Here is a 113,719-nt window from a genome sequence, read left to right as displayed (position 1 = left end):
CAGAACGCCCCGGCGGGTGACCCGGCCGGGGCGTGTTGCTGTGGTGCGATCAGGCGGAGTGAGCGCGCAGCACCCGGAGACCGCCGCGGCGCTTCACCGCGCGGCGCTCCTCCTCGCTCATTCCGCCCCAGACGCCGGCGTCCTGACCGGACTCCAGCGCCCACTGCAGGCACTGGTCGGTCACCGGGCAGCGCCTGCAGACGGCCTTGGCCTGTTCCACCTGCAGGAGGGCCGGACCGGACGTCCCGATCGGGAAGAACAGCTCCGGGTCCTCGTCGCGGCAGACGGCATCGTGGCGCCAGTCCATGGCGGCAACACTCCTCATTCTTAAGTGGGTGGCCAGATAACGCTTCGTTGCTATTCCTATATGCATCCGCATTGCCGATCAGTGACGGTCAGCATCCATCAATTCGGCGCTGCGTGAGCAGGCTGCGGGCCCCGGGACCTGCTGGAACAGCTCAACCTGCCGAGCATATCCAGGCAATGTCCCGGTAACACAAGTTCGCTTGTGAATACTTTCACGAACTACCGCGATGTCAAGGGTGGCGCTCGGAAAAACTCCGAACAGTGAGCGGGCTCACCACCCTTTTGTCCGGGTTTCAGAGGCCTCTGGTTACCCGGCGTGCCACAGTCGAGGATCAATGTAGTACAGTCTGCGTGACATTGCTGACATTTCCGGCACCTGCCCATCGAGTGTCGCGGCCACCCGCACGGGGCGTGCGGTGGTCACCGCGTCAACCGACGGCAGTACCCGAGACCTAGCAGATTACTCTCAGTGCGGCCGGAACGGACGTGAATCTAACTTTCTCCCGCTCGCCCAGGTAGTCCCCGTCGAGCTGGAACGCCTGCGGACGGGCCGAAAGCAGGGCGAACTCCGCCACGTCGTGCAACCGGAGCACCTGCTTGCCGTGCGGATCGGGATCCCGGGAGAAGAACTGGGTGACCGTACGTGCCGTGCTCGCCACCTTGAGCTGCCGCATCGCCAGCACGTCCAGCCCCAGGTCGAACGACGCCTCCGGGTTCGGGTTGATCTCCCGCTCGCCCAGGTACGTCCACGGCGCGGTGTTCTGGATGATGACCGTGGCCAGTTCCGCCTCGGCGGGCTCGCCCGGCCGCTCGAGTGAGATGGCCGGGTGCCGCCGGTCCGAGCCCACGAAATAGTGGGCGACCGTCGAGCGGAGGTAGAGCCCGGGCGTGGAGACCCGGCCCCGCTTGCGGGCCTGCTCCACCCGGTGGATCACCGCCGCGTCGATGCCGAAGCCGGCGCAGAAGGTGAAGTAGCGGTCGTCCGCCCGACCGAGCCCGATGGTCCGGGACCGGCCGAGGCGCAGCCCCTCCAGGATCATGCTGGTGCCGTCCGGCCACTCGCGGGGCAGCCCCAGCGCGCGGGCGAAGACGTTGGTCGAGCCACCCGGGACGGTGGCCAGCGCCGGCAGCCGTTCCGCCGGGGTCTCCCCGGTGCGGAAGGTCGGCGGCTCGGCGGCCATCAGGCCGTTCACCACCTCGTTGACCGTGCCGTCACCGCCCAGCGAGACCACCAGGTCGACGCCCTCCTCGGCGGCCTCCCGCGCCAGGTCCATGGCGTGGCCCCGTCGGCGGGTGTATCGCACCGACAGGTCGACTTCGCTGCGCAGCGCCCGCACCAGGACGTCCCGGCTGCGTTCGCTGGTGGTGGTGGCCTTCGGGTTGACCACCAGGACGGCCCGCATGGGCGGCACTGTACCGCGCCTACCCGCGGGTATCGTGTCGCGCGTGACGATCGACTCCGACCCGGTCCCCGCCACGCTCCGCTGGGCGGTACGCCTGCTGCGCGCCGAGGCGGTGGCGCTCGCCCTGGTCGCGGCGTGGCTGATCTGGTCCGACCTGACCGCGCGTACCACCGACCTGACCTCGGCGCTGCTGGTGACGGCGTTCGCGGTCGCCGGCGCGGCGGCGCTCTGGGCGCTGGGCGGCGCACTGGTCCGCCGGAAGGTCGGTGCCCGGGCCCCGGCGATCGTGCTCCAGCTCATGCTGCTGCCGGTCGGCTGGTACATGATCCAGGGCGGGCTGGCCTGGCTGGGGCTGCCGCTGATGGTGCTCGGGCTCGGGGTGACCGGGCTGCTGGTCAGCGCGCCGACCAACCGGGCGCTCGGGTTCGACTGACCGGCCAGGCCGTCAGTAGCCGGAGGCGCGGCGGGTGAGCAGGGCGATGGTGGCCCGGCCGTCGGCGGCCCGGGCGGACGCCGCGGTGGTCAGCGCGGTGAGCACCTTCCAGGCGAAGGACGACTCGGAGGGAAGCGTGGCGCCCCGGACCGTCGGCACGGTCACCTCGACCGTGAGCGCGTCCTCGGTGACCGCGAACCGGCACTCCAGCTCGGCGTTGCGGGTGGCGATGGCGAGCAGCATCGCGCAGGCCTCGTCGACCGCGATGCGCAGGTCCTCGATCTCGTCGAGGGCGAACTGGAGGCGGGCCGCGAGGCCGGCCGTCGCGGTGCGGAGCACGCCCAGGTAGCCGCCGTCGGCGGGCACGGTGAGGTGCACGACGTCGTCGGTCGTCGGCTGGCCGGTCAGTTGAGTCACGCCTCATCCCCCCGGTGCGGGACTCTACCCGGTCAGGCGTGCGGGTGGGTGGGCGTGGCCGTGGCCTGCGCGGCGAGGTCGTGCAGCGCCGGGCCGGCGAGCCGGTACGGCACCCACTCGTCCATCGGGGTCGCCCCGATGCCGGCGTAGAAGCGGGCCGCCGGGTTCCAGTGGATCATCCACCAATCCAGCCGCCGGTAACCCCGTTCGACGCAGATCGCGGCGAGCGTCGCCAGCAGCAGCCGGCCCGCGCCGGTGCCCCGGGCGGCCGGGCGGACATAGAGGTCCTCCAGGTAGATGCCGTGCACGCCCTCCCAGGTGGAGAAGTTGAGGAACCACAGGGCGAAGCCGATCGGCTGGTCCGCCACGTCGACCGCGACGTGCCCGAACAGGGCCGGCGTGGGAGCGAAGAGCGCGGCGCTGAGTTGCTCCTCGGTGAGGTGGCACTGCTCGGGGGCGCGCTCGTAGTCGGCGAGTTCGTGCACCATCGCGACGACGGCCGGCACGTCCTCGGGACGCGCCGGCCGGATCGTCGGTGCCTGGGCGGGCAGGCTCACGCCTGCTTGGTCTCCCAGAAGATCTTCGAGATCTCGTCGATCTTGGAGAGCAGCTCGTCGGCCTTGGCGGGGTCGGTGGCACCCTTGGCGCCGGCCGCGCCGGCCAGCTTGGTGGCCTCGTTGAAGAGCTGGTGCAGGTGCGGGTACTTCTCGAAGTGGGCCGGCTTGAAGTAGTCGGTCCAGAGCACCCACAGGTGGTGCTTGACCAGCTCGGCGCGCTGCTCCTTGATGAGGATCGCCCGGGTGCGGAACTCCGGGTCGGTGTTCGACTGGTACTTCTCGCAGATCATTTTGACCGACTCGGCCTCGATCCGGGCCTGCGCCGGGTCGTACACGCCGCACGGAAGGTCGCAATGGGCGCTGGCGGTCACACGCGGCGTGAGGATGCGAGGAAGGCGCATCAGGGTCCTCCATGGGATGTTTGCGATGATCGGAGACGACATTACTCCTGGACATGCTCCCCGGCGGGCGGGAGGTGAAACCCGGTGCGTGCCGTGAACGAGCCCGGCCTGCCGGTGTTGCCCGGCCCGCTGGCGGCCGTGCTGGTCACCGGCCCGTCCATGGCGCCGACGCTGCGGCACGGCGACGCCGTGCTGGTGCGTACCGGGGGGCGGCCGGTGCGGCCGGGCGACGTCGTGGTCGCGGTCTTCCGCAGCCGCCCCGACCTGCTCGTGGTCAAGCGCGCGGTCCGTCCGCAGGACGGCGGCTGGTGGGTACGCGGCGACAACGACCTGGTCACCGACGACTCCCGGGCGTACGGGGTGGCGGATGTGCGGGGCCGGGTGGTGGCCCGGTACTGGCCACGTCCCGGGCTGGTCACCGGCCGGCGACGGTGGATATGACCCCGCTCACATCCGAGTGCCGGCCGGCTGACTATGCTCGGAAAGTGCCCGGGTGACCCCCCGCACCGCCGCCCCGCTCGCCGCTGACCATGGCGCGCCGAGCCGGCCGGTCCGTCTGCTCGACAGATTCTGGAGTCACCATGTCTTCGTCCACCCCGGACCCCGCTGATCCCGTCTTCCGGCTGCACGTCGGCGGCAAGCTGGCCGTCGCCTCCACCGTGCCGCTGACCAGCCGGGAGGACCTTTCCCTCGCGTACACCCCGGGCGTGGCCCGGGTCTGCGAGGCGATCGCCGCCGACCCCGACCTCGCCGACGACTACACCTGGGTGTCGCACACCGTCGCCGTGGTCACCGACGGCTCCGCCGTACTCGGCCTGGGCAACATCGGGCCGCGGGCGGCGCTGCCGGTGATGGAGGGCAAGGCGGTGCTCTTCAAGCAGTTCGCGGGCGTGGACGCGGTACCGATCTGCCTGGACACCCAGGACGTGGACGAGATCGTGGCGGCGGTGAAGGCGCTCGCCCCCTCGTTCGGTGGGATCAACCTGGAGGACATCAGCGCCCCGCGCTGCTTCGAGGTGGAGCGCCGGCTGGACGAGGCGCTGCCGATCCCGGTCTTCCACGACGACCAGCACGGCACCGCGATCGTGGTGCTGGCCGCGCTGCGCAACGCGGCGACCCTGCTCAACCGCAAGCTCGGCGACCTGCGGGTGGTGGTCAGCGGGGCCGGCGCGGCCGGCGTCGCGGTGACGAAGATGCTGGTCGCCGGAGGAGTGAACCCGGACCAGGTGGTGGTCTGCGACTCCAAGGGCATCATCGGCCGGCACCGCGAGCTGACCGGCGCCAAGGCGGAGTTGGCCGAGACCACCAACGCCGAGGGCCGGCAGGGTGACGTCACCGAGGCGCTGCGCGACGCGGATGTGCTGGTCGGCGTCTCCGGCGGGCAGATCCCCGAGGAGGCGGTGGCCGGGATGGCCCCGGACGGCATCGTCTTCGCCCTGGCCAACCCCACCCCGGAGGTGCACCCGGAGGTGGCCGCCCGGCACGTCGCGGTGGTCGCCACCGGTCGCAGCGACTACCCCAACCAGATCAACAACGTGCTCGCCTTCCCCGGCGTGTTCCGGGGTGCGCTGGACGCCCGGGCCACCCGGATCACCGACGGGATGAAGGTGGCCGCCGCCGACGCCATCGCCAACGTGGTCGCCGAGTCGCTGACCGCCGAGGCGATCGTGCCCTCTCCGCTGGACCCGCGGGTCGCCCCGGCGGTCGCCGAGGCCGTCGCCGAGGCCGCCCGCCGCGACGGGGTCGCCCGCCGCTGAACGGGGGGAAGGGGCCCTTCTTATCGCGTTTTGCACAGGAAGGGCCCCTTCTTAAGCGGGCGCTCAGCTTGTTACCGTGCCGACCATGCGTGCCGCCTATGCCTCGGCCTTCGACGCCGACAACCCGCTCGCCGCGCTCACCGTCGGCGACCGCCCCGAGCCGACCCACCCGCAGGACGACTGGGTCACCGTGCAGGTAAGGGCCAGCTCGCTCAACCACCACGACCTCTGGTCGCTGCGCGGGGTGGGCCTGAGCGCCGACCAGCTCCCGATGATCCTCGGCTGCGACGCGGTCGGCACCGACCCGGACGGCAACCAGGTGGTCATCTACCCCGTGGTGCCCACCCCGGGCGACCCACGCGGGGTCTCCATCCTCTCCGAGCACTTCCCGGGTACCTTCGCCGAGCGGGTGGCCGTACCCCGGGTGAACCTGCTGCCGCTGCCGGACGGCATGTCGCCCGCCGACGCGGCCTGCCTGCCCACGGCGTGGCTCACCGCGTGGCGGATGCTCACCACCAAGGGCCGGGTGGACGAGGGCGAGTCCGTGCTGGTCCAGGGGGCCGGCGGGGGCGTGGCCACCGCGGCCGTCGCGCTCGGCGTCGCGCTCGGCAAGCGGGTGTACGCGACCAGCCGGGACGCCGCCAAGCGGGAGCGGATCACCGAGCTGGGCGCGACCGCCCTGGAGCCCGGCGCCCGGCTGCCCGAACGGGTCGACGTGGTGATCGAGACGGTCGGTGCGGCCACCTTCGACCACTCGCTGAAGTCGGCCGCCCCGCTGGCCCGGATCGTGGTCTCCGGCGCCACCGCCGGGCACGAGCCCAAGGTCAACCTGCGCCGGGTCTTCGCCATGCAGCTGGAGATCGTGGGCACCTCGATGGGTACCCCGGACGAGCTCACCCAGCTGCTCGCGTTCTGCGCCGAGCGCGAGGTACGCCCGGTGGTGGACAGCGTGGTGCCGTTCAGCCGGATCGAGGAGGCGTTCGCCCGGCTGAACTCGGGTGAGGTCTTCGGCAAGGTGGTCGTCGACCACACCGCCTGAGCCCGCGCCGCCGCCCTGGACGGCCGCTCAGAGGTGGTCGTCCAGGGTGGCCAGGCCGCCCCGCGCGGCGTCGGCGGGGAGTCGCTTCTTCGCCGCCGCGTCGCCGTAGAGCGTCCAGCGGAGGAACTCGACCGTGGTGTCGGCGACCACCCGCAGCGCCGTCCCGTCGCTGAGCAGGGCCCGGCCGTGGTCGCCCTTCGGCAGGCTGAGCATGGCCTTCGGCCACGGCACCGCGTCGTAGACGGCCTTGCCGGAGGCGTAGCTCACCACCTCGTCGGCCTCCCCGTGCACGAAGAGCTGCGGCGCAGCCGCCCCGGCGAAGGCGGTGCCGACGCCGAGCGCCGTACCGGCGAAGACGATGCCGGCGTCCAGCCGCTCGTCCCGCCCGGCGGTGAAGAGCCCGATCGTGGTCACCCCGCCCGCGCTGTGCCCGGCCGCGGCCACCCGGTCCGGGTCCAGCCGGCCGCGCAGCGGGTCACCCGCCTTCCCGTTCAGCGCGAGCACCTGGGTCAGCGCGTACGACACGTCCGCGGGCTGGTTGAGCACGTCGAGCGGGTTGCCGTCACCACCGGCGCCGGTGTGCGGAAACTTCGGCGCGGCCACCACGAACCCGGCCGCCGCCCAGCGGCTCAGCAGCAGCTGGTAGTCCTCCGGCCGGCCGCCCAGCCCGTGACTGAACATCACCACCGGGAACCGCCCGACCGCGGCCGGCGCGGAACGCTCCGGGTCGCCGCCCGCGTCGCCCCGGGCCGGGTACCAGACGGTCACCGGCAGGGGGCGGTCACCGTCGCGGTTCAGCTGCAACTGGCGTACGCCGACCGCGAAGCTCTCGGCCGGGGCGTGCCCAGCGGCGACCCGCGGAGCCGGTGTGGTCGCCTTCGGCGGCGCGCTCGGCGCGGGCCGCTGCACCGGGGCGGCGCCGCCGGAGCAGCCGGCCAGACCGGCGGTCAGCAGCGCGGCGGTGACCAGGGCGGCAGGGCGACGGAGCATGAAGACGATTGTGCCTCGCGGTTGTGGCGGGCCGGCCCGACATCGGTCGAGCGTGAGCGGATCGGCACCCACCGCCAGCCCGTCCACCCGGCCGACGCTACCGCTCTCGGACGGCGGCGTGGGGGCTCAGGTTGGCAGGGCGCGGGTGGTGAGGGTGGTGGTGCCGGGGAGGAGCGCGTCGGCCGGCAGGCGGCGCAGTGCGGGACGGTCGTCGTACAAGGTCCCGCGGAGGAAGTCGACGGTGGTGGCCAGGACCTGGACGAAGCCGGGGCGGCCGGGGGTCAGGTACTCGCCGTGGCCCTGTCCGGGGAGGCTCAGGAAGGCGGCCGGCCCGAGGCTGCGGGCGTACGCCGCCCGGCCGACCGACTCCGGCACGATCGGGTCGGCGGCGCCGTGCACGAACAGCAGCGGCGCGACCGGCCCGGCGAAGCTGCCGGCCAACCCACCGCCGGCGAGCACGATGCCGGCGCGCAGTCGCGTCGAGTGTCCGGAGGTGAACATGCCGGCCGTGGTGAACCCGCCCGCCGAGTGCCCGGCCGCGGCGATCCGGGCGACGTCCAGATGGCCGGCGAGCGGGTCGGCGGGGCGGGTGTCGAGGCGTACCAGGTGGCGGATCAGCCGCCACCCGTCGGCGGGCTGGTTGCGCACGTCGGCCCGGGTGAAGTCCCGGGCCCGCAGGTTGGTCCGCGGAAAGGTCGGCGCGGCCACCAAAAACCCGGCGGCGGCCCAGCGGGTGGTCAGCGGCGCGTGCAACTCGGGGAGGCTGCGCAGCCCGTGGCTGTAGACCACCACGGGGAACCGCCCGGCGGCCACCGGCGCGCCCGGCCGGACGACCGGGTCGGCAGCGGCGGCGGGAGGCGCCGGTTTGGCGGACTCCGTCGGGTACCAGACGGTGACCGGCAGCGGCCGCGGGCCGCCCGGGTCGACGACGAACTGCCGCATCCCGACCGCGTACGCCCGTTGCGGGGCGTGCCGGACGGTGGCCGGGTACGGGTCGTCGGTCGCGGCGATGGCCGGACCGCAGCCTGCGAGCAGCGCCGTCACCAGCGCGGCGACCAGCCGCTGCACCCTCACGCCTTCACGGTAGGCACCGGGTGGCCGGCCCGGCCCCGCCGTCCGGCCCGGCTGCCGCCGCCACCCGGCCGGCGCGTGCCTCCACCGACCGGACCGGTTCGCCGGCGCCCGGCCCGCCGGGACCCCTGCGGGTGGACGCGCTTCGCTAGGGTCACGCGCATGGCTGAGAACTACACCGACCCGAGTGGCAACACGGCGCAGTTCCGCGCCTTCGTCGAGTCCCCCGAGCCGGCCGCGGCGGCGCCGGCCCCGTCCCGGCTGCCGCTGATCGCCGGCATCGGCGTCGCCGTCGTGGTGATCGCCCTGGTCGCCTGGTTGGCGTTGGGCTGACCGTGCCGGACGGGACGGGTCCGCGCCGCTGCTGCCCCGGACCCTGACGGGCGGGCGGATCAGCGCTCGGCGGCCAGCACGTCCCGGGTCTCCCGGGCGATCTCCCGCTCCTCGTCGGTGCTGATCACGCAGACTGTGACCTCGGCGCCGGCCGGGGAGATCACCCGGTCGCCCCGGCCCGCGTTGCGTGCCGGGTCGACCGCGATGCCCAGCCGCTCCAGGCCGGCCAGCGACGCCTCCCGGACCGGCGCGGCGTGCTCGCCCACCCCGGCCGTGAAGGCGACCGCGTCGACCCGTCCGAGCAGGGCGTAGTACCCGCCCAGGTAGCCCTTGATCCGGTGGCAGTAGACATCGAAGGCCAGCGCCGCGGCGGCGTCCCCGGCGTCCCGGCGGGCCAGCACCTCGCGCATGTCGTTCGCCCCGGTCAGGCCGAGCAGGCCGCTGCGGTGGTTGAGCAGGTCGTCGATGTCGTCCACCCCCATCCCGGCCTCGCGACGCAGGTGGAAGATGACCGTCGGGTCCAGGTCGCCGCTGCGGGTGCCCATCACCAGGCCCTCCAGCGGGGACATGCCCATCGAGGTGGCCACGCTCCGCCCGCCCTGGACCGCGCAGGCGCTCGCCCCGTTGCCGAGGTGCAGGGTGATGATGTTCAGGTCCGCGTACGGCCGGTCCAGCAGTTCGGCGGTGCGCCGCGACACGTACGCGTGCGACGTGCCGTGGAAGCCGTACCGGCGGACGCCGTACCGCTCGGCGGTCTCCCGGTCGATCGCGTACATGGCGGCGGCCTCGGGCAGCGTGTGGTGGAACGCGGTGTCGAAGACGGCGACCTGCGGGGTGTCCGGCAGTGCCTCCCGGGCCACCCGGATGCCGGCCAGGTTCGCCGGGTTGTGCAGCGGCGCGAGCGGGACGAGTTCTTCGATCGCGGCGAACACCCGGTCGTCGATCAGCGCCGGGGTGGTGAACTTCCGGCCGCCGTGCACCACCCGGTGCCCGACCCCGGCCAGTCCGTTGAGGTCGAGCCGCTCGATGATCTCGCGTACCGCGGTCTCGTGGTCGGCAGGCCCGCCGCCCGGTTCGCCGATCCGCTCGACGGTGCCCTTGTCCTGGATCTCGTCGCCGTCGTACAGCCGGTACTTGACCGACGAGGACCCGCAATTGAGGACGAGGATGCGGCTCATGAGGACTCTCCGGCGGCGGCCTGGATGGCGGTGATCGCCACGGTGTTGACGATGTCCGGCACGGTGGCCCCCCGGGACAGGTCGTTGACCGGGCGGCGCAGGCCCTGGATGACCGGCCCGACCGCTACCGCGCCGGCCGAGCGCTGCACCGCCTTGTAGGTGTTGTTGCCGGTGTTCAGGTCCGGGAAGATGAACACCGTCGCCCGCCCCGCCACCGGGCTGTCCGGCAGCTTGGTGGCCGCGACCTGCGGGTCGATCGCCGCGTCGTACTGGATCGGGCCCTCCACCAGCAGCTCCGGCCGCCGCGACCGGACCACCTTGGTGGCCGCCGCGACCTTCTCCACGTCCGCGCCGAAGCCCGAGTCGCCGGTCGAGTACGACAGCATCGCCACCCGCGGCTCGATGCCGAACCGGGCCGCGGTGTCAGCCGACGAGATGGCGATGTCGGCGAGTTGGGCGGCGTCCGGATCCCGGTTGATCGCGCAGTCCCCGTAGACCAGCACCCGGTCGGCGAGCAGCATGAAGAAGACGCTGGAGGCGACCGAGACACCCGGCACGGTCCGGATGATCTCGAACGCCGGCCGGATGGTGGCCGCCGTGGTGTGGGTGGCCCCGGAGACCATGCCGTCCGCCCGCCCGGTCTGCACCATCATGGTGCCGAAGTAGTTGGACTGGGCCACGATGTCGTGGGCCAGCTCGACCGTCGCGCCCCGGTGGGCGCGCAGCTTCGCGTACCGGTCGGCGAACTCCTCCCGCCACTCGCTGGTCATCGGGTCGACCACCTGGGCGTCGCGGATGTCGATGCCCAGCTCCCGGGTACGCCGGGCGACGTCCTCGGGCCGGCCGAGCAGGGTCAGGTCGGCCACGCCCCGGCGCAGCAGGATCTCCGTCGCCCGCAGGATGCGTTCGTCCGTACCCTCCGGCAGCACCAGCCGGCGGCGCTGCGTCCGGGCCCGGTCGATCAGGTCGTTCTCGAACATCAGCGGGGTGACCCGCTCGGAGCGACTGACCCGCAGCCGGCGGGCCAGGTCGACGGTGTCCACGCAGCGTTCGAAGGCGCCGAGCGCGGCCTCCACCTTGCGCGGGTTCGCCGTGCTGGGCCGGCCCTCGATCCGGCTGGACGCGGCCACCGTGTCGTAGCTGTCGCTGGTCACCGACAGCACAGCCAGTCCGGTGTTCAGCCGCTCGACCAGCCGCATCGCCCGCGGGTCGGGCTGCTCGCCGAGGGTGAGCACCAGCCCGGCCACCGACACCTGCCCGGCCACGTGCGCGGCGCTCGCCGCCACCAGCAGGTCGTCCCGGTCGCCGGGGGTGATCACCAGCGCTCCGTCGGTCAGATGGTCCAGCAGGGTGGGCACGTGCGCGGCGCCCACCACGTAGTCGAGCACGTCCCGGTCGAGCGCGGCGTCGTCGCCGGAGAGCAGAGTGGCGCCGAGCGCCGCCGCCACCTCGGCCACCGTCGGTGCCGACACGGCCGGCACCTCCGGGATCGCGTACGCGGGGACCGGCAGCTCGGGCAGAGTCATCGGCCCGGGCACCCGGTTGGCGACCACCGCCACCACCGTCGCACCCAGGTCCTCCAGGTCGTGGTACGCACCGCGGACCGCCGCCGCGATCGCCTCGGGCTGCTGGCCGAACCCGTCGACCACCGGCACCACCACGCTGCTGAACTCGGTGGCCAGCCGGGCGTTGAAGGCCAGCTCGCGCGGCCCGGCCCCGTCCCCGCCGGCGAAGTCGCTGCCCACCACGACCACCGCCGGGCAGCGCCGCTCGACCTCCCGGTAGCGGGCCACGATCCGGGAGATCAGCTCCTCCCGCCGGCCGTCCGCGACCAGCGCGGTGGCCTCCGCGTACGTCGAGCCGTGCAGCTCGTCGACCGGGAGCTCCACCCGGTAGCGCTCGGTGAGCAGGGCGAGGATCTGGTCGGGACCCGTGCCCGCGACCAGCGGCCGGAACGCGCCGATCCGCTCGACCTGGCGCGACAGCAGTTCGGCCAGCCCGAGCGCGACCGTCGACTTGCCCCCGCCCGACCCCACGCTGGTCAGATACACGCTGCGCGCCACGACCTCACGCTACAAGATCAGGGTGCCCCTCGCCCGGGTCCTTGGGCCCGGGGCCGACGGCCTGTTCCCGCTCAGGACGAGGCCGGCGCGGCGGGCCGGGGGCCCGGGTCCCTGATCTCCTCGATGGGCTGCGCGGCCCGGAACAGCGCGTCGCTCTTCGCCACCCAGGCCGCACCGAAGGCGAACACGGCGACCGTCTCGCACCACAGCACCGGCTTGAGCGTGTGCCGGACGTCCGCGGAAAGCTGCGTGCTGGCCAGCGCGAGCGCGATCGCCACCAGGATGAGCCCGCCGCAGACGCGGTAGATCCGAACGGCCGACGGGGACGGTGGCACCCCGACCCGGTCCGGCCGGGTGAACAGGACGAGACAGAAGACGGCGAGGAGCAGGAAGAGCCCTGCGGCGGCGCCTTGGTGCACCACGCCGACCGACCGGTCGCTGTGGCTGGTGGTGCCGGCCGGCGCGCCCACCGTGGTGGGAAAGAGCGCCACCGCGATCGCCAGGACCCCGGCGATGCTGCCCAGCACGTCGTCCGGCCGGCGGTACCGGTAGGCGATCAGGAACACCCCGACGGCGCACAGCGAGCCGACGAAGATGTCGCGCATCTCGGTGTGGTAGTAGCCGCTGAGCGAGTCGAGCAGGGTGAGCCGGCCGGCGGCGATCAGGTGACCGACCACCAGCACGACCGGCAGTGCGATGCCGACAGCTCCGATGCCGAGGCGGAGGCGGCGGACCGTCACCGCGTCCTGCGGCGGCTTGCGGGGTTCGGTGTTCATGTCCGCCTCCCTGGCGTCGGGCGGCGTGTGGTCCGGCGCGTCCTCGTCGGACCCTGGACGCTGCTCTCCAGTGGACGCGACGGGTGGGGTCCGCGTCAACCGTCGGCTCGCCCATCGGGCGTCATCCGCCGACGGGCGCCAGTTCCCGTTCGTACACCTGCCCGGTCAGGTCCGTGCCGAAGCTGTGGTGCGGTTCCTCCTGGATCAGTCGGAAGCCGCGGGAGAGGTAGATCCGGCGGGCGGCGACCAGGGGGTGATTGGTCCAGAGCCGCATCCGGGTGTAGCCCGCCCGCTGGGCGAAGGCGAGGCACTCGTCGACCAGCCGGCCGCCGAGACGCCGTCCCCGGGCCGCGGGGTCGACCAGCAGGATCCGCAGCTGCGCCGTCCGGTCGTCCGCCGCCACGCAGAAGACGCAGCCCACTCGCTCACCGTCGACCTCGGCGATCCACGCGGCCTCCCGTGCCGGGTCGTGGTCGGCCGCGTAGTCGGCGACGATCCGCGCCACGAGCGCCTCGAAGCTGGTGTCCCAGCCGAACTCGGCGGCGTACCTCTCGCCGTGGGCCATCACCACCCACCCGAGGTCGCCGGGACGGCTCAGCGGACGAATCAGGATCTCCTCGCTCATCGACACCCCTCCACTACTGAAACACTCGTTTCAGTGGCAGAGTAGCGCCGTGAGCCAGCACGAGCGACCCCCCAGCGCCCGCCGGACGGAACTGCTGGAGCGGGCGTACCGGTACGCGGTGGAGCACGGGCTGGCGGAGCTGTCGCTGCGCCCGCTCGCCGCCGCCATCGGGTCCAGCCCCCGGGTCCTGCTCTTTCTCTTCGGCTCCAAGGACGAGCTGATCCGTGCTCTGCTCGCCCGGGCCAGGACGGACGAACTGGCCGCGCTCCGGCGGGTCCGGGAGGCCGGGGGGCCCGACGACTTCGCCGCTGCGGTGCGGACGACCTGGGCCTGGCTCGTGGCTCCGGCGCACCGCCCGATGCTGGTCCTCTGGGTCCAGGCGTACGCCCGCTCGCTGAGCGAGCCGGACGGGCCGTGGGCGGGGTTCGCCCGGCAGACGGTGGAGGACTGGCTCGGGCTGCTCGCCGAGGTCCAGGCTGGGGCCGACGGCGGCCACGACATCGGCGGCAGGGATCCGGCCCTCGGCCTGGCGGTGCTGCGCGGTGCCCTGCTCGATCTGCTGGCCACCGGCGACGCCGAGCGCACGACGGCGGTCGTCGAACGGTACCTGCGCCTGGTCGGGGCGGCGGACCGCTGAACCCGGGCCGGGGTCACGACCTACTCGTCGTCCTCGTCGTCGAGGCGGGCCAGCCAGGTGGCGAAGCGCTCGATCGGCGTCTCGAACTCCGGGTTCAGGTCGACGAAGTCGCGCAGCCGCTCGCCGAGCCACTCCATGGTGACCTGCTCGTCACCCCGACGCTCGACCAGCTCCTCGATGCCACGGTCGGTGAAGTACATGTGCGTCCTCTCGGAAAGGGGCCGCCACGCGACCGGGGCAGCGGCCGTCGTACGGTCGCTGCCCCGGTGCTGGCGGTGCGGTCAGGTCACGGGCGGGGGAGGGCCGCCTCGATCAGCGCGGACTGCTCGACCTCGTGCATCTTCGCCGAGCCGACCGACGGGGCGGCGGCGGCCGGCCGGGAGATGCGACGCAGCCGGACCTCGGGCAGGTGCTCCAGCAGGTTCAGCGCGACGAACGACCAGGCGCCCTGGTTGGCCGGCTCCTCCTGGACCCAGGCGAAGTCCTCGGCGTTCGGGTACTGCGCCAGGGCCGCCCGGACCTCCTCGACGGGCAGCGGGTAGAGCTGCTCCATCCGGATGATCGCGGTGTCCGTGACGCCCCGCTCCTGCCGGGCCTGGAACAGGTCGTAGTAGACCTTGCCCGAGCAGAGCAGCACCCGCTTCACCTGCTCCCGCGCCGGGGCGGCGGTGTCGGCCAGGACGGGTTGGAAGGTGCCCGTGGTGAAGTCCTCCACCGACGACACGCCGAGCTTGTGCCGCAGCAGCGACTTCGGCGTGAACACCACCAGCGGCTTGCGCTTCGGCGAGAGCGCCTGGCGACGCAGCAGGTGGAAGTAGCTCGCCGGGGTGGTCGGGATGGCCACCCGCATGTTGTCCTCGGCGCAGAGCTGCAGGAACCGCTCCGGGCGGCCGGAGGTGTGGTCCGGACCCTGGCCCTCGTGGCCGTGCGGCAGCAGCAGGGTGACGGCGGAGCGCTGGCCCCACTTCACCTCGCCGGAGGAGATGAACTCGTCGATCACCGACTGGGCGCCGTTGACGAAGTCACCGAACTGGGCCTCCCAGCAGACCAGCGCGTTGACGTTCTCCACCGAGTAGCCGTACTCGAAGCCCATGGCCGCGTACTCGGAGAGCAGCGAGTCGTGCACGAAGAAGCGCGACCGCTCGCCGTCGGCGGTGAGCGACTTCAGCGGCAGGTAGTCGTCGCCGGTCTTCGCGTCGACGACCGAGGCGTGCCGCTGGACGAAGGTGCCGCGGCGGGAGTCCTGCCCGGCGAGCCGGACGGTGACCCCGTCGTGCAGCAGCGAGCCGAACGCGATGATCTCGCCGTAACCCCAGTCGATGTTGCCCTCGACGGACATCTTGGCCCGGCGGTCGAGCAGCTGCTGGATCCGCTTGTGCGGGGTGAAGCCCTCCGGCAGGTTGACGTGCGCCTCGCCGATCGCCTTGACGACGGCGGCGTCGGTGGCGGTCTCGACCTGCGGCTCCGGCTCCACCAGCCGGGGCGGCCGGCTGAGCTGGCGCGGCGAGGTGGCCGCGTCCCGGGTGGCCTTGAAGACCCGCTCGAGCTGCGCCTGGTAGTCCCGCAGCAGCTCCTCCGCGTCCTCCACGGTGATGTCACCCCGCCCGATCAGCTCCTCGGTGTAGAGCTTCCGGACCGACCGCTTCGAGTCGATGATCTGGTACATCTGCGGGTTGGACATCGACGGGTCGTCGCCCTCGTTGTGCCCGCGCCGGCGGTAGCAGACCATGTCGATCACGACGTCCTTGTTGAACGCCTGCCGGTACTCGAAGGCGAGTCGGGCAACCCGGACGACGGCCTCGGGGTCGTCGCCGTTGACGTGGAAGATCGGCGCCTGGATCATTCGGGCCACGTCGGTGCTGTAGAGGCTGGACCGGCTGTACTCCGGGGCGGTGGTGAAGCCGACCTGGTTGTTGACCACCACGTGCACCGTGCCGCCGGTGCGGTAGCCGCGCAGCTGCGACAGGTTGAGCGTCTCGGCGACCACGCCCTGGCCGGCGAAGGCGGCGTCACCGTGCACCGCCAGCGGCAGCACGGTGTAGCCCTCCAGCTTGAGGTCGATCCGGTCCTGCTTGGCCCGGACGATGCCCTCCAGCACCGGGTCCACGGCCTCCAGGTGCGACGGGTTGGCCACCACCGACACCTTGACCGCGTGCGCGCCGTCCGGAGTGGTGAACTTGCCGTTCTGGCCGAGGTGGTACTTCACGTCGCCCGAGCCCTGGGTCGAGCGCGGGTCGAGGTGCCCCTCGAACTCCGAGAAGATCTTCTCGTACGGCTTGCCGACGATGTTGGCCAGCACGTTGAGCCGGCCGCGGTGGGCCATGCCGATGACGACCTCGTCCAGCCCACCCTCGGCGGAGCACTCCAGCATCTCGCCGAGCAGCGGGATCAGCGACTCGCCGCCCTCCAGCGAGAAGCGCTTCTGGCCGACGTACTTGGTCTGCAGGAAGGTCTCGAACGCCTCGGCCGCGTTGAGCCGGTTGAGCACGTGCTTCTGCTCGTCCGGGGTCGGCTTCTCGTACTTGCGCTCGACCCGCTCCTGGATCCAGCGCCGCTCCTCCGGGTCCTGGATGTGCATGTACTCGATGCCGACCCGGCGGCAGTACGAGTCGCGCAGCACGCCGAGGATCGAGCGCAGCTTCATCCGCTGCAGGCCGGCGAAGCCGTTGACCGGGAAGACCCGGTCCAGGTCCCACAGGGTCAGCCCGTGCTGGAGGACGTCCAGGTCCGGGTGCTTGCGGATCTTGAACTCCAGCGGGTCGGTGTCGGCCATCAGGTGGCCGCGCACCCGGTACGCGTGGATCAGCTCGTGCACCCGGGCGGTCTTGTTGATCTGGCCCTCGCTGTCGACGGCCACGTCCCGCACCCAGCGCACCGGCTCGTAGGGGATGCGCAGCGAGGTGAAGATCTCGTCGTAGAAGCCGCGCTCGCCGAGCAGCAGCTCGTGCATCACCTTCAGGAACTCGCCGGACTGGGCACCCTGGATGATCCGGTGGTCGTACGTGCTGGTCAGCGTGATGATCTTGCTGACCGCCAGCTCGGCCAGGGTCGCCTCGCTCATGCCCTGGTACGGCGCCGGGTACTCCATGGCGCCGACGCCGATGATGGCGCTCTGCCCCTGCATCAGGCGCGGGATCGAGTGGACCGTGCCGATGCCGCCCGGGTTCGTCAGCGAGATGGTGGTGCCGGCGTAGTCCTCCATGGTCAGCTCGTTGCGGCGGGCGCGCCGGACCACGTCCTCGTACGCCTGCCAGAACTGCCGGAAGTCCATCTGCTCGCAGGCCTTGATGGACGGGACGACCAGGTTGCGTGAGCCGTCCGGCTTGACCAGGTCGATCGCGATGCCCAGGTTGACGTGCTCCGGGCGGACCATCGCCGGCTTGCCGTCGACCTCGGCGAAGGAGTTGTTCATCTCCGGGTGCTCGACTAGCGCCCGGACCATCGCGTAGCCGATCAGGTGGGTGAAGCTGACCTTGCCGCCCCGGCCGCGGGCCAGGTGGTTGTTGATGACGATGCGGTTGTCCACCAGCAGCTTCGCCGGGACCGAGCGGACGCTGGTCGCGGTCGGCACGGCGAGCGAGGCGTCCATGTTCTGGACGATCTTGGCGGCCACCCCGCGCAAGGGGGTGGTGCCGGCGGCGCTCACGGTCGGGGCCTTGGCGGCCGGCTTCGCCGGGGGGGCCTTGGCGGCCGGCTTGGCGGCGGCCTGCTGAGCCGGCTGGGCGGCCTGCTGCGCCGGCCTCGCCGGGGCGGGAGCGGCCTTGGCGGCCGGCTGCTGAGTGACGGTGGCGGCGGGCTCCTGCTGCTCACCCGGCTCCGGGCGGGCGGCCGGCGCGGCCTGGCCGTCCGGGCGCGGGGTGGCGGCGCCGGGGGCGGGTCGGTAGTCGGCGAAGAAATCGTGCCAGGCCGAGTCGACGCTCGAGGGGTCGGCGAGATAGCGCTGGTACATCTCCTCGACGATCCACTCATTCGGGCCGAAACCCGCCAGTGGGTTCTCCTGCGATGTCTGCTGGGTCGACACGGCCGCTGATCGCCTCTTTCACGCGGGTTCGTAAGGTCACGCGGGGTCGTCCGGCACCCGAACAGGGGCACGGAGGACGGGTCCCAGGCTACGCCGTGCGAATGGCGCAGGCATTCTCGCCTCCGGCTGGTGGTCCGTTTCACAGAAGACGCCAGAAGTTCGGCAATCGCTGCGTGTTCCGTCCGCTCCTGGTATGTGACGAACGGCCCCGGTCGGTGACGGGGGTCACCGGCCGGGGCCGCGTCGGGTAGCCGACTCAGGAGATGTCGCGCCGGCGGATGGTCAGCACGCCGATCACGCCGGCCACGACGGCGTACCCGATCAGCACGGCGGCCCCGGCCCAGCGCGGCGGGTTGCCCGGGATCTCGGTCCCGCTGACCATCAGCGACGACGCCAGCGAGGGCACCAGCAGTTGGAGCTTGTTGATCCAGTCGCCGAACTTCTGGGCCAGCAGGCCGATCGCGATCGCGGCGCCGATGGTGCCGCCCAGGTAGAGCAGGATGCCGGTCACCGTCGCGCCGATCTGGCTGCGGATCAGCACGCCGATGCCGACGCCCAGCACCGACCAGAGCAGGTAGGCCAGCCCGTTGAGGGCCACCGCCCGCCAGACCGCCCCGCTGTCGAGGTGCGCCCCGACGTCCACCGCGTTCAGGATCAGCGGACCGAACACCAGGTTGAGGAGGGTGGTGCCCAGCCAGAAGAACAGCGCCAGCACGCCCGCGGCGGCCAGCTTGGCCAGCATCACCGCGGTGCGGTGCGGCGCGGTGAGGAACGTGGTGGTCACCGTCTGGTGGAAGAACTCGCTGGTCACCACGACGATGCCGAGCAGCATCACGATGAGCAGGCCGAAGAACTGACCGTTGGTGTAGATGTTGGCGGCCAGGCTGGCCGCGCTGCGCACCGCCTCCAGCTGGTCGGCCTGGTCGGCCGGCACGTCGCCCATGTTCCCGCTGGTCAGCGTCTCGGCCTGCAACCAGTTGAAGAGCAGGGCGAGGGCCCAGAGCGGCAGGGTGATCAGTCCGAAGATCCACCAGGTGTTCGTGGTGCGGATCTTGAGCAGCTCGGATCGGACCAGGTTCATCGGATCTCCGCCTTTCCGGCCGTCAGTTCGAGGAAGACCCCCTCCAGGTCGGGGCGCTCGGTGGTCAGCTCGTGCAGCTCCACCTTGGCGGCCAGCGCCAGCCGGCCGACGGTCGGCGCGTCCACCCCGGTCACCAGCAGCACGCCGTGCCCGTCGGCGTCGACCGTGGCGGACTGCTCGCGCAGCGCCGCGGTCAGCTCCTCGGCCTGCGGGGTGCGGACCCGCACCCGGGTGCCGTGCGTCATCGAGCCGATCACCTGATCCACCGGCCCCTGCCGGACCAGCTTGCCGGCCGCGATGATCACCACGTCATCGGCGAGCAGCTGCATCTCGGAGAGCAGGTGGCTGGAGACCAGCACCGTCCGCCCCTCCGCGGCCAGCCCCTTGAGGAAGCCGCGCATCCAGCGGATCCCCTCCGGGTCCAGGCCGTTGGCCGGCTCGTCGAGGATGAGCACCTGCGGGTTGCCCAGCATCGCGGCGGCGATCCCGAGCCGCTGCTTCATGCCCAGCGAGTAGCCCTTGAACTTGCGCTTCGCCGCCGGGGTGAGCCCGACCAGCGCGAGCGCCTCGTCGGCCCGCTGCCGGGGCAGGCCGGCGGCCGCGCAGATCACCCGCAGGTGGTTGATCCCGGTCCGGCCCTTGTGCGCGCTCGACGCCTCTAGCACCGCGCCGACCGAGCGCAGCGGGTCGGTCAGGTCGGCGTACCGCCGGCCGCCGATGGTGGCCTCGCCGGCGGTCGGCGTGACCAGATTGAGCAACATACGCAGGGTGGTCGTCTTGCCGGCGCCGTTCGGGCCGAGGAAGCCGGTCACCCGTCCCGGCTCGACGGTGAAGGACAGATCGTCCACCGCCCGGACGTTCTTGTACTGCTTCGACAGTCCGGACACCACGATCTGGCCGGTCCCGGCGTTGGGGCTCCACTGCCCGTCGGACATCGTTCTCCTCTCCTGCCACGGCGCGCGGGCGCGCGGGTGGGGACGCCGTTGCGGAGGCGCCGTGGCTCAGCCTCGCAACCCCGCGCAAGGGGGTCAATCAGGCGGGATGCTGACCTCCTCCTCCCGCCGTAGCAGGAGGTGATCATCCTGAGGGAGGAGAGATCAGGCCGGGGGCAGCGCGATCCAGGTGGCCCGGGCGTAGCCGAGCAGGCCACCGTCCGGGCCGTAGAGGCTGGAGTGCACCTCGGCCTTACGCCCCTCGCCGCCGACCATCGCGCCGGTCACCACGCACTCGTCGCCGGGATCCGGCAGCGCCCGGACCACCGCGGCGATCCGACCCAGGACGTACGGGCGGCCGGGCGCGATCACCGCCCAGCCGCCGGGGCAGTCCAGCGCGGCCCAGACCGTCGCCGGCACCACCTCGGCCGGGGCGCGGAACGGCGCGGCGGTCCGCCCGTCCGGCAGCCGGCCCGGGAAGATCCGCAGCCCGGCCGGGTTCTCCGGCCCGCACACGTAGCAGCCGGGGAAGGGATGCTCCACCAGCCCGGGGTACGCCTTCGCGGCGGCCTCGGCCGTCGGCCGGTCCACCGGCGGGACCACGGCGGTGAACCCCGCGACCCGGCGTACCTGGGCGATCACCTGGCCATCCGGGTCGCGGACCTCGCCGTCGACCGCGGTCAGCGGGGTCTCCAGCGGGGGCGGCCGGCGGAGCGTGACCTCCACCGGGCCTCGGTCGTCGACCGCCGCCGCGAAGACCCCGGCGCTCCAGCCGCCGTTGCCCGAGCCGGCCGGCCCGTGGAACCGGGACTCGATGATCATGCTGCCCTCCGGTGTGCGTGCCTGCCTCCGCAGCCTCGCACGCCCGCTCCGACCGGCTCCAACCGCCTGATCACCGGGGTGGGTGGACCGGAGCGCCGGTTGGCGTTCACCCGATCGACACCCTTCGTCCCCGGGGGTGGCAACCCGCGGCCCTTACACAGGTGCCATGGCCGTTCTGCACGCCGCTGGCGCACCCCTTACGACCAGCGGATACACCCTCCTCATCGCCGACGACCCGACCCTGGTCGCGGCCGCGCAACGCCTGCGACACGAGGTGTTCGCCACCGAGCTCGGCGCCACCCTGCACCCGGGCGCCGCCGGCCTCGACACCGACGAGTTCGACAGCCACTGCGACCACCTGGTGGTGCTGCGGGAGGGCACCGACGAGGTGGTCGGCACGTACCGGCTGCTGCCGCCCGGTCGCACCGACCGGCGCTACTCGGAGGCCGAGTTCGACCTGACCGCGCTGGCCCCGCTCCGCGACGACCTGGTCGAGGCGGGCCGCTCCTGCGTGCACCCGGACCACCGCTCGGGTGCCGTGATCAACCTGATGTGGGCCGGGATCACCCGCTACCTGCACCTGCGCGGCTCGCGCTGGCTCGGTGGTTGTGCCTCGGTGCCGGTGGCCGACGGCGGGACCGCGGCCGCCGAGGTGTGGGCGCAGGTGACCGCCCGCCACCTCGCGCCGCCGCCGCTGCGGGTGACCCCGCGCCGCCCGTGGTTCGCCGAGGCGCCAGCCGCCGCCGGCCCGGCCGCGGTCGACCCAGCCGCCCGCCGCGCGCTGGTCCCCCCGCTGCTCCGCGGCTACCTGCGGCTCGGCGCCTGGGTCTGCGGGGAGCCGGCGTACGACCCGGACTTCGGCTGCGCCGACTTCTACGTGCTCTTCTCGCTGGACCGGCTGAACCCCCGCTACCTGCGGCACTTCCTGGGCGGGGAGTCGTCGTGACCACCGGTGAACTGTGGCGGCCGGCGTCGGGCTGCGGCCCGGGGTGCCTGCCGGCGGCCACCGATCCGTCCGTGCCGCTCCCGCGCCGGGTCGGCCGGCTGCTCGGCGTACTCGGAATGCTGCTGGCCGGGGTCGGGCTGGCCGCGCTGTTGCCGCTGCTGCCGGCGCGGAACCGGCGGGCCGCGCTGCGCGGCTGGGCCCGGGGGACGCTGCGCGCCCTCGGCGTGCGGCTGCTGGTCCGGGGTCGGTTGCCGCACCGGCCGGGTCTGCTGGTCGCCAACCACGTCTCGTGGCTGGACATCCTCGCGGTGCTGGCGGTCGCGCCGGCCCGGATGGTCGCCAAGCGGGAGGTACGGGACTGGCCGTTGGTCGGCCCGCTGGCCGCCGCCGCCGGAACCGTCTTCGTGGACCGGTCGCGGCCGCGGGACCTGCCGGCCACGGTCGGCCGGGTGGCGGCCGCGCTGCGCGCCGGGCACTCGGTGGCGGTCTTCCCCGAGGGGACGACCTGGTGCGGCGCGGCGGCGGACTGCCGGCCCGCTCGCGGGTTCCGGCCGGCGATGTTCCACGCGGCGGTGGACGCCGGCGTGCCGGTGGTGCCGTTGCGCCTCGGTTACCGGTACGCCGGCGACCCCACCACCCTGGCCGCGTTCCTCGGCGAGGAGACGCTGTGGCAGTCGGTACGCCGGGTGCTGGCCGCCCGGGAGCTCACCGTGTCGGTCGGGGTGGCCGCCGCGTTGCACCCGGCCGCCGGGGCGGACCGGCGGGTGCTGGCCCGCGCCGCCGAGTCGGCGAACCACCTGACTCCGGCCCGACCGGCACCCGTCGGCCCCGCCCGGCCGGCTGGCGGCGTGGCAGGGTCGCTGCCGCTCCGGGAGGTGGAGTTGGATCTCGCCGCCTGACCAGATCGCGACACAACTCGCGACAGTCTTGTTCAGTCGCGATGTATCGCGTTATGCTTCTCCCGTCACGAGACGTGCCGTAGGTCGCACGTCACCGAGGGGAGGACGCCATGACCAGCTGGACGGTCGACAGCCCCCAGCGGCTGACCCTGGACGGCCCGGTCACCCGGCTGGACGTACGCCTGATCAGCGGCCGGCTCAACGTGGTCGGCACCGACGGCCCGGCCCGGGTCGACGTCACCCGGGTGAGCCGCCGGCCGGTCCTGGTCGAGCTGCGGGACGGCCGGCTGAGCGTCGGCCACGAGCGGCCACCCCGCTGGCCGGGAGTGCTCTGGTGGCTCGGCCAGCTCGGCCGCCGGTTCCGGGCCGAGGTCTCGATCGCCGTGCCCGCCGACGTGCTGGCCGACCTGCAACTGGTGGACGGCTCGCTGGTCGCCTCCGGCCTTCGCCGGGACACCCGGGTCGACGTCATCTCCGGCCAGGTCACCCTGATGGGGCTGCGCGGTCGCACCAGCGCGAAGGTCACCTCGGGGCCGGTGGAGGCGCTCGGCGTGGCCGGCGACCTGAACCTGGAGACCGTCTCCGGCGAGCTGATCCTCGCCGACAGCGCGCCCGAGCGGGTGCGCGCCCACGCGATCTCCGGGTCGATCACCTGCGATCTGGACAACCCGAAGGGCAGCGAGATCCGGCTCAGCGCCATCTCCGGCAGCATCACCGTCCGGGTCCGCGAGGACAGCGACCTCACCGTCCACCTGCACACCACCTCCGGCCGGATCACCAGCGGGTTCCCGCAGGTGGGCGGCGGCCCCGGGTTCGGCGCGGTAAAGGACAGCCACGGGGTCCTCGGCGCGGGCGAAGGTAAGCTCTGGGCGTCCGCGACCTCCGGCAGCATCGCGCTGCTCGCCCGGCCCGTCGAGGATGCCGACGACCTGGAGGAGCTGCCGTGACCGCCGTGTTCAGTCACGGGCGGCTGCGGCTCTACCTGCTCAAGCTCCTCGATGACGGCCCCAAGCACGGCTACGAGCTGATCCGGCTGCTGGAGGATCGCTTCCTCGGGCTCTACGCGCCGAGCGCCGGCACCATCTACCCCCGGCTGCAACGCCTCGAGGTCGAGGGGCTGGTCACCCACACCGCCGCCGGCGGCCGCAAGGTGTACGAGATCACCGAGGCGGGCGGCGCCGAGTTGCGGCAGCGCGCCGGTGAGCTGGCCACCCTGGAATCCGACATCACCGCCTCCGTCGAGGACCTCTCCGCCCTGGCCGGGGAGATCCAGACCGAGGTACGCGGCTCGGTCCGCGACCTGAAGCGGGAGCTGCGCGAGGCGGCCCGGCAGACCCGGCGGACCCGCTGGGAACCGCCGCCACCGCCGATCCGTCCCGCCCGCGCCAACGGCGGCCCGGCCCCGTCCGCCGAGTCGCCCCTGCTCGCCGAGTTCGACCAGCGGCTCGCCGCGTTCACCGTCGAGGTCGGCGCGCTGGTCCGGGCCGGCCGACTCACCGACACCCAGCTCCGGACGGCCATCCGGCTGCTGGACGGGGCGCTGGACGGGCTACGCCGGCTGCTCCGCTGAGCCGGCCCGGCTCACAGCTTGTTTCCAGGATCCACCCAGCGCGACCGCAGCCAGTGCGCGGATGATGGGGCGCATGGTGGCTACCCAGACCGAGGCGAGACTGCTCGTCGTCGAGGACGATCCGAACATCCTCGAACTGCTCTCCGCGAGCCTGCGGTTCGCGGGCTTCGACGTCGCCACCGCGACCAGCGGCAGCGCAGCCCTGAACGCCGCCAAGGACCACCGGCCCGACCTGGTCGTCCTCGACGTGATGCTGCCCGACCTGGACGGCTTCGAGGTCATCCGGATGCTGCGCGAGGGTGGCACCCGCACCCCGGTGGTCTTCCTGACCGCGCGCGACGCCACCGACGACAAGATCCGTGGGCTCACCCTGGGCGGAGACGACTACGTCACCAAGCCGTTCAGCCTGGAGGAGTTGACCGCCCGGATCCGGGCGGTGCTGCGGCGTACCGCCACCGGTGAGCACGCCCCCTCCCGGCTCACCTTCGCCGATCTGGAGCTGGACGAGGAGACCCACGAGGTGCACCGGGCCGGCCAGCGGGTGCAGCTCTCGCCGACCGAGTTCAAGCTGCTGCGCTACCTGATGCTCAACGCCAACCGGGTGCTCTCCAAGGCGCAGATCCTCGACCACGTCTGGAACTACGACTTCCGGGGCGACGACAACATCGTCGAGTCCTACATCTCCTACCTTCGGCGCAAGGTCGACAACACCCAGCCGCGGCTGATCCACACGCTGCGCGGCGTCGGGTACGTGCTGCGCAAGCCCGCGGCGTGAACGTCGTCCACGACGCGAAGGGCTGGCTGCGCTCCATCCCGCTCCGGGTCAAGCTGGTCGCCGCCGTCCTCGCCCTGGTGGCCGGTGCGCTGGTCGTGATCAGCGTGTTCACCGCCTACTTCCTGCACAACTACCTGGTCAGTCAGATCGACACCGAGCTGCGCGACTCAGTGAGCCGGATCGAGTCGATCCCGTCGGCCGGCCCTACTACGCTGCCCAGCGACTACCTGGTCGTGCTGACCGATCCGAACACCGGAGGAATCCGGGGCGTCGCCTACGACAACACCCGCTTCCAGCAACGGGACCTGCCCAACTGGCCCGACAGCGCTTCGGGCTTCCAACAGCTGGCGGGCGGGCCCCACACGGTCCGGGCCCGGGACAGTTCCGTCCGCTGGCGGATCCTCTACACCCAGCTGCCCAACGGCCAAATGGCCGCGATTGGCGAGCAGTTGACCGACGTCGACCTGGCGGTCAAGCAGCTCGCCTGGATCGATTTGCTGGTCGGTGGCGCGGTGCTGATCATCCTGGCCTCGGTGGGTGCGGGCATCGTGCGTACCAGTCTCAAGCCGCTCGTGGAGATCGAGCGGACCGCGGCGGCCATCGCCGGCGGTGACCTGACCCGGCGGGTGCCCGACCCGGAGGAGGGTCGGGCCTGCCCGACCTCCGAGCTGGGCCGGCTCTCCCGCGCGCTGAACGCGATGCTGGCCCAGATCGAGGCGGCCTTCACCGCCCGGGCGACGTCCGAGGCGGCGGCCCGCAGCGCGGAGGTGAGCGCCCGGGACGCGGCCGCGGCGGCCCAGGCGTCCGAGGCCCGGGCCCGCCGCTCCGAGGAGCGGATGCGGCAGTTCATCGCGGACGCCTCGCACGAGCTGCGCACCCCGCTGACCACCATCCGGGGCTTCGCCGAGCTCTACCGGCAGGGTGCGGCCCGCCAGCCCGAGCAGACCGCCGGCCTGCTGCGCCGGATCGAGGACGAGGCGGCCCGGATGGGGCTGCTGGTGGAGGACCTGCTGCTGCTGGCCCGGATGGACCGCGAGCGGCCGATCACCCTGGCGCCGGTGGAGCTGCCGGTGCTGGCTTCCGACGCGGTCCAGGCGGCCCGGGCGGTCGACCCGGAGCGCCGGATCGAGTTGGAGGTCGAGCCCGGGGCCGGCGCGCTGGTGGTGCTCGGCGACGACGCCCGGCTGCGCCAGGTGATCGGCAACCTGATGACCAACGCGCTCACCCACACCCCGCCGGACGCCGCGGTGACCCTGCGGCTGCGCGTCGAGCCGGGCAACCTGGCCGTGGTGGAGGTGGCGGACACCGGCCCGGGGCTCACCGTGGAGCAGGCCGAGCGGGTCTTCGAGCGGTTCTACCGGGTGGACGCCGCCCGGACCCGGCGGCCCGGCGGGCCGACCAGCACCGGGCTCGGGCTGGCCATCGTCGCGGCGCTGGTCTCCGCCCACCACGGCACCGTCGAGGTGGCCGAGACGCCGGGCGGCGGGGCCACGTTCCGGGTCAAGTTGCCGCTGCTGCCGGAGACGCCCGACTCGGGCGAGTGACTTTCAGAAAACATTCAGGCACGTTCCAGGCTGGTCGCAGTGCCAGAGGGGAAGGTGGATCCATGACCGACCACGAGACCGACCCGCAGCGGTCGCCGGCTCCCGCCGACGCCCAGCCGTCGCACCCCACCGCCGAGCTGCCCAGCACCGGAACCGGGCAGTCGGACTCCACCACCGAGCTGCCGCGCACCGCCGACGGGCAGCCGCAGGCCCCCGCCAGCCCGGCCGCCGCGCCGGTTCCGGCCGACTCCCCGGCCGCCGGAACCCACGCCGCGCCGGCCGCCTTCGACGCCGGCCACGCCGAGCTGCCGACCCAGCCCGTCAGCCCGTACGCGCCGCCGCCGGCCACCCCGTCCGCGCCGCCGTACCAGCCGCAGCAGCACTGGTACGGAGGTCAGCAGCAGGGCGGCTGGGCGCACCAGGGTGGCTACCAGTCGCACGGCGGCGGGCCGGTCCCGCCCTACCAGCCGTACCCCGGCGGGCAGCCGCTCCAGCCCGGCGCGCCGGTCCCGCCGTGGGGCCCGCAGCACCAGCCGGCCCGGCCGAGCCGGGCGGGCAAGTTCGTCGGCGCGGGTGCCCTGGCGCTGGCCCTGATGCTCGGCTCCGGCGTGGCCGGCGGTGCCCTCGCGCTCGCCGTGGGCGGGCACACCACCGTCACCCGTACCTACACGGCGGCCCCGGTGATCAACAGCGCCGACCTGCCGAAGATCGCGGCCTCCGTGCAGGACAGCATCGTCACGATCATGACGGACAGCGGTGAGGGCTCCGGGGTGATCCTCAGCGCCGACGGGTACGTGCTGACCAACAACCACGTGGTCGCCTCCGCCAGCGGCGACACCGTGAAGGTCGTCTTCGCCGACGGCAAGACCGCCCAGGCGAAGATCGTCGGCACCGACCCGAAGACCGACCTGGGCGTGGTCAAGGCCAGCGGGGTGAGCGACCTCAAGGCGGCCAAGTTCGGCGACAGCGACGCCATGCAGGTCGGCGACCAGGTGCTTGCCCTGGGCAGCCCGCTCGGCCTGCAGGGTTCGGTCACGGCCGGCATCCTGAGTGCCCGCGACCGCACCATCCAGGCCGGCGAGGGCGGCCAGCAGCAGCAGGACCCGCGGCAGGGCGCCAGCTCGATCTCCGGCCTGCTCCAGACCGACGCTCCGATCAACCCGGGCAACTCCGGTGGCGCGCTGGTCAACACCCGCGGCGAGGTGATCGGCATCAACACCGCGATCGCCACCGCCGGGCAGGGCAGCAACGGCAACATCGGGGTCGGCTTCGCCATCCCGAGCAACAAGGCCAAGGACGTCGCCGAGAAGCTCCAGCGCGGCGAGAAGATCAGCCACCCCTCCCTCGGGGTCAGCGTGAACGCCGCGGAGGACGGCGGGGCGCTGGTCGCCGACGTCGCTTCGGGCAGCGCCGCCGAGAAGGCCGGCCTCCAGCGGGGCGACGTGATCACCAAGTTCGGCGACAAGGTGATCAACGACTCCAACGACCTGGTCGGTGCCGTCCAGACCGGCAAGGTCGGTGACCGGGTCCAGGTGCAGTTCAAGCGGAACGGTGCGACCCAGACGGCAACCGTGACGCTCGCCGAGACGTCGTAACGACTACGGACCTGCCTCCTCCACGGGCGGGGGGGGGGGGGGGCGGCGGGGGGGGGGGGGCGGGCCGCCCCCCCCCACAAACCCCCCCCCCCCCCCCCCCCCGCGGGGGGGCCCCCCCCCCCCCGCCCCGCGCCCCTTTTTATATGGAGGGCCACCCGGGAGCGGCCCCCCCCCCCGGGGCGGCCCGGCCCCCCCCCCGCCGGCCGGGGGGGGGGGGGGGCGGCCGGGGGGGGGGGCCGCCCCCCCCCCCCCCGCCCATTTCCGTGTCTCACCCGGTCCGGGTGAGTCGGGCTCACCCCGTCCGGCGGGACCCTTCAGGGACGCGGAACCGCACGGGAGGGGACGTCATGACCACCGCCGCCGTCCGTACCGACCAGGAGATCCAGCGGGACGTGCTCGCCGAGCTCGACTGGGACGCGCAGACCCGGCCGACCGAGATCGGGGTGACCGTCGCCGACGGCGTGGTCACGCTGACCGGCCAGGTGGACAGCTACGCCCGGCGCTGGGCGGCCGAGCGCTGCACCCACCGGGTGCGCGGGGTCCGCGCCGTCGCCAGCGACCTCGAGGTGCTGCTGCCGGCCGCCGAGGAGCGCACCGACGCGGACATCGCCATCGCGGCCAGCCGGGCCCTGGAGTGGGACAGCTTCGTCCCCGCCGAGCGGCTGGACGTGACGGTCGCCGACGGCTGGGTCATGCTCCGCGGCGAGGTGGAGTACGGCTTCCAGCGGCGTACGGCCGAGCGGGAGTTGCGCCGGCTGCGCGGCGTACGGGGGGTGACCAACCTCGTCGAGGTGCGTCCGCCCACCCCGTCCAGCGACGAGCAGAACCGCCGCGACCTGCAACGGGTGCTTTTCCGGCGGACCGGCACGGAACGGATCCGGGTAGGGGTCGCCGGGGACACGGTGGTGCTCGACGGGGTGGTCCGCTCCTGGTGGCAGCGGGAGGAGGCGGAACGGGCCGCCTGGGCGACCCCGGGCGTCCGCGAGGTCCACGACCGGATCGTGGTGACCGGCTGAGCCGCCGGGCATTGCCGGCCTGTTTGCCGACCGGTACGCCGGGAAAGCGCCGACGATCACGATTGCCAGGGACCATCGGGGAGGACTCGTGGCCGTGAATCACCTGCCGTCGGATCGCTCGCGGGCCCGGCCGCTGCGGATCGCCACGGTGGTCCCGCCCTGGCTGTCGGTGCCGCCACCCGGCTACGGCGGCCTGGAGCAGGTGGTGGCCGGGCTGCTGAACGCGCTGGTCGACCGCGGCCACGCGGTGACGGTCTTCGGTGCCGGCCCGGACCACGGCACCGCGGCCGACTACGTCTCCACCTGCGCGGACCTCCAGTACGACCGGCTCGGCGAGGCGCTGCCCGAGCTGGCCCACCTGGCCCACGTCAGCAACCTCATCTCCCCCGACGACTTCGACGTCATCCACGACCACACCACCATCGGCCCGCTGGTCGCCGGTCGACGCAGGGTGCCCACCGTGGCCACCGTGCACGGCAACCCGGTGGGGGAGTACGGCACCGTGCTCAGCAACACCGACCACGGGGTGGGCCTCGTCGCCATCTCGCACGCCCAGCGCCGGTCCAACCCGGACCTGCCCTGGGTGGGGACGGTGCACAACGCGATGCTGCTGCGGGAGTTCCCGCGCAAGCGAGCCCCGGGCGGGGGGCCGGTGCTCTGGCTCGCCCGGTTCAGCCCCGACAAGGGCCCGGACGTGGCGATCCGTGCCTGCCGGGCGGCCGGCCTGCCGCTCACCCTGGCCGGCAAGTGCAACGAGCCGGCCGAACGCCGCTACTTCGAGCAGGTGGTCGAGCCGTTGCTGGACGAGGACGTGACGCTGGTCCTCAACGCCGACCGGGAGCGGACCATGCAGCTCCTGCTCGACGCCCGCTGCCTCATCATGCCGATCCAGTGGGACGAGCCGTTCGGCATGGTGATGGTGGAGGCGATGGCGACCGGCACGCCAGTGGTGGCGCTGCGCCGGGGAGCGGTGCCGGAGCTGGTCCGCCCGGGGCTGACCGGGCTGGTCTGCGACCATCCTGAGGAGCTGCCGATGGCGCTGCGCGAGTCGAGCCGCCTCGACCCGGCCGACTGCGTGGCGCACGTCGCGGAGAACTTCTCCGTGGAGCGGATGGCCCTCGGCTACGAGTCCGTGTTCCGGAGTTTCCTGGCCGCGCGCGCCCGGCACCCCGGACCACGGGAGACCGCCGGGGTCGCCACCCGCTGACCCACCACGCCGGCCGTTCGGTGGTCGACGGGGCGCAGCGTGCCGGTCGCCCTCGGTGAGCACGGCGGTCGGCCCGCCCGGCTGCGCCGGGCCGCCTTCCGGACCCGTGCCAGGATGAACGGCATGGCAGGCGGTCCGGTGGCGTTCGTGCTCGGCGGCGGGGGAGTGCTGGGCGCGGTCGAGGTGGGCATGCTGCGTGCCCTGTTCCGGGCCCGGATCCGGCCCGACATGGTGCTCGGCACCTCGATCGGCGCGGTCAACGGGGCCCTGGTCGCCGCCGACCCGACCGAGGCGGTCACCGACCGGCTGGTCCGGCTCTGGGCCTCGCCCGAGGCCAGCGAGGTTTACGGCGACTCGGTCGCCCGGCAGCTGCGGCGCTTCGCCGCGCGTACCCACCTGCACTCGCCCCGGCCGTTGCGCAGGCTGCTGGAGAACGAGCTGGGCGAGGAGACCACGTTCGCCGACCTGAAGGTGCCGTTCCGCTGCTGCGCGGCGAACATCGAGCGCGCCGCCGAGCACTGGTTCCACAGTGGTCCGTTGGTGCCGGCGGTGCTCGCCTCGGCCTCGGTGCCCGGGCTGCTGCCGCCCGCCCAGATCCACGGCCAGCACTACATCGACGGCGGGGTGGTCAACTCGATCCCGGTCGGGGAGGCGGTCGCCGCCGGTGCGAAGCAGATCTTCGTCCTCCAGGTGGGCCGCATCGAGCGCGAGCTGTCCCCGCCCCGCCGTCCCTGGGAGATCGCCCAGGTGGCGTTCGAGATCGCCCGGCGGCACCGGTTCGCCCGGGAGATGGCGGCCCTGCCCGAGGACGTGGAGGTGCACGTGCTCCCCACCGGCGGCCCGGGGCCGCGCGAGGACAGCCCGTGGGCGTACCGCGACATGGCGGCCGTGGGGCGGCGGATCAGCCGCGCGTACACCGCCTCCCGTCGCTACCTGGACACCCAGTTGGAGCACTGATGCCGCTGCCACCCCGGTGGGTACGCCGGTTGCTGCTGGCCCCCGGCGTGGTCCTGCTCGCCGTCGCGGTGCTGACCACGCTGCCCGGCTGGGGACTGCTGGCGCTGGCCGCCTCGCCCCTGGTGCCCGGGCGGCTGCGGCCGCTGCGGCTGCTCTGGATCGGCACGGTCTACCTGGTCTGGGACGCGGCCGCGCTGCTCGCCCTCTTCGCGCTCTGGCTGGCCTCGGGCTTCGGGGCGCGCAAGCGGTCACCGTTCTTCCAGCGGGCGCACTACCTCCTCGCCGGGCGCTTCCTGCGGGTGTTCTTCTGGCAGGCCCGGTGGACGCTGCGGCTGCGCATCGACGTGGTCGGCGCCGATCCGGACACCGCGCTGCCCGGCCGCCCGGAGCTGGTGCTCTGCCGGCACGCCGGGCCCGGCGACTCGTTCATCCTGATCCATGCGCTGGTGAACTGGTTCCACCGGGAGCCCCGGATCGTGCTCAAGGAGAGCCTCCAGTGGGACCCGGCGATCGACGTCCTGCTCAACCGGCTGCCCAACCGGTTCATCGCGCCCGGCCCCGACGGTCGGGAATCGGCGATCCGGCAGATCGGCCACCTCGCCATTGACCTGGACGACAACGACGCGTTCGTGATCTTCCCGGAGGGCGGCAACTTCACCCCCGGCCGACGGCTGCGGGCCATCGCCCGGCTACGCGCGCTCGGCCTGGAACGGATGGCGTTGCGCGCCGAGCGGATGCAGCACGTGCTGGCCCCGCAGCCGGGCGGCCTGCTCGCCGCCCTGGACGCCGCCCCCGACGCCGGGGTCGTCTTCGTGGCGCACACCGGGCTGGACCGGATGCTCACCGTCACCGACGTGTGGCGGGAGCTGCCGATGGACAAGCGGATCGTGATGCGCTTCTGGTCGGTGCCGCCGGAGGAGATCCCGACCGGGAGGCAGGAACGCATCGACTGGCTCTTCGACTGGTGGACGCGGATCGACCGGTGGATCGCCGCCAACCGGGACGGGGTGGCCGCGGCTGACCCGCCCCGGCCCGAAGTTGCGTAGGGTGCGCTGGTGGAGCAGATCTGCGTGGTGACGACGGTGGTGGACGCGCGTGCGGTCGCCGACGTCCTGGCCGCCGCGGCCGTCGCCGGACGCCTGGCGGCGTGTGCCCAGGTCGGCGGGCAGGTGGACAGCACCTACTGGTGGCAGTCCGCGATCCAGACCACGACCGAATGGTCGGTGCAGTTCAAGACCGCGCCCGACCGGGTGATCGCCCTGGTCGACCAGATCCGCGCCAACCACCCGTACGAGGTGCCGGAGATCCTCGTGTCCCGGGTGGAGAGCGGCAACCCCGACTACGCGGCCTGGGTGCACGACCAGACCCGCCCATAGGTACGCCTACTCTGTTCCCCCTTGCCCGCGGTACCGATGCTGGTGGGGTGGAGAACACCGGCTACCCCTGCCCCGGCTGCGGCACCCCCGCCGACCTCGCCGCCGGCTGCCCCGGCTGCGGTCGCCCGCCGTACCCGCCGGCCGCCGAGGTGATCCGGCTGGACCGGGAGATCGCCACGCTCGCGCCGCAGGTGGAGCAGGCCCGGGTCGCGTACCAGGGCCTGACGGCCCGGCTCGATGCGGCGGTCCGGCGCCGGGCGGAGATGGTCGCCCGGATCCGGTGGGAGATCCCGCCGCCGCGCCCGGCCGGATCGGTGTCACCGGCACCGCCGGTGCCCGCGCTGCCGGCCCCCGCGGTACGGCCCGGCGGGGCGGAGACCTCGGCCCGCGCCGTGCAGGGCCTCCTCTTCGTCCTCGGTGGACTGCTGCTCGGCACCGCGGCGGTGGTCTTCACCGCCGTCGCCTGGTCCACGTTCGGGGTGGCCGGGCGGGCGCTGATCCTCCTCGCCGTCACCGCGCTCACCCTGGCCGCGCCGCTGGTGGCCCGTTGGCGCGGGCTGCGGGGCACCGCCGAGACGTTCGCCGCGGTGGGGTTGCTGCTGGTGCTGCTCGACGGGTACGCCGCCTGGTCGGTGGACCTGTTCGGGGTGGCCGGCTGGCCGGGGAGCCGCTACGCCGCGCTGGTCGGGGGGATCGGCGCGGCGGTCGCGGCCGGGTACGCGCGGCTGAGCCGGCTCACCGTGCCGTGGTTCGCGGCGCTGCTGATCGCCCAGCCGGTGCTGCCGCTGGCCGCGGTGGCGGCGGAGCCGTCCGCCGCCGGCTGGGCGCTGGTCTTCACCGGGCTGGCGCTGGGCGACCTCGTGGTGGTGGTCGTCCTGCGGAACCGGGTCACGTCGCGGGTGGGCGACGAGGCCCGGGACCGGACCGGAGCGCCCGCGCCGTCCGCGCCGTCCGTGGCGGTCGGGAACGAGGTGCCCGCCGGGAACGGTGTGCCCACCGGGAGCGGAGCGCCGGCGGCGGCGCTGGCCGGGCGGGTGCTCGGCTGGGTCGGGCACGGGGTCGGGCTGGCCGTGGCGGCCGGCTGCGCGCTGGTGCCGCTGGTCCTGGGGCGGGCCGCCGGTACCCCGCTGCTGGCCGGCGGTCCGCTGCTGCTGGTGGCGCTGGCCCTGTTCGCCGGGGCGCTGGCGGCCGGCGGCCGTACCTACCGGGCGGTCGCCGCCGGGCTGCTGGTGCCGGTGCTGGCCACCGCGCTGGTCCGGCCGGTTGCCGAGCTGCACCCGGGGCTGCTGCTGGTCGCCGCCGGGCTGGTGGTGGCCGGGCTGGCCGGAGCGGTGCGGGCGGTGCCGGAGCGGCTGCGGACCGGGCCGCGGGTGGGCGCGTTGGTGGTGGCGGTGGGGCTGGGCCCGCCCGCCACGGTCCTCACCCTGGTCGTCGCGGGCGCCACCGCGCTCGCCGCGGTCCCGGCCTGGCAGGGGGCGGAACCCGTCGCCGCCCCGTCCTGGGGCTGGCAGCTCCCGGTGGCCGTGCTGCTCACCGCCGGTGCGGTGGCGCTGCACGTGCCCCGGACCGCCCGGGCGGTGGTCTGGGTGGTCGGCGGGGCGCTGGCCGTACTGGCCGCGCCGGCCGTCACGGCCACGCCGTGGCCGGTGGTGATGGCGGCTGACCTGGTCGCGGCCACCGCGCTACTGCTGGGTGCCGTGCTCCGGCCGCGCCCGCGGTACGTGACCGTGCTGGCGCCCGCGCTCGCCGCCGCGCTGGTGTTCGGACACGCCCTGCTGGTCGCCCGCGCCGAGCCGGCCGGGACGGGGGTCGGTTGGGCGGTCGTCGCCGCCGTCGGCCTGCTGGCGGCGGCGCGGGGCCGGCGGGGTGCGGGCGCGCAGCCGGCCGTCGCCGGGGTGGCGCTGGGCGCCGCGCTGTTCGCCGTGCCGGCGGCGGTGGGGGCGGCGCTGCTCGGCTTCGGTGCGCCCTCGTGGTGGCAGCTCCGGGGCGCGTCCGCCGCCGTCGCGGTGCTGGTGGTCGCCCTCCTCGCCGTCCGTCGACGCTGGCCCGACCTGCACGGGTACGCCTCGACCGGCTTCGCCGTCGCGCTCGCCGCGGTGGCCGTCACGCCGCTGGTCCTGCGGGGTGGCGAGCCGCTGTCGCTCTACGCTGCGGCGGGCGCGCTGCTGGCAGTGGCCGCCGGTGCGGGTGCCCGCCCGGCCCTCGCCCCCCGGGTGGCCGGCGCCGGGCTGGCCGGGCTGGCGCTGCTCGGCGCCGCCCCGGCGATTCTCGAGATGCTGCTGGAGCTGCCGGTCCGGCCCTGGTTCGGGGTGCCCGCCGGGGTATCGGCGCCGGGCGCGACCCGCGCCGGGCTGACGCTGCTGCTGCTCGGGGTCGCCGCCGCGGCGTACGCCCGGATCGCGTCCGGCGGGCGGCGGCTGCCCGCACTCGCCGCGCTGCCGTTCGGCGCGGTCGCCGTGCCGATGCTGCTGGCGGGGGCCGGCGCGCCCTGGCCGGTGGTGCCGGCCGTGGTGTTCGGCGCCGGACTGGGCGCGCTGCTGGTGGCCGCGCTCGCCGCGCCGCGCCCGCCGCTGCTCCCGGTGACCCTGGCGTTGGGGCTGGTGCTCACCCTGCCCGGGCTGGGCGGGCTGTCCGCCACCCGGGCCGGGACGCTCGCCGGGCTGGGCGTGCTGGTCGTCGCCGGGGTCGTCGTGGGAGCGGCCGGGCGGTACGCCGGTGCCCGGCTCACCGGCTGGCTGGCGGCCGTGGCGGCGGGCACCGGCTTCGCGGTGACCGCGCCGCTGGCCGCCGGGCTGCCGCTGCGTGCCGCCGCCTTCGCGGTGCTGGCGGTGGCGGCGCTGGTCCTGCACGCCGTACCGCTGCTGCGCGCCCGGGAGGCCGGTACGGCGGCACCGGCCCGCGCGGGGATGACGGGGAACGGGGCGGCGGCGCTGGAGGCGGCGGCGCAGGCGGTTGCGGTGCTGGCGTTGCTGCTCGCCGGCGGCTGGCTCCGGCACGCGGCGGCGGTCTGCGCGCTGTGGGGCGCGGTCGTGGCGGTACGGGTGCTCCGGCAGGGCGAGTCGCCGTCCCGGCGGCGCGTCCTGGCCGCCGTCGCGGGCGGCAGCGAACTGCTCGGCGGCTGGCTCCTGCTGGCTGCCGGCGGGGTGGTGGTGCTGGAGGCTTACACGGCGCCGGCGGCGGCGCTCGCCCTTGCCGCAGGCCTGGTGGCGCTGCGAACCCGGCCCGACCTGAACAGCTGGCTCGCGCTCGGCCCGGGGCTGGCGGCGGCGCTGCTGCCCAGCCTGGTCTCGGTGGTGGCGGCGCCGGACCCGCAGCCGTGGCGCCGGCTGGCGCTCGGCGTGGTCGCGCTCACCGTGGTGCTCGGCGGCGCGACCCGGCGCTGGCAGGCGCCCGTCGTGCTGGGCGCGGCCACGCTGGTGCCGCTCGCGCTGCACGAGCTGGCCCGCGGCTGGGACCTGCTGCCCCGGTGGATCTTCCTGGGGCTGGGCGGGCTGGCGCTGATCGGGCTGGCCGCCACCTACGAGCGGCGCCGCCGCGACCTGGCCCGGCTGCGCACCCTCGTCGGCCGGATGGGGTAGGGAAAACACCACCCCCGACTGGGGGGCTGCCAGGATTACCCAGAGCGACCGTCCCGACCAGACTCGGTCACGCGGAGTCGCGCCGTCCGGCGCGGCGCACGGACCGAGGGACGGGGATCGGATGACCTCATCGACGTTGACGGCGCCGGCGACCCGGCGGGGCAGCGACTACGCGCGGCTGTCCCGCCGGGTCGCCGAGGCCGGGCTGTTCGCCCGCCGGCCGGGCTGGTACGCGGTCCGGATCGGGCTCACCCTGGGTGCCTTCCTGACCGGCTGGGCGCTGGTGATGGCGGTCGGCGACTCCTGGGCGCAGCTGCTGCTGGCGGCCGGGATGGCGGTGGCCACCACTCAGGTGGCGTTCCTCGGGCACGACGCCGGCCACCGGCAGATGTTCCGCCGGCGCGGCCCGAGCGAGGTGGCCGGGCTGGTCGCCGGCAACCTCGCGGTCGGGCTGAGCTACGGCTGGTGGGTGGACAAGCACAACCGCCACCACGCCAACCCGAATCACGCCGACGAGGACCCGGACGTCGGGGCGGGCGCCCTGGTCTGGACGGACGAGCAGGCGGCGGCGACCCTGGGGTTCGGCCGGTGGCTGGCCCGGCGGCAGGCGTGGCTGTTCTTCCCGCTGCTCCTGCTGGAGGGGTTGGCGCTGCATGTGGCGAGCGTGCGGGCGGTGGCCGGCCGGGAGGACGGCCGGTGGCGCACCCCGGTACGGCACCGGACGGTCGAGGCGCTGCTGCTCGTCGCGCACGCCGTCGGCTACCTCGGCCTGCTGTTCGCGGTGATGTCGCCGGGGAAGGCCCTGCTCTTCGTCGCCGTCCACCAGGGGCTGTGGGGGCTCTACATGGGCTGCGCGTTCGCCCCGAACCACAAGGGGATGCCGATGCCGACCGCCGACGACGACCTGGACTTCCTGCGCAAGCAGGTGCTCACCTCGCGGAACGTGCGGGGCGGCCGGTTCGTGGACGTGGCGCTGGGTGCGCTCAACTACCAGATCGAGCATCACCTCTTCCCGAACATGCCCCGGGCCAACCTGCGCCGGGCCCGGCCGATCGTCCGGGCGTACTGCGCCGAGCAGGGCATTCCGTACGCGGAGACCGGGCTGGTCGAGTCGTACCGGCAGGCCCTCGCGCACCTGCACGAGGTCGGCCGCCCGCTGCGACGGAGGTGACGGCGATGACCCGGTCCTGCTCAGGCCCCGTGCCTGAGCCGGGCCGCGGCGCGCCCTCCCGGTAGGGTCGGCGCATGGCAGACGTGCTCACCGCCGAGGCGGTGCGGGACGAGCCGGGCGGGCCGACCACCCGGCGGATCGACGACATCGCCCGGAGTGCCCCGTGAGATTCGAGATCAGCAAGGTGCTGGACGCCATCGAGGGCCGGGTCTGCATCGACCCCTCGCTGGCTCGCGCAGTGGTGGACCTGGCCGAGGTGATCCGCTGGCAGGACCTGGACGGCGGACGGCCGGCCAGCCTGCTGCGGCTCGGCATGGTGATCGACGCCCTGTCCCGGCAGGTGGAGGAGGACAGCGTCCCGGTCTACGCGATCGTGCACCGGGCCCTGCTCTCCGACGCGGACCTCACCTCGAACGAGCGGATGGTGGTCCGGCGCTGGGCCGACGACGGCCTGGTCGAGGTGCTCGACCACCCCGGCGACCGGATGCTGGAGGTCGCCGACCTGCTCGGGCTGCCGGTGCTCAGCCGGGCCCGGTTCGACGGGCTGGGCGGCCGCTACCCGTGGCTCGGGCAGGCCGGGCGGGTGCTCGCCCCGGTGCCCGGCGCCGGCGGCCCGGTGTTCATCGCCCACGTCGGCGGCGGGCACAGCCCGGCCGCCGGCAGCCGCTCGCCGGTCGGCGCGAAGCTGCTGGCCCGCCAGTGGCGCTGCCCCGAGCCCGGGTGCGCGCTCTTCGGCGGCGGTGGGGGCGGCGGCGCCTTCGCCGACCTGGCCCGGGTGGACCGCGCCCCGGCCGGCCAGCCGCCGCCGGCCCTGCGCAACGGCGTGCCGACCTGTCCCCGGCACGGCGCCCGGCTCGGCGACGCCGGCCCGCGCCCGCGTTCGGAGGTGCTGGCGGTCCGGATCGGTGGACTGGTGCGGCGCCGGTTCGCGCTCACCGAGACCCAGCCGCTGCTGGTCGGGCGGGCACCGGACACCTCCGGCGGGGTCGTGCTCGGCCAGTGGCTCAACGACGAGGCGCGGCGCTGGATCAGCCGCAGCCACGTCCGGTTCGAGCTGCGGGTCGGCGAGGTGATCGTCACCGACACCAGCACCAACGGCTCGGGCATCCGTCCGGGCGGCTCGATGGCCGAGCCGGACCGGATCGCGCTGGCCCCGCAGCAGTCCCGGGTGCTGGCCGAAGGGGACCTCGTCGAGCTCTACCCGGGCGTGCAGATCGGCCGCGCAGACGCGCTGACCAGCGACGCGAAGTTCACCCCGAACTCGGTGATGGCCGAGGCCCCGACCATGGCGATGCGGCTGCCGCGTCCCTGACGGCGACGACGAAGGGCGCCGGGACCGTCGCGGTCCCGGCGCCCTTTCGCGTACGGGGTCAGCCCTCCAGCACGGCGGCGAGCTGGGCCACCGCGTGGTCGATCTCCTCCTCGGTGATCACCAGCGGCGGGGCGAGCCGGATGGTGGAGCCGTGGGTGTCCTTGGCCAGGACGCCGCGCTCCATCAGCCGCTCGCAAGCCTGCCGGCCGGTCATCAGCGCCGGGTCGATGTCCAGGCCGGCCCAGAGGCCCCGGCCCCGGACGGCGACCAGGCCCTTGCCGATCAGCCCGCGCAGGCCGGCGTGCAGCCGCTCGCCCAGCTCGGCGGAGCGGCGCTGGAACTCGCCGGTGGCCAGCAGCCGGACCACCTCGGTGGCGACGGCGCAGGCCAGCGGGTTGCCGCCGAAGGTCGAGCCGTGCTGGCCCGGCTTGAGCACGCCGAGCACGTCGGCGTTCGCGGCCACCGCCGAGACCGGCACGATGCCGCCGCCGAGCGCCTTGCCGAGCAGGTACATGTCCGGGACGACGCCCTCCAGGTCGCAGGCGAACGTCGCGCCGGTCCGCCCCAGACCCGACTGGATCTCGTCGGCGATGAAGAGCACGTTCCGCTCGGTGCAGACCTGACGGACGCCCGGCAGGTAGCCCTCCGGCGGCACCACGACGCCCTGCTCGCCCTGGATCGGCTCGAGCAGCACGGCGACGGTGTTCTCGTCGATCGCGGCGGTCAGCGCGTCCAGGTCGCCGTAGGGGACGACCGTGAAGCCCGGCGTGTACGGCCCGAAGTCGGCGCGGGCGTCCTCGTCGGTGGAGAAGCTGACGATGGTGGTGGTCCGGCCGTGGAAGTTCCCCTCGGCGACCACGATGTTCGCCTGGCCCGGGGCCACGCCCTTGACCTGGTAGCCCCACTTGCGGGCGACCTTGATGCCGGTCTCCACCGCCTCGGCGCCGGTGTTCATCGGCAGGACCAGGTCCTTGCCGCACAGCGCGGCCAGCTCGCGGCAGAAGTCGGCGAACTGGTCGTGGATGAACGCGCGGCTGGTGAGGGTGAGCCGGTCGAGCTGCGCGTGCGCGGCCTCGATCAGCTTCGGGTGCCGGTGGCCGAAGTTCAGCGCCGAGTAGCCGGCCAGGCAGTCGAGGTAGCGCCGGCCGTCCACGTCGGTCAGCCAGGCGCCTTCGGCGGACGAGATCACCACGGGCAGCGGGTGGTAGTTGTGGGCCGTGTGGCGCTCGGCCTCCCGCACCGCGGACGGCGTCCGCAGCATGTCGTCAACGATCACTTGACTGCCTTTCCCTGTCGGAGTCGCAACGTGCAGCACTTCGGTCCGCCGCCGGCCTTGCGCAGCTCGGACAGGTCGATCCCGATGGTCTCGTAGCCCCGGTCGCGCAGCTTGGCGGCGAGGTCGGTGGCCTGGGCGGGCAGCACGACGTGCTTCCCGTCGCTGACCGCGTTCAGCCCCAGCACCTCGGCGTCGGCCATGGTGGCGTGGATCGCGTCCGGGAACAGCCGGCGGAGCACCGCCCGGCTGCCCGGCGAGAACGCCTCCGGCAGGTACGCCACGGTGCGCTCGTCGAGCACGGTCAGCGCGGTGTCCAGGTGGTAGAAGCGCGGGTCCACCAGCTGCGTGGTGATCACCGGGTAGCCGAAGACCTCCTGGAGCTGCGCGTGCGAGGCGTGCGCGGTGCGGAACCCGGTGCCGGCGAGCAGGTGATCGCCGGCCAGCAGGACGTCGCCCTCGCCCTCGTTGACGTGCTTCGGGTCGTACATCTCGAAGCCGGCGGCCTCGAACCAGGCGCGGTAGGCGGGGGCCTCGTCGGCACGCTGCGGGTCGCGGAACTGCACCGCCATGGCCTTGCCGTCGATCACCGTGCCGCCGTTCGCGGCGAAGACCATGTCCGGCAGGCCGGCGACCGGGTCGATCAGCTCGACCTCGTGGCCCAGGTCGACGTAGGTCTGGCGGAGCTGCTCCCACTGCCGGATCGCCAGGTCGGCGTCCACCGGCGCGGTGGGGTCCATCCACGGGTTGATCGCGTAGTCGACGGCGAAGTACGTCGGCCGGCACATCAGAAAGCGCTGGCGGGTCGCGTCCATCGTCATGTCGTGCTCCCAGGGGTCGGGCGCGCCCGGCCACCGTCGGCCCACGGGCTGGCGCCGTGGTCCAACGGTATGCGGCTCGGGCCGACGACATCCACCGCAAGAAGTTGCGTACGGCGACGGATCGTTGCGTCTGGTCCGCGACTTGCGGCGGATCGTTGCGTTTCCCGGTCGGGCCCGCTCGACCCCGGGGTGCGTGTGCCGGCGCCGGGCCGTCCCCGGACACACTTCGGGGGCGGCGAGCCGCCGCCCCCGAAAGAGGTGTTGCCCGGCTGGTGAACCACCAGGGCTGATCGGGCGTGCCGGCGCTGCGCCGGCGCGCCACACTGTGCCCGTCAGAACCAGTTGGCAAACTGTGAGTCGAGCCACTCCCGGAGCCGGCCCACCCACTCACCGTCGGTGGTCGGCCAGTCGAACTGGCCAGTCATCGCCACGAGGCCGAGCACCACGGCGGCGAGGCCGACCGTCACGCCGATCAGCGCGTCGGTCTTGCCGGCCACGTGCCGGCGGCGGGTGGCGATCAGACCGAGCACGGCGAGCACCGCGCCGACCGCGCCCAGCCCGATGCCGTACCCGGCCAGGGGCCCGGAGAGCACGAACAGCGCGCCCACCACCGAGACGATCAGGCCGAGGGTGGCGAGCAGGCTGGCCCGGGGCCTCGGGCCGACCGCCACCGGGGCCGTCCCGGAGTCGCCGTCGGGCCGCTCGACCGGCCGGTCCGGCCGGCCGTCCCGGTCCAGGTCGACGGTGCGCTCCGTGGTCGGGTCCGGGTCGACCGTGGTGCGGGTGCGCGGGGCGTCCGCGCCGAGCGGCCGGCCGGTCGCGGTCCGCGCCGCCGCCCGGTCCGTGGCCCGCCGCTCCGCGTCGGTGGCGCGCTCGTCGTCGGTGGCGGTGGCGGTGGCGGCGCTCCGGTACGTCGTCCGCTCCTCGTCGCGGCTGTCGACGACGCCGTCACCGTTCGCGTCCTGGCTTCGCGCCGGACCGTTCCGGCGGGACAGATTCTTCATTTCGACACCTCCTGATCTCCGGCGCGGCGGCCGCGTTGGCACAGTGGCAGCACACGCGTTGACAGTGAGGTACCCCGGCGGCGAGGAAACGACACCCATCGACGCTTCGCGCGACTCCTCGTCGCCGACGGGCGCGGCCCCCGCCGGCCGGAGCGGACACGTATGCTGCGCGCGTTCGCACGGGGCCCTGGGGAGACTGGCATGCGACGGTGGCGTGGCGTGACGGCGTTGGCCGCCGTGGTCATAGTGGTGCTGGCCGGGTGCGGCAGGCCGGCCGGCACGGACGGCGACCTGACCGACGACTGGCGTCCGGTCGGCAAGGTTGAGCAGTTCACCCCGAAGGTGGGCGACTGCCAGCTGATCGGCGACCCGACCAGCTACCAACCGGTGGACTGCGCCCGGGCGCACCTTGTCGAGACGTTCCACATCGGCCGGTTCACCGACGCGCTGGCCGCCCGGCCCACCCCGCCGAAGGTGGGTTCGGCGGTGCTGCGGCCAGCGTTCGCCGAGTGCGATGCCCGGGCCCGCGAGTTTTTGGGCGGGGACTGGCACGGTGCCCGCCTGGTGGTGCAGGTCGCGCCGCCGTCGCCGAACGGCTGGGCCGGGGGCAGTCGCTGGTTCCGCTGCGACGTCTTCGAGGTCAGCGCGGTCGAGACCGGCAGCGACAACCGGTCGGACTGGCCCACCCAGCACACCGGCACGCTCCGCGACGCGCTGGAGGACGCGGCGTCGCCGCTGGCGTACGGGTGCGTGGCGCAGACCACCGGGGGGCTGCTCCAGCTGCCCTGCACCAACGCGCACTCCATCGAGTACGCCGGCACCTGGACCGCCCCGGAGGTGCCCTTCGCCACCCTGGCCGGCGCCGAGGACCGGATCCACGCCGCTTGCCGGACGGTGATCGCCGGCTACGTGAAGCTGCCGGTCGATCGGCTCCTGCCGTACCGCACCAGCAGCATGTACGGGCTGCCCTCGCAGGCGGCGTGGGCGCGCGGCGACCGGCAGGTCCGGTGCTTCATCTGGTCGTACGACCAGATGAAGCGGTCGGTGAAGGGCGGCGGGCCGACGGCGCTGCCGGTCCACTGACCGGCGAGGTATGACGACGGCTGACTACCCTTGGCACCCGTGCCAGAGGGACACACCATCCACCGCCTGGCGGCCCGGCACGCCGAGCTCTTCGCCGGCGCCAAGGTGCACGCCGCCAGCCCGCAGGGCCGCTTCGCCGAGGGCGCGGCCCGGCTCACCGGCACCGTCCTCGACGGCACCGAGGCGTACGGCAAGCATCTGCTGCACCATTACGCCGGCGAGCTGACCCTGCACGTGCACCTCGGGCTCTACGGCAAGTTCGCCGACGGGTCCGGCGAGCCGCCGCCCCCGATCGGGCAGGTTCGGCTGCGGCTCAACAGCGACCGGCACTGGCTGGACCTGCGCGGTCCGACCGCCTGCGAGCTGCTCACCCCGCCCGAGGTGGCCGCGCTGCGCGACCGGCTCGGTCCGGACCCGCTGCGCGCCGACGCCGACCCGGACCGGGCGTACGCCCGCATCCGCCGCAGCGCCACCCCGCTGGCCGCGCTGCTGCTGGACCAGTCGGTGGTCGCCGGCACCGGACTGATCTTCGTGACCGAGGCGCTGTTCCGGGCCGGGCTGCCGCCGACCCTGCCCGGCCGGACGCTCACTCCGACCGGCTGGCGGGAGCTCTGGGCCGACCTGGTCGCGCTGATGACCCTCGCGGTCGAGCGGGGCCGGATCGACACCGTCCGGGCCGTCCACCTGCCGGAGGCGATGGGCCGCGCGCCCCGGGTCGACCGGCACGGCGGCGAGGTGTACGTCTACCGCCGCCCCGGCGCCCCCTGCCACGTCTGCGGGGCAGAGATCAGCCGGGGCGGGTTGGCCGGCCGCAACCTCTACTGGTGCCCGACCTGCCAGGCCGGCTGACACCGGACCGGCGTGGTGCCGTTGTCGGGCCCCCGGACCGCGTCCCTCAACTCGTCGGCCGCGTCAACCGACCGCGCGAAGGATGGCGCGCGGTTGATGACGGAGTCGCTCGACGGCCTCCGCTGTCGTCTCGTCGACGGGGAGCAGGACGACCAGCTGCTGCGCGTCGGTGCTCGGCAGCTCCAGCCGCTCCCGGTGCCAGCGCAGCTCGTGGGCCACCGGATGGTCGAGCCGGAGCGGGACCTGCGGCGGGGGCAGGTGGTGGTTGAGTCGTCGAGTGAACTCCTGCCCTGCGACGGGGGCGAGTTCGGCCTTGAACCACTCGGCTGTCTCGGCGGACGGCCCGAGCCACAGGTCGAAGGCTTGTTCGTCGGCGACCTGGTCCCAGTCGGGGAAGAACGTCCGGGCGCGCGGGTCGGTGAACACGTAGCGCGTCAGGTTCGGCGACTCGGTGTCGAGCAGCCCGCTCTCGCGCATGACCACCTCGAACCCGCTTGTGTACGCGAGCACGTCGCCCAGCCGGTTGGTGACGAACGCGGCGCCGGGCTCGAGTAGTCGGAGGGTGTCCCGCACGGTGGGCCGGATCTCGAGGTTGGGTGGCGACGGCCGCCGGTGCCCGGGGCAGGCCCCGCCGGTGATCTTCGCGAGGTAACGCAGGTGGTTGCGCTCCCCGGCATCCAGGCTCAGGGCGTCCGCGAGAGCGTTCACCACCGAGGGGGACGGGTTGCGGTCTCGTCCCTGCTCGATGCGGGTGAGGTATTCGACGCTGATCCCGGCCCGCGTGGCCAGGTCCGAGCGGCGCAGGCCCGGGGAGCGGCGCCGGCCACGATCGGGCAGACCGAACGACTCCGGTTGGATGCTGTCCCGCTTGGCGCGGACGAAATCGCCCAACGGCGTGCTCATGGGTGGAGAGTCTAGGGCGGATTCCGGCAGCCTAGGACCTCGTAGCGTGGTCCCACGGGGGCCAGCCTCCGCCCGGTCTGGTTGCCATCGTCGCGAGGACGGACCGTGGACCCCATGAGCGAGAAGCACAAGTTGGTCATTGTCGTCGGAAGCGTCCGCGAGGGCCGGTTCGGGCCGGTCGTCGCTTCCTGGGTAGCCGAGCGAACGCGCGAGCACGGCGGGTTCGACGTCGCTGTCGTCGACCTCGCCGATGTCGAGATCCCGCTGTCGTTGCCGGCGACCCCGCCGAAGTTCGCCGGCGATGCGTACCCGCGCCCGGCGGCGATGGCCGCCCTGACCTCCCGGCTGGCGGACGCGGACGCGTTCATCCTGGTCACCCCGGAGTACAACCACAGCTACCCCGCCTCGCTGAAGGCGGCCATCGACTGGCACTTCACCCAGTGGACGGCCAAGCCGGTCGCCTTCGTCAGCTACGGCGGTGCCGCCGGCGGCCGCCACGCCGTCCTCCACCTGGAGAACGTCCTCACCGAACTGCACGCGGTGACGATCCGCGACGGTCTGGCCTTCCCGAACTACTTCACTGGGTGGGAGGACGGTCGGCCGCTGGACCCCGAGGCGCCCGGATACGCCAAGACCCTGCTGGACCAGCTCGCCTGGTGGGCGGCAGCCCTGCGGGCAGCCCGCGAGGCGGCCCCGTACCCGGCCTGACCGCCAGGCGTCGTGCGGTGACCGATCCTCCGGCCGGCTTGCCGGGGATCGGTCACTCCCCGCCGAGCAGCCAGCGGACCACCTCGACGTTGCCGGGGAACACCTGATCCCCGCCGATGCTCCAGGCCAGGGTGTGCCCGATCGTCCAGCCACGGACCCGCCCCCGGTCCAGGCCCAGCTCGGCGCTGAGCCGGTCCAGCCGGTGGCGGACCGCCGCGGGGGAGTGGCCCAGCTCGGCCCCGCGCACCATCGCCACCGGCCCGAACTCCCGCTCGCCGACCAGCGGTTTCGGGTCGATGGCCAGCCACGGCTCCCGGGCCGCCCGGAGCACGTTGCCCGCGTGCAGGTCCTGGTTGACCAGCACCTGCTCGCCCTGGCTGGGCACCAGGTCGGCGAGCAGCCCGAGGGCGGTGTCCAGCAGCCGCCGCTCGTACGGCCGGTTGGCCCGCTCCCAGTTGGCCGGCATTCGCTCCGCCCAGCCGGCCGCCTCCTCGGACAGCGGGGTGAACGGCGGCCCGGCCGGCACGCCGAGTCCGGGCAGCAGCTCGACCGCCACGTCCAGCGCCGCCTCGGGCGCCAGCTCGTGCAGCGGGGTGCCCGGCACACAACGTTCGACCAGCAGCGCCCGGCGCTCCTCGTCGTGGGCCAGCAGCCGGATCGCGCCCCGGCCCGCCCAGTGCGCCAGCGCGGTCGCCTCGTGCACGCTGTCGTCGTCCGGGTACTGGAGCTTCAGCACCGCCGGCGTGCCGTCCGGCAGCTCGGCCGGCACGGCCAGCGAGGCGAAGGCGTACGCGTAGGGCCGCCCCACCCGCAACTCCCAGCGCTCGACGCACTCGGCCAGCCGGTCCGGCAGCACCGCCCGCCAGGCCCGCCCCGCCGGGAGGTGTTCGGTCCAGCGCAGTCCCTCGGGGATCTCCAGATGCACGGCCATCCGACCATCCTGGACCGCGTCCGGCGATCGCACACACCGGACCGGAGCCCTCAGCGGAGCCGGCGGATGTCGCCGTACGCCCGGTAGAAGCCGCCCCGACCCGACTCCCGGACCTCGGTGACCAGGTAGCGCGCCCCCACCTGACGGATGCCCTTGGGGAACTGCACCGACCAGTCCCGCCGGTAGCCGTCGGAGAGCACGTGGATGCGCAGCCGGCCGCCGTCCTCGACGCACTGCACCACCACGCCGGCCCGGTCGTCGGTGGTCACCTCCACCGAGGTCCAGGCGGCCGGCTCGGGCAGCCGGGCCGGCGCCTTGACGTCCACCACGTCCGGCACGGTGCCCGCCTCGGCCGACCGGATCGCCGGCTCGCTGGCGTCGATGCAGGCCAGGTAGCCGCCGGTGGTCACCACGTAGAGCCGCTCCTGGTGGTATTGCATGGAGTAGGCCGAGCCGCAGCCGGTGCCGAGCTTCCACAGCCGGTTGCCGGCCGCGTCGAAGCAGTAGATCGAAGACTGGTTGTCGCCGGCGAAGACGTACCGGCCGTCCTCGGCGGTGGCGCAGGAGAAGACCGGGGCGTCGCAGCGGTAGGTGCGCTCGGCGCGCCCGTTCTTGCGCAGGCGCACCACCTCCCGGGTGCCGGTGCCGGCGAACACGGCGTCGCGCTCCTGCCAGCCGAAGAGCACCGACCCCGTGCGGGTGTGCCACCGCTCCCGCCCGGTACGCCAGTCGTAGCCGGTGACCCCCTGGGAGTGGCCGTGGTAGAGGGCGTCGGTGTCGCAGCGGACCATCCAGGCGGCCCTGCCGCGCCCCGGCCGGCGCCAGAGGAACTCGTCCTCGTGGTCGATCGCGGCGATCCCGCCGTCGGCGTCGGAGACGCCCAGCACGCCGTCGTGAATATCCAGCCAGTAGATGTCGATCTCCGGGGCGATCGCGTACGCCACCCGGGGCACCTTGCCGGAGAGGTCGTAGACGTTGCCGTCGTCGCAGCCCGCGTAGATCCAGGCGTCGTCGGCGACGATGCACTTCACCCCGTCAGGGAGCCGCACCTGGTTGAGCACCCGGGCGTCGTGGTCCAGGGTGGTGATCACCCCGTGCTCGTTGCCGACCAGGCAGCTCCGCCCGTCGACGAAGATGCCGAACGCGGGCGCGCCCGAGGCGTACCGCCAGAGGACCGGGGCGGTGCGGGCGGTGGAGCGGGTGCTGACGATCTGCCGGCGGGACACCGGTCGCTTCTGGCGTACGCCGCGCACCGCCGGGGCGTACCCCTTGCGGACCTTCTCGCCGATCTTCTTCGCGGCGGCGGCCCGGGCCCGGGCGTTGTCGGGGTAGCTGGCCGTCTTCACCTGGCCCTGGTCGCCGATCCGCCCGTAGCGCACGGTCATCGCGGTGTCGTCCACCACCACCTCGTAGAACTTGTGCGCGCTACCGTCCACTTCGGACAGTTCGAGGTAGGTCGTCTCCTGCGACATGGGGATGCCTCCGAGGGGAATTGGCCGGAACCGGCGACAACACCCACACGCTAACCGCGCCCCCCGACAAAGGACTTCGGGTGCAGTTGTTGTCGCCCCAGCGACAACAACCGCACCCGAAGCAACCTCAGGGGCGCCAACCGGCCGCTGTCAGGGCGGCCCGGAGTTGGGCCACCACCTCGGCGGGTCGGTGGCGGACGTCGAACGCGGTGAACCGGAGGATCCGATCGCCTTCGATCCAGACCCGGTTCTGCCGGCGCAGGTCTGCCGCCCAGTGCCGGACGTCCAGGTGGTGCGCGCCGTCCACCTCGACATGCAGCCGCCAGGGCCGCCAGTACGCGTCCAGGTAGCGCACCCGCCCGTCGGCGTCCTGTCGGCGCTCCTGGCCGTCGGGTACCGGCAGGCCGTGCCGGCGGCAGAGCCGTATCAGGTCGATCTCGGAGAGCGCCTCCGCGCCGCCGGCCACGTCCCGCAGCGTCTCCCGGATCAGCCGCCGCCGCCGGGCGCGCGGCATCCGGTCCAGCACCGCGCCGACCTCAGCCGCGGTCACCCGCCGCTGCTGGCAGCCGGCTGTGAGGATCTGCTGCGCCTCCTCGTCGGTACGCGCCCACTGCGCGGCGTCCACCAAGGACCGCGCCATGCTCGTCCGGTCCGGCCGGCCGCGCTGCCGGTCGGTCTCCGGGAGCTCTCGGACCCGGCGCACCCGAACCGCCGGGAGTCCCAGCGGCAGCCGGCGCAGCAGATCGGCCGCGCGTCGTTGGTGCGGCACGAGGACGTCCACCGCCTCGTACCGCCAGTTTCCGCGTAGGCCACCGGCCTGCGCGGCGGCCAGCCCGGCGAGCACCGCGCCCTCGCCCGCCGCGAGAACCGCGACCCACCACTGCTGGCCCCGGTCGAACGGGCCGCCGGCCGGGGCGGCGCGCAGCAGTCCACGGCACACCCGCTGCCAGCGGCCACTGGCCAGCAGGTGCCGCACCCTCGCGGGGGTCAGCTCCGCCGTCGCCTGCGCCCAGGTCAGCACACCCGACTGCGCGAACAGCAGCCACTCCAGCCCCGACGCGTCATCCCTCGGCACCCGCACCCGGCCGATCCCAGCCGACTTCGGGTGCGTTTCTTGTCGTCCAAGCGACAAGAACCGCACCCAAAGCCGACAGTGCGCCTAGCGGCGGCCGAGGGCGTCGACGGCCTTGCGGGCGGCGATCAGCACCGGATCCCAGACCGGGGCGTACGGCGGGGCGTAGCCCAGGTCCAGCGCGGTCATCTCGTCCACCGTCATCCCGTTCCACAGCGCCACGGCCAGCGGGTCGATCCGCTTCGCCGCCTCCGACCAGCCGACGATCTGCGCCCCGAGCAGCCGGCCGCTGGGTCGCTCGGCGATCAGCTTGACCGTCATCGGTCGGGCACCGGGGTAGTAGCCGGCCCGGTTGGTCGACTCGGACAGCACCGCGACGAACTCGAAGCCGGCCGCGACGGCGTCCCGCTCCCGCAGCCCGGTCCGCCCCACCTCCAGGTCGCAGACCTTGGTCACCGCGGTGCCGATCACGCCGGGGAAGGTGGCGTACCCGCCGCCGATGTTGATGCCGGCGACCCGGCCCTGCTTGTTGGCGTGGGTGCCGAGGGGGACGTGCACCGGCATGCCGCTGACCAGATGCAGGGTCTCCACGCAGTCGCCCGCCGCCCAGACGCCGGGCATCCCGGGCACCCGCATCCGCCGGTCGCAGCGGACCCCGCCGGTCGGGCCGAGCGGCAGGCCGGCGGCCTCGGCGAGCGCGGTGTTCGGGCGTACGCCGAGGCCCAGCACCACGACGTCGGCCGGCATCGGCCCCTCGTTGGTGACCACCGCGGCGACCCGGCCGTCCCGGGCCTCCAGGCCGGTGACCGTCAGGCCGGTACGGATCCCGATGCCGATCCCGCGCATGGCCTCGGCGACCAGCTCGGCCATGTCCGGGTCCACGGTGGCCATCGGCTGGCCGGCCTTCTCGACCAGGTCGACGGAGAGCCCGCGCTGGATCAGCGCCTCGGCCATCTCCACGCCGACGTAGCCGCCGCCGACCACCACCGCGCGCCGCGGCCGGGGTTCGCCCTCCAGCCAGTCCAGCAACGCGGTGCCGTCGTCGAGGGTCTGCATGCCGAAGACCCCGGCGATGCCGCCGCGGGCCCAGTCGGGTTGCACCGGCACCGCGCCGGTCGCGTACACCAGGGTGTCGAAGCCCTCGCGGACCTCGCCGCCGCCGTCCAGGTCCCGGGCGACCACCTCGCGGCGGTCCAGGTCGATGGCAGTGACCTCGTGCCGCAGCCGCACGTCGATGTCGAACTTCTCCCGGTGGGTCGCCGGATCGCGGGCGATGAGCTGAGGCCGCTCCGGAACCACCCCGCTGATCCAGTACGGGATGCCGCAGGCCGAGTACGAGGTGAAGTGCCCCCGCTCGAAGCCGACGATCTCCAGGTCGGCGCGGTCACGGTGGCGTCGGGCCTGGGACGCCGCCGCCATCCCGGCCGCGTCCCCGCCGACGACGATCAGGCGTTCCGCCACGTGGTCCATCCTGTCACGGGAAGATCCGTCGCGGGCCCGGTCAGCGGGTCTGCCGGGCCACGTCCTCGACCACGTCGACCAGCCGACCGGTACGGGCGAACACCGCCCGCTGCCGGGCCGCGCCGCTGCCGTGCCGGCGCAGCCCGCCCAGCAGGTCGGTCACCTGGTCGAGGTCGCCGTGCCGCTCCAGTTCCGGGCCGACCCGTTCGACCAGCCGGTCCAGCAGCTCCCAGGCCGGGCGCAGCTCGCCGTCGGTCAGGTCGACGCCCTCGCCCTCCAGCCCGTCGTGGGCCGCCCGCCAGTGCGCGGCGACCAGCAGGTGGTGGTCGGTGTTGATCGCCGGACGGCCTTCGGCGATCTCCGTCATCGCCGTCGCCACCAGCGCCCGGACCAGGGCCGCGACCAGCACCGCGTCGTCCACCGACGGGCAGACGTCGCCGATCCGGAGCTCCACGGTCGGGTACTTCGCGGACAGCCGGGCGTACCAGTAGAGCATTCCCTCGTCGAGCATCACGCCGCTGGCGATGAGCTGCCGGATCAGCCGCTCGTAGTGCTCGTGGGAGTCCAGGTAGGGGGTGGGTGCCACCGACGGCCAGCGTTCCCACTCGACCGAGCGCCAGCTCGCGTACCCGGTGTGCGGGTCGACCAGCAGGAACTCCTCCTCGACACCCACCGTGAGGAGGTCGGTGCCGGCCGGGGCGGCGTTCCGTTCCTGCTCCGCCACTGACCCGTTCATGGCCACCACCGTCCGATTCGTGCCGCGCGCCGCCGTGCCGCCTCGTCGACGCGCTGTTACCCACCGTGTCGACGGCGGGAAACGCCGGGCGGCGTGTCGCACCCGCACGCCAAGGTTTCTCCCAGCTTCGGCGCGACGAGGACAGCCGGGCGACGGGGGAGGCGGCGTGACTACGATGGGCCCCGGCCGACGCCCGGTGCGTCGTTGCCGGCAGCGAGGGAGGCCGCGTTGACCCCGAGCCCCGAGTCACGGAAGGTGACCGACGCCCGGCGTGCCGGTCGGGACTGGCGACGTCAGGTGCCCCGGGCCTTCGCCACCCTGCTCTGGGTGGTCGCGGTGATCTGCGCGCTGGCCGCGCTGAGCAGCGCTTTCCGCCTCGAGGTCCAGCCGGTCCGCAAGGCGATCGACGCGCTGCTGGTGCCCGCGCCGGCCAACCTGGCGTACGCGGTCTTCCTGGGCACCCTCGCCTCGGCGGTGCTGCGCCGCAAGCGGCTGGCCTACTGGGTGCTGGTCGCGTACTTCAGCCTCACCCTGCTGGTCGGCCTGCTGGCCGCAGTGCTGCTGCTGACCGTGGGCGGCAACGATCTCACCGACGACGCCGGCGAACGGCTGTTCAACACCCTGGAGACGGTCGGGGTCTGGGTCGGCATCGCCTTCGCCGCCGGCGCGCTGGCCCTGCTGCTCGCCGCCCGGCGCGAGTTTTACGCCAGGGTCCGCCGGGGCAGCGCGTGGCAGGCCCTCGGCGTCTTCCTCGGCCTGGCCACGGTCTCGGTCGGGCTGGGCTACCTGCTGCTCCTCGTCGAGCCCGGCAGCCTGCACACCTGGTCGGACCGGCTGGGGTACGCGGTGGAGAAGGTGTTCGGTGGCGCGATCATGCTGGACGTGACCCGGAAGGGCCACGCGCCCGGCTGGGTCAACCTGCTGCTCGGCGGCTTCGGCGCGATCGCCTTCGTGGCCGGCCTGTTCACCCTGGTCCGCTCGCAGCGGGCGAACGCGGTGCTGCACCCCGACGAGGAGGAGCGGATCCGCGAGCTGCTCGCCCGGTACGGCGAGCGGGACTCGCTCGGCTACTTCGCCACCCGGCGGGACAAGGCGGCCGTCTTCTCCGCCAGTGGCAAGGCGGCGATCACCTACCGGGTGGTCAACGGGGTCAGCCTGGCCAGCGGCGATCCGGTCGGCGACCCGGAGGCGTGGGGCCCGGCCATCGAGGCGTGGCTCGGCCAGGCCCGCGAGTACGCCTGGACCCCGGCGGTGCTCGGCGCCAGCGAGGCCGGGGCGCGGGCGTACCACCGGCACGGCCTCAAGGTGCTCCAGCTCGGCGACGAGGCCATCCTGCTGACCCGCGAGTTCGACCTGGACGGCCGGGACATGCGTCCGGTTCGCCAGGCGGTGCACCGGGTGGAGCGGGCCGGCTACACCGGAAAGGTGCGCCGGCACGCGGAGATCCCACCGGAGGAGCTGTCCCGGCTGGCCGACCTGGCCACCTCCTGGCGGGACACCGAGCACGAGCGGGGCTTCTCGATGGCGCTGGGCCGGCTCGGCGACCCGGCCGACGGCGACTGCGTGCTGGTCGAGGCACGGGACGGCAGCGGCCGGGTGCGGGGTCTGCTGTCGTTCAGCCCGTGGGGCGCGCATGGGGTGTCGCTGGACCTGATGCGCCGGGACCGGACCGCCGAGAACGGGATCACCGAGTTCATGGTGGCCGCGCTGCTGGCTGCGGGCCCCCGGGTCGGCGTCGAAAGGGTGTCGCTGAACTTCGCGGCGTTCCGTTCGGTGTTCGAGCAGGGCGCCCGGATCGGCGCCGGCCCGGTGATCCGGCTCTGGCGGCACACCCTGCTCTTCTTCTCCCGCTGGTGGCAGCTGGAGTCGCTCTACCTCTCCAACGCCAAGTACCAGCCGCACTGGACCCCGCGCTACCTCTGCTTCGCGGAGCGCCGGGAACTGGCCCGGGTGGGCATTGCGGCGGCGGCCGCCGAGGGCTTCCTCGCCCTGCCCGGCGGCCGGCCCACCCCGCTGTACGGGGTGCCGCCGGCCGGCGGCGGTGTCGGGTTCGTGCCGCCGGCCGCCGCGACGGTCCGGGCCGTCCCGCCGGAGCCGGCCGAGGTGCCGCGGCCGGAGCAGATCCGGGTACGCCTGGCCAAGCTCGACCGGCTGCGCGCCGAGGGGGTCGACCCGTACCCGGTGGGCTACCCGCGGACGGAGACCTGCGCGGCGGTGCGGGAGCGGCACACCGGGCTGGCCCCGGACACCGGGACCGGGGAGACGGTGGCGGTGGCCGGCCGGGTGATGCTGGACCGCGACCACGGCCGGGTGCTCTTCGCGACCATCCGGGACGGCAGCGGTGACCTCCAGCTCATGCTGGAGCACGACCTGGACCGCTGGCGGGCCGCCGTCGACATCGGCGACCACGTCGGCGCCACCGGCGAGGTGTACGCGACGAAGCACGGCGAGGTGTCGGTGCGGGTCGCCGACTGGCAGCTCACCGCCAAGTGCCTGCGTCCGCTGCCGGACAAGCACCACGGGCTGGCCGACCCGGAGGCCCGGGTCCGGCAGCGCTACCTGGACCTGGCCATCAACGCCGACGCGCGCGACCTGCTGCGGGCGCGCGGCGCCGCCCTGCACAGCCTGCGCTCCTCGCTGGTCGGGCGGGGCTTCCTGGAGGTGGAGACGCCGATCCTCCAGCGGGTGCACGGCGGGGCGAACGCCCGCCCGTTCGTCACCCACAGCAACGCGTACGACCTGCGGCTCAGCCTGCGGATCGCGCCCGAGCTCTACCTGAAGCGGCTGGCCGTGGGCGGCGTCGAGCGGGTGTACGAGTTGGGCCGGGCATTCCGCAACGAGGGCGTCGACGCCACCCACAATCCGGAGTTCACCGTGCTGGAGGCGTACCAGGCGTACGCCGACTACCACGACATGCGCGAGCTGGCCCGGGAGCTGATCGTGGCGGCGGCGGTGGCGGTGCACGGCGCGCCGGTGGCTCGCCGCCCGCACGGCGGCGAGCTGGTCGACATCGGCGGCGAGTGGCCGACCCGGACGGTCAACGAGGCGATCTCCGCCGCGCTGGGCGAGGAGGTCACCGCCGACACCGAGGTGGCCGAGCTGCGCAAGCGCTGCGATGCCGCCGGGGTGCCCTACGACCCGCGCTGGGAGCGCGGCGCGGTGCTGCTGGAGCTCTACGAGCGGCTGGTCGAGGCGCGCACCGAGGTGCCCACGTTCTACCTGGACTTCCCGACCGACGTGTCGCCGCTGACCCGGCAGCACCGGCGCGACCCACGGCTGGCCGAGCGGTGGGACCTGGTCGCCTTCGGGATGGAGCTGGGCACCGCGTACACCGAGCTGGTCGACCCGACCGAGCAGCGGCGTCGGCTCACCGCGCAGTCGCTGAAGGCGGCCGGCGGCGACCCCGAGGCGATGGAGCTGGACGAGGACTTCCTCACCGCGCTGGAGTACGCGATGCCGCCCACCGGCGGTCTGGGTCTCGGCGTGGACCGGCTGGTGATGCTGCTGACCGGCCGGTCGATCCGGGAGACCCTGCCCTTCCCGCTGGTCCGCGACTCCTCCTGAGCTGTCAGGGGGCGTGACAGCGGGTTCTAGGCTGGTCGGCGTGCCGGGGATCCTGGTGGCGGTGACGGGGCCGTGGGCGTACGCCCTCGCCCAGCTCACCGTGCTCGCGGACCGCCCGGTCGGGCTGCTCGCCGGCGCGGCGGTGGCCGCCGCGCTGCTGCTGGCCACGCTGCTCGCGCTCCGGTCCCGGGCGCTGCCGAACGCGCCCCGCGCCGGACGGCACGCCACCGCCCTGCGGGCCCGCGCCCGGGGCCGCCGGACCCCCCGCCAGGTCGACCCGGACGCGGCCGGCCGGCCGCGCCCGCGTGCTCCTGGTCTCCGCCCCTCGGCCGCGTAGCGCCATGCCGTCATCGCGTCGGGTCCGTCCGGCACGAGTCTCGTAGCCGCCACGCGGCCGGTTCCGTCGTCATCCGTCCCGCCGGGACGCGTCGTCCCGTCGGGGCATCCGGAATCGGACCGAGGGGTTCCCCATGCTCGCCTTCGCACCGCTGCACACCGCTGCCTCCGTGGCTGCCACCGTCGTCACCTGGCTCGCCGACTCGCTCACCCCGCTGACCGGCGGGGCCGCCACGGCGGCCGCGATCGTCCTGTTCACCGTCGGGGTCCGGTTGTTGATCTCGCCGCTCAGCCTGGCGCAGGTCCGCGGGGAGCGCCGTCGTGCGGCGCTCGCCCCCGAGGTCCGCGACCTCCAGCACCGGTACGCCGACGATCCGGCCCGCCTGCAGAGCGAGCTGTTCGCGCTCTACCGCCGGGCCGGGGCCAGCCCGGTCGCGGGCTGCCTCCCGGCGCTGTTGCAGGCACCGTTCTTCCTGGTCATGTACCGCCTCTTCGCCACCGGCGACGGTGGCTCCCGGCTGCTCGACGAGCGGCTGGCCGGGGTGCCGCTGGGCTGGCACCTCGGCGACGGGCTCTCCGCCTCGGTGGCGGCGGTCTTCGGGGTGCTGCTGGCCGCGCTGCTCGCCCTGGCCTGGTGGTCCTCGCGGCGGGCCCGCCGGGCGGCCGCGGCCACCGGCACCGTCGCCGGTACGCCCACCGAGGGGCCGGGTGCGGCCGCCCTGGGCCGGCTGCTGCCGCTGCTGCCGTACACGACGGTGTTGGTGGCCCTGGTGGTGCCGCTGGCGGCGGTGCTCTACCTGGTCACCACCACCGCGTGGACCGCGCTGGAGCAGGCGGTGCTGCGCCGCCCGCAACCGGTATTCATCGACGTTCGTTGACAAAAGGCGCGGATCTGAACAGCTGCGGCGCGGTCAGCGCCCGGCGGTCACCGACTGCCGGGCGCGCCGTCGCCGCAGCTTCCTGACCACCCAGCTCACCGTCATTCCGACGAAGGCCGCCAGGATCGCGTAGTTGAACCAGTCGCTGTCGCGGTCGACCTCCTGCCAGCGGGAGCCGAGGGCGAAGCCGAGGCCGACGATCAACGCGTTCCACACCCCGCTGCCCAGCGTGGTGAGCAGCGCGAACTCGCCCAGCGGCAGCCGGTTCGCGCCGGCCGGCACGGACACCAGGCTGCGGACCACCGGCACCAGCCGGCCGATCAGCACCGCCCATCGGCCGTGCCGCTCGAACCAGCGGTCGGCTTTTTCCAGGTCGTCCCGGTCCACCAGCGGGATGTGGTCCAGCCAGCGCTTCAGCCGTTCCTCGCCGAGGGCGGCGCCGAGCCAGTAGAGCACCAGCGCACCGAGCAGCGAGCCGGCCGTCGCGGCGAGCACGATCAGCACCACGTTGAACCGGCCCTCGGCAGCGAGGTAGCCGGCCATGGCCAGCACGACCTCGCTCGGGATCGGCGGGATGACGCTCTCCAGGGCGACCAGCAGCGCCACCCCGACGGCGCCCAGCGAGTCGATGACGGACGCCACGCAGCCGGTCAGCCCGGTGAACTGGTTCGGGTCGACGTTCTGGGCGAGAGTCATCGGCGTCCTTCCGCACGCTGCCGGGGGATCCGGAAGTGGTACCCCGGCGGCGGCCGGCGACACCTGCCGGTGACCGGCCCCACTCAGCCCTCCGGGTGCAGCGCCCCGTCCGCCGGCCCCCGCCGCCAGCCGGTGAAGCGGACCACCAGGCCGCCGCGGCTCGGCGAGCAGCTGTACGGCCCGGCCGACGCCTCGGCCGCCGGGTCCAGCGGGGCGACCCGGACCAGCCGCCACGGCTCTGCGTCCGCCCGGGCCCGTACGGTCAGCGCGTCCCCGGTCCGGCTGACCCGGACCGTCACCTCCCGCCCCGACCACTCCGGCACCGGGGCGACCGACCAGTCCGAGACCTCGTCGGTGACCACCGCGCCGACCTGCGGCTGGCCGTCACTGACCTCCACTCCCGCCTTGGTCCAGCGCCGTTCGTCCACGCGGACCAGCACGCCCGCCTGGTCGAACTGCGCCGCGTAGTCGAGGTGGAAGCTCACCTCCACCGCGCTGTCCCTCGGGAACGGCGCCAGCAACGCCGAGCCGTCGTCGTGCACGAAGCCGTAGCTGGTCCGCCGCCAGAAGTCGCTGCCCCCGCGCGGCTCGACCAGCAGACCGTCGCCGGACTCGTCCGCCCGCTCCGGCGGGTTCAACCAACTGCCGGCGGACCAGTCGACCAGTTGCGTGTCGAGGCTCATGCCGGCACCGTACCGGCCGCGCGACTCGCGCAGGCGGCCGCGACCCGGGTTTGCCGGATCGACGGACCGGAGAAGTAAAGCGGACATGGGCGACAGGTGGTATCAGGAGGCGGTCGTCTACTGCCTCGACGTCGATACGTTCGCGGACTCCAACGGCGACGGAGTGGGTGACTTCCGTGGCCTGATCGGCCGGCTGGACTACCTCGCCCGGCTGGGCGTGACCTGCCTCTGGCTGCACCCGATCCACCCGTCGCCCAACCGGGACGACGGCTACGACGCCACCGACTTCTACAACGTCAGCCCGCGGCTGGGCAGCCTCGGCGACTTCGCCGAGCTGCTGCACCAGGCGAAGAACAAGGGCATCCACGTGATCATCGACCTGGTGGTCAACCACACCTCGGACGAGCACCCCTGGTTCCAGTCCGCCCGGTCCTCACCCGACTCGCCCTACCGCGACTGGTACGTGTGGAGCGACGACGAACCGCCGGACCGGCACCAGGGCATGGTCTTCCCCGGCGAGCAGAACGAGACGTGGAGCTACGACCGCACTGCGAAGGCCTGGTACTACCACCGCTTCTACAAGTTCCAGCCGGACCTCAACGTCGCCAATCCGGAGGTCCGGGCCGAGATCAAGAAGATCATGTCGTTCTGGCTCCAGCTCGGCGTCTCCGGCTTCCGGATGGACGCCGTGCCGTTCATCATCGAGCTGACCGAGCCGGGCAACTCGGACTCACCGAAGGACCTGGACTTCCTCACCGAGCTGCGGCAGCACGTGCAGTGGCGGCGGGGCGACGCCGTCCTGCTGGCCGAGGCGAACGTCGAGCCGGACCAGTTGCCGGTCTACTTCGGCGACAGCGGCGGCTCGGCCAACCGGATCCACATGCTCTTCGACTTCATGATGAACGGGCGGCTGATGCTCGCCCTGGCCCGGCAGGACCCGGAGCCGGTGATCGAGGCGCTGCGGGACACCCCGGCGCTGCCCGAGGGTGGGCAGTGGGCCACCTTCCTGCGCAACCACGACGAGATCGACCTGTCCCGGCTCACCGCCGAGCAGCGCAACCAGGTGTACGAGCAGTTCGGCCCGGACGAGGACATGCGCCTCTACGGCCGGGGCATCCGCCGCCGGCTGGCCTCGATGCTCGGCAACGACCGCCGGCGCATCGAGCTGGCGTACGCGCTCCAGTTCTCGCTGCGCGGCACCCCCGTGTTGCGTTACGGCGAGGAGATCGGCATGGGCGAGGACCTCTCGCTGCCCGGCCGGCAGGCCATCCGTACCCCGATGCAGTGGTCGTACAAGGAGAACGCCGGGTTCTCCAGCGCGGAGCCGGAGAAGCTGGTCCGCCCGGTGCTCGACAAGGGCGAGTACGGCTACCAGAAGGTCAACGTGACCGCCCAGCGCAAGGATCCGAGGTCGCTGCTGGGCTGGTTCGAGCGGATGATCCGTACCCTCCGGGAGGCCCCGGAGGTCGGCTCCGGCACCACCAGCCACATCGACGTGCCGATGCCGCCGGGGGTGCTCGCGCACCGCGCCGACGGCCCGACCGGGACCATGGTCTTCCTGCACAACCTCGGCACCGAGGACGTCGAGGTCGACCTGAGCCTGCTCGCCCCCGAGGCGGACCTGCCGATCGACGTGCTCACCGACCGCAACTACGACGAGGTCGGCAAGCTGGACAGCCTCAAGCTCGCCGGCTACGGCTACCGGTGGATCCGGATCCGCCGGGGCCGGGACCGCTGACGACGGGGTCGGCGCTAAGCTCCTTCGATCGAGCCCAAGTTACCGGGAGGTAATCATGTCGGAGGAGCCCCGCGTCGCCATCGTGACCGGAGCCGCGCGCGGCATCGGCGCGGCCACCGCCCGCCGCCTGGCCGCCGACGGCATGGCCGTCGCCGTGGTCGACATCGAGGAGTCGGCGACCAAGGAGACCGTGGACGCCATCGCCGCCGCCGGCGGCCGGGCCCTCGGCGTCGGTGCGGACGTCTCCGACCGGGCTCAGGTGGAGGCCGCCGTCGAGCGGGTCGCCGCGGAGCTGGGCGCGCCGACCGTGCTGGTCAACAACGCCGGCGTGCTCCGCGACAACCTGCTGTTCAAGATGACCGACGCGGACTGGGACACGGTCATGGGCGTGCACCTGCGCGGCGCGTTCCTGTTCAGCCAGGCCGCCCAGAAGCACATGGTCGAGCGGAAGTGGGGCCGGATCGTCAACCTCTCCAGCACCTCCGCGCTGGGCAACCGGGGCCAGGCCAACTATTCCGCCGCCAAGGCCGGCCTCCAGGGCTTCACCAAGACGCTCGCCATCGAGCTCGGCCCGTTCGGGGTGACCGTCAACGCGGTCGCGCCGGGCTTCATCGTCACCGACATGACGGCCGCCACCGCGGCCCGGATGAAGGTCGACTTCGAGGCGCTCCAGCAGCACGCCGCCGCGGAGATCCCGGTCCGCCGCACCGGCCGGCCGGAGGACATCGCGCACACCATCTCGTTCCTGGCCAGCGAGGGCGCGTCCTTCGTCTCCGGCCAGGTCATCTACGTCGCCGGCGGCCCCAAGGACTGACGCCGAACCCGCTCCGCGAATGGCCACTCTTTCTCGGAAAGAGTGGCCATTCCGCGTCTCATGACCCCTGTTTCCGTGAACGAGGGCCTTCGAGCGGGTGGGTCAGGCGGGGTCGTGGCGGGTGCGCCAGAGCCAGAACAGGCCGAGCACCGGCAGGACCAGCGGGATGTAGCCGTAGCCGCTGCCGAACCCCGACCAGACCGTCTCGTCCGGGAAGAGCGCCTTGTCGGCGAGGCTGAGGATGCCGACCGCGACCACCCCGACCAGCTCCACCGAGCAGCAGGCCAGCGCGACCCGGCGACCGGCGTGCCCGGCCCGGGCCAGCCCGACCGCCGCCACGATGTAGATCAGCGCGGCCACCGCGGAGAGCAGGTACGCCACCGGCGCCTCGTCGAACTTGGTGGCGATCTGCAGACCGGCCCGCGAGGTCGCGGCGATGGCGAAGAGGATGTAGACCGCGATCAGCAGCCGGCCCGGACCCTTGTTGGTGGCGCGCTCGGGCGCCTTCAGATCAGCCACCGACGACCTCCCAGGTCTGCTGCAACCGGACCACCACGACCGGGGTGACCAGGCAGACCGCGCAGACGATCGCCGAACCCCACCGGGTCGGCTCCATCCGGGCCAGCACCCAGGCCAGCGGCGGCAGGCAGACCAGCGTGACCAGGTAGCCGAAGAAGGCACCCGGCTCGCCCGGTCGCTCCCCGCCACCGAGCGCGACCAGCGCCACCACGGCGAGCGCGAGCAGCGCCAGCTCCAGCGCGGCCAGGCCGACGAACTGGAGCCGGTCCGGCGCCCGGTGGCGCACCGCCGCCACCAGGGCCCAGACCGCGATTATGAGCGACAGCACGATCGACGCCGTCGCGAGGATGCCGTCCACCGGCGAGCCGGCCGCCGCAGCGCTGGCCATCGACGCAGTCCCGTTCACCGGCACAGCCTACTAAGCGTCGTAGTAGCCATCGTCGCCCGGCTCTCCCGACGGGTCGGGGGCGCACCGGCCGGGCCGGACGACTAGCGTGGATCACGGCCACCGGCGTACGCCGTGGCGGACGACGACGGTGGGGGGACTCGTGCTGCGGTTCGGCTTGTTCGGCACCGGTCACTGGGCGGCGGAGACGCACGCCGCGGCGATCGACGCCCACCCCCGGGCCACCCTGGCCGGGGTGTGGGGACGGGACCCGGCGAAGGCGGGCGCGCTGGCCGCGCGGCACGGCGTACCGGCCTTCGACGACATGGACGCGCTGCTCGGCGCCTGCGACGCGATCGCCGTGGCGCTGCCGCCCGACGTGCAGGCCGAGATCGCCGTCCGGGCCGCCGCCGCCGGGCGGCACCTGCTGCTGGACAAGCCGCTGGCGCTGAGCCTCGCCGAGGCCGACCGGGTGGTCGCCGCGGCGCAGGCGTCCGGGGTGGCCTCGGTGGTCTTCTTCACCCAGCGGTTCCACCCGAACGTCACCGGCTTCCTCGCCTCGACCGCGGCGGCCGGGGGCTGGCAGCACGCCCGGGCCACCATGTTCGCCTCGATCTACCAGCCGGGGAGCCCGTACGGCGACTCGCAGTGGCGGCGGCAGCACGGCGCACTCTGGGACATCGGCCCGCACGCGCTGTCGCTGATCCTGCCGGTGCTCGGCCGGGTCACCAGGGTCGCGGCGATGGACGGCCCGAGCGGCCTGGTGCACCTGCTTCTCACCCACGACGGCGGCGCGACCAGCACGCTCTCGCTCACCCTGGACGCGCCGTCCGAGGCGGTCACCCGGGACTTCGTCTTCTTCGGCGAGAACGGCACCGAGAGCGTCCCGCCCGGCGACGGCAGCGTGCTCCAGGCCTTCGGCACCGCGATCGACCAGCTGTTGGAGGAGGTCGACGCGGGCACCCGCGACCACCGCTGCGACGTGCGGTTCGGCCGCGAGGTGGTGGCGGTGCTCGAGGCCGCCGAGACCGCCCGCGCGCAGGGGCGCACGGTCGACCTCTGACAATTCCGTCGCGGGCCGGACGGCCCGCGGCTAGCCTGGCTGGCCGGCCGGTGTCGGCTGCCCGGTCCGCTGTCGCCGCCCACCCCACGCGGGTCCGGTGGCGAACGTTTCGTGCCGCATCCCCTGCCGACTTCCAGGGTCGTCCGAGTCCCATCCGCTCGGGCAGGCCCGCTCCGCGCTGCCTGTCCGTACCGTCGCCGTCCGGCGACAGACAGGACGATCCCCGTGGCGCCCCGCCGACACCGCACCACCGCACGCGACCGGTCCCGTCGCGTACTGTCCCAGAACTTCCTCGCCGACCCGGCCGCCGTCGCGCGGATGGTCCGGGCGGCCCGGCCCGGCCCCGACGACCTGCTGCTGGAGGTGGGTGCCGGGCGCGGCCAGCTGACCCGGCCGCTCGCCGCGCCCGGCCTGCGGTCCGCGACCCTGCTCACCCAGCTCGAGTACGCCCGCAAACGCACCGGCGACCACGGCCGGTGGAGCCGGCTCACGGTGCTTACCTGGCCCGAGCACCACTGGCGGTTGGCCGGCCGGGTGCCGCGGGCCGCGTTCCGGCCGGCGCCCGCCGTCGACGGCATCCTCCGCATCGACCGCCGGCCGGAGCCGCTGCTGCCCCCGGCGGCGCTGCCCGCGTACCGGAGGCTGGTGGAGCTCGGCTTCGGCGGGTTCGGCGGCTCGCTCGCGGCCTCGCTGCGCACCGCCCACCCGGCCCGCCGGGTCGACGGGGCGCTGCGGGCCGCCCGGCTCGACCCGGACACGCCGGTCGGTCTGGTCTGGCCCGAGCAGTGGCTGGTGCTGTTCCGGCTGCTGCACGCCGTGCATCCGGGCCGGCGGTCCCCGGACCCACTCAGGCCAGGGTCTCCAGCGCCTCGCCCAGCTCGGCGGGGTCGTCGAACTCCTCCGCCGGCAGCGCCTTGAGCATCTGCAACATCTCGGTGCTGCCGCCGTTCTCCTGCCACCAGCGGACCAGGTCCTCGCGGGAGACCGGGTAGTCGAGCCCGGCCAGGAACTCCTGCAACTGCACCCCCGACACGGTCATGTCGACCGGCTACCCGTTCCGCCCGCCGGCATGCCCGGCCGTGGGGCGGAGCCGGCGGTTTGCCCGGGCAGGTCCCGGGTAGCCGCGGGCATGCTGGTACAGCGGCTCGGCGCGCCGAGCGACTTGGACCCGTTGCTGGACCGCGTCCGGGACGCCCGGATCGTCATGATCGGCGAGGCGACGCACGGCAGCTACGACTACTACCGGCTGCGCGAGCAACTGACCCGGCGGCTCATCGCCGAGCAGGGCTTCGACTTCGTCGCGGTGGAGGGGGACTGGCCGGACTGCGACCGGGTGCACCGCTCGGTGGTGGGCGCCCCCGGCGGGCTGGCCGATCCGCGGCTCGCCCTGGAGCGCTTCGAACGCTGGCCCACCTGGATGTGGGCCAACGCGGAGGTGGCCCGCTTCTGCCGCTGGGCGCGGGCGTGGAACCTGGAACGCCCGGAGGGGGAGCGGGCGGGCTTCCACGGGCTGGACGTCTACTCGCTGTGGGAGTCGATGCAGGCCATCTTCGACTACCTGGGCGAGGAGGACCCGGCCTCGCTGGAGGCGGCGCAGGAGGCGTACCGCTGCTTCGAGCCGTACGGCAAGCAGGTCGAGGAGTACGGCATGGCCAGCAGGTTCGTCTCGGCCCGGTGCGAGGAGGAGGTCGTCCGGCTGCTGGCGCGTACCCGGGAACAGGCCGCCGCGGACGGCCCGGACCGCTTCTCGGCGTGGCAGAACGCGGAGGTGGTGGCCGGGGCGGAGCGTTACTACCGGGCGATGGTCGGCGGCGGCCCGGAGTCCTGGAACGTCCGGGACATCCACATGGCCGACACCCTCGACCGGCTGCTCGAGCTCTACGGCTCCGGTTCGCGGGGGATCGTCTGGGCGCACAACACCCACGTCGGGGACGCCCGGGCCACCGACATGGCGGCGGACGGGATGGTCAACATCGGCCAGCTCGCCCGGGAGCGGCACGGGCGGGACGCGGTGGCGCTGGTCGGCTTCGGCAGCTATCGGGGCACGGTGATCGCCGCGCCGCGCTGGGGTTCACCGGCCGAGGCCGTGGTGGTGCCGCCGGCCCGGGAAGGCTCGGTGGAGCGACGGCTGCACGAGCTGATGCCGGAGCGCGCGGTGCTGGTCTTCGGCGGGCCGGACCAGCCGGAGTGGGTGACCGGTGAAGTCGACCACCGGGCCATCGGGGTGGTCTACGACCCGACCTTCGAGTCCTGGGGCAACTACGTGCCGACCCGGCTGGGCGAGCGCTACGACGGGTTCATCTGGTGTGACGAGGCCACCGCGCTGCACCCGTTGCCGGCGCTCACCGCGCCGGGCGAGATGGAGACCTACCCGGCCGGCGTCTGACCGGGGTGTTCGGAGGGGCCCCTTGTCATGGGGCCCCTCCTTTCATCACACTCCGGCGGGCTCGCGCTCAGCGAGGTGGGCGCGCAGGCCCTCGCCCTCGACGTCCACGTTGGGCAGGATCCGGTCGAGCCAGCGCGGGATCCACCAGGCGGCGGTGTTGAGCAGCGACATCACCGCCGGGACGATGGTCATCCGGACCACGAAGGCGTCGATGGCGACGCCGATCGCGAGCGCGAAGCCCATCGACTTGATCACCGGGTCGTCCAGGAAGACGAAGCCGCCAAACACCGAGATCATGATGAGCGCGGCGGCGGTGACCACCCGGGCGCCGTGCCCCATCCCGTTGATGGTGGCCTGCCGGGCGGTGTCGCCGTGCACGAAGTCCTCCCGCATCCGGGAGACCAGGAAGACCTCGTAGTCCATGGCCAGGCCGAACAGGATGCCGATCAGCAGGATCGGCAGGAAGCTGACCAGCGGGCCCGGGGTGTCCAACCCGACCAGGTCGGCCAGGTGGCCCTGCTGGAACACCGCCACCGTGATGCCGAAGGTGGCCGCGACGGTGAGCAGGAAGCCCAGCGCCGCCTTCACCGGCACCAGGATCGAGCGGAACACCAGCATCAGCAGCAGCACCGACAGGCCGACGACCAGCAGCAGGTAGACCGGGAGCGCGGCGGAGAGCTTCTCCGACACGTCGATGCCGATCGCGGTGACCCCGGTCAGCAGCACGTCGGCGTTCCTGATCCCGGCGACCTGGTCGCGGATGTCGTGCACCAGCGTCTCGGTGGCCGCGTCGGTCGGGCCGGTCTTCGGGATGACCCCGAGCAGCGCGGTCCGGCCGGTCGGGTCGAGCTGCGGCGGGGCCACCGCCAGCACCCCGTCGGTCTTCTGGATCAACGCGGTGACCTGCGGTACGGCGGCCTGGGTGGCCTGCGGCGAGTCGGCGGTGACGACCACCGCGAGCCGGCCGGTGAAGCCGGGGCCGAAGCCCTCCCGGATCAGGTCGTTGCTCACCCGGGCCGGGGTCCCCTCGGCGGCGGCGGAGGCGTCCGGCAGCGCCAGGCGCATGTCTTGGGCGGGGATCGCGAGCAGGCCGAGGCCGAGCAGGCCGACCAGGATCACCGGGATGCGCAGCCTGGTCACCCAGCGCGCCCAGCGGAACCCGAAGCCCGACCGGGCCGCCGGGCTGGTGGCCGCCGACTCGATGGCCTCCCGGTTGCGCAGCTTGCGCGGGAGCACCTTCCGGCCGGCGAAGCCGAGCAGCGCCGGGGCCAGGGTGATCGCCACCAGCACGGCCACGGTGACCGTGCCGGCGGCGGCCAGACCCATCACGGTGAGGAACGGGATGTCCACCACCGCCAGGCCGGCCAGCGCGATGACCACGGTGGCGCCGGCGAAGACCACGGCGGAACCGGCGGTGCCGACCGCCCGGCCGACCGCCTCCTCGGGGGAGAGCCCGTCGAGCAGGTTCTGCCGGTGCCGCGAGGTGATGAAGAGCGAGTAGTCGATGCCGACCGCGAGGCCGAGCATCAGGGCCAGGATCGGCGCGGTGCTGGTCAGCTCGACCGCGCCGCTGAGCGCGTACAGGCCGGCCATGCCGACGCCCACCCCGATAAGCGCGTTCAGCATGGTCATCCCGGCCGCGACCAGCGAGCCGAAGGTGACGATCAGGACGATCGCGGCGACCAGCACGCCGAGGCCCTCGGTGGAGCCGATCTCCGGCTCGGCGTTGAGCACCTCGCCGCCCGGGGCGATCTGCCAGCCCTGCGCCTCGGCCTGCGCGCCGACCTGCTCGTACGCGTCGCGCTGGGCGTCGGTCACGTCGTCCGCCCGGCCCTGGAACTGCACCTGGATCAGCGCGTACCGGCCGTCCGGGGTCAGCGCCTTCACCTGGTACGGGTCGACCGCGCCGACCACGCCGGGCAGGCTGGCCGCCTCCTGGGTGACCTGCTTGACCACGGCCTGGCCCGCCGGGGCGAGCAGCTGGCCGGCCTGGGGCGCCTTGACGGCGATGGTGCCGGTGGCCCCGCTGGCCGCCGGGAACCGGTCGGCGAGCAGGTCGATCGCGCGCTGCGACTCGGTGCCCGGCATGGTGAAGTTGCTGGCCGTCGGGCCCTTGAGGGTGGCCGCGGCGACGCCGAGGCCGACGAGTACGACGAGCCAGGCGACGGCGACGAGTCGCCGCCGGCGCAGTGATGCCCGGCCGAGCCGGTACAGCAGGGTCGCCATGGACCTTCCTTTGTCCTCGGGGTCGGAACTGGGATCAGGCGGTGGGTTCGAGCGCGCGGCGCGCCACGGCGAGCAGCGCGGGCCGCAGCTCCTCGTCGGGAATGTCGAGGAACTCGCCGCAGGTCTCGGCGATGCCGGCGAGGACGACCAGCGCGGCGATCCGCGCCGCCGGGCGGTCGGAGTGGCCGGCGAACGCCGCGATGAGCCGTTCGGAGATCTGCTGGATGTGCGCGAACGCCGGCTGCTGGAGCAGGTCGGGGAACTCGCCGCGGAGCAGCGCGATCTCCCGGCGGAAGCGGACCGCCAGGTCGACGAAGCCCTCGGCGGCGACCCGCTGGGCGCCCGCGCCGCCGTGCCCGGCGAGCCGCGCGTCGAGCGCCTCGAGCATCGCGATGGCGGGTGCCATCAGCTCGCAGAGCAGGGCTTCCTTGTTGGCGAAGTGATAGAGCACGGTGGCCTTGGAGACGCCCACTTCGCGGGCGATGTCCTGGAGCGAGGTGCCCTTGTAGCCGGTGACGGCGAAGCGTCGCGCCGCCGCGGCGAGGATCTCGTCGTGGGTCTCCGGTACCGCTCGTGCCATGCCCTCCAGCATGCCTGACCGATCGGTCAGTGCCTGACCGATCGGTCAGACGGATTGCGTGGCGTTCGCCACAGCGGTGCTCAGCCGACCGCTGCGCCGTGCTCCCGGTCGTACGCGGCCCGGGCCGTGCTGATCGACTGCCGGTGCCGCTCCGCCCACGCGGTCAGCGCGACCAGCGACTCGTAGAGCTCGAGCGCCATCGGGGTGGCGGTGTACTCGACCTTGGGTGGGACGGTCGGATGGACGTGCCGGTGCAGCAGGCCGTCCCGCTCCAGGTTGCGCAGGGTCAGCGTCAGCATTCGGCGGCTGATCCCCTCCACCTGCCGCTCCAGTTCGGTGAAGCGGATAGGCCCCTGCGAGGCGGCGATCAGGATGCCGATGCTCCACTTGCCACCGACCCGGTCCAGCGCCTCCCGGACCGTGCAGGCGCGCGCCTGCTGGGCCGTCACGGTCACACAGTTGTTCCCCTGGGACACCAAAGTGCCTCCTTCCGCTCCGCTTGATGGTCACAGACGATGGCCTCGGTAACAAATCGTGCACCAAGGAGGCACTCCCATGACGGGGACCAACCGCTGGCCCGCGCTGCTGGTGCTCTGCGCCGGCAGCCTGATGATCATCCTGGACGGCAGCATCGTCGCCGTGGCGCTGCCCGCTGTCCAGGCCGACCTCGGCTTCTCGGCCGCCGGGCTGGCCTGGGTGGTGAACGCCTATCTGGTGGCCTTCGGCGGCCTGCTCCTGCTCGCCGGTCGCCTCGGTGACCTGCTCGGCCGGCGGCAGGTCTTCCTGGTCGGGGTCACCCTGTTCACCCTCGCCTCGCTGCTCTGCACCGTGGCCGCCGGACCGGCCACCCTGGTCGCCGCCCGGTTCGCGCAGGGCGTCGGGGGCGCGTTCAGCACCGCGGTCAGCCTCGGCATGATCGTGCGGCTCTTCCCCGAGGCGGCCGAGCGGGCCCGGGCGATCGCCGTGTTCAGCTTCACCGGGGCGGCCGGCGCGTCGATCGGCCTGCTGGTCGGGGGAGTCCTCACCGACCTGGCCGGCTGGCGGTCGATCTTCCTGATCAACCTGCCGATCGGTGCGGTGATCCTGGCCGCGACCGTACGGCTGATCGCACCGGATTCCGGCGTCGGCCTGCGGGCCGGCCTGGACCTGCTCGGCGCGGTGCTGGCGACCGCCGGGCTGATGGCCACCGTGCTGGCCATCGTCGGCGCCGGGGAGCACGGCTGGACCTCGCCGCGCACCCTCGGCGCGGCCGGGCTCGCCGCGGCGCTGCTGGCCGGCTTCGCGGCCCGGCAGCGGGCCACCACCACCCCGCTGCTGCCGCCCCGGATGCTGCGGGCGCCCGGCCTGGTCGCCGCCAACGCCGTGCAGTTCCTCATGGTGGCCGCGTACTTCGGCTTCCAGTTCCTGCTCGCGCTGTACCTGCAGCTCGTCCTCGGCCTGGACCCGGCCGCCACCGGCTTCGCCTTCCTGCCCACTCCGCTGGTGATCGCGGCGGTGTCCCTGGGCGTGGCCGGCCGGCTGGTGGCCCGGTTCGGTGCCCGGACGGTGCTGGCCGGCGGTCTGGTGCTCGCCGCGGCCGGGTTCCTGCTGCTGACCCGCCTCCCGGTGGACGCCGACTACGCCCGGGACGTGCTCCCGGCGCTGGTGGTCTTCGGGGTCGCCGGCGGGCTGAGCCTGCCGGCGGTCACCACCCTGGCGATGGCCGGCGCGGACCCGGCCGACGCCGGGCTCGCCTCGGGGCTGGCCAACACCACCCAGCAGGTGGGCGGGGCGCTCGGCCTGGCCGTCCTCGCCACCCTGGCGGCGAGCCGCACCGCGGCGTTGCGCGCCGCCGGCACGGACCCGGCCGCCGCCCTCGCCGCCGGCTACCGGTCCGCGTTCGCGGTGGCCGCCGCCCTGGTCACCGCCGCCCTGCTGGTCGCCCTGATCACCGCCCGTCCGCTCCGCCGCCCCGCCCCCGCGCCGGTGCCCGCCACCCGCGCCACCCGCTGACCCGACCCGGGACGTTGCGCGGGTCTCGCGCCTTCGTCAGCGGGGCTGGTCGTGCAGCAGTTCGGCCAGCAGGTCCACCGCCGCCGGGTACGCGTGCGACGGCGGGCGGGCGTAGCCGACCACCAGGCCGGGGGGACCGCCCGCCGGCCGGTGGCGGTGCGCGGCCAGGCCGCCCAGGGCCAGGCCCCGCGCGGCGGCCGTCGCCAGCACCTCCGCCTCACTCGGCCCGCCCGGCGGCAGGTGCACGGTGGCGTGCAGGCCGGCCGAGATCCCGCCCAGGGCCGACGACCCGCCCAGCCGGGCCAGCAGCAGGTCCCGGCGCTGCCGGTAGCGCCGCCGGACGGTCCGGACCTGCCGGTCGTAGCCGTGCGTGGTGATCAGGTCGGCGAGGGCGAGCTGGCCGACGGTCTCGGTGTGCACGTCGAGGTGGCGTTTGGCGTCCACCACCGGATCCACCAGCCGGGCGGGGAGCACCAGCCAGGCCAGGCGCAGCGCCGGACCGAGCGTCTTCGCCGCCGTGCCCACGTACGCGACCTGCTCCGGGGCGGTGCCCTGGAGCGCGCCGACGGGCTGCCGGTCGTAACGGAACTCGCCGTCGTAGTCGTCCTCGACGACCAGGCCGGCGGTGGCCCGGGCCCAGTCGGTCAGCGCGTGCCGACGGGACGGGTGCAGGGTCACCCCGGTGGGATACTGGTGCGCCGGGGTCACCACCGCCGCGCCCACCCCGGCCAGGGCGCCGGCGCCGAGCAGGTCGGTGCGGGCGCCCCGCTCGTCCACCGGCAGCGGCAGCACCGTCCCGCCGTGCCGGCGGACCACCTCCCGGTGGAACGCGAGCCCGGGATCCTCCATCGCCACGGTGGGCGTGCCGCCGTCGCGGAGCACGGTGGTGAGCAGCACCAATGCCTGGACGTACCCGGTGGTGACCACGATCCGCTCCGGGTCGGCGAGCACACCCCGGGCCCGCCCCAGGTAGCTGGCGAGCGCGGCGCGCAGCTCCGGCCGGCCGCGCGGGTCGCCGTAGCCGTACGCGTCGGAGCTGGCCACGGCCAGCGCCCGCCGGATGGCGCGCAGCCAGGCGGTGACCGGGAAGAGCCCGACGTCGGGGCTGCCGGGGCGCAGGTCGTACCGGAACGGGGTGGGGCCGGGCGGCGGGGCTGCCGGCGGCGGGGCGGCCCGGCGCAGCGGGCTGACCTCGGTGCCGGCGCCGATCCGGGCCACCAGCCAGCCCTCCGCGACCAGCTGGTCGTAGGCGGCGCTGACCGTGCCCCGGGACAGGCCCAGCTCGGCGGCGAGGGTGCGGGTGGCCGGCAGCCGGGTGGACGGCGGCAGCCGGCCGTCGCGGATGGCTTCCCGCAGGGCGGTTTCCAGCCCGGCCCGCCGGCCGCCGCTGGCGTCCAGCTCCAGGTGCAGGTCGACGCCGAAATCGGCCCAGTACATCGGCATGGAATTGGAGCTTACGGCGGGCCGCCGGTGCAGCGAGAATCGCCGCATGACCGAGCTGAGCCGGCGGGCCACCGCGCTGCGCGCGCTGCACCGCCCCGGAGATCCGCTGATCCTGCCCAACGCCTGGGACGCCGGGTCCGCCCGGGCCGTGGTCGCGGCCGGCTTCCCGGCCGTCGCGACCAGCAGCGGCGCGGTCGCCGACGCGCTCGGCCACGCCGACAACGAGGCCACCCCGGTGGACGAGATGTTCGCCGCGGTCGCCCGGATCGCCGCCGCCGTGGCCGTCCCGGTCACCGCCGACCTGGAACGGGGGTACGGGCTGCGCCCGGCCGAGCTGGTCGAACGGCTGCTGGCGGCCGGCGCGGTGGGCTGCAACATCGAGGACTCCGACCCGCGTACGCGCGAGCTGTCCGACATCGAGGAGCAGGCCGACCTGCTCGCCGGGATCCGGGCGGCGGCCCGGGAGGCGGGGGTGGACCTGGTGCTCAACGCCCGGGTCGACGTGCACCTGCGGGCGTACGGGCCGCCGGCGGGCCGGCTCGCCGAGGCGGTCCGCCGGGCCCGCCGCTACCGGGCGGCCGGCGTGGACAGCGTCTACCCGATCGTGCTGGCGGACCCGGAGCAGATCCGGAGCTTCGTCGCCGCGGTGGACGTCCCGGTGAACGTGCTGGCCCGACCCGGCGCGCCCGGCCCGGCCGAGTTGGCCGCCCTCGGCGTGGCCCGGGTCAGCTTCGGTGAGGGGCTGTACGCGGCCGCCCGCGCCCGTACCGTCGAGATGCTCGCCGCGATCCGGGCGGGCGCAGAGGTGTTCCCGACGGGAGAGGAGGCACGGTGACCTACCCACCGCCGCGCTACTCCGGAGACCTTGGCGAGCCGACCGCCACCTACCGTCCGGCCGACCAGCCCCCGGAGCTGGTCTATCCGAGCGGTGGTACGGCGCACTACCTGGCCACCGGTGCATCGACCAACGGGCAGTTCGGGCTCTACCGCTGGGAGATGGGACCGCAGCCGAGCGGCCCGGATCCGCACTTTCACCGGTCCATCTCGGAGTCCTTCTTCATCCTCGCCGGGACGGTGCGCATCTACGACGGCCGGCGGTGGATCGACACGGTGCCCGGCGACTTCGTGCACGTCCCGGAGGGTGCCGTCCACGCCTTCCGCAACGAGTCCGGCGAGCCGGCCTCGATGCTGCTGCACTTCGCCCCCGGCGCGCCCCGGGAGGGTTACTTCGAGGGCCTGCTGGACCTGGCGGGGAAGAGCGAGGAGGAGCGGACCGAGTTCTTCCTGCGGCACGACACGTTCTGGATCTGACCCCTGGCGGCAGCCGGCCGACCCGTCGTGGTCGCCGTGTCGGGGTTGCCGCCGCGGGCGGCACCCGGGAAGGTGAACGGATGGGCGCCGCTGACGAGACCCGGGACGGGGTGTCGCTGACCAACCTGGACCAACCGCTGTTCGACGGGGCCGGGGCGACCAAGCGGGACCTGGTCGACTATCTGGACGCCGTCCACGAGCGGATCCTGCCGGAGCTCCGGGACCGACCGCTGTCGGTGATCCGGGTGCGGCCCGGGCAGGACCCGTTCATGCAGAAGAACCTGCCGAAGTACACCCCGGACTGGGTGCGCCGCACCGAGGTCTGGGCGGAGGCGTCGCGCCGGCGCATCTCGTACGCCCTCTGCGACGACCGGCGCACCCTGCTCTGGTTCGCCAACCAGCGGGCCGTGGAGTACCACCCGACGCTGGGCCACGCCGGTGACCCGGAGCATCCGACCCACCTGGTGCTCGACCTGGACCCGCCGGAGGGCGACTCGTTCGGCATGGCGGTCCGGACCGCGCTGCTGGTCCGGCAGGCGCTGACCGACGCCGGGCTGGCCGGGGCGGTCAAGACCAGCGGCGCCAAGGGGCTGCACGTGATCGTGCCGGTGGATTCCGCGACCACCGCCGAGGAGGCGGCCGCCGCGACCCGGGCGCTCGCCGTCCACGCCGCACGCCTCGACCCGGCGCTGGCCACCACCGCCTTCATCGTCGAGGACCGGGGCGGCCGGGTCTTCGTCGACTCGACCCGGGCGTACGGGGCGACGGTGGTGGCCGCGTACAGCCCGCGGATCCGGCCCGGCACGCCGGTGTCGTACCCGGTCGGCTGGGACGACCTGGCGGCGGTGACGCCAGCCGATTTCACCGTCCGGACCGTGCCGGCGCTGGTCGCCGACCGGGACCGGTGGGCGGAGGCGCTGCCGGCGCCGCAGCGCCTCCCCGAGGACCTGGTCGCCGAGGGGCGGACCATCCCGGTGGCCCGGGTGCAGGCCATGCACGAGGGCAAGCGGCGCGCAAGGGCCCGCCGCGAGGCGGGCTGAGCGGCGGGCCGGCGTCGGCGGTCGGCGCGGCTCGGTGACGGCGGCCTGACCGGCCAGCCTGTCGTCCGGGCCGTCCGGGCCGCCTGGGACCGGAACCCGGGTGCCGGACGACCGTGCATGCGCGAAAGCCCGGACCGAACGGCCCGGGCCTTCTGCCTGTCTGTGCCCCCGGCAGGATTCGAACCTGCGCCCCCGCCTCCGGAGGGCGGTGCTCTATCCCCTGAGCTACGGGGGCTCAGCGACCCGAGAAGAGTAGCAAACGCCTTCCCAGATCACCGAATCGGCACCCCGCGCACCGATCTTCGACGGGTCATGCGGCGGCCACGGGACGGCCGCAGCTGGGCAGCGGGTGGAGGACGATCCGGCGCGGCAGGCGGCGGGGCCACTCGTTGCGGGGCCAGGAGCCGTCGACGATCAGGTGCACCGTGCGCTCCTCGGCGCCGCTGAGCCGCAGCACGAACTCGCGGGGGAGCGGCGGGTCCACCGACGGAGTGGTGATCATGAAGCGCACCCGGCCCCGGGACGAGATCGCCGAGATCACGTCCGCCGCCGGCATGGTGCCGCGCAGGCGTACCCGGCCGATCCAGTAGACCTCCGCCGCGTGCTCCTGGGCGGCCTGGGTGATCGACGGGTACTCGCTGCGTACCCAGCGCTCGACCGCGCCGACGCAGAGCCCGCAGGCCCGCTCCCGGGGCTCGCGCGGACCCAACCCCCAGGCCCGCAGGTACGCCCCGACCGTGCCGGCGTCCATCGTCAGGTCGAACCGGCGCTGGATGAGGGTGGTCAGGCTCTGTCGCGTCCAGAGCTCCTCGTCCAGGCCGAACTCGCCGGGGTGGACGCCCCGCAGCACGTCGATCAGTTCGAGTTCCTGTTCGCGGCTGAGCGTTCCCGACTCGCCCTGCCGCAGTCCGCGACGGACGGCTGCCACCGCCCCGTCACCGCCGATGGTGTGGCGCCGGCACCAACTGGTCACCGACCGCCCTGCGTCTCTGAGTGCAACCCCCACGTCCTGCGCAACGAGCCCGAATCGCAACTGGTCACGATATGTATGGAGAAAAGTCTCCAAGGCGCTCAATAGGTCGGACTGTTCAAATCGTCATAAAGCGGCATAGCGGACATAGGGGCCCGGAGATGCGAAAGGGCCCGAGTCGCGTACGACGCGGGCCCTTTCGGAGCAGGTGTTACGGAGTGCCGCCCAGGCGCTTGAGCGCGGCCCGGAGGTTGGTCAGGTCGGTCTGCTGGGTGTTCTTCATGACCTGTGCGACCGCCAGCACGTCCTTGTCGTACCCCTCGTCGAGGACGCCCTGGATCATGTGCACCCCACCGAGGTGGTGCTTGATCATCATCTGCAGGAAGAGCACGTCGAACTCGCGCCCCTTCGCGGCGCGCAGCTTCGCCATCTCCTCCGGCGTGGCCATGCCCGGCATCAGGCCGTTCTTCACCGACTGCGCGCCGTCCGGCATCCAGGCCATTGGCGGCTGGTCGCCGGTCGGGTCCAGCTGCCACGACCGCAGCCAGGTCTGCATGGTCCCGATCTCGCCCTGCTGGCCGGTGGCGATGTCGCCGCCGATCTGCCGTACCTCCGGGTCCTCGCCCTGCTGGAAGGCGGTCAGCCCCATCTCCACGGCCTGCGCGTGGTGGGTGCTCATGTCCCGGGCGAAGCCCGCTTCCGGCGAGTGGTCGCCGGGCCGGGTGAAGGTCGGGGTGAGCAGGCCGCCCGCGTATCCGAGGAGGAGGCCGACCACGACGGCGACGGCCACGGCGAGCAGACCGTAGCGCCTCGCCGGGCCCCGGCCACCGTCGGTGGCCGGCGCCTCGTCGAGGTCCGTGTCCGTGGTCACGGGAGCGGTCATCGGGGCGTCCTCACTGGGTGACCGGCTGGTCCATCTGGTTGCCCATGTCCCGCGGGGTGGTGCCGGTCGCGGTGATGCCCTGGGCGCAGTTGGCGTTCGGGCCCTCGACGGAGGCGTTCACCCGCAGCGTCTTGATGAACTCGTCGATCCGGCTGTCGTCGGCGTTGTCGACCTTGAGCTGGAAGCCCCAGGCCTGCAGGGAGATCGGCTTGTCCAGCCCGTCGAACGGGCTGAGCATCATCTTCTCCTTGCCCTCGACCTTGGCCTTGAGCTTGGCCACCTGGTCGGCCGGCAGGTCGGGGCGGTAGGTGATCCAGACCGTGCCGTGCTCCAGGCTGTGCACCGCGTGCTCGTTGGCGATCGGGGCGTCGTAGACGTCACCCATGCAGTTCTGCCAGGCCGGGTTGTGCGGGCCGGCCACCGGCGGGAGCACGTCGTACTTGATCGAGCCCTGCTGGTGCTGGCCGCCCTGGACCAGGCTCTTGTCCTTCTTGCGGAAGTCGACCACGCCGCTGATCGAGTCGGCCCGGTCCTGCCACGGCTGGGAGCCCTTGTAGGCCGCCCAGGCGCCGTACCCGATGATGCCGGCGGCCAGCACCCCGACGGCGACGAAGAGCGCGATCGGACCCCAGGACCGGCCCTGGCTGACCTTCACCGGGGCGACCGGCTTGCGGCCCTTGCCTCCGGCGGTCGGCCGCGGGGTGCCCTTGCCGGCCCCATTCTTGCCGCCGGCGGGCTTGTCGGCAGCGGCCGGCCGGCCGGCGGCCGGCTTCTTGCCGGTGCTGACCACGGTCGGGCGGCGCTCCGGGCCGCCCGGGGTGCTGATGCTCATCGTGCCTCGTCAGGTCGGTCGGTCAGGGAGCCGCGGGGGCCCGTTCACATGCTGGTCGCCGCCGCGGTGACCGAGTCTACCCCCGATAACATGGTTCGGTGACTCCCGCAGAACTCGCCGAGGTCGTCCTCGCCGCAGCCCACGCCGTCTTCGAAGACCGGGACCTGGACCGCTCCGCGCTGCCCGCGCAGACCACCGTCGAGCGACCCCGTAACCCCGAGCACGGTGACTACGCCTCGACGCTGGCGCTCCAGCTCAGCAAGAAGGTGGGCGTACCCCCGCGGGAGCTGGCCGCGGCGCTGGCCGAGCAGCTCGGCAAGGCGCTCGGGATCAAGTCGGTGGAGATCGCCGGTCCGGGCTTCCTGAACATCCGGCTCGACGCGGCCGCCGCCGGCCAGCTCGCCAAGGTCATCGTCGAGGCCGGCCCGGAGTACGGCCGCAGCGCCGCCCTCGCCGGCCAGAAGATCAACCTGGAGTTCGTCTCGGCGAACCCGACCGGCCCGGTGCACATCGGCGGCGTCCGCTGGGCGGCCGTCGGCGACGCGCTCAGCCGGCTGCTCCGCGCCACCGGCGCCGACGTCGGCACCGAGTACTACTTCAACGACGCCGGCTCCCAGATCGACCGGTTCGCCCGATCGCTGCTGGCCGGCGCCCGGGGCGAGGCGGCCCCGGAGGACGGCTACGGCGGCGCGTACATCGCGGAGATCGCGGCCGAGGTGGTCAAGCGCCGGCCGGACGTGCTGGAGCTGGACGACACCGCCGCCCAGGAGGTGTTCCGGGTCGAGGGCGTCCAGCTGATGTTCGCCGAGATCAAGTCGTCGCTGCGCGACTTCGGCGTGGAGTTCGACACCTACTTCAACGAGAAGGACCTGCACGACCGGGGCGAGCTGGACCAGGCCCTCGCCCGGCTGCGCGAGCAGGGGCACGTCTTCGAGTCCGAGGGCGCCACCTGGCTGCGCACCACCGACTTCGGTGACGACAAGGACCGGGTGCTGCGCAAGTCCAACGGCGAGTGGACCTACTTCGCCGCCGACTGCGCCTACTACCTGGACAAGCGCGAGCGCGGCTTCGAGCGCGTGGTGATCATGCTGGGCGCCGACCACCACGGCTACATCGGCCGGATGAAGGCCATGGCCGCCTGCTTCGGCGACGACCCGGCCCGCAACCTGGAGATCCTCATCGGCCAGCTGGTCAATCTGGTCCGCGACGGCGCCCCGGTGCGCATGAGCAAGCGGGCCGGCACCGTGGTCACCCTGGAGGACCTGGTCGACGCGATCGGCGTGGACGCCTCCCGGTACGCGCTGGCCCGCTACTCCAGCGACTCGCCGATCGACATCGACGTGGAGCTGTGGACCCGGGCCACCCGTGACAATCCGGTCTACTACGTGCAGTACGTAGCCGCCCGGACGGCCAGCGTCGGGCGCAACGCCGCCGAGGTGGGGCTGACCCGGGGCGACGCCGCCGGCTTCCACGCCGAGCTGCTCTCCCACGAGAAGGAGAACGAGCTGCTCAAGGCGCTCGCCGAGTTCCCCGCCGTGGTCTCCTCGGCGGCCGAGCTGCGCGGGCCGCACCTGGTCGCCCGCTATCTGGAGCGGCTGGCCGGGGCGTACCACCGGTTCTACGACAACTGCCGGATCCTGCCGCGCGGCGACGAGGAGGTCACCGACCTGCACCGGGCCCGGCTCTGGCTCAACGACGCGACCCGGGTGGTCATCGCCAACGGCCTGCACCTGCTCGGCGTCTCCGCGCCGGAAAGGATGTAATCCCGATGCGAGCGCACGAGGCCGGTGCCCTGCACGGCGAGATCGGCACCCGGGGGCCCGCCTGGCTGCGGACTCCGGTCGACGTCAACGCCCTGGTGCCGCAGCTCTGGCCGCGCAACGTCGCGCGCGCCGAGGGTGGCGCGCTGACGGTCGCGGGCCTGGACGTCCGCGACCTGGCCGCGGAGTTCGGCACCCCGGTGTACGTGCTGGACGAGGACGACCTGCGCTCGCGCTGCCGCGAGTTCCGGGCCGCCTTCCCCGACGCCGACGTCTACTACGCCGGCAAGGCGTTCCTCTGCCGCGCGGTGGTCCGCATGATCGCCGAGGAGGGGATGTTCCTCGACGTCTGCACCGGGGGCGAGCTGGCCACCGCGCTGTCGGCCGGGATGCCGCCGGAGCGGATCGGCTTCCACGGCAACAACAAGTCGGTGGCCGAGCTGACCCGGGCGGTGGACGCCGGGGTGGGCCGGATCATCGTCGACTCGATCGTCGAGATCGACCGGCTCACCGCGATCGCCCGCGAGCGCGGGGTACGCCCCAAGGTGCTGATCCGGGTCACCGTCGGCGTGGAGGCGCACACCCACGAGTTCATCGCCACCGCGCACGAGGACCAGAAGTTCGGCTTCTCCCTGGCCGGCGGGGCGGCCGCCACGGCCGCCTTCAAGATTCTCGACGAGGACGTGCTGGAGCTGCGTGGGCTGCACTCGCACATCGGCTCGCAGATCTTCGACGCCAGCGGCTTCGAGGTCTCCGCCCGCCGGGTGCTCAGCCTTCAGGCGCAGATCCGTGACGCCCGCGGGGTGGAGCTGCCCGAGCTGGACCTCGGCGGCGGCTTCGGCATCGCGTACACCACCCAGGACGACCCGGCCACGCCGAGCGACCTGGCCAAGCGGCTGCGCAAGATCGTCGACGCGGAGTGCTTCGTCGAGAAGTTGGCGGTGCCGCACCTGTCCATCGAGCCGGGCCGGGCCATCGTCGGGCCGGCCGTGTTCACCCTCTACGAGGTCGGCACGGTCAAGGACGTGGACGGCCTGCGCACGTACGTGAGTGTGGACGGCGGGATGAGCGACAACATCCGTACCGCGCTCTACGACGCGTCGTACTCGGCGACGGTGGCCAACCGCACCTCGGCGGCGGAACCGCTGCTCGCCCGCGTGGTGGGAAAGCACTGTGAGTCCGGGGACATCGTGGTGAAGGATGAATTCCTGCCCGCCGACGTGCAGCCCGGAGATCTTGTCGCGGTGCCCGGCACCGGGGCGTACTGCCGGAGCATGGCCAGCAACTACAACCATGTCCCGCGGCCCCCGGTCGTTGCCGTCCGCGACGGTCGCGCCCGGCTGATCGTCCGCCGGGAGACCGAAGCGGACCTGCTCGCATTGGATGTGGGATGACCTCACCCGTTCGCTTGGCGCTGCTCGGCTGCGGCACGGTCGGCAGCGACGTGGTGCGGCTGCTGCACGAGCAGTCGGCCGACCTCGCCGCCCGGATCGGCGCCCCGCTGCAGATCGCCGGGATCGCCGTGCGCCGGCTCGGCCGGGACCGCGGCGACCTGCCGGTCGACCCCGCCCTGTTCACCACCGACCCGCTCGGGCTGATCAAGCGGGACGACGTGGACATCGTGGTGGAGGTCGTCGGGGGCATCGAGCCGGCCCGCAGTTGGCTGGTCGAGGCGCTGCGCGCGGGCAAGAGCGTCGTCACCGCCAACAAGGCGCTGCTCGCCGAGGACGGCGCGACGCTGCACGACGCCGCCGCCGAGGGCGGCGCGGACCTCTACTACGAGGCCAGCGTCGCGGGCGCCATCCCGCTGCTGCGCCCGCTGCGCGAGTCGCTGCACGGTGACCGGATCAACCGCGTCACCGGCATCGTCAACGGCACCACCAACTTCATCCTCTCCGCCATGGACGCCACCGGCGCCGGGTTCGCCGAGGCCCTGGAGGAGGCGACCGAGCTGGGGTACGCCGAGGCGGACCCGACGGCCGACGTGGAGGGCTTCGACGCCGCCGCCAAGGCCGCCATCCTCGCCTCGCTGGCGTTCCACACCCGGGTCACCGCCGCCGACGTCCACCGCGAGGGCATCACCGAGGTGACCGCCGCCGACGTGGCCAGCGCCAAGGCGATGGGCTGCACCATCAAGCTGCTCTGCATCGCCGCCCGGGGCGCAGACGCGGCGGGCCGCGAGACGGTCAGCGTCCGGGTGCACCCGGCGATGATTCCGCTGACCCACCCGCTGGCCAGCGTGGGCGACGCGTTCAACGCGGTCTTCGTGGAGGCCGAGGCGGCCGGGCAGCTGATGTTCTACGGCCGGGGCGCCGGCGGCGCGCCGACCGCCAGCGCGGTCCTCGGCGACGTGGTGGCGGTGGCCCGCAACCGCCTCGCCGGGGTGCACGCGCCCAGCGAGTCGGCGTACGCGGACCTGCCGGTCCGGCCGATGGGGGAGGCCCTCACCCGCTACCACATCAGCCTCGACGTGACCGACCGGCCGGGTGTGCTGGAGGCGGTGGCCGGGGTCTTCGCCCGGCACGAGGTCTCCATCGCCACCGTGCGGCAGGGCCCGGCGGGCGGCGGTCCGGCCGGCCGGGGCGAGGACGCCGAGCTGGTCATCGTCACCCACGTGGCGCCCGACGCCGCGCTCGCGGCCACCGTCCGGGAGCTGCGCGGGCTGGGGATCGTCCGCTCGGTCACGAGTGTGCTCCGGGTCGAGGGCGGGGCGTAGCCAACCGTCCCGCCTGATGGTTAAGGGGAGGTGTGCCGGCGGTCGGTCCTGGAGGCTGGTCCACGCTGGTAGGGGCCCCGACGCGGCCGGGGCGGCAGAGGCGAGGAGAGCGGCATGTGGCGGGGTCTGATCGAGACGTACCGGGACCGGCTGCCGGTCACCGACGCCACTCCGGTCGTCACCCTGCACGAGGGGAACACCCCGCTGCTGCCCGCGCCGGTGCTCTCCGCGCGGGTCGGGGCCGACGTCTGGCTCAAGGTGGAGGGCGCCAACCCGACCGGCTCGTTCAAGGACCGGGGGATGACGCTCGCCGTCTCCAAAGCCGTCGAGGCCGGTGACAAGGCGATCATCTGCGCCTCCACCGGCAACACCAGCGCCTCCGCCGCCGCGTACGCGGCCCGGGCCGGGATCACCTGTGCGGTGCTCGTCCCGCAGGGCAAGATCGCGCTGGGCAAGCTGGCCCAGGCGCTGGTGCACGGCGCCAAGCTGCTGCAGGTGCAGGGCAACTTCGACGACTGCCTGGCGCTGGCCGGCAAGCTCGCCCAGGACTACCCGGTCGCCCTGGTCAACTCGGTGAACGTCGACCGGCTGCACGGCCAGAAGACCGCCGCGTTCGAGATCGTCGAGGCGCTGGGCGACGCGCCGGACATCCACTGCCTGCCGGTCGGCAACGCCGGCAACATCTCTGCCTACTGGATGGGCTACTCGGAGGACCGGGATGCCGGCCGGGCCACGAGGGCCCCGAAGATGTACGGCTTCCAGGCGGCCGGCGCGGCCCCCATCGTCACCGGGCAGGTGGTGCCGGAGCCGTCGACCATCGCCACCGCCATCCGGATCGGCAACCCGGCGAGCTGGACCAAGGCGATCGACGCCCGGGACGCCTCCGACGGGCTGATCTCGGCGGTCACCGACCGGGAGATCCTGACGGCGTACCGGCTGCTGGCCCGCGAGGTGGGCGTCTTCGTGGAGTTGGGCAGCGCGGCCAGCGTGGCCGGACTGCTCCAGCAGGCCGCCGCCGGTCGGGTGCCGGCCGGGTCGACCGTCGTCTGCACGGTGACCGGCCACGGCCTCAAGGACCCCGAGTGGGCCATCTCCACCGCGCCCGCGCCGGTGACGATCGCCAACGACGCCCTCGCCGCCGCCCGCTCGCTCGACCTGGTCTGACCCCGGTCGCCACGCGACTTCAGCGGGCCCGGGTCGGCCCAGGCCGGGGTGGTGCAGGGGAGCGTGACCGGGTGCGGCAGACTTTGTGGACCCCGCAGACCCCTTTCCAGGAGTGAGTAACGCCGATGTCGCTGCTCGCCAGATTCAGCCTTGCCAACCGGGGGCTGATCGCCCTCATCGCACTGGTGACCGCGGCGTTCGGGGCGTTCGCCGTGCCGTCGCTGAAGCAGCAGCTGCTGCCGTCGCTGGAGTTCCCGGCCGCGTTCATCGTGGCGCCCTACCCGGGCGCCGCGCCGGAGATAGTCGAGTCCCAGGTCGCCGAGCCGATCGAGAACAGCCTCCAGGGCATCCCAGGACTGGAGAAGGTCACCTCCACCTCCCGTGAGGGCTCCGCCACCGTCCAGGTGCAGTACGCGTTCGGCACCGACCTGGACGACGTGGTCAACAAGATGCAGACCGCGCTGAGCCGGATCGACGGGCAGCTGCCCGAGGGGGTGGACCCGCAGGTCGTCGCCGGCAGCACGGACGACCTCCCGGCGGTGGTGGTCGCCGCGACCGGCGGCGGCGACGAGCAGGCCCTGGCCGACAAGCTGCGCGCGACCGTCGTACCCGAGCTGGAGGGACTGGACGGGGTCCGCACGGTCGCGGTGACCGGCACCCGCGACCAGGTCCTGCTGATCACCCCCGACCCGGCGAAGCTGGCTGCGGCCCGGCTCGCGCCGACCGCCATCGCCCAGGCGCTCAAGAGCAACGGCGTCGCGCTGCCCGCCGGCGCGGTGGCCGACGGCAGCCGGTCGCTTCCGGTGCAGGTCGGCACCCCGATCCGGACCGTGGACGACCTGCGCGGCATCGTGCTCGCCACCGCCCCCGCCGCCCCGGTGCGCCTCGGCGACGTGGCCCGGGTGGCGGAGCAGCTCGCCCCGGCCAGCGGGTTCACCCGGACCGACGGCAAGCCGAGCCTGGGCATCGCGGTCACCGCCACCCCGGACGGCAACGCGGTCCGCATCTCGCACGAGATCCGGGACCGGCTGGACGCGCTGAAGGCCGCCTCCGGCGCCGACCTGACAGTGGTCTTCGACCAGGCTCCGTTCGTCGAGCGGTCCATCGAGAGCCTCACCACCGAGGGCCTGCTCGGCCTGCTGATGGCGGTCGTGGTGATCCTGGTCTTCCTGCTCTCGGTCCGCTCGACCGTGGTCACCGCGGTCTCCATCCCGCTGTCGGTGCTGGTCGCGCTGATCGTGCTCTGGGCCGGTGACCACTCCCTCAACCTGCTCACCCTCGGCGCGCTGACCATCGCGGTCGGCCGGGTCGTCGACGACTCCATCGTGGTGCTGGAGAACATCAAGCGGCACCTGGAGTACGGCGAGCCGAAGCGGGCGGCGATCCTCGGCGCGGTCCGCGAGGTGGCCGGGGCGGTGACCGCCTCCACGCTCACCACGGTGGCCGTCTTCGCGCCGATCGCGCTGGTGGGCGGCTTCGTCGGGCAGCTCTTCGCGCCGTTCGCGATCACCGTGACGGTGGCCCTGCTCGCCTCTCTGCTGGTCTCGCTGACCGTGATCCCGGTGCTCGCGTACTGGTTCCTGAAGCCACGTGGCGCGGACGACGCCGCGGCCCGGCGCGCTGCCGAGGAGAAGGAGCTGCGCAGCCCGTTGCAGCGGGCGTACCTGCCGGCCATCGGCTTCGCCACCCGGTCCCGGGGCAGCCGCTGGGCGACCGTCGGGCTGGGCCTGCTGGTGCTGGTCGGCACCTTCGGCCTGGCGCAGAGGCTGGAGACCAACTTCCTCGACGACTCCGGTCAGCTCACCCTGTCCATTCGGCAGGAGTTGCCGGCGGGCACCGGACTGACCGGCACCGACCAGGCCGCCGCCCGGGTCGAGGAGGTGCTCCGGCGTACGCCGGGGGTGAAGTCGTACCAGGTCTCCGGGGGCGGCAACGACAACCCGTGGCTGGCCGGCGGCAACAACATCGCCTCCTACTCGGTGGCGCTCACCGACGACGCCGACGTGGCGAAGATCCGCAAGAGCCTGCGCGGGGAGTTCGACGCCCTCGGGCCGGAGGCCGGGGAGCTGAGCTTCGGGGCCGGGGAGAACGGCGCCTCCGCCAACCAGCTCGAGGTGGTCGCGAAGGCCGCCGACCAGGACACGCTGACCCGGGCCGCCGAGGCCGCCCGCGACGCCATGGCCGGTACGCCGGGCGTCGAGGACGTGTCCACCAGCCTGGCCACCCGGGTGCCGCGGGTCGAGGTGGCCGTCGACCGGGCCGCCGCGGCCCGGGCCGGGCTCACCGAGGCGGCCGTCGGGCAGCTCGTCGCGCAGGCGTACCGGGGTGCCCCACTGGGCCAGGTCATCCTCGACGGCACGCCGCGGGACGTGGTGCTCAGCACCGGGGCGCGGCCGCCGCTGACCGTCGACGAGCTGCGGGCCCTGCGGGTGGGCCGGGTCAAGCTGGACGACATCGCCGACATCAACCAGGTCGACGGCCCGCAGCAGGTGACCCGGATCGACGGGGAGCGCAGCGTCTCGATCACCGGTACGGCCACCGGCTCCAACCTCGGTGCCACCACCCAGGAGCTGCAGAAGCGACTGGACGCGCTGGACGTGCCGGGGGCGACGTTCACCATCGGCGGAGTCAGCGCCGACCAGAAGGACGCCTTCGCCGACCTGGGGCTGGCCGTGCTGGCCGCGATCGCGATCGTCTTCCTGATCATGGTCGGTACGTTCCGCAGCCTGACCCAGGCGCTGATCCTGCTGATCTCCGTCCCGTTCGCGGCCACCGGCGCGATCGCGCTGCTGCTGGCCACCGGCACGCCGCTGGGTGTGCCGGCGCTGATCGGCGTGCTCATGCTGGTCGGCATCGTGGTGACCAACGCGATCGTGCTGCTCGACCTGATCAACCAGTACCGGGCCCGGGGCATGGGCGTCACCGAAGCGGTGGTCGAGGGCGGCCGGCGGCGGCTGCGACCGATCCTGATGACCGCGGTCGCCACCGTGTTCGCCCTGCTGCCGATGGCCCTCGGCCTGACCGGCGAGGGCGGCTTCATCTCCCGGCCGCTGGCGATCGTGGTGATCGGCGGTCTGATCAGCTCGACGCTGCTGACGCTGATCCTGGTGCCGACCCTCTACACGATGGTCGAGCGCACCAAGGAGTCGCTGCGGGCGCGCCGGGCCCGCCGCCGGGGCGCGCCGGTGCCGGCGGAGATGCCGGAGCCGGAGCGGGTCCTGGCGGCCGTCGGCGCCCGCGAGGCGGGGGCCGAAACTGCCGAGCCGTCCGCCCGCCCGGTCCCGTCGCCCGCGCTGGTCGACGGAACGGACCAGTTCGAGGTGCTCCGCCTCCCGAAGGGCCGCCGCTCCCCGCTGCCGCCTTCGGAGTGATCCACCCGCGCCCGCCAGGGTGGGCGCGGACGCACGGAAAGAGTGGCCATCCCGCCGGGGACGGCCACTCTTTCGGTGCCCGGAGGGCACCATCCGGCGGCGCGCGGGTGGGGTGGCAAGGGGACGGTGGACGGGATGCCGAAGCGGTACCGTGAGTGAGTCGACACCCACTCCGAGTGTCGGCACCTCCCCGTTCATGGGGCGGCCGGAGTGGGAGCGGGGGCCATGGCGGACGGCGCGGGCCGGTGGGGCAGGCGCACCGTGCTGCGCCGCGCCGCCCTGCTGGCGGGCGGTGCGGCGTTGGGGGCCGCCGCCACCTCGCAGACCACGTGGATCGCCGATCGTCGGCTCCCGCTCGCCGGCGGTCCGGCCAGCGCCACCGTGGGCAACGGCCACCAGCAGGTCGGCGCCGGCTCCGTCGAGGTCGCCTGGGGAGTACGCACCAGCGAGCGCCTGGTCGCGCTCACCTTCGACGACGGCCCGCGCCCACAGTGGACCCCGATGGTGCTGGACACCCTGGAGCAGCACGCCGTCCCGGCCACCTTCTTCCTGGTCGGGGAGCGGGCCCGGCAGCACGCCGTCCTGGTGCGCGGCCGGCTGGGCCGGCACGAGGTCGGCAACCACAGCTGGGCCCACCACGACCTGGCCCGGATGGACGCCCACACCGCGTACGACGACTTGAGGCGTAGCCACGACGCGATCGCCGAGGCGACCGGCACGGCGCCCCGGCTGCTCCGCCCGCCCTGGGGGCACCTGGGCGGCGCGGTGCTGCACGCCGCCGCCCGGCTGGACTACCGGCTGGTGCTGTGGACGTTGCAGATGGTCGAGGGCGAGTACCCGCACGACCCGGTCGGTCACGCCCGGCGGATCGTCGCCGACGTCCAGCCCGGCACGATCCTGCTCGGCCACGACGTCGGCACCGAGCAGCGCCTGGTGGCGCTCCGCGGCCTGCCGGACATGATCATCGGCCTGCGGGACCGCGGCTACACCTTCGTCACCGTCTCCCAACTGCTCCGGCACGCCGTCGTCGTCTGACCGGCCCGGTAGGGTTCCCGCGTGTCACCCACCCTCTCCGTCCTGGTCCGCAACCGCGACTTCCGCAACCTCTTCCTCGCCGAGCTGGTGGTGTTCGGCGCCGACTGGTTCGTCATGGTGCCGCTGCTGGTGCTCCTGCCGGAGCTGACCGGCAGCGGGGTGTGGGGGGCGCTGGTGCTCGCCGTGGACACCGGCACGACGGCGCTGCTGCTGCCGTACACCGGCACCATCGCCGACCGGTTCGACCGGCGGAAGATCATGATGGCGGCGAACCTCGCCGCCCTGGCGGGCATCCTGTTGCTGCTCGGCGTCCAGGGCGCCGGTACGGCCTGGCTGGCCCTGGTGTCGATCGCGATGGTGGCGGTGGCGAAGGCGTTCTACTCGCCGGCCGCCCAGGCCGCCCTGCCGAACGTGCTCGACCCGGCGGACCTGGCCGCCGGCAACGCCGTCGCCGGCTCCGCCTGGGGCACCATGACCGTGGTCGGCGCCTCGCTCGGCGGCCTGCTCAGCGCCGCCGCCGGCCCGTACGTCAGCTTCTGGGTGGCGGCGGGCGGTCTGGCGGGAGCCGCCGGCCTGGCCGCGCTGATCCGCCGGCCGTTGCAGGCGCCCCGGGACCCGGCGCTGGCCGCCCCGCGCACCTGGCCGGCGATCCGCGAGGCGCTGCATTACATCGCGCACCGGCCGCGGGTGCTCGCCCTGGTCACCGTGAAGTCGGCGGTCGGCCTGGGCAACGGCGTGCTGACCGTGTTCCCGCTGCTCGCGGCGGTGTACGGGGCCGGGCCGGTCGGCACCGGCCTGCTCTTCGCCAGCCGGGGCCTGGGCGCGCTGGTCGGCCCGATCCTGATGCGGCGGGTGCTGAGCAACCGGGCCTGGCTGCTGACCGGCCTGGCGCTGTCCATGTCCCTCTACGGCCTGGCCTACCTCGGCACGTCGGCGGTCGACTGGTTCCCACTGGTGCTGGTGCTGGTCTTCCTGGCCCACCTCGGCGGCGGCAGCAACTGGGTGATGTCCAACTACGCCCTGCAGGGCGAGGTGCCGGACCGGCTGCGGGGTCGGGTCTTCGCCACCGACATGATGCTGGCGACGCTGGCCATCTCGGTCAGCCAGCTGGTGGTGGCGCTGGTGGTGGACACGGTGAACGAGCGGACCGTGCTGGCCGGCTGCGGCCTGGTCACCGTGGTCTACGCGGTGGGCTGGCGGCTGGCCACCCGGCGGCTCTCGCTGACCGACCCGGCGGAGCAGCCGGAGCCGACCCGGACCGCGTGACCCGGCCGGCCAGCACGGCGGCGATGATCAGGGCCAGCCCCAGCGGGCGCAGCAGGAGCTGTCCCACGGTCCGGGCGGTCCGGCGCGCTGTCGGTCCGGAGCCCTAGCATGAGCCGGTGCCGATGACTTTCGCCTCCGGCCCCGTACGGGTCCGGGTGCCCGCGACCAGCGCGAACCTGGGCCCGGGCTTCGACGCGCTCGGGCTGGCCCTCGGGCTCCACGACGACGTGGCGGCCGAGGTGATCCCGGAGGGCGTCCGGGTGGCGGTGAGCGGCGAGGGCGCCGGTGAGCTGCCGGACGACGACCGACACCTGGTGGTGACGTCCATGTGGGCCGCCTTCGACGTGCTGGGCGGGCACCCGCCGGGGCTGGCCCTGGAATGCGTCAACCGGATCCCGCAGGCCCGGGGCCTCGGCTCCTCCTCGGCGGCCATCGTCGCCGGGGTGCTGCTGGCCCGCGCACTGGTCGAGGACGGCCCCGCGCGGCTGGACGACGCCGCCGCGCTCCGGCTGGCCGCCGAGATCGAGGGGCACCCCGACAACGTCGCACCCTGCCTGTTCGGCGGTTTCACGGTCGCCTGGACCGAGTCGTCCGGCGCCCGGGCGGTTTCCCTGCCGGTCGCGGAGACCGTCCGCCCGACCGTCTTCGTGCCCGGCGAGCGCGGCCTGACCGCCGTCGCGCGGGCCGCGCTCCCGACCACCGTGCCGCACGCCGACGCGGCGCTGACCGCCGGGCGCGCGGCGCTGCTGGTGCACGCGCTGACCAGCGATCCGGCGCTGCTGCTGCCGGCCACCGTCGACCGGCTGCACCAGGACTACCGGGCGGCGGGGATGCCGGGCACGGCCGCCCTGGTGGCGGCCCTGCGTGAGGCGGGTGTGGCGGCTGTGGTCAGTGGGGCGGGTCCCACCGTGCTGGCGTTGACCGAGGTCCCGGCGGGATTCGACGCGGGAACAAACTGGCTGCGGTGGGAGTTGCCGATAGACGTCAGCGGTGCCCGGGTCGCCCGGGGTAGACTGAGACACGCCGAGCGGGACCCTGTTGCCGCAGGTCGGAAGAGTTGATTACGCTCTAGACTCAGCACAGCCGCGAAGCATGCGATCTTCCTGCGGTTCGGCGCACCCCCGAAGCTCTCGGCGGTCAGCCCGTCACCCCTGCCAAAGGCCCACGCCGCACCGCAGTTTCCACAGGTCGCCGCAGACGGCGAGACCTGCTCACCGAGGTCGGTGAGTCGGGAAACCGACCGGCTGCTGTGTCACAGACTCCCGCGCCGCGTCCCTGCGAAGCGGGTGCACCGAGGCCGCCCGGCCACCTTGGTTTCGACTCCGGGCAGTCCCGGCCTATCGAGGGAAGGAATCCATTGAGCGACACCACCGACGTGACGTCGGATGTTTCCAACGTCGCTGGCGATGCCACCACCGCCGCCCCCACGCGCCGTCGGCGCAGCGGTACCGGCCTCTCGGCGATGCTGCTGCCTGAGCTTCAGAGCCTGGCCGCGTCGCTCGGTATCTCCGGTACGGCTCGCATGCGCAAGGGCGAGCTGATCAGCGCGATCACCGAGCGGCAGGGCGGCGCCGCCGCCGGGACCCCTCGACCACGGGCCGAGGTCGCGGCCGCGACCGCTCCTGCCCGGGAAGAGGTGCACGCCGAGGTGCGCGAGGAGCGCGCCGAGGCCGAGCGTCGCCCGGCGGAGCAGGCCGCCGAGCCGACCGAGGGTCGCACCCGGGCCCGCCGTGGCCGGGCCGCGAACGCCGAGGCGCGGCCGGCGGAGACCCGGACCGAGGAGGCCACCGCCGAGACCGGCGAGCGGGCCGAGCGCGGCGAGGGCCGTGGCCGGGAGCGCGGCGGCGAGCGGGCCGAGCGCGGCGAGCGGGCCGAGCGGGCCGAGCGCGGCGAGCGGGCCGAGCGCGGCGAGCGGGCCGAGCGCGGCGAGCGGGCCGAGCGCGGCGGCGACCGCGCCGAGCGCAACGAGCGGGGTGACCGCGGCGAGCGCGCCGAGCGCAACGAGCGCGGTGAGCGCGGTGACCGGGGCGAGCGCAACGAGCGCAACGACCGTGGTCAGCGGGCCGAGCGCGACCACGATGGTGACGAGGACGGCGAGGGCGGCGGCCGGCGCGGCCGGCGCAGCCGGTTCCGCGACCGTCGGCGCGGCCGCGCCGAGCGGGCCGAGGGCGGCGACGGTGGCGGCCGCGAGCCGCAGGTCGGCGAGGACGACGTGCTCGTCCCGGTCGCCGGCATCATCGACGTGCTCGACAACTACGCGTTCGTGCGGACCACCGGCTACCTGGCCGGCCCGAACGACGTCTACGTCTCGATGTCCCAGATCAAGAAGTACGGCCTGCGCCGCGGTGACGCCATCACCGGCGCCGTGCGGGCGGCCCGGGACGGCGAGCAGCGGCGCGACAAGTACAACCCGCTGGTCCGGCTCGACACCATCAACGGGATGGAGCCGGAGGAGGCGAAGCGCCGGCCGGAGTTCTACAAGCTCACTCCGCTGTACCCGCAGGAGCGGCTGCGGCTGGAGACCGAGCCGCACATCCTGACCACCCGGGTCATCGACCTGGTCATGCCGATCGGCAAGGGCCAGCGGGCGCTGATCGTCTCGCCGCCGAAGGCCGGTAAGACGATGGTGCTGCAGGCGATCGCGAACGCGATCACCCGCAACAACCCGGAGTGCCACCTGATGGTGGTGCTGGTCGACGAGCGGCCGGAAGAGGTCACCGACATGCAGCGGTCGGTGAAGGGCGAGGTCATCGCGGCCACGTTCGACCGTCCGCCGCAGGACCACACCACGGTGGCGGAGCTGGCGATCGAGCGGGCGAAGCGCCTGGTCGAGCTGGGGCACGACGTGGTCGTGCTGCTCGACTCGGTGACCCGACTCGGTCGGTCGTACAACCTGGCGGCGCCGGCCAGCGGCCGGATCATGTCGGGTGGTATCGACTCCACCGCGCTCTACCCGCCGAAGCGCTTCCTGGGCGCGGCGCGCAACATCGAGAACGGCGGCTCGCTGACCATCCTCGCCACCGCGCTGGTGGAGACCGGGTCCATGGCGGACACGGTCATCTTCGAGGAGTTCAAGGGCACCGGTAACGCCGAGCTCAAGCTGGACCGGAAGATCGCCGACAAGCGCGTCTTCCCGGCGATCGACATCAACCCCTCCGGTACGCGCAAGGAGGAGGTCCTGCTCGCGCCGGAGGAGCTGGCGATCGTCCACAAGCTCCGGAAGGTGCTGCACTCGCTGGACTCGCAGGCGGCGCTCGACCTCCTGCTGGACCGGCTCAAGCAGTCCCGGACGAACATCGAGTTCCTGATGCAGATCGCGAAGTCCACGCCGGGCGAGTGACCTGACAGGAGCGACACGAGGAAGGGCACGGCCTTCGGGCCGTGCCCTTCTCGCGTACCGGGACGACGGGTGAAGTTTTTCTTCGGTTCAGCCCGGGGGTATTGAAACTTCTGTTCAGTATCGGTTGACTGTCGTCCATGCGTATCCGCAGTCGATCCGCCCGTCTCGCCGGCGTCCTGCTGCTGACGCCGATGCTCACCCTGGTCGGACCCGTCCCGGCCGGCGTCGCGGCGCCCGCCGAGCCGAGTACGCCCGCCGAGGACGCCCCGGCCGCCTCGTCCCGTCCCGACTCCGCGGTGGCCCTGGCCGGCCAGGCCGCCGGCGGTCTCGAGCCGACCGGGGGCCTGGAGACCGCGAAGACCACCCGTCCGGTCGCCCCCGGACTCGACCTGACCTCCTTCGACCGGTACGACGCCGACGGCTGGCTGCGCGCGGACGCGCTCACCGCCGACCTCTCCGGCGGCGTCACCGTGGACTACGTCAACTCCGGCGCGGTCACCAGAGACGAGCCGCTGCGCGCCGCGGTGGACCGCTCCCGGGCGGTGGCCGCCGTCAACGGCGACTTCTTCGACATCAACAACTCCGGCGCCGCGCAGGGCATCGGCATCCGCTCCGGCGAGCTGATCCAGTCGCCGGTCGCCGGACACACCAACGCCGCCGCGATCAGCGCGGAAGGGCTGGGCCGGGTCATCCAGGTCGGCTTCGAGGGCAGCGCCGCGCTGCCGGCCGGGCCGGTCCCGCTGACCCAGTTCAACAACATGGTGCAGCCGAACGGCATCGGCGTCTTCACCCCGCTCTGGGGCTCGTACACCCGGCAGCGCGCGGTGAGCGGCGCCGCGCGGGTGGTCGAGGTGACGGTGGCCGGCGGGAAGGTCGCGACCGTGGCCACCACGGCGGGTGAGGGACCGATCCCGGCCGGAACCACCGTCCTGCTCGGGCGGGAGGCGGGGGCGGACGCCCTGACGGCACTGCGGCCCGGCGACCCGGTCGACCTGACCTGGCGGCCGAAGGCCCCCGACGGGAGCAGCCCGCGGGCGGCGGTCGGCGGCGGCAGCGTGCTGGTCCGCGACGGCGTCGTGCAGAACATCGCCGACCAGAGCCTGGCCCCGCGCACCTCGGTCGGCTTCTCCGCCGACGGGCGCAAGATGATCATGCTGACCGTGGACGGCCGGCAGGTGGACAGCCGCGGCGTCACCCAGACCGAGATGGGCCGGATGATGCGCGAGCTGGGCGCATGGAACGCGCTCAACCTCGACGGTGGCGGCTCCTCGACCCTGCTGGCCCGGGAGCCCGGCGCGGCCGCGGTCCAGGTGGAGAACAGCCCCTCGGACGGCAGCGAGCGGCCGGTGCCGAACGGCCTGGCCATCTACGCCCCCGAGGGCAGCGGCCGGCTCACCGGGTACTGGCTGGAGACCGCCAGCGACCCGACCGCCGCACCCGGCGTCGCCCCGGTCCGCGGCGGCCGACCCGACCGGGTCTTCCCCGGCCTCACCCGGCGGCTCACCGCCGCGGGTTACGACGAGACGTACGGGCCGGCCGCCGGCGCGCCGTACTGGCGGGCCAACCCGGCCGCCCAGGGCACCGTGGACGACGAGGGCGTGTTCCGGGCCATCCGGCCCGGTCGCAGCACCGTCACCGCGTGGCGGGAGGAAGCGCGGGGCACCCTCGACCTGACCGTGCTCGGCCCGCTGGAGCGGATCGACTCCACCGTCGACCGCCTCGGCCTGAACAAGGCGGGCGACACCGCCCTGTTCGGGGTGGTGGGCTATGACGCCGAGGGCAACACCGCGCCGATCGAGCCCGCCGACCTGAAGCTGACGTACGACCACGACCTGCTCGCCGTCACCCCCAGGGCGGACGGCAACCTGGACGTCGAGGCCCTCGGCGACACCGGCTCCGCCCTGGTCACCGTGACCGTCCGGGAGACCAGCACGGTGCTGCCGGTGACCATCGGGCTGGCCGACGTGCCGGTGGCCGGCTTCGACGACGCGGCGTCGTGGAAATTCAGCCAGGCCCGGGCCAGCGGTTCGGTCACCCCCGCCCCGGGGCACACCGGCACCGGCCTGAAGCTGTCCTACGACTTCAGCCAGTCCACCGGCACCCGGGCCGCGTACGCCGACCCGCCGGCCTGGATCGACGTACCCGGCCAGCCACAGGCGTTCGGCATGTGGATCAAGGGCAATGGCACGGGGGAGTGGCCCAGCCTGCACCTGCACGACGCCCAGGACACCCAGTTCGTGCTGCGTGGCCCGTACGTCACCTGGACCGGCTGGCGCTACGTGGAGTTCGTCGTCCCGCCCGGGGTGCAGTACCCGGTCCGGGTGCGCCGGTTCTACGTGGCCGAGACCGACCCGGCCAAGCAGTACAAGAGTGAGGTCGTCATCGACGACCTGGTGGCCCGCGTGCCGCCGACGGTGCAGGCTCCGGCCGAGGAGAACCGCACCGACCGGGTGGTGCTGCGCGACGGCACGGTGGACGGTGCGCCCTGGCGGTTCGCGGTGATGTCCGACGCCCAGTTCGTCGCCGCCGACCCGGACAGCGACCTGGTCGCCCAGGCCCGCCGTACGCTCCGCGAGATCCGGGCGGCGAAGCCGGACTTCCTGGTCATCGACGGGGACTTCGTGGACACCGCGTACCCGGCGGACTTCGCGCTGGCCAAGCGGATCCTGGACGAGGAGCTGGGCGGCGAGCTGCCGTACTACTACGTCCCGGGCAACCACGAGATCATGGGCGCCCCGATCGGCAACTTCCGGAGCGTCTTCGGCGACACCTCGCGGGTCTTCGACCACCAGGGCACCCGGTTCGTCACGCTGAGCACGGCCACCGGCTCGCTGCGCGGCGGCGGCTTCGACCAGGTGGAGCTGCTGCGGGACACCCTCGACGCGGCCGCCGCCGACCCGGCCGTCGGCTCGGTGGCGGTGCTCTTCCACCACCCGCCCCGCGACCCCAGCCCGGCCAAGGCCAGCCAGCTCCTCGACCGCAAGGAGGCGGCCCTGGTGGAGCAGTGGTTGGCCGACTTCCAGCACCGCACCGGCAAGGGCGCGCTGATGGTCAACGGGCACGTCGGCACCTTCCACGCCGACCGGGTGGACGGCGTCCCCTACGTGATCAACGGCAACTCGGGCAAGAACCCGTCCACCCCGCCGCAGCTCGGTGGCTTCACCGGCTGGACCGAGTTCGGCGTCGATCCGGTGACCCCGCAGGAGGCCGAGCAGGCGCGGCGCGACCGGATCGCCGAGGGGCCGGACTGGGTCGAGGCGGAGTTCCACGCCCACGTCGACCGGCTCAGCCTGGCCGCGCCGGCCAGCGTCGTGGTCGGCGCCCCGGCGTCGGTCACCGCCACGCTCACCCAGCCCGGCGGCCGTACCGTCCCGGTGGCCGCGCCGGTCAGCGCGGACTGGTCCGGCTCGCCGAACCTGCTCGTCGGCGCCGCCGACGGGGTGAAGCCCTGGCACGTGGCCCGGTTCGACCCGGCGACCGGGCAGCTGACCGCGCTGCGTCCCGGCGCCCAGGTGGTGCTCGCGGTGACCGTCAACGGCGTCCGCGCCGAGGCGACGGTGACCCTGACGGCGGCGGAGGCGCCTGCCGCCTGACCCCGGCTCCGGGGACGCGGACGCTGCCGCGCACGTCCCCGGGACCGGTCCCAGCCGCTGGCGGGCTCCTTCCTAGGGGAGGAGCCCGCCAGCGGCGCACGTTTCTGGCGGAACGGCCCCCGTGGGCCGGAGGGCGGCGTCAAAAGTCGCCGTCGGCGACCTGAAACACGGTCAGCCCGAGCGAACGCCACATCCGGACCACCTGCTGCCGGTCGTCGAACACGCCGACGACCCGGTACCGGTCCCGGATCTCCCGCTCGTAGATCTCCTGCTTGACCACGGCGTCCTTCCGTTGGTCACCGATCGCTCGCAGGTGCAGCGCCAGGTAGGGCACCTGCACGTGCCGGGCCAGCCAGGCCACCGTGTCGGCCCGCGCCGAGGCGTCCCGGCCCGAGCAGAAGACCACGCCGTACCCGGCGGCGTGCATCGCCCGCACCGCCGCGATCACCGCCTCGTTCGGTGCGTCCTCGCCGACCCGGGTCATGTCGTACGGGCTGCGCGAGACGTTCAGCGCGACCGTGCCGTCGATGTCGACCAGCACGATGTCGGGGGGTCCGGTCCGCCCCTCCGCCACCCGGGCGGGGCCGCCGGTCCGGGCGGTCGGCACCGGCAACGGCAGCTGCCGGTTCGCCAGGTAGCGCTCGTGCAGCCGGCGGATCGCCGCCTCGCCGACCCGATCCTCCTCGGGACGGGCGGCGTCCCGGCGCAGGCACTCCTCCAGCGGCACGTCGGTGAAGTCGTGCACCTCGAACGCGGCCCCGAACCGTTCGGCCAGCTCCGCCCAGTCCCGCAGGGTGCGCGAGCGCAGGTTGGTGTCGTCCACGCAGACGCTCACCCGGGCGGCCAGCAGCGCCTCCACCTGCGCCCGCTGGACCAGGGTGACCTGCCCCTCGGCCCGCTGGGTGAAGAGCCGTTCGCCGTGCAGCATCCGGCGCAGGTCGTCGCGGTTGACCCGGACCACCTCGGGTTGGAGTTCGCGGGCGAAGGTGGTCTTGCCGGAGGCGGGCAGCCCACGGGTCGCGATCAGGCGGAACATGCCGGTTCACCCCCGTCCGTCCGGTCCCGGTGCCGCCCCGGGTGCCACGGTACGACCCGTGGAATGCCCCCGGACCGGGCGGGAATGCGTACGGCGAGGCGAGCGTTGCGCCTGCCGGACCTGGTGTCCGGCCCGCTCGCCGACTCGGCGGGCGCCCATGGCACACTGGTCAATCGGCCACCGGTTCCGGTTCACGCCCGAGCCCGTCCTGGACGACGGGGAACACGACGGCGACCCGGCGACCACCGACGAAAGGACCGAGGCGACATGAAGCCCAACATCCACCCGGAGTACGTGACCACCGAGGTCCGCTGCTCCTGCGGCAACACCTTCACGACCCGCAGCACCGCCAAGGGCGGTCAGATCAGCGTCGAGACCTGCAGCGCCTGCCACCCGTTCTACACCGGCAAGCAGCGCGTCCTGGACACCGCCGGTCGGGTCGCGAAGTTCCAGCAGAAGTACGCCAAGGTTCAGGCCAAGAAGGCCAAGTAGCTCCGTCGACGACGCCCGTGTCCGGCTCCGTGCCGGGCGCGGGCGTTCGTCCGTTTCCACCCGTTTATTCCCGTCCCTGTCCGGTCGTCGTCGAAGGAGCACCCGCAGCATGAGCAGTGAGCGTCTGGCCGCCCTCCTCGGCGAATACGGCGAGCTGGAGCAGCGGCTGGCCGACCCGGCCATCCACGCCGACCAGGGCACCGCCCGGCGGGTCGGCCGGCGCTACGCCGAGCTGGTCCCGCTGCACAAGGCCGCCGGCGAGCTGGAGCAGGCCCGGGCCGACCTGGCCGCCGCCCGCGAGCTGGCCGCCGAGGATTCGGCCTTCGCCGCCGAGGCGGAGGCGATCGCCGCCTCCCTGCCGGCACTCGAGGAGAAGCTGGCGGAGCTGCTGATCCCGCGCGACCCGCACGACGCCAAGGACGTCATCGTCGAGATCAAGGCCGGGGAAGGCGGCGAGGAGTCGGCCCTCTTCGCCGGCGACCTGCTCCGGATGTACACCCGGTACGCCGAGCGGCGCGGCTGGCTCACCGAGGTGATCGACTCCCAGGACTCCGACCTCGGCGGCGTCAAGGACGTCTCCCTGGCGATCAAGACCAAGGGCGTCCCGGAGGGCGGCAACGGGGTCTGGTCCCGGCTCAAGTGGGAGGGCGGCGTGCACCGCGTGCAGCGCGTCCCGGTCACCGAGTCGCAGGGCCGGATCCACACCAGCGCCGCCGGCGTGCTGGTGCTGCCGGAGGCCGAGGACGTCGATGTCACCATCGACCCGAACGACCTGCGGATCGACGTGTTCCGCTCGTCCGGGCCCGGCGGGCAGTCGGTCAACACGACCGACTCGGCGGTCCGGATCACCCACGTGCCGACCGGGATCGTGGTCTCCTGCCAGAACGAGAAGTCGCAGCTGCAGAACCGGGAACAGGCCATGCGCATCCTGCGGGCCCGGCTGCTCGCGGCGGCCCAGGAGCAGGCCGACGCGGCCGCCTCGGACGCCCGCAAGGCGCAGGTCCGCACGGTGGACCGGTCGGAGCGCATCCGCACGTACAACTTCCCGCAGAACCGGATCACCGACCACCGGATCGGCTACACGGCGTACAACCTCGACCTGGCCGTGGCCGGGGAGCTGGACGGTGTGCTGGACGCCCTCGCCGAGGCCGACCGCGCCGCCCGTCTGGCAGGAGAGACGGATCTCGGCCGCCGCTGACGCCCCGGCCCGGCGCCGCCGGCCGGGTCAGGAGGCTCGGGCGCGGTCCTTGGCGCGGAGCATCTCCCGGTCGGCCAGCTCGAACGCCGCGCCCAGGGCTTCCCGGACGCTCGCCCCGGCGCCCCCGTGCACCTCGGCGAAGCCGATGCTCACCCCGACCGGGGTGCCGGGCACCAGGGACTCCCAGTCCTCGGTGCGGACGGCCGCCTGGATCCGGCGGGCCACCTCCGCCGCCTCGGTCATCTCCGTCTCGGGCAGCACCACCACGAACTCGTCCCCGCCGTAGCGGGCCACGAAGTCGCCGCGCCGCATCACCCGGTTGATCACCCCGGCGATCCGTTGCAGCACCAGGTCGCCCGAGTGGTGGCCGTGCCGGGTGTTCACCGCCTTGAAGCCGTCCAGGTCGCAGACGCCGATCACCACCCGGTCACCCCGGGCCACCACCGCGCCGATGTAGCGCTCCAGCCGGCGCCGGTTGGGCAGCCCGGTCAGCGGGTCGGTGAGCGCCTCGCCCTCGTACCGGGCGGCCTCGCGGCGCATCTCCTCGTGATCGATCCGGGCGGCGATGCCGTCGATGTAGACGTCCCGCAGCCGGTCGCTGCGCTGCGCCGCCAGTCGGAAGGCGTGCCGGTCGGCCCGGTGCGCGGCGGCGTGGTCCCCGGCCCGGGTCAGCGCGACGCTGCGCAGCCGGGGCGCCTCGGCCGCGCCGAGCGTCTCGGTGGAGACGCGGATGGTGTCCAGCCGGGTGACCGCCTCGATCGGCCGGCCGTCGGCGATGGCCAGGCAGACTTGGCCGAGTTGGCGCAGGTCACGGGCGCGGGCGCTGTCGCCGCCGTGCCCGAGCAGTCGGGCGGGGTCGGCGTCGGTGCCGCTGTCCACCCGGTCGCCGAGGGCGGCCCGCCGGGCGGCGGCGTAGCCGTACGCGGCCAGGCTGCTCGGCCGGAGGTTGCCGGCCCGGCCGCTGCGCAGGAACCGGCCGAGGTCGCCCGCCACGTCCCGCAGCACCCGCAGGCAGCCGTCGCTGTCGCCGTTGTGGTCCAGGGCGACCGCGTTGCGCAGCCGGATGCCCGGAGCGGCGAAGGTCTCCTCGGGGATGCCCGCGGTGAGCCCCACCTGGCGGGCGCGCTCGATCGCGCCGAGGGCGTGCCCGTGGAAGCTGAGGTACGAGTACGCCATCGCCAGGTCGTGCCAGCCCCAGGCGGTGTCCCGGTCCGGGTCGTCGTCGGCGGTCAGCGCGCGGGCGGCCTTCACCAGGTGGGTGACGCAGCGGTCCAGCGCTCCCTGGTGGTGCGCGGCGAGCGCGGCGAGGGCGTTGAGGTGCCCGTGCAGGTACGGCTCGGCCAGGTCCCGGACGGCGGCGGACGCCTCCTCGATGGCCCGGGTGAACTCGGCCGTGCGACCGAGATTGATCAGGGCGGAGAGGCGCTGGACGAGCGCGTCGGCCCGGGCGTACGGGTCCTGGGTGGTGCGGATGACCTGGTCGAGCAGGACGCACGCCTCCGCGGAGCGGCTCGCCTCCTGCAGCGCCCGCCCGCGCCGAAGGGCGTCAACCTGGTCTTCGACCCGGTCGAGCCAACCCACTCCGCGACCTCCTTGTCGGTGTGCCGCTGGACGCACCCGCTCGTGATGTGACCCGCGACGTTTCATGATTATGTCGTGACCTCCCTCCCGCAACACCCGTCCGAAGGGACAGACCGCGAGCGTCCCGCACTGGTGGTCGCCCGGGCTGCCCGGGCGCTCGCCGCGGCGGGCGTCGAGGCGCCCCGGGCGGAGGCCGAGATGCTGGCCGCGTACGTGCTGGACGTGCCGCGCAGCCGACTGGCGCTGGCCGACGGTTTCACCCCGGGCCAGCGCGACCGCCTCGACGCGCTGGTGGAGCGGCGGGGCGCCCGGGAACCCCTGCAGCACCTCACCGGCGTCGCCGGCTTCCGGCACCTGGAGCTGGCGGTCGGGCCCGGGGTGTTCGTGCCCCGTCCGGAGACCGAGCTGCTCGCCGGCTGGGCGGTGGAGCAGGGGCAGCGGTACGAGTGTCCGCTGGTGGTGGACCTGTGCAGCGGTTCCGGCGCGATCGCCCTGGCCGTCGCCCAGGAGCTGCCGGCGGCCCGGGTGGTGGCGGTGGAGCGGTCCCCGGCGGCGCTGGCCTGGCTGCGCCGCAACGCCGCCGAGCGGGCCGCCGCCGGGGACACCCCGATCGAGGTGGTCGCCGCCGACGTCACCGACCCGGATCTGCTCGCCGGCCTGGTCGGCCGGGTCGACCTGCTGCTCTGCAACCCGCCGTACGTGCCGCGCTCGGTGGTCGTGGCGCCGGAGGTGGCCGGGCACGACCCGGACGAGGCGGTCTTCGGCGGGGCGGACGGGCTGGACGTGATCCGGCCGGTGGTGGCGCGGGCGGCCGAGCTGCTCCGCCCGGGTGGCGCGCTGGGCGTCGAGCACGACGACACCCACGGCACCGCGGTGCCGGCGCTGCTCGCCGCCGACGGCCGCTACGAGTGCGTCGAGGAGCACCGTGACCTGGTCGGCCGGCCCCGGTTCGCCACCGCGTCCCGCCGGACGGACGGCCAGCACGCCGACCCCGCCGCGGCGTGGCAGACTGGCTCCTCGTGATGCTCTACGACTGTCGGTCGCTCGCTGATCGGGACCGCGGCATCGCCGCTGCCATCGAGGCGGTCAAGAACGGGGAACTCGTCGTCCTGCCGACCGACACGGTCTACGGCATCGGCGCCGACGCCTTCACCCCGTACGCGGTGAAGGCGCTCGCGGACGCCAAGGGTGGCACGCGGCAGGCGCCGCCGGTGCTGATCGGCTCCCGGCACACCCTCGACGGCCTGGTCTTCTCGCTGCCCCGCGCGGCCCGGGACCTGGTCGAGGCGTTCTGGCCGGGTGCGCTGACGATCGTGGTGGAGCACTCCCCGAGTCTGGCGTGGGACCTGGGCGACTCCAGCGGCACGGTGGCGGTACGGATGCCGCTGCACCCGGTGGCGCTGGAGGTGCTCCGGGAGACCGGCCCGATGGCGGTGGCCTCGGCCAACAAGGTCGGCCAGCCGGCCGCGCTCACCGCCGAGGAGGCCCGCGAGCAGCTCGGTTACGGCGTCCGGGCGTACCTGGAGGCCGGCCCGGCCCTGGACCCGGTGCCGAGCACCGTCGTCGACCTCACCGGCGAGGCGCCTCGGGTGCTGCGCCAGGGCGCGGTGTCGCTGGAGAAGCTGCGGGACGTGGTGCCGGACATCCTCGACGAGCGGGGGGTCTGAGTGCCGCCGTTCACCGTCCTGCACGTCTGCATGGGCAACATCTGCCGGTCGCCGATGGCCGAGCGGCTGCTGGTGCTCGCCGTTCGCGAGCGGCTGGGCCGCCTCGGGGTCGATCCGGACTGCTCCGACGAGCTGGTGCACAGCCACAGCGCCGGCACCGGCGGCTGGCACGCCGGCGAGGAGATGAACCCGCCGGCGGCCCGGCAGGTGACCTCGCGCGGCGGTGACGTGGCCGGGTTCGCCGCCCGCAAGCTCCGCTCCGACCTCATCGACGCCGCCGACCTGGTCCTCACCGCCACCGCCGACCAGCAGGAGTACGTGGTGGCGCTGCGCCCGGACGCCGCCGCGCGCACCTTCGTGCTCGGTGAGTTCGGCCGGCTGCTGGGCGCGGTGGAGACGGCCGGCCTGCCCCCGGTCGAGGCCACCCCAGACGCGGTGTACGCCCGGGGCGTGGCCCTGGTGGCGGCGGCGGACGCGGCCCGGCAGGGCGGCTCCGCGCTGCCCACCGACGACCTCGACGACCCGTGGGGCCGGGGCGACCAGTGCTTCAGTCGGGTGGCCGACGAGATCGAGGAGACGGTCCACCCGCTGGCCGCCGCGCTGCTGCCCTGAGGTTCATCCTTTCTCGCGAACTTCCTGCGCGTTTTGTCGAAGATAGCGGCGAAACCACCGATTCAGGTCATTCTGGACGGGTCCGTAAGGCCGGCTCCTGCGGGGAGAGCTGATGAACCGCGCCCGTCTCGACAAGCTGTTCACCGTCATGCTCGCCGGCGTGCTCGCCGGACTGGCCCTGGCCGCGGCAGCGCTGCCGGCCGCGCTGGTGTTCGGGCTCGGCTTCAAGAACCTGATGCCCTACGCGGAGCTGCCGGAGTCGCTGCGCGCGCCGCAGCCGGCCCAGCGCTCCAACCTGTACGCCAACGACGGCCGCACCCTGATCACCTCGTTCTACGTGGAGGACCGGGTGGACGTGCCGGTCAACGAGGTGGCGCCGGTCATGCGGCAGGCCATGGTGGCCGCCGAGGACGTCCGGTTCTACCAGCACCACGGCGTCGACGTCCGTGGTGTGGTGCGGGCCTTCGCGGTCAACGGGCGGGAGGGCACCCGGCAGGGCGCCTCCACGCTGACCATGCAGTACGTCCGCAACGCGCTGGCCAGTGACCCCCGGCTGACCGCGGAGCAGCGGGCCAGGGCCACCGAGATCACCCTGGGTCGCAAGATCCGCGAGGCGCGGTACGCGCTGGCGCTGGAGCGCGAGGTGAGCAAGGACGAGATCCTCAGCCGCTACCTGAACATCGCCTACTTCGGGGCCGGGGCGTACGGCATCGCGGCGGCCAGCAAGCGTTACTTCTCCACCACGCCGGCGCAGCTGACCCTGGCCCAGGCCGCGCTGCTGGCCGGGCTGGTCCGCGCGCCGGCCGCCGACGACCCGATCAACGGCAACGCCGACACCGCCCTGAGCCGCCGCGCGTACGTGCTGGACCGGATGGTGGAGACCGGGCAGGTGGACGCGGCGACGGCGGCACAGGCCAAGGCCGAGCAGCTCGACCTCGAGCCCAGCGCCACGCCGAACGACTGCACCGCGGTGCCCGCCGCGCACAACGACTGGGGCTTCTTCTGCGACTGGTTCACCCAGTGGTGGAACGCCCAGCCCGCCTTCGGCAAGTCCGCGGACGAGCGGCAGCGGACGCTGCGCCGCGGCGGTTGGAAGATCGTCTCCTCGCTCGACCCGGACGTGCAGGGCAAGGCCATGGAGCAGGTGCTGGCGGTCTACGCCAAGACCAACCAGCGCGCCGCACCGACCGCGGTGGTGCAGCCCGGCACCGGCCGGGTGCTGGCCATGGCGGTGAACCGGAACTACAGCGTGGCCGGGAACCCGAACGGGCAGCAGAACTACCCGAACACCGTCAACCAGCTCATCGCCGGGGGCGGCGGGATCGTCGGCTATCAGGCCGGTTCGACCTTCAAGCTCTTCGCGCTGCTGGCCGCGTTGGAGTCCGGCCTGCCCTTGGACACCCGGTTCGACGCGCCGAGCAAGTACGTCACCAGGTACCCGATCGACGGCGGCACGGCGAACTGCGGCGGCCACTGGTGCCCGGCCAACGCCAACCCGCTCTGGATGGACGGGGAGCACACCATGTGGAGCGCGTTCGGCCGGTCGGTCAACAGCTACTTCGCCTGGCTGACCGAGCGGGTCGGCGCGGACCGGGTGGTGGAGATGGCCGAGCGGCTGGGCATCGTGTTCCGCGCGCCCGACGACGCCAAGCTGGCCCGGGACGGCGCCAAGAACTGGGGCGCGTTCACCCTCGGCGTCTCCGCCAGCACCCCGCTCGACCTGGCCAACGCGTACGCCACGGTGGCGGCCGAGGGGGTCTGGTGCCGGCCCACCCCGGTCAGCTCCATCACCGACAGCTCGGGTCGGAAAGTGGCCGCCGGGAGCGCGGACTGTCGCCAGGTGCTCGACACCGACGTGGCCCGGGCGGCCGTGGACGCGGCCCGCTGCCCGGTCGGCGACCAGTCCATGTACCGCCGCTGCAACGGCGGCACCGCCGAGGAGCTCCGGCCCGGGCTGCGTCGGCCACTCGCCGGCAAGACCGGCAGCTCGGAGCGGAACGCGACGGAAACCGTGGTCGCCTTCACCCCGCAGCTCGCCGTCGCCACCATCGCCGCGAACCCGGACGACCCCCGGGACGCCGTCGGCGGCGGGGTGCAGGTCCGGCAGATCGCGGCCGTGGGCCAGCTGCTGGTGTACGCGCTGCGCGCCCAGCCGGTGCTCGACTTCGTCCCGCCCAGCCAGACCGTCGCCTACCGCCGCACCGCCCCCCGCGCCGGCAACTGATGGTCAGGCCGGCTGGGCAACGGTCGTGGCTCACGGTACGTCCCGCAGCCGAGGTGCGGCTCCGTAGACTCCTACGCTGTGGAGAACGCGAGGGAGCCCTTCTGGGGGCCGGACTTCCAGCAGCTGAGCGCCGCCGACCCGGAGATCGCGGGGGTGTTGCTGGGGGAGCTGGAACGGCTGCGTAGCGGCCTGCAACTGATCGCCAGCGAGAACCTCACCTCGCCGGCGGTGCTGGCCGCGCTCGGCTCCACGCTGACCAACAAGTACGCCGAGGGCTATCCGGGCCGGCGCTACTACGGCGGCTGCGCCGAGGTGGACCGGGCCGAGGAGATCGGCATAGCCCGGGCCACGGAGCTGTTCGGCGCCGAGCACGCCAACCTCCAGCCGCACTCCGGCGCCAGCGCCAACCTGGCCGCGTACGCCGCCCTCGTGCAGCCCGGCGACACCGTGCTGGCGATGGACCTGCCGCACGGCGGGCACCTCACCCACGGCAGCCGGGTGAACTTCTCCGGCAAGTGGTTCCACACCATCGGCTACACCGTCCGGCGGGACACCGAGCTGATCGACTACGACGAGGTACGCGACCTGGCCCTCGCGCACCGGCCCAAAATGATCATCTGTGGCGCGACGGCGTACCCGCGGCTGATCGACTTCGCCCGGTTCCGGGAGATCGCCGACGAGGTCGACGCGTACCTGATGGTGGACGCGGCGCACTTCATCGGGCTGGTCGCCGGCCGGGCCATCCCGTCCCCGGTGCCGTACGCCGACGTCGTCTGCTTCACCACCCACAAGGTGCTGCGCGGCCCGCGCGGCGGCATGATCCTCTGCCGGGAGTCGCTGGCGTCCCGGATCGACAAGGCGGTCTTCCCGTTCACCCAGGGTGGCCCGCTGATGCACGCCGTCGCGGCCAAGGCGGTCGCCCTGCGCGAGGCCGCCCAGCCCGAGTTCCGGGCGTACGCCTCCCAGGTGATCAGCAACGCCCAGGCGCTCGCCGACGGGCTGGCCGCCGAGGGGATGCGCCCGGTCTCCGGCGGCACGGACACCCACCTGACCCTGATCGACCTGCGCGAGCTGGGGGTCACCGGCGCGGACGCGGAGGCGCGCTGCGACGCGGCGAGCATCACCCTGAACAAGAACGCCATCCCGTACGACCCGCAGAAGCCGATGGTCGCCTCCGGCATCCGGGTGGGCACCCCGAGCGTCACCACGCAGGGCATGCGGGAGGGGGAGATGCGCCGGATCGCCGCGCTGATCGCCCGGGCGGTGCGGACCGACCCGGAGTCGCCGGGGGGCGCCGACGACCTGACCCGGATCGCCGCCGACGTGACCGAGCTGGTCACCGCCTTCCCGGCGTACCCCCGTGGCTGAGCCGGGGACGCGAGCGGCGGAGGCGGCCGCGGACCGGGGCTGGCGGCTGCGCCACCTGCCGGTGCTGCTGATCGCGACGGCGGCGCTGGCCGCGCCGGCGGCGGTGGTGGGTGGGGTGACCCGCGGCGCGGACGGCGCGCTCGGCGCGGCGGCCGGGGTGGCCGTCACCGCGCTCAGCTACACGCTCACCACCGTCGTGCTGGCCTGGGCCGACGCCCGCGACCCGCAGCTGGTGCTGCCCTTCGGGCTCGGCCTCTACTTCGCCAAGTTCTCCCTGCTCGGTGGGGTGATGGTGCTGGTGGCGTCGACCGGCTGGCCGGGACTGATCCCGTTCTGCCTGGGCATCGCGGCCGGCGTGGTGGTCTGGACCGGCGTGCACATCCGGTGGCTGGCCACGGTGCACGCCCGCCGGGTGTCTCGCTGAGTACACCGCGCGGACATCTGCGGAGTCGATCGACGGCGCTGTCCCATCCTTCGGGCGGCACGCCGATGTGTCCGTGATCGGTCATTCTCTCAGTGGCGAGGGAGGAGTAGCGTGCCTCCAGACGACTTCGCCCACCCGTGTCCCACACAACCAGGTTGTGCGGGGGGTGAGGCACAGCCTCGTCTCCTCGACTGATATCGTTCGCCCCGTCATGGCCGGTGACCAGAAACCCCCCAGCGCTGGCGGCCCGGGCGACTCTCCGTCCGGTGCCGGTCAGGGTTGGACCGCGCTCTCATACCTCATCGGGGGCATGCTCGTCTGGGGTTTCATCGGCTGGCTGGTCGACCGTTGGCTCGACACCGGCGGCATCGCCACCGGGGTCGGGGTCGTGCTCGGCATGGCCGGGGGGATCATCCTGGTCGTCCGCCGCCTGGGCACGCCTACTTAGGAAGGGACGCGGTGTTCGGACAGGCGAACGTCCTGGCTCAGGGCCAGGCGGAATTCCCACCCAGCGTGGAGGACTTCTACCTGCCCAGCATCCTGCCCTGGGGTGCGCACGACAACTACTGGTTCACGAAGATCACGGCCATGGTCTGGCTCGCCGTCGGCGTCCTGATCATCTTCTTCCTGGCCAGCTACCGGAACCCGAAGCTGGTGCCGACGAAGAAGCAGTGGTTCGCCGAGTCGATCTACGGCTTCGTGCGGAACAACATCGCCGTCGACATGATCGGGCACGCGGGGGTGCGGTTCGCGCCGTACTTCACCACGCTCTTCTGCTTCATCCTGCTGACGAACGCGTTCGCGATCATCCCGTTCTTCCAGATCTCGCCGAACTCGCACATCGCCTTCCCGGCGTTCCTCGCCGTGATCAGCTACGTGATGTTCAACTGGATCGGCATCCGGCACCACGGCTTCGTCAAGTACTTCAAGAACTCTCTGATCCCGCCGGCGCCCTGGTACATCCTGCCGCTGCTGATCCCGATCGAGTTCTTCTCGACGTTCCTGGTCCGGCCGTTCTCGCTCGCCGTCCGTCTCTTCGCGAACATGTTCGCCGGCCACATGCTCCTGCTGGTCTTCACGCTCGGTGGCTTCGCCATGATCAGCGCCAACGCCTGGCTGGCGCCGGTCTCGGTGCTGTCCTGGGTGATGACGATCGCGCTCACCTTCCTCGAGTTCCTGGTGATCGTCCTGCAGGCCTACGTCTTCACCGTGCTGACCGCCAGCTACGTACAGGGCGCGCTCGCCGAAGAGCACTGATCCACCGCACCAACCGTTGTCGTCTCGCGTGATCGTCACGCGTGATATCCAGGAGGAACCAACCAATGGACGTTCTCGCCGCGCAAGGTGTAGTTGGCAGCACCGCCGCCATCGGCTACGGCCTCGCCGCCATCGGCCCGGGTATCGGCGTCGGCCTGGTCTTCTCGGCCTACATCCAGTCCACCGCCCGGCAGCCGGAGTCGTCCCGGATGACCCTGCCGTACGTCTGGATCGGCTTTGCCGTCATCGAGGCGCTCGCGCTGCTCGGCATCGCGTTCGGCTTCATCTGGCAGGGCACGCTTTCCTGATCCCGCCCTTTGACCGGGAGGTCTTCCATGTACTTCCTCGCCGCTGAGGGCGGTGGGGCGACCCACAACCCGATCATCCCTGCCTGGCAGGAGATCGTGGTCGGTGGGATCGCCTTCATCCTGCTCTGCGTCGTGCTCATGAAGTTCGTCTTCCCGCGCATGGAGCAGACGTTCCAGGCCCGGGTCGACGCGATCGAGGGCGGCATCAAGCGCGCCGAGGCCGCCCAGGCCGAGGCCAACAAGCTGCTCGAGCAGTACCGGGCCCAGCTCGCGGAGGCGCGTACCGACGCCGCCAAGATCCGCGACGACGCCCGGGCCGACGCCGAGGGCATCCGGCAGGACATCCTCGCCAAGGCGCGTGAGGAGTCCGACCGGATCATCGCCGCCGGCAAGGAGCAGCTCGCCGCCGAGCGGGCCACCATCGTGCGCGAGCTGCGCACCGAGGTCGGCACCATCGCGGTGGACCTGGCCAGCAAGATCGTCGGTGAGTCGCTCGCCGACGAGGCGCGTCGCAAGGGCACCGTGGACCGGTTCCTGAGCGGTCTCGAGAGCACGGGGGCCCGCTGATGCAGGCCGCCAGCCGGGAGTCGTACAAGGTCGCGGCCGAGCGCCTCGACGCGTACGCCCGCGGCGCGGAGCCGTCGGCGGTGGCCTCCACCGCCGACGACATCCTCTCCGTCGCCGCCCTGCTGCGGCGCGAGCCGCGGCTGCGCCGGGCGCTGTCGGACCCGGCGCGCTCGGGCGAGGACCGCACCGGACTGCTCACGGGCATCCTGAGCGGCAAGGTCGGCGCCGACGCGCTCGACCTGCTCGCCGCGCTGGTCTCCGGCCGCTGGTCGGCCCCGTCGCAACTGCTCGACGGCGCCGAGCGGCTGGGCGTCGAGGCGCTCCTGGCGAGCGCCGAGAAGGCCGGCGAGCTGGGTGAGGTCGAGGACGAGCTGTTCCGCTTCGGGCAGGTCGTCTCCGGTTCGCCCGAGCTGTCCAACGCGCTCTCCGACCCGATGGCCCCGGCCGAGCAGCGGGCCACCCTGGCCGACCAGCTGCTCGCCGGCAAGGCCCGGCCGGTCACCGTCCGCCTCGTCGAGGCCGCGCTCGCCGGCTTCGGGGGACGCTCCTTCATCGGGGCGCTCACCCGGCTGGTCGAGCTGGCCGCCGACCGGCGGGACCGTCAGGTCGCGTACGTGACCGTGGCGGCCCCGCTGAGTGACGAGGAGGAGCGACGCCTCGGGGCCCGCCTCTCCGAGATGTACGGTCGGGAGGTCTCCGTCAAGCAGACGGTGAACCCTGACGTGCTCGGTGGGGTGAGTGTGCGGGTCGGCTCCGACCTGTACGACGGCACCGTCCTGCGCCGCCTCAACGAGACCCGCAACGCGCTCGCGAAGCGCTGACCAGCGTCTTAGCAGCCCTGATTCGACGCCATCGGACCGGTCGGTACTAGGTATCCCGGGCCCCTGATACTTAAGGAAGCAGAGGATGGCCGAGCTGACCATCTCGACGGAGGAGATCCGCGGCGCCCTGGAGCGCTACGTCTCCTCCTACACGGCCGACGTCTCCCGCGAGGAGGTCGGCACCGTCTCCGACGCCGGCGACGGCATCGCCCACGTCGAGGGTCTCCCCTCGACCATGACCAACGAGCTGCTGGAGTTCGAGGACGGCACGCTGGGCGTGGCGCTGAACCTCGACGTCCGGGAGATCGGTGTCGTCGTCCTCGGTGACTACGGCGGCATCGAGGAGGGGCAGCGCGTCAAGCGCACCGAGCGGGTGCTCTCCGTGCCGGTCGGCGACGCCTTCCTGGGCCGCGTGGTCAACGCGCTCGGCCAGCCGATCGACGGCCTCGGCGACATCGCGAACGAGGGCTACCGCGAGCTGGAGCTGCAGGCGCCGAACGTGATGTCCCGGCAGTCGGTGTTCGAGCCGATGCAGACCGGCATCAAGGCGGTCGACGCGATGACCCCGATCGGCCGGGGCCAGCGGCAGCTGATCATCGGTGACCGGAAGACCGGCAAGACCACGGTCGCCCTGGACACCATCCTCAACCAGCGGGACAACTGGCGCTCCGGCGACCCGAAGAAGCAGGTCCGCTGCATCTACGTCGCCGTCGGCCAGAAGGCCTCCACCATCGCCTCCATCAAGGGGACGCTGGAGGAGGCCGGCGCGATGGAGTACACCACCATCGTCGCCTCCCCGGCCTCCGACCCGGCCGGCTTCAAGTACCTCGCCCCGTACACCGGCTCGTCCATCGGCCAGCACTGGATGTACGGCGGCAAGCACGTCCTGATCGTCTTCGACGACCTGAGCAAGCAGGCCGAGGCGTACCGGGCCGTGTCGCTGCTGCTGCGCCGCCCGCCGGGCCGCGAGGCGTACCCGGGTGACGTCTTCTACCTGCACTCCCGGCTGCTGGAGCGCTGCGCCAAGCTCTCCGACGAGCTGGGCGGCGGCTCGATGACCGGTCTGCCGATCATCGAGACCAAGGCGAACGACATCTCGGCGTTCATCCCGACCAACGTCATCTCCATCACCGACGGCCAGATCTTCCTGGAGACCGACCTGTTCAACCAGGGCGTCCGGCCGGCCATCAACGTCGGCACCTCGGTCTCCCGGGTCGGTGGCGCCGCGCAGGTGAAGCCGATGAAGAAGGTCGCCGGTTCGCTCCGGCTCAACCTGGCCCAGTTCCGCGAGCTGGAGGCGTTCGCCGCCTTCGCCTCCGACCTGGACAAGGCCTCCCGCGCCCAGCTGGAGCGCGGCTCCCGCCTGGTCGAGCTGCTCAAGCAGCCGAACTACTCGCCGTACCCGGTGCAGGAGCAGGTCGTCTCGGTCTGGGCCGGCACCGAGGGCAAGCTCGACGACATCCCGGTCGGCGAGATCAAGCGCTTCGAGTCGGAGTTCCTGCAGTACCTCCGGCACAAGCACGAGGGCGTCCTGGCCGCCATCGCGGACAACAAGTGGGACGACGAGATCATCGGCTCCCTCGACTCGGCGATCACCGATTTCAAGAAGCTCTTCCTCGGTAAGGAGGAGGAGCCGCGGATCAACGAGGCCCCGGCCAAGGCGCTGGAGGGCGAGGAGGCCCGCGAGACGGTGACCCGCTTCCGCGAGGGCACGACCGACCGCCCGGCTGAGAGCTGATCATGGCCGCCCAGGTACGCGTTCTTCGTCAACGGATCCGCTCGGCGAAGTCGATGAAGAAGATCACCAAGGCGATGGAGCTCGTGGCGACGAGCCGCATCGCCAAGGCCCAGGCCCGGGTGGCGGCGTCGCTGCCGTACGCCAAGGCGATCACCGACGTGCTCACGGCGCTGGCGTCCAACTCCCGGATCGACCACCCGCTGCTCACCCCGCGCGAGCAGGTGCGGCGGGCCGGCGTCCTGCTGGTCACCGCAGACCGGGGTCTGGCCGGCGGTTACAGCACGAGCGCGATCAAGACGGCGGAGTCGCTGATCGCCCGGCTGAAGGCCGACGGCAAGGAGCCGGTGCTCTACGTCATCGGCCGCAAGGGCGTCACGTTCTACCGGTTCCGCAACCGGGACATCGCGGCGAACTGGACCGGCTTCTCGGAGCAGCCGGACTTCGCCGACGCCCGTGAGGTGGGCGAGACGCTGATCAAGGCGTTCACCGCGGGCGCGGACGACGTGAACGGCCAGGCCGGGGCGGACGGGATCGTCGGCATCGACGAGCTGCACATCGTCTACACCGAGTTCAAGTCGCTGATGACCCAGACGCCGGTCGCGAGGATCATCGGTCCGATGCAGGTCGAGGACCGGCCCCGGTCCGAGGGTCTGCTGCCGGCGTACGAGTTCGAGCCGGAGGCGGACGCGCTGCTCGACGCGCTGCTGCCGAGGTACATCAACACGCGGATCTACGCGGCGTTGCTGGAGTCGGCGGCCAGCGAGTCGGCGGCCCGGCGGCGGGCGATGAAGAGCGCCACCGACAACGCCGAAGAGATGATCGACAAGTACACGCGTGAGATGAACTCGGCCCGCCAGGCCGGGATCACCCAGGAGATCAGTGAGATCGTCGGCGGCGCGAACGCGCTGGCCGCGGCGGGAAGTGAAGTGTGATGACTGCCCCAGTAGAGACCAAGACGGCCACGGGTCGCGTGGTCCGGGTCATCGGCCCGGTCGTCGACGCCGAGTTCCCGCGCGACGCCATGCCGGACCTGTTCAACGCCCTGCACGTGAACGTGACGCTCTCCGGCGGCGAGAAGACGCTGACCCTCGAGGTCGCCCAGCACCTGGGTGACAACGTGGTCCGCGCCATCTCCATGCAGCCGACCGACGGCCTGGTCCGCGGCACCGAGGTGCGCGACACCGGCTCGCCGATCACTGTGCCGGTGGGCGACGCGGTCAAGGGTCACGTGTTCAACGCCATCGGCGAGGTCCTCAACCTCCGCGAGGGCGAGACGCTCACCCCCGACGACCACTGGCAGATCCACCGCAAGGCCCCGGCCTTCGCGGACCTGGAGCCGAAGACCGAGATGCTGGAGACCGGCATCAAGGTCATCGACCTGCTCGCCCCGTACGTCAAGGGCGGCAAGATCGGCCTGTTCGGCGGCGCCGGCGTGGGCAAGACGGTGCTCATCCAGGAGATGATCACCCGCGTGGCCCGGAACTTCGGTGGTACGTCGGTCTTCGCCGGCGTGGGTGAGCGCACCCGTGAGGGCAACGACCTCATCGCCGAGATGACCGAGTCCGGCGTCATCGAGAAGACCGCGCTGGTCTACGGCCAGATGGACGAGCCGCCGGGCACCCGGCTGCGGGTCGCCCTCTCCGCGCTCACCATGGCGGAGTACTTCCGCGACGTGCAGAAGCAGGAGGTGCTGCTCTTCATCGACAACATCTTCCGCTTCACCCAGGCCGGTTCCGAGGTCTCCACGCTGCTCGGCCGGATGCCGAGCGCCGTGGGTTACCAGCCGACCCTGGCCGACGAGATGGGCGAGCTCCAGGAGCGGATCACCTCCGTCCGGGGCCAGGCCATCACCTCGATGCAGGCGATCTACGTGCCCGCCGACGACTACACCGACCCGGCGCCGGCCACCACGTTCGCCCACCTGGACGCGACCACCAACCTGGAGCGGTCGATCTCCGACAAGGGCATCTACCCGGCCGTGGACCCGCTGGCGTCCTCGTCCCGGATCCTCGCCGCGGATTTCGTCGGCCAGGAGCACTTCCAGGTCGCCACCGAGGTGAAGCGGATCCTGCAGCGCTACAAGGACCTGCAGGACATCATCGCCATCCTCGGCATCGAGGAGCTCTCCGAGGAAGACAAGATCACCGTGGGCCGGGCCCGGCGGATCGAGCGCTTCCTGTCGCAGAACACCTACGCCGCCGAGCAGTTCACCGGCGTGCCGGGCTCGACGGTCCCGATCAAGGAGACCATCGAGGCGTTCAAGAAGATCAGCGAGGGCGAGTACGACCACTTCCCTGAGCAGGCCTTCTTCATGTGCGGCGGTCTCGAGGACCTGGAGCGCAAGGCCAAGGAGCTGATGGAGAGCTGAGGCTCTCGTCACACTCCACGAAGGCCGCCCCGACGAATGTCGGGGCGGCCTTCGCCTGTTCGGGGCGGTGCAGTAGCAGATGTCCGGTTCTGCGGCAAGCGGTTCGGCAGACCGCGCGGTACCGTTTCGTGACACGACGTCCACGTCATGGGCGTTGATCTCTTGCAACCGAACGGATCCGTGCGCCCGTCTACCAATCGTGGGCGTGACGATTGGAGATGCTCGTGGCTAAGGCCGGCAAGGACGGCGGCAAGCAGTCCATCTGGCGGGGTGTCCCCCGGTGGGCCCGGGTGTGCACCGTCTTCGGCGTGGTCCTCATGGTGCTGAGCGGCGCCACTCTGGTGGGCTACCACACGCTGGTCAACCGCTACGAGGGCGCGGTGGGCAAGGGGGACCTCTTCGGCGACCAGGCGGCCGGCGCCACGGAGAAGAAGAGCAACATCAAGGGCCCGCTGAACATCCTGCTGGTAGGTATCGACCCCCGCAAGCCGGAGACCCCGCCGCTGGCCGACTCGATCATGATCCTGCACGTGCCCGCGAGCCTGGACCGCGGCTACCTCCTCTCGTTGCCCCGGGACCTGCGGGTGGACATCCCCGAGTTCCCCAAGGCCAACTTCTCCGGGCGCACCGACAAGCTCAACGCCGCCATGTCGTTCGGCAGCCGGGTGCCCGGGCAGAACCCGGACGCCGCGCGCGGCTTCGAGCTGCTCGCCAAGACCGTGCAGCAGGTCACGGGGATCGAGCGTTTCGACGCCGGCGCGATCATCAACTTCACCGGCTTCAAGAAGATCGTCGACGCGATGGGCGGCGTCGACATGTACATCGAGCGGGATGTGAAGTCCGAGCACCGGAAGCCCGACGGCACCATGCGCGAGCTGAAGCCGGGCGGTGGGGGCTACCTCGGCCCGCAGGCCGAGTACAAGAAGGGCGACGCCCACCTCAACGGCTGGCAGGCGCTGGACTACGTGCGGCAGCGCTATCCGAAGAACGGCGTTCCGGACGCCGACTACGGCCGGCAGCGGCACCAGCAGCAGTTCATCAAGGCGATGGTCGACCAGGCGTTCAGCGCCGACGTGGCGACCAACCCGGTCAAGCTCGACCGGGTGCTCCGCGCGGCCGGGCAGTCGCTGATCTTCAACGGCCGGGGCAACAGCGTGGTCGACTTCGCCCTCGCCCTCAAGAACATCCGCTCCGACTCGATCGAGACGATCAAGCTGCCGGGCGGCCCCGTCCCCAGCACCGGCGCGTACAAGGGGGAGCGACTGCTGCCTCCGGCCGAGGACTTCTTCGCGGCGCTGCGCAACGAGCAGCTCGACGCGTTCATGCTCGAGCACCCCGACTTCAAGCAGAAGAACAAGTAGCCTGAGCGCCAACGGTCCCCGGCGGGCGTCGGGGCCCGTTGACGTGACGTGGCGCAGCTCTCGCCACCCGCGTTGGGTGACCATCAGGGCCGCGACTAGACTTTCGGCAATCCGCCGCCGCAGCAAGGAGACAGCGTGGCACAGCAGCTTCACGTCGAGCTCGTAGCCGTCGAGGAGAAGGTCTGGTCCGGCGAGGCCGAGATGGTCGTCGCCCGGACGACCGAGGGTGAGCTGGGTGTGCTGCCGGGGCACGCGCCCCTGCTCGGCCAGCTCGCAGAGCCCAGCCAGGTACGCATCAAGCAGGCCGGCGGCCAGCAGCTCGCCTACGACATCGCGGGCGGCTTCCTGTCGGTGACCGGTGAGGGCGTCACCGTCCTCGCCGAGAGCGCCACCCCCGCCACCCCGGCGCGCTGAGCCGACCCGCCGATGGAGATCGTGGAAGGGATCGGAATCGGCGTCGCGGTCGTGCTCGCCGCGCTTCTGATCCTCTTCATCCGGCGGGCTCTGTTCACCCGCAACGGAGGCATCATCCGACTCAGCGTCCGGGTCTCCACGATCCTCGACGGGCGAGGCTGGTCACCCGGCTTCGCCCGTTTCGTCGGCGACGAACTCCGCTGGTATCGCATGTTCAGCTTCGCCCTGCGTCCCAAGCGGGTGCTTTCCCGCAAGGTGCTCGCCGTGGAGCGCCGCCGGCTGCCGGAGGGGCAGGAACAGCTCTCCATGCCGACCGACTGGGTGATCCTCCGCTGTACCAGTAACCACGCGCCGGTCGAGATCGCCATGGCACGGTCCACGGTCACCGGCTTCCTCTCCTGGCTCGAGGCCGCCCCGCCCGGGGCGGTCTCGCCACGTCTGGCCTCCCAGGACTGGCCTGCTGCCTGACCGGTCGTCTGTGGTTCCGTTTGTCTCGGTGGTTGGGGTTGGCGGGTGTGGCCCGCCGTGCCCGGCTCCGGGCGGGCGGGGGGGGTCAGGGGGGGGGGCACGGGGGGGGGGGCGGCGGTGGGGGGGCCGC

102 protein-coding genes, 1 tRNA gene and 2 pseudogenes are annotated in these 113,719 nt (G+C 73.4%); 65 read left to right on the top strand and 40 right to left on the bottom strand.

What is annotated here, in order from left to right; translation table 11 throughout:
* Positions 1-49: 49 nt before the first annotated feature.
* Both ACFYOS_RS00525 and ACFYOS_RS00520 read right to left on the bottom strand, forming a co-directional pair.
* Entirely contained in the window at positions 50-307 is a 258-nt protein-coding gene (locus tag ACFYOS_RS00525; protein ID WP_073834718.1) for a WhiB family transcriptional regulator, read from the bottom strand.
* 451 nt (positions 308-758) lie between these two features.
* Positions 759-1,709, bottom strand: coding sequence for a diacylglycerol/lipid kinase family protein (locus ACFYOS_RS00520; RefSeq protein WP_387134337.1), 951 nt, complete (start codon positions 1,707-1,709; stop codon positions 759-761).
* A gap of 43 nt (positions 1,710-1,752) precedes the next feature.
* On the opposite strand from ACFYOS_RS00520, the gene ACFYOS_RS00515 reads away from it, so the two are divergent.
* A complete protein-coding gene (locus ACFYOS_RS00515; RefSeq protein WP_387134335.1) occupies positions 1,753-2,142 on the top strand; it encodes a hypothetical protein in 390 nt (129 codons plus the stop codon).
* A gap of 12 nt (positions 2,143-2,154) precedes the next feature.
* Here the strand turns inward: ACFYOS_RS00515 and ACFYOS_RS00510 are convergent, their stop codons facing one another.
* From ACFYOS_RS00510 to sodN, 3 genes are all read right to left on the bottom strand, one after another.
* On the bottom strand, positions 2,155-2,559 hold the full coding sequence (locus ACFYOS_RS00510) for an ATP-binding protein (RefSeq protein WP_387134332.1): 405 nt from the start codon (positions 2,557-2,559) through the stop codon (positions 2,155-2,157).
* A gap of 32 nt (positions 2,560-2,591) precedes the next feature.
* Entirely contained in the window at positions 2,592-3,047 is a 456-nt protein-coding gene (locus ACFYOS_RS00505) for a GNAT family N-acetyltransferase (RefSeq protein WP_387135203.1), read from the bottom strand.
* Between the two features lie 65 nt (positions 3,048-3,112).
* A complete protein-coding gene (gene sodN, locus ACFYOS_RS00500) occupies positions 3,113-3,517 on the bottom strand; it encodes a superoxide dismutase, Ni (RefSeq protein WP_387134330.1) in 405 nt (134 codons plus the stop codon).
* Positions 3,518-3,601: 84 nt separating this feature from the next.
* Here sodN and ACFYOS_RS00495 point away from each other — a divergent pair, with 84 nt between their 5' ends.
* From ACFYOS_RS00495 to ACFYOS_RS00485, 3 genes are all read left to right on the top strand, one after another.
* A complete protein-coding gene (locus tag ACFYOS_RS00495; RefSeq protein ID WP_387134328.1) occupies positions 3,602-3,958 on the top strand; it encodes a S24/S26 family peptidase in 357 nt (118 codons plus the stop codon).
* Positions 3,959-4,098: 140 nt separating this feature from the next.
* Positions 4,099-5,274 (top strand): NADP-dependent malic enzyme, encoded by a 1,176-nt coding sequence (locus ACFYOS_RS00490; protein WP_387134326.1) that lies wholly within the window; start codon positions 4,099-4,101, stop codon positions 5,272-5,274.
* 76 nt (positions 5,275-5,350) lie between these two features.
* Entirely contained in the window at positions 5,351-6,313 is a 963-nt protein-coding gene (locus tag ACFYOS_RS00485; protein ID WP_387134323.1) for a zinc-binding dehydrogenase, read from the top strand.
* Positions 6,314-6,340: 27 nt separating this feature from the next.
* Here ACFYOS_RS00485 and ACFYOS_RS00480 read toward each other — a convergent pair whose 3' ends face one another.
* Positions 6,341-7,303: an alpha/beta hydrolase family protein gene (locus ACFYOS_RS00480; protein ID WP_387134320.1), complete on the bottom strand. Its 963-nt coding sequence runs from the start codon at positions 7,301-7,303 to the stop codon at positions 6,341-6,343.
* Between the two features lie 126 nt (positions 7,304-7,429).
* The gene (locus ACFYOS_RS00475) at positions 7,430-8,377 is read right to left on the bottom strand and encodes an alpha/beta hydrolase family protein (protein ID WP_387134318.1); all 948 of its coding nucleotides are present in this window, start codon (positions 8,375-8,377) and stop codon (positions 7,430-7,432) included.
* 159 nt (positions 8,378-8,536) lie between these two features.
* Between ACFYOS_RS00475 and ACFYOS_RS00470 the strand changes: the two genes are divergently transcribed.
* A complete protein-coding gene (locus ACFYOS_RS00470; RefSeq protein ID WP_387134316.1) occupies positions 8,537-8,707 on the top strand; it encodes a hypothetical protein in 171 nt (56 codons plus the stop codon).
* Positions 8,708-8,766: 59 nt separating this feature from the next.
* On the opposite strand, the gene ACFYOS_RS00465 is transcribed toward ACFYOS_RS00470, so the two are convergent.
* The 4 genes from ACFYOS_RS00465 to ACFYOS_RS00450 all read right to left on the bottom strand — a co-directional run bounded on the left by ACFYOS_RS00465 (position 8,767) and on the right by ACFYOS_RS00450 (position 13,349).
* A complete protein-coding gene (locus tag ACFYOS_RS00465) occupies positions 8,767-9,885 on the bottom strand; it encodes an acetate/propionate family kinase (protein WP_387134314.1) in 1,119 nt (372 codons plus the stop codon).
* Positions 9,882-11,948 (bottom strand): phosphate acetyltransferase, encoded by a 2,067-nt coding sequence (gene pta / locus ACFYOS_RS00460; protein WP_387134312.1) that lies wholly within the window; start codon positions 11,946-11,948, stop codon positions 9,882-9,884. The genes ACFYOS_RS00465 and pta overlap by 4 nt, the downstream gene beginning before the upstream one ends.
* Positions 11,949-12,019: 71 nt before the next feature.
* Positions 12,020-12,724: a DUF998 domain-containing protein gene (locus tag ACFYOS_RS00455; RefSeq protein WP_387134309.1), complete on the bottom strand. Its 705-nt coding sequence runs from the start codon at positions 12,722-12,724 to the stop codon at positions 12,020-12,022.
* Positions 12,725-12,845: 121 nt separating this feature from the next.
* On the bottom strand, positions 12,846-13,349 hold the full coding sequence (locus ACFYOS_RS00450; protein WP_387134306.1) for a GNAT family N-acetyltransferase: 504 nt from the start codon (positions 13,347-13,349) through the stop codon (positions 12,846-12,848).
* Positions 13,350-13,398: 49 nt separating this feature from the next.
* On the opposite strand from ACFYOS_RS00450, the gene ACFYOS_RS00445 reads away from it, so the two are divergent.
* Positions 13,399-13,986: a TetR family transcriptional regulator gene (locus ACFYOS_RS00445; protein WP_387134303.1), complete on the top strand. Its 588-nt coding sequence runs from the start codon at positions 13,399-13,401 to the stop codon at positions 13,984-13,986.
* Between the two features lie 20 nt (positions 13,987-14,006).
* Here the strand turns inward: ACFYOS_RS00445 and ACFYOS_RS00440 are convergent, their stop codons facing one another.
* The 5 genes from ACFYOS_RS00440 to ACFYOS_RS00420 form a co-directional block, all read right to left on the bottom strand.
* Entirely contained in the window at positions 14,007-14,186 is a 180-nt protein-coding gene (locus ACFYOS_RS00440) for a DUF6104 family protein (RefSeq protein ID WP_387134301.1), read from the bottom strand.
* A gap of 86 nt (positions 14,187-14,272) precedes the next feature.
* A complete protein-coding gene (locus tag ACFYOS_RS00435) occupies positions 14,273-18,007 on the bottom strand; it encodes a multifunctional oxoglutarate decarboxylase/oxoglutarate dehydrogenase thiamine pyrophosphate-binding subunit/dihydrolipoyllysine-residue succinyltransferase subunit (RefSeq protein WP_387134298.1) in 3,735 nt (1,244 codons plus the stop codon).
* Positions 18,008-18,263: 256 nt separating this feature from the next.
* Positions 18,264-19,088, bottom strand: coding sequence for an ABC transporter permease (locus ACFYOS_RS00430; protein ID WP_387134295.1), 825 nt, complete (start codon positions 19,086-19,088; stop codon positions 18,264-18,266).
* Positions 19,085-20,023, bottom strand: a complete 939-nt coding sequence (locus ACFYOS_RS00425; RefSeq protein WP_387134292.1) for an ABC transporter ATP-binding protein — start codon at positions 20,021-20,023, stop codon at positions 19,085-19,087. Before ACFYOS_RS00425 ends, ACFYOS_RS00430 begins: the two co-directional genes overlap by 4 nt.
* 162 nt (positions 20,024-20,185) lie before the next feature.
* Positions 20,186-20,842, bottom strand: coding sequence for a hypothetical protein (locus ACFYOS_RS00420; protein ID WP_387134289.1), 657 nt, complete (start codon positions 20,840-20,842; stop codon positions 20,186-20,188).
* Positions 20,843-21,008: 166 nt separating this feature from the next.
* Here ACFYOS_RS00420 and ACFYOS_RS00415 point away from each other — a divergent pair, with 166 nt between their 5' ends.
* The 15 genes from ACFYOS_RS00415 to ACFYOS_RS00345 all read left to right on the top strand — a co-directional run bounded on the left by ACFYOS_RS00415 (position 21,009) and on the right by ACFYOS_RS00345 (position 38,788).
* Positions 21,009-21,788 (top strand): GNAT family N-acetyltransferase, encoded by a 780-nt coding sequence (locus ACFYOS_RS00415; RefSeq protein WP_387134285.1) that lies wholly within the window; start codon positions 21,009-21,011, stop codon positions 21,786-21,788.
* Positions 21,785-22,687 (top strand): lysophospholipid acyltransferase family protein, encoded by a 903-nt coding sequence (locus ACFYOS_RS00410; RefSeq protein WP_387134282.1) that lies wholly within the window; start codon positions 21,785-21,787, stop codon positions 22,685-22,687. Before ACFYOS_RS00415 ends, ACFYOS_RS00410 begins: the two co-directional genes overlap by 4 nt.
* Positions 22,688-22,797: 110 nt before the next feature.
* Positions 22,798-23,634 (top strand): DUF4097 domain-containing protein, encoded by an 837-nt coding sequence (locus ACFYOS_RS00405; protein ID WP_387134279.1) that lies wholly within the window; start codon positions 22,798-22,800, stop codon positions 23,632-23,634.
* On the top strand, positions 23,631-24,257 hold the full coding sequence (locus tag ACFYOS_RS00400) for a PadR family transcriptional regulator (protein ID WP_387134276.1): 627 nt from the start codon (positions 23,631-23,633) through the stop codon (positions 24,255-24,257). The genes ACFYOS_RS00405 and ACFYOS_RS00400 overlap by 4 nt, the downstream gene beginning before the upstream one ends.
* Positions 24,258-24,330: 73 nt before the next feature.
* A complete protein-coding gene (locus ACFYOS_RS00395) occupies positions 24,331-25,032 on the top strand; it encodes a response regulator transcription factor (RefSeq protein ID WP_046571468.1) in 702 nt (233 codons plus the stop codon).
* Positions 25,029-26,576, top strand: a complete 1,548-nt coding sequence (locus tag ACFYOS_RS00390) for an ATP-binding protein (protein WP_387134273.1) — start codon at positions 25,029-25,031, stop codon at positions 26,574-26,576. Before ACFYOS_RS00395 ends, ACFYOS_RS00390 begins: the two co-directional genes overlap by 4 nt.
* A 62-nt stretch (positions 26,577-26,638) precedes the next feature.
* Positions 26,639-28,171: a S1C family serine protease gene (locus ACFYOS_RS00385; protein WP_387134270.1), complete on the top strand. Its 1,533-nt coding sequence runs from the start codon at positions 26,639-26,641 to the stop codon at positions 28,169-28,171.
* Positions 28,172-28,518: 347 nt separating this feature from the next.
* Positions 28,519-29,187 carry a BON domain-containing protein gene (locus ACFYOS_RS00380; RefSeq protein WP_387134267.1) on the top strand — a complete coding sequence of 223 codons (669 nt, stop codon included), beginning with the start codon at positions 28,519-28,521 and terminating at the stop codon, positions 29,185-29,187.
* Between the two features lie 88 nt (positions 29,188-29,275).
* Positions 29,276-30,394, top strand: a complete 1,119-nt coding sequence (locus ACFYOS_RS00375) for a glycosyltransferase family 4 protein (RefSeq protein WP_387134264.1) — start codon at positions 29,276-29,278, stop codon at positions 30,392-30,394.
* Positions 30,395-30,517: 123 nt separating this feature from the next.
* A complete protein-coding gene (locus tag ACFYOS_RS00370; protein WP_387134261.1) occupies positions 30,518-31,351 on the top strand; it encodes a patatin-like phospholipase family protein in 834 nt (277 codons plus the stop codon).
* Positions 31,351-32,397, top strand: a complete 1,047-nt coding sequence (locus tag ACFYOS_RS00365) for a 1-acyl-sn-glycerol-3-phosphate acyltransferase (protein ID WP_387134258.1) — start codon at positions 31,351-31,353, stop codon at positions 32,395-32,397. Before ACFYOS_RS00370 ends, ACFYOS_RS00365 begins: the two co-directional genes overlap by 1 nt.
* A 9-nt stretch (positions 32,398-32,406) precedes the next feature.
* Positions 32,407-32,727, top strand: coding sequence for a divalent-cation tolerance protein CutA (gene cutA, locus ACFYOS_RS00360; protein WP_387134255.1), 321 nt, complete (start codon positions 32,407-32,409; stop codon positions 32,725-32,727).
* Positions 32,728-32,774: 47 nt separating this feature from the next.
* Positions 32,775-36,305 carry an SCO7613 C-terminal domain-containing membrane protein gene (locus ACFYOS_RS00355; protein WP_387134252.1) on the top strand — a complete coding sequence of 1,177 codons (3,531 nt, stop codon included), beginning with the start codon at positions 32,775-32,777 and terminating at the stop codon, positions 36,303-36,305.
* 121 nt (positions 36,306-36,426) lie between these two features.
* Entirely contained in the window at positions 36,427-37,476 is a 1,050-nt protein-coding gene (locus ACFYOS_RS00350; RefSeq protein WP_387134249.1) for a fatty acid desaturase family protein, read from the top strand.
* 163 nt (positions 37,477-37,639) lie between these two features.
* Entirely contained in the window at positions 37,640-38,788 is a 1,149-nt protein-coding gene (locus tag ACFYOS_RS00345) for an FHA domain-containing protein (protein WP_387134246.1), read from the top strand.
* A 58-nt stretch (positions 38,789-38,846) separates the two neighbouring features.
* Here the strand turns inward: ACFYOS_RS00345 and rocD are convergent, their stop codons facing one another.
* The 3 genes from rocD to ACFYOS_RS00330 all read right to left on the bottom strand — a co-directional run bounded on the left by rocD (position 38,847) and on the right by ACFYOS_RS00330 (position 41,886).
* Positions 38,847-40,049: an ornithine--oxo-acid transaminase gene (gene rocD / locus ACFYOS_RS00340; protein ID WP_387134243.1), complete on the bottom strand. Its 1,203-nt coding sequence runs from the start codon at positions 40,047-40,049 to the stop codon at positions 38,847-38,849.
* An 11-nt stretch (positions 40,050-40,060) separates the two neighbouring features.
* Positions 40,061-40,876 (bottom strand): dimethylargininase, encoded by an 816-nt coding sequence (gene ddaH / locus ACFYOS_RS00335; RefSeq protein ID WP_387135201.1) that lies wholly within the window; start codon positions 40,874-40,876, stop codon positions 40,061-40,063.
* 338 nt (positions 40,877-41,214) lie between these two features.
* On the bottom strand, positions 41,215-41,886 hold the full coding sequence (locus ACFYOS_RS00330) for a thrombospondin (RefSeq protein ID WP_387134240.1): 672 nt from the start codon (positions 41,884-41,886) through the stop codon (positions 41,215-41,217).
* A gap of 201 nt (positions 41,887-42,087) precedes the next feature.
* On the opposite strand from ACFYOS_RS00330, the gene ACFYOS_RS00325 reads away from it, so the two are divergent.
* Complete coding sequence (locus tag ACFYOS_RS00325; RefSeq protein ID WP_387134238.1) at positions 42,088-42,969, top strand: septum formation family protein; 882 nt, start codon at positions 42,088-42,090, stop codon at positions 42,967-42,969.
* 39 nt (positions 42,970-43,008) lie between these two features.
* Entirely contained in the window at positions 43,009-43,818 is an 810-nt protein-coding gene (locus ACFYOS_RS00320; RefSeq protein ID WP_387134235.1) for an Fpg/Nei family DNA glycosylase, read from the top strand.
* A gap of 63 nt (positions 43,819-43,881) precedes the next feature.
* Here the strand turns inward: ACFYOS_RS00320 and ACFYOS_RS00315 are convergent, their stop codons facing one another.
* Positions 43,882-44,721, bottom strand: a complete 840-nt coding sequence (locus ACFYOS_RS00315; protein WP_387134233.1) for a helix-turn-helix domain-containing protein — start codon at positions 44,719-44,721, stop codon at positions 43,882-43,884.
* A gap of 114 nt (positions 44,722-44,835) precedes the next feature.
* On the opposite strand from ACFYOS_RS00315, the gene ACFYOS_RS00310 reads away from it, so the two are divergent.
* A complete protein-coding gene (locus tag ACFYOS_RS00310) occupies positions 44,836-45,429 on the top strand; it encodes an NADPH-dependent FMN reductase (RefSeq protein WP_387134231.1) in 594 nt (197 codons plus the stop codon).
* A gap of 52 nt (positions 45,430-45,481) precedes the next feature.
* On the opposite strand, the gene ACFYOS_RS00305 is transcribed toward ACFYOS_RS00310, so the two are convergent.
* The 5 genes and pseudogenes from ACFYOS_RS00305 to ACFYOS_RS00285 all read right to left on the bottom strand — a co-directional run.
* Positions 45,482-46,360, bottom strand: a complete 879-nt coding sequence (locus tag ACFYOS_RS00305) for an aminoglycoside phosphotransferase family protein (protein WP_387134228.1) — start codon at positions 46,358-46,360, stop codon at positions 45,482-45,484.
* A 50-nt stretch (positions 46,361-46,410) separates the two neighbouring features.
* Positions 46,411-47,832 (bottom strand): WGR domain-containing protein, encoded by a 1,422-nt coding sequence (locus tag ACFYOS_RS00300; protein WP_387134226.1) that lies wholly within the window; start codon positions 47,830-47,832, stop codon positions 46,411-46,413.
* Positions 47,833-47,959: 127 nt separating this feature from the next.
* Entirely contained in the window at positions 47,960-48,913 is a 954-nt protein-coding gene (locus ACFYOS_RS00295) for an endonuclease domain-containing protein (protein WP_387134224.1), read from the bottom strand.
* Between the two features lie 78 nt (positions 48,914-48,991).
* Positions 48,992-50,365, bottom strand: a complete 1,374-nt coding sequence (locus ACFYOS_RS00290; RefSeq protein ID WP_387134221.1) for an FAD-dependent oxidoreductase — start codon at positions 50,363-50,365, stop codon at positions 48,992-48,994.
* 40 nt (positions 50,366-50,405) lie between these two features.
* Positions 50,406-50,999, bottom strand: a pseudogene (locus tag ACFYOS_RS00285) (glutamate-cysteine ligase family protein); the annotation flags it as partial.
* Positions 51,000-51,329: 330 nt separating this feature from the next.
* Here ACFYOS_RS00285 and lysX point away from each other — a divergent pair.
* From lysX to ACFYOS_RS00270, 3 genes are all read left to right on the top strand, one after another.
* Positions 51,330-54,665, top strand: a complete 3,336-nt coding sequence (gene lysX / locus ACFYOS_RS00280) for a bifunctional lysylphosphatidylglycerol synthetase/lysine--tRNA ligase LysX (RefSeq protein WP_387134217.1) — start codon at positions 51,330-51,332, stop codon at positions 54,663-54,665.
* Between the two features lie 40 nt (positions 54,666-54,705).
* The gene (locus tag ACFYOS_RS00275; protein WP_387134214.1) at positions 54,706-55,002 is read left to right on the top strand and encodes a DUF6412 domain-containing protein; all 297 of its coding nucleotides are present in this window, start codon (positions 54,706-54,708) and stop codon (positions 55,000-55,002) included.
* 133 nt (positions 55,003-55,135) lie between these two features.
* On the top strand, positions 55,136-55,879 hold the full coding sequence (locus ACFYOS_RS00270) for a YidC/Oxa1 family membrane protein insertase (RefSeq protein WP_387134211.1): 744 nt from the start codon (positions 55,136-55,138) through the stop codon (positions 55,877-55,879).
* Between the two features lie 33 nt (positions 55,880-55,912).
* Here the strand turns inward: ACFYOS_RS00270 and ACFYOS_RS00265 are convergent, their stop codons facing one another.
* Both ACFYOS_RS00265 and ACFYOS_RS00260 read right to left on the bottom strand, forming a co-directional pair.
* Positions 55,913-56,575 (bottom strand): DedA family protein, encoded by a 663-nt coding sequence (locus tag ACFYOS_RS00265; RefSeq protein ID WP_387134209.1) that lies wholly within the window; start codon positions 56,573-56,575, stop codon positions 55,913-55,915.
* An 83-nt stretch (positions 56,576-56,658) separates the two neighbouring features.
* The gene (locus ACFYOS_RS00260; protein WP_387134206.1) at positions 56,659-57,258 is read right to left on the bottom strand and encodes a DUF1349 domain-containing protein; all 600 of its coding nucleotides are present in this window, start codon (positions 57,256-57,258) and stop codon (positions 56,659-56,661) included.
* An 85-nt stretch (positions 57,259-57,343) separates the two neighbouring features.
* On the opposite strand from ACFYOS_RS00260, the gene ACFYOS_RS00255 reads away from it, so the two are divergent.
* Positions 57,344-58,996: an alpha-amylase family protein gene (locus ACFYOS_RS00255; protein WP_387134204.1), complete on the top strand. Its 1,653-nt coding sequence runs from the start codon at positions 57,344-57,346 to the stop codon at positions 58,994-58,996.
* A 55-nt stretch (positions 58,997-59,051) separates the two neighbouring features.
* Positions 59,052-59,810, top strand: coding sequence for a 3-oxoacyl-ACP reductase FabG (gene fabG, locus ACFYOS_RS00250; protein ID WP_387134201.1), 759 nt, complete (start codon positions 59,052-59,054; stop codon positions 59,808-59,810).
* A gap of 102 nt (positions 59,811-59,912) precedes the next feature.
* Here fabG and ACFYOS_RS00245 read toward each other — a convergent pair whose 3' ends face one another.
* Together ACFYOS_RS00245 and ACFYOS_RS00240 are read right to left on the bottom strand one after the other, a co-directional pair.
* On the bottom strand, positions 59,913-60,329 hold the full coding sequence (locus tag ACFYOS_RS00245; protein ID WP_387134198.1) for a hypothetical protein: 417 nt from the start codon (positions 60,327-60,329) through the stop codon (positions 59,913-59,915).
* A complete protein-coding gene (locus ACFYOS_RS00240) occupies positions 60,322-60,717 on the bottom strand; it encodes a hypothetical protein (protein ID WP_387135199.1) in 396 nt (131 codons plus the stop codon). The genes ACFYOS_RS00245 and ACFYOS_RS00240 overlap by 8 nt, the downstream gene beginning before the upstream one ends.
* 160 nt (positions 60,718-60,877) lie before the next feature.
* On the opposite strand from ACFYOS_RS00240, the gene ACFYOS_RS00235 reads away from it, so the two are divergent.
* Positions 60,878-61,777, top strand: coding sequence for a Gfo/Idh/MocA family protein (locus ACFYOS_RS00235; RefSeq protein ID WP_387135197.1), 900 nt, complete (start codon positions 60,878-60,880; stop codon positions 61,775-61,777).
* A gap of 225 nt (positions 61,778-62,002) precedes the next feature.
* Positions 62,003-62,593 (top strand): annotated as a pseudogene (locus ACFYOS_RS00230) (rRNA adenine N-6-methyltransferase family protein); the annotation flags it as partial.
* A gap of 31 nt (positions 62,594-62,624) precedes the next feature.
* Here ACFYOS_RS00230 and ACFYOS_RS00225 read toward each other — a convergent pair.
* Positions 62,625-62,816, bottom strand: a complete 192-nt coding sequence (locus ACFYOS_RS00225; RefSeq protein ID WP_387134195.1) for a DUF2795 domain-containing protein — start codon at positions 62,814-62,816, stop codon at positions 62,625-62,627.
* 90 nt (positions 62,817-62,906) lie between these two features.
* Here ACFYOS_RS00225 and ACFYOS_RS00220 point away from each other — a divergent pair, with 90 nt between their 5' ends.
* Positions 62,907-64,163, top strand: a complete 1,257-nt coding sequence (locus ACFYOS_RS00220; protein ID WP_387134192.1) for an erythromycin esterase family protein — start codon at positions 62,907-62,909, stop codon at positions 64,161-64,163.
* 45 nt (positions 64,164-64,208) lie between these two features.
* Here ACFYOS_RS00220 and ACFYOS_RS00215 read toward each other — a convergent pair whose 3' ends face one another.
* The 3 genes from ACFYOS_RS00215 to ACFYOS_RS00205 form a co-directional block, all read right to left on the bottom strand.
* Positions 64,209-66,389 carry an MMPL family transporter gene (locus ACFYOS_RS00215; RefSeq protein ID WP_387134190.1) on the bottom strand — a complete coding sequence of 727 codons (2,181 nt, stop codon included), beginning with the start codon at positions 66,387-66,389 and terminating at the stop codon, positions 64,209-64,211.
* Positions 66,390-66,423: 34 nt separating this feature from the next.
* Positions 66,424-66,969, bottom strand: a complete 546-nt coding sequence (locus ACFYOS_RS00210) for a TetR/AcrR family transcriptional regulator (protein WP_387134188.1) — start codon at positions 66,967-66,969, stop codon at positions 66,424-66,426.
* Between the two features lie 80 nt (positions 66,970-67,049).
* Positions 67,050-67,445 carry a winged helix-turn-helix transcriptional regulator gene (locus ACFYOS_RS00205; RefSeq protein ID WP_387134185.1) on the bottom strand — a complete coding sequence of 132 codons (396 nt, stop codon included), beginning with the start codon at positions 67,443-67,445 and terminating at the stop codon, positions 67,050-67,052.
* A 79-nt stretch (positions 67,446-67,524) separates the two neighbouring features.
* Here ACFYOS_RS00205 and ACFYOS_RS00200 point away from each other — a divergent pair, with 79 nt between their 5' ends.
* Positions 67,525-68,961 carry an MFS transporter gene (locus tag ACFYOS_RS00200; RefSeq protein WP_387134182.1) on the top strand — a complete coding sequence of 479 codons (1,437 nt, stop codon included), beginning with the start codon at positions 67,525-67,527 and terminating at the stop codon, positions 68,959-68,961.
* Between the two features lie 36 nt (positions 68,962-68,997).
* Here the strand turns inward: ACFYOS_RS00200 and ACFYOS_RS00195 are convergent, their stop codons facing one another.
* Positions 68,998-70,404: a PLP-dependent aminotransferase family protein gene (locus tag ACFYOS_RS00195; RefSeq protein ID WP_387134180.1), complete on the bottom strand. Its 1,407-nt coding sequence runs from the start codon at positions 70,402-70,404 to the stop codon at positions 68,998-69,000.
* Between the two features lie 46 nt (positions 70,405-70,450).
* Here ACFYOS_RS00195 and ACFYOS_RS00190 point away from each other — a divergent pair, with 46 nt between their 5' ends.
* From ACFYOS_RS00190 to ligD, 3 genes are all read left to right on the top strand, one after another.
* On the top strand, positions 70,451-71,239 hold the full coding sequence (locus ACFYOS_RS00190; RefSeq protein WP_387134177.1) for an isocitrate lyase/phosphoenolpyruvate mutase family protein: 789 nt from the start codon (positions 70,451-70,453) through the stop codon (positions 71,237-71,239).
* A complete protein-coding gene (locus ACFYOS_RS00185) occupies positions 71,236-71,715 on the top strand; it encodes a cupin domain-containing protein (RefSeq protein WP_387134175.1) in 480 nt (159 codons plus the stop codon). Before ACFYOS_RS00190 ends, ACFYOS_RS00185 begins: the two co-directional genes overlap by 4 nt.
* 80 nt (positions 71,716-71,795) lie before the next feature.
* Positions 71,796-72,755 carry a non-homologous end-joining DNA ligase gene (gene ligD, locus ACFYOS_RS00180; protein ID WP_387134173.1) on the top strand — a complete coding sequence of 320 codons (960 nt, stop codon included), beginning with the start codon at positions 71,796-71,798 and terminating at the stop codon, positions 72,753-72,755.
* 163 nt (positions 72,756-72,918) lie between these two features.
* Here ligD and ACFYOS_RS00175 read toward each other — a convergent pair.
* From ACFYOS_RS00175 to ACFYOS_RS00160, 4 genes are all read right to left on the bottom strand, one after another.
* A tRNA-Arg gene (locus tag ACFYOS_RS00175) sits at positions 72,919-72,990 on the bottom strand.
* 75 nt (positions 72,991-73,065) lie between these two features.
* On the bottom strand, positions 73,066-73,761 hold the full coding sequence (locus ACFYOS_RS00170; protein ID WP_387135194.1) for a winged helix-turn-helix domain-containing protein: 696 nt from the start codon (positions 73,759-73,761) through the stop codon (positions 73,066-73,068).
* Positions 73,762-73,936: 175 nt separating this feature from the next.
* Complete coding sequence (locus ACFYOS_RS00165; protein ID WP_387134171.1) at positions 73,937-74,608, bottom strand: DUF305 domain-containing protein; 672 nt, start codon at positions 74,606-74,608, stop codon at positions 73,937-73,939.
* A gap of 10 nt (positions 74,609-74,618) precedes the next feature.
* The gene (locus tag ACFYOS_RS00160; RefSeq protein ID WP_387134168.1) at positions 74,619-75,440 is read right to left on the bottom strand and encodes a DUF3105 domain-containing protein; all 822 of its coding nucleotides are present in this window, start codon (positions 75,438-75,440) and stop codon (positions 74,619-74,621) included.
* Between the two features lie 98 nt (positions 75,441-75,538).
* On the opposite strand from ACFYOS_RS00160, the gene argS reads away from it, so the two are divergent.
* The 10 genes from argS to ACFYOS_RS00110 all read left to right on the top strand — a co-directional run bounded on the left by argS (position 75,539) and on the right by ACFYOS_RS00110 (position 93,685).
* Positions 75,539-77,203 carry an arginine--tRNA ligase gene (gene argS / locus ACFYOS_RS00155; protein WP_387134166.1) on the top strand — a complete coding sequence of 555 codons (1,665 nt, stop codon included), beginning with the start codon at positions 75,539-75,541 and terminating at the stop codon, positions 77,201-77,203.
* Between the two features lie 5 nt (positions 77,204-77,208).
* Positions 77,209-78,594, top strand: a complete 1,386-nt coding sequence (gene lysA, locus ACFYOS_RS00150; protein WP_387134163.1) for a diaminopimelate decarboxylase — start codon at positions 77,209-77,211, stop codon at positions 78,592-78,594.
* On the top strand, positions 78,591-79,916 hold the full coding sequence (locus ACFYOS_RS00145) for a homoserine dehydrogenase (RefSeq protein ID WP_387134162.1): 1,326 nt from the start codon (positions 78,591-78,593) through the stop codon (positions 79,914-79,916). The genes lysA and ACFYOS_RS00145 overlap by 4 nt, the downstream gene beginning before the upstream one ends.
* Positions 79,917-80,030: 114 nt before the next feature.
* Positions 80,031-81,080, top strand: coding sequence for a threonine synthase (gene thrC, locus ACFYOS_RS00140; protein WP_387134159.1), 1,050 nt, complete (start codon positions 80,031-80,033; stop codon positions 81,078-81,080).
* 125 nt (positions 81,081-81,205) lie between these two features.
* Complete coding sequence (locus ACFYOS_RS00135) at positions 81,206-84,451, top strand: efflux RND transporter permease subunit (protein ID WP_387134157.1); 3,246 nt, start codon at positions 81,206-81,208, stop codon at positions 84,449-84,451.
* Positions 84,452-84,676: 225 nt separating this feature from the next.
* Positions 84,677-85,486 carry a polysaccharide deacetylase family protein gene (locus tag ACFYOS_RS00130; RefSeq protein WP_387134155.1) on the top strand — a complete coding sequence of 270 codons (810 nt, stop codon included), beginning with the start codon at positions 84,677-84,679 and terminating at the stop codon, positions 85,484-85,486.
* Between the two features lie 21 nt (positions 85,487-85,507).
* Complete coding sequence (locus tag ACFYOS_RS00125; RefSeq protein WP_387134152.1) at positions 85,508-86,752, top strand: MFS transporter; 1,245 nt, start codon at positions 85,508-85,510, stop codon at positions 86,750-86,752.
* Positions 86,753-86,874: 122 nt separating this feature from the next.
* A complete protein-coding gene (gene thrB / locus ACFYOS_RS00120) occupies positions 86,875-87,813 on the top strand; it encodes a homoserine kinase (protein ID WP_387135192.1) in 939 nt (312 codons plus the stop codon).
* A gap of 296 nt (positions 87,814-88,109) precedes the next feature.
* Positions 88,110-90,092, top strand: a complete 1,983-nt coding sequence (gene rho, locus ACFYOS_RS00115) for a transcription termination factor Rho (RefSeq protein ID WP_387134150.1) — start codon at positions 88,110-88,112, stop codon at positions 90,090-90,092.
* A 137-nt stretch (positions 90,093-90,229) separates the two neighbouring features.
* Entirely contained in the window at positions 90,230-93,685 is a 3,456-nt protein-coding gene (locus tag ACFYOS_RS00110; protein ID WP_387134148.1) for a phosphodiester glycosidase family protein, read from the top strand.
* Positions 93,686-93,824: 139 nt separating this feature from the next.
* Here the strand turns inward: ACFYOS_RS00110 and ACFYOS_RS00105 are convergent, their stop codons facing one another.
* Positions 93,825-94,721: an AAA family ATPase gene (locus ACFYOS_RS00105; protein WP_387134145.1), complete on the bottom strand. Its 897-nt coding sequence runs from the start codon at positions 94,719-94,721 to the stop codon at positions 93,825-93,827.
* Positions 94,722-94,988: 267 nt separating this feature from the next.
* On the opposite strand from ACFYOS_RS00105, the gene rpmE reads away from it, so the two are divergent.
* Together rpmE and prfA are read left to right on the top strand one after the other, a co-directional pair.
* Complete coding sequence (gene rpmE / locus ACFYOS_RS00100; RefSeq protein ID WP_073834647.1) at positions 94,989-95,213, top strand: 50S ribosomal protein L31; 225 nt, start codon at positions 94,989-94,991, stop codon at positions 95,211-95,213.
* 109 nt (positions 95,214-95,322) lie between these two features.
* Positions 95,323-96,411 (top strand): peptide chain release factor 1, encoded by a 1,089-nt coding sequence (gene prfA, locus ACFYOS_RS00095; RefSeq protein WP_387134142.1) that lies wholly within the window; start codon positions 95,323-95,325, stop codon positions 96,409-96,411.
* A gap of 27 nt (positions 96,412-96,438) precedes the next feature.
* Here prfA and ACFYOS_RS00090 read toward each other — a convergent pair whose 3' ends face one another.
* Positions 96,439-97,992 (bottom strand): diguanylate cyclase domain-containing protein, encoded by a 1,554-nt coding sequence (locus tag ACFYOS_RS00090; RefSeq protein ID WP_387134139.1) that lies wholly within the window; start codon positions 97,990-97,992, stop codon positions 96,439-96,441.
* A 75-nt stretch (positions 97,993-98,067) separates the two neighbouring features.
* Here ACFYOS_RS00090 and prmC point away from each other — a divergent pair, with 75 nt between their 5' ends.
* The 17 genes from prmC (at position 98,068) to ACFYOS_RS00005 (ending at position 113,589) form a co-directional block, all read left to right on the top strand.
* Complete coding sequence (gene prmC, locus ACFYOS_RS00085) at positions 98,068-99,015, top strand: peptide chain release factor N(5)-glutamine methyltransferase (protein ID WP_387134136.1); 948 nt, start codon at positions 98,068-98,070, stop codon at positions 99,013-99,015.
* Positions 99,015-99,659 (top strand): L-threonylcarbamoyladenylate synthase, encoded by a 645-nt coding sequence (locus ACFYOS_RS00080; RefSeq protein ID WP_387135189.1) that lies wholly within the window; start codon positions 99,015-99,017, stop codon positions 99,657-99,659. The genes prmC and ACFYOS_RS00080 overlap by 1 nt, the downstream gene beginning before the upstream one ends.
* Entirely contained in the window at positions 99,660-100,271 is a 612-nt protein-coding gene (locus ACFYOS_RS00075; protein ID WP_387134134.1) for a phosphotyrosine protein phosphatase, read from the top strand.
* Positions 100,272-100,383: 112 nt separating this feature from the next.
* Positions 100,384-102,495 (top strand): transglycosylase domain-containing protein, encoded by a 2,112-nt coding sequence (locus ACFYOS_RS00070; RefSeq protein ID WP_387134131.1) that lies wholly within the window; start codon positions 100,384-100,386, stop codon positions 102,493-102,495.
* A 78-nt stretch (positions 102,496-102,573) separates the two neighbouring features.
* Positions 102,574-103,863, top strand: coding sequence for a serine hydroxymethyltransferase (gene glyA / locus ACFYOS_RS00065; protein ID WP_387134129.1), 1,290 nt, complete (start codon positions 102,574-102,576; stop codon positions 103,861-103,863).
* Positions 103,856-104,287, top strand: a complete 432-nt coding sequence (locus ACFYOS_RS00060) for a hypothetical protein (RefSeq protein ID WP_387134126.1) — start codon at positions 103,856-103,858, stop codon at positions 104,285-104,287. Before glyA ends, ACFYOS_RS00060 begins: the two co-directional genes overlap by 8 nt.
* A gap of 211 nt (positions 104,288-104,498) precedes the next feature.
* Positions 104,499-104,735: a hypothetical protein gene (locus tag ACFYOS_RS00055; RefSeq protein WP_387134122.1), complete on the top strand. Its 237-nt coding sequence runs from the start codon at positions 104,499-104,501 to the stop codon at positions 104,733-104,735.
* A gap of 11 nt (positions 104,736-104,746) precedes the next feature.
* Positions 104,747-105,544: a F0F1 ATP synthase subunit A gene (gene atpB / locus ACFYOS_RS00050; protein ID WP_387134120.1), complete on the top strand. Its 798-nt coding sequence runs from the start codon at positions 104,747-104,749 to the stop codon at positions 105,542-105,544.
* Positions 105,545-105,609: 65 nt separating this feature from the next.
* Positions 105,610-105,852, top strand: a complete 243-nt coding sequence (locus tag ACFYOS_RS00045; RefSeq protein ID WP_387134118.1) for a F0F1 ATP synthase subunit C — start codon at positions 105,610-105,612, stop codon at positions 105,850-105,852.
* Positions 105,853-105,879: 27 nt separating this feature from the next.
* Complete coding sequence (locus tag ACFYOS_RS00040; protein ID WP_387134115.1) at positions 105,880-106,419, top strand: F0F1 ATP synthase subunit B; 540 nt, start codon at positions 105,880-105,882, stop codon at positions 106,417-106,419.
* Positions 106,419-107,240 carry a F0F1 ATP synthase subunit delta gene (locus tag ACFYOS_RS00035; protein WP_387134112.1) on the top strand — a complete coding sequence of 274 codons (822 nt, stop codon included), beginning with the start codon at positions 106,419-106,421 and terminating at the stop codon, positions 107,238-107,240. The genes ACFYOS_RS00040 and ACFYOS_RS00035 overlap by 1 nt, the downstream gene beginning before the upstream one ends.
* 85 nt (positions 107,241-107,325) lie before the next feature.
* Positions 107,326-108,978 (top strand): F0F1 ATP synthase subunit alpha, encoded by a 1,653-nt coding sequence (gene atpA, locus ACFYOS_RS00030; protein WP_387134110.1) that lies wholly within the window; start codon positions 107,326-107,328, stop codon positions 108,976-108,978.
* 2 nt (positions 108,979-108,980) lie between these two features.
* Entirely contained in the window at positions 108,981-109,910 is a 930-nt protein-coding gene (locus ACFYOS_RS00025) for a F0F1 ATP synthase subunit gamma (RefSeq protein WP_387134108.1), read from the top strand.
* Complete coding sequence (atpD, locus tag ACFYOS_RS00020) at positions 109,910-111,346, top strand: F0F1 ATP synthase subunit beta (protein ID WP_387134106.1); 1,437 nt, start codon at positions 109,910-109,912, stop codon at positions 111,344-111,346. Before ACFYOS_RS00025 ends, atpD begins: the two co-directional genes overlap by 1 nt.
* A gap of 218 nt (positions 111,347-111,564) precedes the next feature.
* Positions 111,565-112,707, top strand: a complete 1,143-nt coding sequence (locus tag ACFYOS_RS00015) for an LCP family protein (RefSeq protein ID WP_387134104.1) — start codon at positions 111,565-111,567, stop codon at positions 112,705-112,707.
* Between the two features lie 135 nt (positions 112,708-112,842).
* A complete protein-coding gene (locus ACFYOS_RS00010) occupies positions 112,843-113,121 on the top strand; it encodes a F0F1 ATP synthase subunit epsilon (RefSeq protein ID WP_265007408.1) in 279 nt (92 codons plus the stop codon).
* 12 nt (positions 113,122-113,133) lie between these two features.
* The gene (locus ACFYOS_RS00005; RefSeq protein WP_387134101.1) at positions 113,134-113,589 is read left to right on the top strand and encodes a DUF2550 domain-containing protein; all 456 of its coding nucleotides are present in this window, start codon (positions 113,134-113,136) and stop codon (positions 113,587-113,589) included.
* Positions 113,590-113,719: the final 130 nt, after the last annotated feature.

This window comes from Micromonospora sp. NPDC005806 (assembly GCF_042871425.1).
In the GTDB taxonomy this organism is placed as follows: Bacteria; Actinomycetota; Actinomycetes; order Mycobacteriales; family Micromonosporaceae; genus Micromonospora.
Note: the sequence above shows the minus strand (reverse complement) of the source record. Positions and strands in the feature narration are given on the sequence as shown.

Excerpts from the sequence above, each read along its gene's own strand:
- ACFYOS_RS00525 (WP_073834718.1), bottom strand. The coding sequence starts at position 307 with ATGGACTGGCGCCACGATGCCGTCTGCCGCGACGAGGACCCGGAGCTG.
- ACFYOS_RS00520 (WP_387134337.1), bottom strand. The coding sequence starts at position 1,709 with ATGCGGGCCGTCCTGGTGGTCAACCCGAAGGCCACCACCACCAGCGAA.
- ACFYOS_RS00505 (WP_387135203.1), bottom strand. The coding sequence starts at position 3,047 with ATGGTGCACGAACTCGCCGACTACGAGCGCGCCCCCGAGCAGTGCCAC.
- sodN (WP_387134330.1), bottom strand. The coding sequence starts at position 3,517 with ATGCGCCTTCCTCGCATCCTCACGCCGCGTGTGACCGCCAGCGCCCAT.
- ACFYOS_RS00490 (WP_387134326.1), top strand. The coding sequence starts at position 4,099 with ATGTCTTCGTCCACCCCGGACCCCGCTGATCCCGTCTTCCGGCTGCAC.
- ACFYOS_RS00480 (WP_387134320.1), bottom strand. The coding sequence starts at position 7,303 with ATGCTCCGTCGCCCTGCCGCCCTGGTCACCGCCGCGCTGCTGACCGCC.
- ACFYOS_RS00470 (WP_387134316.1), top strand. The coding sequence starts at position 8,537 with ATGGCTGAGAACTACACCGACCCGAGTGGCAACACGGCGCAGTTCCGC.
- ACFYOS_RS00465 (WP_387134314.1), bottom strand. The coding sequence starts at position 9,885 with ATGAGCCGCATCCTCGTCCTCAATTGCGGGTCCTCGTCGGTCAAGTAC.
- ACFYOS_RS00455 (WP_387134309.1), bottom strand. The coding sequence starts at position 12,724 with ATGAACACCGAACCCCGCAAGCCGCCGCAGGACGCGGTGACGGTCCGC.
- ACFYOS_RS00450 (WP_387134306.1), bottom strand. The coding sequence starts at position 13,349 with ATGAGCGAGGAGATCCTGATTCGTCCGCTGAGCCGTCCCGGCGACCTC.
- ACFYOS_RS00440 (WP_387134301.1), bottom strand. The coding sequence starts at position 14,186 with ATGTACTTCACCGACCGTGGCATCGAGGAGCTGGTCGAGCGTCGGGGT.
- ACFYOS_RS00430 (WP_387134295.1), bottom strand. The coding sequence starts at position 19,088 with ATGAACCTGGTCCGATCCGAGCTGCTCAAGATCCGCACCACGAACACC.
- ACFYOS_RS00425 (WP_387134292.1), bottom strand. The coding sequence starts at position 20,023 with ATGTCCGACGGGCAGTGGAGCCCCAACGCCGGGACCGGCCAGATCGTG.
- ACFYOS_RS00420 (WP_387134289.1), bottom strand. The coding sequence starts at position 20,842 with ATGATCATCGAGTCCCGGTTCCACGGGCCGGCCGGCTCGGGCAACGGC.
- ACFYOS_RS00415 (WP_387134285.1), top strand. The coding sequence starts at position 21,009 with ATGGCCGTTCTGCACGCCGCTGGCGCACCCCTTACGACCAGCGGATAC.
- ACFYOS_RS00405 (WP_387134279.1), top strand. The coding sequence starts at position 22,798 with ATGACCAGCTGGACGGTCGACAGCCCCCAGCGGCTGACCCTGGACGGC.
- ACFYOS_RS00395 (WP_046571468.1), top strand. The coding sequence starts at position 24,331 with ATGGTGGCTACCCAGACCGAGGCGAGACTGCTCGTCGTCGAGGACGAT.
- ACFYOS_RS00385 (WP_387134270.1), top strand. The coding sequence starts at position 26,639 with ATGACCGACCACGAGACCGACCCGCAGCGGTCGCCGGCTCCCGCCGAC.
- ACFYOS_RS00380 (WP_387134267.1), top strand. The coding sequence starts at position 28,519 with ATGACCACCGCCGCCGTCCGTACCGACCAGGAGATCCAGCGGGACGTG.
- ACFYOS_RS00370 (WP_387134261.1), top strand. The coding sequence starts at position 30,518 with ATGGCAGGCGGTCCGGTGGCGTTCGTGCTCGGCGGCGGGGGAGTGCTG.
- ACFYOS_RS00365 (WP_387134258.1), top strand. The coding sequence starts at position 31,351 with ATGCCGCTGCCACCCCGGTGGGTACGCCGGTTGCTGCTGGCCCCCGGC.
- ACFYOS_RS00350 (WP_387134249.1), top strand. The coding sequence starts at position 36,427 with ATGACCTCATCGACGTTGACGGCGCCGGCGACCCGGCGGGGCAGCGAC.
- rocD (WP_387134243.1), bottom strand. The coding sequence starts at position 40,049 with ATGCTGCGGACGCCGTCCGCGGTGCGGGAGGCCGAGCGCCACACGGCC.
- ddaH (WP_387135201.1), bottom strand. The coding sequence starts at position 40,876 with ATGGACGCGACCCGCCAGCGCTTTCTGATGTGCCGGCCGACGTACTTC.
- ACFYOS_RS00330 (WP_387134240.1), bottom strand. The coding sequence starts at position 41,886 with ATGAAGAATCTGTCCCGCCGGAACGGTCCGGCGCGAAGCCAGGACGCG.
- ACFYOS_RS00325 (WP_387134238.1), top strand. The coding sequence starts at position 42,088 with ATGCGACGGTGGCGTGGCGTGACGGCGTTGGCCGCCGTGGTCATAGTG.
- ACFYOS_RS00315 (WP_387134233.1), bottom strand. The coding sequence starts at position 44,721 with ATGAGCACGCCGTTGGGCGATTTCGTCCGCGCCAAGCGGGACAGCATC.
- ACFYOS_RS00310 (WP_387134231.1), top strand. The coding sequence starts at position 44,836 with ATGAGCGAGAAGCACAAGTTGGTCATTGTCGTCGGAAGCGTCCGCGAG.
- ACFYOS_RS00305 (WP_387134228.1), bottom strand. The coding sequence starts at position 46,360 with ATGGCCGTGCATCTGGAGATCCCCGAGGGACTGCGCTGGACCGAACAC.
- ACFYOS_RS00300 (WP_387134226.1), bottom strand. The coding sequence starts at position 47,832 with ATGTCGCAGGAGACGACCTACCTCGAACTGTCCGAAGTGGACGGTAGC.
- ACFYOS_RS00270 (WP_387134211.1), top strand. The coding sequence starts at position 55,136 with ATGCTCGCCTTCGCACCGCTGCACACCGCTGCCTCCGTGGCTGCCACC.
- ACFYOS_RS00265 (WP_387134209.1), bottom strand. The coding sequence starts at position 56,575 with ATGACTCTCGCCCAGAACGTCGACCCGAACCAGTTCACCGGGCTGACC.
- ACFYOS_RS00260 (WP_387134206.1), bottom strand. The coding sequence starts at position 57,258 with ATGAGCCTCGACACGCAACTGGTCGACTGGTCCGCCGGCAGTTGGTTG.
- ACFYOS_RS00255 (WP_387134204.1), top strand. The coding sequence starts at position 57,344 with ATGGGCGACAGGTGGTATCAGGAGGCGGTCGTCTACTGCCTCGACGTC.
- fabG (WP_387134201.1), top strand. The coding sequence starts at position 59,052 with ATGTCGGAGGAGCCCCGCGTCGCCATCGTGACCGGAGCCGCGCGCGGC.
- ACFYOS_RS00240 (WP_387135199.1), bottom strand. The coding sequence starts at position 60,717 with ATGGCCAGCGCTGCGGCGGCCGGCTCGCCGGTGGACGGCATCCTCGCG.
- ACFYOS_RS00225 (WP_387134195.1), bottom strand. The coding sequence starts at position 62,816 with ATGACCGTGTCGGGGGTGCAGTTGCAGGAGTTCCTGGCCGGGCTCGAC.
- ACFYOS_RS00220 (WP_387134192.1), top strand. The coding sequence starts at position 62,907 with ATGCTGGTACAGCGGCTCGGCGCGCCGAGCGACTTGGACCCGTTGCTG.
- ACFYOS_RS00215 (WP_387134190.1), bottom strand. The coding sequence starts at position 66,389 with ATGGCGACCCTGCTGTACCGGCTCGGCCGGGCATCACTGCGCCGGCGG.
- ACFYOS_RS00210 (WP_387134188.1), bottom strand. The coding sequence starts at position 66,969 with ATGGCACGAGCGGTACCGGAGACCCACGACGAGATCCTCGCCGCGGCG.
- ACFYOS_RS00200 (WP_387134182.1), top strand. The coding sequence starts at position 67,525 with ATGACGGGGACCAACCGCTGGCCCGCGCTGCTGGTGCTCTGCGCCGGC.
- ACFYOS_RS00195 (WP_387134180.1), bottom strand. The coding sequence starts at position 70,404 with ATGCCGATGTACTGGGCCGATTTCGGCGTCGACCTGCACCTGGAGCTG.
- ACFYOS_RS00190 (WP_387134177.1), top strand. The coding sequence starts at position 70,451 with ATGACCGAGCTGAGCCGGCGGGCCACCGCGCTGCGCGCGCTGCACCGC.
- ligD (WP_387134173.1), top strand. The coding sequence starts at position 71,796 with ATGGGCGCCGCTGACGAGACCCGGGACGGGGTGTCGCTGACCAACCTG.
- ACFYOS_RS00165 (WP_387134171.1), bottom strand. The coding sequence starts at position 74,608 with ATGACCGCTCCCGTGACCACGGACACGGACCTCGACGAGGCGCCGGCC.
- ACFYOS_RS00160 (WP_387134168.1), bottom strand. The coding sequence starts at position 75,440 with ATGAGCATCAGCACCCCGGGCGGCCCGGAGCGCCGCCCGACCGTGGTC.
- lysA (WP_387134163.1), top strand. The coding sequence starts at position 77,209 with ATGCGAGCGCACGAGGCCGGTGCCCTGCACGGCGAGATCGGCACCCGG.
- ACFYOS_RS00145 (WP_387134162.1), top strand. The coding sequence starts at position 78,591 with ATGACCTCACCCGTTCGCTTGGCGCTGCTCGGCTGCGGCACGGTCGGC.
- thrC (WP_387134159.1), top strand. The coding sequence starts at position 80,031 with ATGTGGCGGGGTCTGATCGAGACGTACCGGGACCGGCTGCCGGTCACC.
- ACFYOS_RS00135 (WP_387134157.1), top strand. The coding sequence starts at position 81,206 with ATGTCGCTGCTCGCCAGATTCAGCCTTGCCAACCGGGGGCTGATCGCC.
- ACFYOS_RS00130 (WP_387134155.1), top strand. The coding sequence starts at position 84,677 with ATGGCGGACGGCGCGGGCCGGTGGGGCAGGCGCACCGTGCTGCGCCGC.
- thrB (WP_387135192.1), top strand. The coding sequence starts at position 86,875 with ATGACTTTCGCCTCCGGCCCCGTACGGGTCCGGGTGCCCGCGACCAGC.
- ACFYOS_RS00110 (WP_387134148.1), top strand. The coding sequence starts at position 90,230 with ATGCGTATCCGCAGTCGATCCGCCCGTCTCGCCGGCGTCCTGCTGCTG.
- ACFYOS_RS00105 (WP_387134145.1), bottom strand. The coding sequence starts at position 94,721 with ATGTTCCGCCTGATCGCGACCCGTGGGCTGCCCGCCTCCGGCAAGACC.
- rpmE (WP_073834647.1), top strand. The coding sequence starts at position 94,989 with ATGAAGCCCAACATCCACCCGGAGTACGTGACCACCGAGGTCCGCTGC.
- prfA (WP_387134142.1), top strand. The coding sequence starts at position 95,323 with ATGAGCAGTGAGCGTCTGGCCGCCCTCCTCGGCGAATACGGCGAGCTG.
- ACFYOS_RS00080 (WP_387135189.1), top strand. The coding sequence starts at position 99,015 with ATGCTCTACGACTGTCGGTCGCTCGCTGATCGGGACCGCGGCATCGCC.
- ACFYOS_RS00070 (WP_387134131.1), top strand. The coding sequence starts at position 100,384 with ATGAACCGCGCCCGTCTCGACAAGCTGTTCACCGTCATGCTCGCCGGC.
- ACFYOS_RS00055 (WP_387134122.1), top strand. The coding sequence starts at position 104,499 with ATGGCCGGTGACCAGAAACCCCCCAGCGCTGGCGGCCCGGGCGACTCT.
- ACFYOS_RS00045 (WP_387134118.1), top strand. The coding sequence starts at position 105,610 with ATGGACGTTCTCGCCGCGCAAGGTGTAGTTGGCAGCACCGCCGCCATC.
- ACFYOS_RS00040 (WP_387134115.1), top strand. The coding sequence starts at position 105,880 with ATGTACTTCCTCGCCGCTGAGGGCGGTGGGGCGACCCACAACCCGATC.
- ACFYOS_RS00035 (WP_387134112.1), top strand. The coding sequence starts at position 106,419 with ATGCAGGCCGCCAGCCGGGAGTCGTACAAGGTCGCGGCCGAGCGCCTC.
- atpA (WP_387134110.1), top strand. The coding sequence starts at position 107,326 with ATGGCCGAGCTGACCATCTCGACGGAGGAGATCCGCGGCGCCCTGGAG.
- ACFYOS_RS00025 (WP_387134108.1), top strand. The coding sequence starts at position 108,981 with ATGGCCGCCCAGGTACGCGTTCTTCGTCAACGGATCCGCTCGGCGAAG.
- atpD (WP_387134106.1), top strand. The coding sequence starts at position 109,910 with ATGACTGCCCCAGTAGAGACCAAGACGGCCACGGGTCGCGTGGTCCGG.
- ACFYOS_RS00015 (WP_387134104.1), top strand. The coding sequence starts at position 111,565 with ATGCTCGTGGCTAAGGCCGGCAAGGACGGCGGCAAGCAGTCCATCTGG.
- ACFYOS_RS00005 (WP_387134101.1), top strand. The coding sequence starts at position 113,134 with ATGGAGATCGTGGAAGGGATCGGAATCGGCGTCGCGGTCGTGCTCGCC.